This window comes from Limnohabitans sp. Hippo3, assembly GCF_003063665.1.
GTDB lineage: Bacteria > Pseudomonadota > Gammaproteobacteria > Burkholderiales > Burkholderiaceae_C > Limnohabitans_A.
This window is the reverse complement of sequence record NZ_NESF01000008.1, coordinates 54,606-136,635: the sequence shown is the minus strand read 5'-3', so window position 1 is coordinate 136,635 and position 82,030 is coordinate 54,606. Positions and strand designations below refer to the sequence as shown.

Genomic DNA, 82,030 nt, shown 5'->3' with positions numbered 1-82,030 from the left:
AATCTTCGGGTGACCGATGCGATCAGGCGATGGCAGGACCTACGCTACCGTTTGGCTGAACCGAGCCGAAAACGCCGCTCACAGAGGGCAACGTTGCGTAAGATATTAAGTTAGCGCATATGCGCATGCGCGGGTATGACATCCAGGGGTGGAGTCTGACATTCAATGCTGCGTGCCCGACAACCAAGGCTGCGGTCCCAACAACCAAGGGTACGGGCCCGACATTCAAGGGTACGGGCCCGACATTCAAGCATTCGGACCCGGCATTCATGAGAAGTCATGCCCGACTCGATCGGGCATCCATGAATTCATGGCGAGCCCCCCGCCTGCGCGGGGATACCGAACTTAAGCCGCCAGGCGCTTTTCCAGATCGGCCTTGGTGTCCAGCAGTGCCTTGGGCAGGCGCTGAGCCAGCTTGGCGAAGTGCTCGTCGTGCAGCTTGAATTCCTCGGTCCACGCGGCCTTGTCGATGCTGGTGACCTTGGCGAACTGCTCGGCGCTGAACTCGATGCCGGTCCAGTTGATTTCAGCGTACTGCGGAGCCACGCCGAACATGGTCTGCTGACCCTGAGCCTTGCCTTCGAGGCGGTCGATGATCCACTTGAGCACGCGCATGTTGTCGCCGTAACCTGGCCACACGAAGGAACCGGACTCGTCCTTGCGGAACCAGTTGACGCAGTACATGGCGGGCAGCTTGAAGCCGGCGGCCTGTTGCTTGGCGCCGATGTCCAGCCAGTGCTGGAAGTAGTCGCTCATGTTGTAGCCGCAAAACGGCAGCATGGCGAAGGGGTCGCGGCGCACCACGCCTTGTGCGCCAAAGGCCGCGGCGGTGGTCTCTGACCCCATGGTCGCGGCCATGTACACGCCTTCGGTCCAGCTGCGGGCTTCAGTCACCAGCGGCACGGTGGTGGAGCGGCGGCCGCCGAACATCATGGCGTCGATGGCCACGCCGTTGGCGTCGTCCCACTGCGGGTCCAGGGCCGGGTTGTTGGTGGCGGCAATGGTGAAACGGGCGTTGGGGTGCGCGGCCTTGGCGCCGGTCTCCTTGGCGATCTGGGGTGTCCAGTCCTTGCCTTGCCAGTCGATCAGGTGATCGGGCAGTTTGTCGGTGTCTTTCTCCATGCCTTCCCACCACACGTCGCCGTCGTCGGTCAGGGCCACGTTGGTGAAGATCACGTCCTTGTGCAGGCTCAGCATGCAGTTCGGGTTGGTCTTCATGTTGGTGCCGGGGGCCACGCCAAAGTACCCGGCTTCGGGGTTGATGGCGTACATCTTGCCGTCGGCGTGCGGCTTGATCCAGGCGATGTCGTCACCGATGGTGGTGACTTTCCAGCCGTCAAAGGCCTTGGGCGGCACCAGCATCGAGAAGTTGGTCTTACCGCAGGCGCTGGGGAAGGCAGCGGCGACGTGGTACTTCTTGCCTTCGGGCGAGGTCACGCCCAGGATCAGCATGTGCTCGGCCAGCCAGCCGCCGTCCTTGCCCATGGTCGAGGCAATGCGCAGCGCAAAGCACTTCTTGCCAAGCAGCGCGTTGCCGCCGTAGCCCGAACCATAAGACCAGATTTCGCGCGTCTCGGGGTAGTGCACGATGTACTTGGTGGTCGGGTTGCAGGGCCAGGTGGTCTTGTCCTTCTCACCAGCGGCCAGCGGGGCGCCCACGGTGTGCACGCAGGGCACGAACTCGCCATTGCTGCCCAGCACGTCGTACACGGCCTTGCCCATGCGGGTCATCAGCTTCTGGTTGACGACCACGTAAGCGCTGTCGGTCAGCTCGATCCCGATGTGGGCGATGTGCGAACCCAGCGGACCCATGGAGAAGGGCACCACGTACATGGTGCGGCCCTTCATGCAACCGTCAAACAGGGGGTTGAGCGTGGCGCGCATCTCGGCCGGGGCCATCCAGTTGTTGGTCGGGCCGGCGTCTTCTTTCTTGGCCGAGCAGATGTAGGTGCGGTCTTCCACGCGGGCCACGTCCGAGGGGTCGGTGCAGGCCAGGAAAGAGTTGGCGCGTTTGGCGGGGTTGAGCTTCTTGAAGGTGCCAGCGGCCACCAGTTCAGCGCACAGGCGGTCGTATTCTTCCTGCGAGCCGTCGGCCCAATAGATGCTGTCGGGCTTGCACAGGGCGGCCATTTCGGCGACCCAGGCGATCAGCCGTGCGTTTTTGACGTACGCGGGTGTGTTCAGGTTCAGGCCCTGCATTGCGGGTGAGTTCATGACTGGCTCCAAGTTTAAAAATCGTTTTTTCAAAACCTCTGCGCAGGGGCTTTGAAAAAACGGCTGAGGGGCTGAGATACTGAGGGGGCTGTGACAGGTTGAGAAAAGGGCGGCGGTAACCGCTTCGTAACCAGCGGGCCTCGATTTTAGGGAGACTGCCTGTTTCGTGCCTGTCAGATCGGTTCTAAACCCCTTTAAATCTATGCAAAAGATGCATGACGTTATGCAAGTCCTCGTGGCGTCTGGGGCCCAAGCAGGGCGCCGCGCTTGCTTGATGGCTGCACTGGGCTGGCCATTGAGCACGTCATGGGGGGCACAGACGCGCAGCTCGGGACCCGTCAAAATCGCCGCAGCCAGCAATCTGAAGTTTGTGCTGGCTGATCTGACGGCCCTTTACCAGCAACAAACCGGGATTCGGCTCGATGTGAATCTGGGCGCATCAGGCAACCTGGCGCGGCAGATTCTGCAGGGCTTGCCGGTGGAGCAGTTCATTTCAGCCGACGAAGACCGGGTGGTCGAACTGGTCAAGGCGGGCCGCACGGTGGACGCCGGACACCGCTACGCCACCGGTCGGTTGGCGCTGATCGTGCCTAAAAATTCGCCACTGCCCTTGAACCAGGGGCTGGCTGCGGTCGTGCGTGCTTTGAAGCCGGGGGACAAGTTCGCCATCGCCAACCCGGCGCTGGCCCCCTATGGCGTGGCGGCCGAGGAGGCTTTGCTCCGCTCGGGTGTCGGGCCGTTGCCGACAGTGCAGAAAGTGCTGGGCGACCACATCGGCCAAGCCACCCAGTTTGTGGCCACGGGCGCGGCGCAGGCGGGCATCACCGCGCTGGCGCTGGCGCTGGCTCCCGAAATTGCCCGCAGTTTGCAGGTCTTGCCCTTGCCCGCCGATTTGCACGCGCCGTTGCATCAGCGCATGGTTTTGCTCAAGGGCGCCAGCGAGGCGGCCGTGGCCTGGCAGCGTTTTTTGCTCAGTGCGCAGGCACAGGTGGTGTGGGTGCGCCATGGTTACGCCTTGCCGCAATAATTAGGCTGTGCGCTGTGGCCTTTGAGTTGGCGCGGCGCTTCAAAACCAGACAGCTCCTTCAATTCAATCCTCACACATTCCACGCATGGACTGGTCCGCCCTTCACGTATCGCTGACCTTGGCGGTTTTGACCACTTTGGCGCTGCTGCCAGTCGGCTTGGCGCTGGCCCGTTGGTTGGCTGTCACGGCCTGGGTCGGGCGGCCGGTGGTCGAGGCTTTGCTGTTGCTGCCCCTGCTGTTGCCACCCACGGTGATTGGCTTTTATTTTTTGATGGCTTTTGGCCAAGGCAGCGCCTTCGGCGCGTGGTTGGCGGCTTCGGGCATACGGCTGGTGTTCACGCTCGAAGGCCTGCTGCTGGTCAGTGTGCTGGTCAACCTGCCTTTCATGGTGCAACCGATTCAACGCGCCTTTGCCGCGGTGCCGCACAGCCTGCGCGAGGCGGCCTGGGTCTCGGGCCTGTCGACATGGCAGACGTTTTGGCGCATCGAATTGCCGCTGGCCTGGCCCGGTTTGCTGGCCGGCATGGCGCTCACGGTGGCGCACACGCTGGGCGAGTTTGGCGTGGTGCTCATGGTGGGCGGCAACATCGAGGGCGAAACCCGTACCCTGTCGGTGTCGCTCTACGACAAGGTGCAGGGCATGGACCTGCAGTCGGCCCATGTGATGGCGTTGGCCCTGGTGGGCGTGTCGCTGTTGGCGCTGAGCCTGGTGCTGGCGTTTGATCGGGTGGGCCCACTGGGCCGAGCCATGCAGGAGCGCTGATGTCCGGCTTGCAAGTGCAACTGCGCTCGGCCAGCCCGATCCGGCTGGAGGCCGAGTTTGACTGCGGTGCGGGCGAATTGATGGCCTTGGTTGGGCCTTCGGGCAGCGGCAAAACCAGCATGCTGCGCGCCATCGCGGGCTTGTGGACGCCCGCCGATGTGCAGGGCCACATTCGGGTGGCGGACCAGCCCTGGCTGGACACAGCGGCGGGCGTGCAGCTGAGCCCGCAAGCGCGCCGAGCAGGTCTGGTGTTCCAGCATTACGCCCTCTTCCCGCACATGACGGCACACGCCAATGTGGCGCTGGCGGCTGGGCCGGGCTGGACGCCAGACGACGTGCAAGGTTTGCTCGCACGCCTGGGGCTGGGTGCTTTGAGTGGTCGCAGGCCGTCTCAATTGTCAGGTGGCCAGCAGCAGCGTGTGGCGCTGGCGCGGGCATTGGTGCGCGTCATGGCTAAGCCCACGGCGGCCCATGCTGTGGTGCCTGAAGCCTTGCCTGGCGTTTTGTTGCTGGACGAGCCTTTTTCTGCGGTGGACGCGCCCACCCGCCAGACGCTCTACCGCGAGCTGGCCGCCTTGCGCCAAAAGGTGTTGGTGCCCATGGTGCTGGTGACGCACGATTTGGCTGAAGCCCGTCGCTTGGCCGACCGGGTGGTGATCGTCGACGCGGGCCAGACCCTGCAAACCGGCGAGCCTGCCCGCGTGTTCGCCAGCCCGCGCAACGCCCGGGTGGCCGAACTGGTGGGCATTCAAAACCATTTTGCAGGGCGTTTTTTCAAGGACCGGCCCGGCTGGGGCCGCCTGCGCTGGACCGATGCGGCCCGGCCTGAACAAAGCATCGATCTGGCCGTGATCGACAAAAACAAGATCGGGGACGACACACCCGTGACCTGGGTGCTGAACGGGGAGCAGGTCGATGTGCTGCGCGATGGCGAAGCTTTGGAAACCGTCGCTGGCCAGACCCGCTTGCGTTGCCAGTTGCTGGAGGTCTTGTCGCTGGGCGAAATCAGCCTGTGCACTGTGTCGCCGCAAGACCTGCCCGGTCAGACCCTCACCTTGAACCTGACCACGCGTTTGTTGCGGCGCCTGCAAGTGGAGACCGGTGGTTGGGTTCAGTTGCTGATCGCGCCGCAGGCTTTGCACATCATGCCCGTGCGGGATGCAGCCAATTGACACGCAGGCACGATCTTCGGCCCAAAACAAAACCCGCCAAGCCGAAGCTGTAGCGGGTTTTGGGCTGAACGGTGCGGCCCAAAGACCAGCACCGCAGACGGTCAAAGCCTCAGGCCATGAACACGGCGATGAAGGCCAACAAGAAAATCAACACCGCACCAGCGGCCGGAATGACCACGGGAATGTGCTTGACCACGTTTTCCACGGGATCGTCAGATGTGTGTGTGTCGTTGTGAGCAGACATGGTGAACCTCAAACTCTGTAATGCCCGCTATTGTAGCCAATCGGGTGTTTCGCCAGACTGACAGGGGGCAAGCGCTGACTTTTGCAGCTCAATCCCCCACGATCTTGCGCTCACGGATCACCCGACCCCACATCGCGCTTTCGCTGGCCATGTAGCGTCCCAGCTCGTCCCGGGTGCCTGGCATGGGAGTGAGGCCGTGCTTGTTGAGTTGCTCGACCACGTCGGGGGTGGTCAGCACCTTGACCAGTTCGGTGTTCCAGCGGTCCAGCACGGGTTTGGGCACTTTGGACGAGGCCACAAAAGCGTACCAGTTGGTGGCATTGAAACCTGGAAAGCCCGATTCGGCCACGGTCGGCACTTTGGGCAGCGCCGCCAGCCGTTGCGTACCTGTGCTGGCCAAGGCGATCAGTTTGCCCGCTTCGATGTGCGGCGCGGCCGTGGCCATCGTGGCAAACCAGCCAGTGACGCGGCCGCCCAGCACGTCTTGCAGCGCCGCTGCACCCCCTTTGTAGGGTACGTGCACTGTGTCCAGCTTGGCCATGTCGTTGAGCAGTTCGCCCGACAGGTGTGAGGCTGAGCCCGGCCCGGTCGAGGCAAAAGTCAGCTTGCCGGGGTTCTTGCGGGCGGTGGCGATGAAGTCGGCAAAGGTCTTGATGCCCGCGCCAGGGTCGACCACCAACACGTTCGGAAAATTCATGGCCATCGTCAAGGGCGCCAGATCCTTGACCGGGTCATAGGGCAGTTTCATCATGTGCGGCGCAATCGCCAGCGGTCCGACCGAGCCGAGCAGCAGCACACTGCCGTCGGCAGGGCCGGTGGCGGTGAACTGGTGCGCAATGTTGCCACCGGCCCCTGCCTTGTTTTCGACCGTGACCGACACGCCCAGGTTCTCGCCCAGCCGTTTGGCGATGATGCGCGCACCCGTATCGGCCGCACCCCCCGCCACAAAGCCCACCACCATGGTGATGTTTTTCTTGGGCGGGAACTCCTGCGCCAAAGCCTTGGTAGCTTGCAGGCCCAGGGCCCCCACCAGCATGCCGGAGCAGGCCAGCAAAAGCGCGCGCCGTGCAGTTTGTGGTTTTGCAAAAGAGAGACAACCCATGTGTTTCATGCCGGACCTCCAATCAACAGATGTAACACATTAACAGCGAAGACCCGATCAAGCAGTCGCGTGGGTTGCCGATTGCAAAACGCACCATTCACATCAAGGCGTAAGTCGTGCAGGCCCTGAAAACACTTTTGCCGTCATCGGCCCCGGTCAGATCGATTTCGCCAAACGCCATGGCTTTGCCCGCTCGCAAGACGCGTGCTGTGACGAGGGCGTCCTGCCCCGACAACGGTTTCATGAAGGTGCTGGACAGCTGCACCGTACTGCAGGGCCTGAATTGGCCGAAGTGCTGGATCAGCGCAAGCACCATGGCCGTGTCCGCCGCGGCCATCATGGCCTGTCCGCACAGCATGCCGCCCACGCGCGAAAGCTGATCGCTTTGCGGCAGGCGCAGGGTCACGCTGTCCGCTTGCGTGCTTTCGACGGTCAGGTTCAGGGCCTGTACCCAGGGGGCAAACAGCTCGGACAAGGCTTGTTGCAGGTTTTCAGTGGAGGTGCTCATGCGAACAGTTTAAACAGAGCAAAAGGTCTCAGTGCCATCTTCTGCAAACGGGGGCCGGCGAACGCTTGACCGTCTCTATACTGGACACACCCAAGGTTTGTATTTTGACAGCAGGCCTTGATCCATGGACACCCGCAACACCGTTTGAAACGTCATGACTTCTTCCATCCTTGTTCTGGGCGCTGGCATGGTCGGCACCTGCACCGCCTTGCATCTGCAGCAGCGTGGCTTTGACGTGGTGCTGGTGGACCGCCGTGCACCGGGGCGGGAAACGTCTTTTGGCAATGCCGGCCTGATTCAGCGCGAAGCGGTCGAACCTTATGCTTTTCCGCGTGAGCCAGGTTTCTTGTTGAATGTGGCCATGGGCCGGGGGGCCGAGGTCCATTGGCATGCGCGGGGTTTGTGGCAAATGGCCGGGTCGTTGCTGCGCTACTTGCGCCACTCACACCCCAAGCGCCATGCGCAAGCCACCCACGCGTACAGCCGCCTGATCGCCCATGCCACCGACGAACACCGTTTGCTCATGACCGCAGCCGGTGCACAGGATCTGGCGCGCCATGAAGGATTCCGTTTTGTGTTCCGCACCTCCAAGGCGTTGGACGAGGCGGTTGAACGGGCTGCGAACTTGCATGACCGTTTTGGTGTGCGTTATCAGGCCGAAAACACCACCCAGCTGGCGCAGGCCGAACCTGCTTTGCGCTTGCCACTGGCGGGCGCCGTGCATTGGCTGGACCCGTGGGCGGTCAACGACCCCGGCGCCTTGGTGCAACGTTATGCGGATCTGTTTGTGGCGCGGGGTGGGCGCTTGTTGACGGGAGACGCGACCAGCTTGCAGTCGCAAGGCGTGGGCTGGTCGGTGCAAACCACCGAAGGCCGTGTGGATGCCGAGCAAGCCGTGCTGGCGCTGGGCCCCTGGGCCGACGGTTTGATTCGCACGCTGGGTTACCGTTTTCCGCTGTTCATCAAACGCGGTTACCACCAGCATTACACCTCGCCTGCCCAGCTGCTTCAACCGGTGCTCGATGCCGAGCGCGGCTATGTGCTGGCGCCCATGCAGCGCGGCCTGCGTTTGACCACCGGGGCTGAGTTCGCCCCCATCGATGCCCCACCCACGCCCGTGCAACTGGCCAAGGCCGAAGCCTTGGCGCGTGAACTGGTGGACTTGGGTGAGCCTTTGCCCGATGCCCCTTGGCTGGGCGCACGCCCCTGCACCGCCGACATGTTGCCTGTGACGGGACCTGCGCCGCGCCACAAGGGTTTGTGGTTCAACTTCGGCCATGCCCATCAGGGCTTCACCTTGGGGCCTGTGGCCGGACGCTTGCTTGCCGAGATGGTCGAGGGCCGACACACCTGGATTGACCCAGCCCCTTACGCGCCCGCGCGATTCATGTGAGTGCGCCTCCAGCTCAATGTCGCAGGCCTTTCAGGCCCGTTCACAGCACCCGGTAAAAACTCAGAAACACGCCGTCGGGTGCCCGTCGCCCGGTACCGATGAACTGGCTCTCGCTCAGCCAGGCCCATTGGGGCGTTGTGGCCTCCAGTTTGGGCTGACAGCGGAAATAGATCTCGTCGGGGTTGACCGGCTGGCCGTTCATGATGCGCTGTGAATTGTCCAGAGAAGCCACGCGCAGGGCGGTGTTTTGCACGAAGACGCGTGTGCCATCCTGGAGTTCGATCACATAGCGCGCATCCAGGTGCGCTTGTGTGCCGCCGCCCAAAATCAATTGAAAGTCGGCACCACCTGCCAGCACTTTGCCATTCAGTCGGGGGCCGTTCACGGTGCCACCGGTGATCGGGATCATGCGGCGCAGGCCTGCGGGCGTGTGGCCGACTTCAACGGGTGGGGCGATGGTCACGGCCAAATCGCAAACATGTTCCAACTGGGGGGCGGGCAGCGTCATCGTGGTTCCCTTTAAACTGGGTCTGAATTATCAGGTGACTTCACACATGCTTTCCACCCAAGACAAAACCCGCATCGACGACACCCGCATTGCCTCGGTGCGCCCCCTCATGACGCCCGCGCTGCTCGAAGAGCGGCTGCCCGCATCGCCCGCGCACCTGGCGCTGGTGGAGCGTTCACGGCAAGACATCTCGAACGTGCTGCAAGGCCAGGACGACCGTTTGGTCGTGGTGGTCGGGCCGTGCTCGATCCACGACCATGACCAGGCCATCGCCTATGCCCGGCTGCTCAAGGCCGAGGCTGACAAGCACGCCAAAGACCTGCAGATCGTGATGCGCGTGTATTTTGAAAAGCCCCGGACCACCGTGGGCTGGAAGGGCTACATCAACGACCCGCACCTGGACGGCAGCTTTGCCATGAACGAAGGCCTGGAGATGGCCCGCAAACTGTTGCTCGACATCATCGACCTGGGCCTGCCCGTGGCCACGGAATTCCTGGACTTGCTCAGCCCGCAATTCATCAGCGATCTGGTCACCTGGGGTGCCATCGGTGCGCGCACCACCGAGAGCCAAAGCCACCGCCAGCTGGCCAGCGGCCTGTCGTGCCCGGTGGGCTTCAAGAACGGGACGGATGGCGGCGTCAAGGTCGCGGCCGATGCGGTGGTGGCGTCCAAAGCGCCGCACGCCTTCATGGGCATGACCAAGATGGGCCAGGCCGCGATCTTCGAGACGCGTGGCAACCAGGACGTGCACATCATCTTGCGCGGTGGCAAGACCCCCAACTATTCGGCAGCCGATGTGGATGCCGCTTGCAAAGCGCTGGAGGCTTCAGGCATCGCCCCGCAGGTGATGGTGGACGTGTCGCACGCCAACAGCAGCAAGCAGCACGCCAAGCAAATCGAGGTGGCGCACGACGTGGCCGCGCAGGTGGCAGCGGGTGACCGCCGCATCATGGGCCTGATGATCGAAAGCCATTTGCAAGAGGGTCGGCAAGACCAAAAGCCCGGCCAGCCCTTGCAGTACGGCGTGTCGATCACCGACGCCTGCATCAGCTTTGCGCAGACGGTGCCGGTGTTCGAAGCGCTGGCGCAAGCGGTGCAAAAGCGGCGCAGTCGCGTTGGTGCCCTGTAAAACTTGTAACAGGGCCTTGACCGCCATCGTTCGGCGGGATTACAGTGAAATCGCTGACATCGGGAGACCGATCGAAGCATCCTCTGGGGCACATGCTTGTGCCCCGCCCATCAGAACGACAACTCTTCTTTTGGGCAATCCTTGGGACGATCCTCTCGTGACGACCCATCAACCCGACCGGTTCGCCGGTCGGGTTTGTCATTTGGGGGTCTGGCTTTTTCCATGTGGCCTTTGTCACACAGCAGGCCCACCCTGTGCCCACATCAAGGCTCGTGTTGTGCCAGGTACATGCCCCCGGGCAGTTCTGCTGGGTTGAACATGGGCGTTGTGCGGCTGCTTTCCAGATCGATGCCGATTCGCAAGGCCTGCGCCAGCCCACCGAGTTCATCGGCCAGATGGACCAGCAGGTTGTCCAATGAAACCAGACCCATCAGCCGTCCATCGGCTTCGGTGATGAACAGCCGCCGTACCCCATGTTGGGTCATGGCCTGCACGGCTTCGTGCACGCCGGCTGTGCCGGGCACGCGAATCAAGTGGGGTGTGCTGAAAGCGCCCACATTCTGCTCTTGTGGCAAGCGGTCCTGGGCCAGCAGGTTGATGACCAGATCGCGGTCGGTCACCACACCCACCACGCGTGTGGCGTCCTCGGGGTCGGTCAGGGCCAAGGCACCGACATGGTGGACGCGCATCATTTCCGCGGCTTTGCGCACCGGGGCTTCGGCGCTCACGGTGAGAATGTCGCGTTGGCAAAGTTGGGACAGGTTCATGGCAAAACGCTCCTGAAAATGACAACAGCCCACCTTAGTGGGGTGGGCTGATGATTTCAGTGAGCCGATGCACGCAAGCAGTGTTGCGCGGTACGCGCCTTTAGTGCAAAGACGACAGAAACTGCTGCAATTCGGGCGTCTTGGGGTTGGCAAACAGTTCAGCTGGTGCGCCCTGCTCATGCACCAAGCCCTGGTGCATGAAGATCACGCGGTCACTGACCTTGCGGGCAAAGTTCATCTCGTGCGTGACCATCAAGAGCGTCATGCCTTCTTGCGCGAGCGACTCCACCACGGCCAGCACTTCGCCCACCAGCTCGGGGTCGAGCGCCGAGGTGATTTCGTCGCACAGCAAGATGCCGGGCGACATGGCCAGCGCCCGGGCAATTGCCACGCGCTGTTGCTGCCCGCCCGAGAGCTGATCGGGAAACGCGTCGAACTTTTCGGCCAGGCCTACACGGGCCAGCAAGCGGCGCGCTGTGGCTTCGGTCTCGGCGGCGGACAGCTGCTTGACCAGACCCGGTGCGAGCTGGATGTTCTTGCCCACCGTGAGGTGTGGGAACAGGTTGAAGGACTGGAAGATCATGCCGACCTGCTGACGCAGCTTGCGCATCGCCGAGGGGTCTGAATAGACCAAGGGCTGGCCTTGGACGGTCAAAGTGCCATGTTGAAAAGTCTCCAACCCGTTGATGCAACGCAGCAGCGTGCTTTTGCCCGAGCCGCTTTTGCCGATGATGGCAATCACCTCGCCCGCTTGCACCTGCAAGTCGATGCCTTTGAGGACTTCATTGTTGCCGTAGGACTTGCGCAGCCCCGTGATCGCGACAGCGGCAGTAGAAGAGTTAGCGTTGGACATGGAGGCGACCTTCGAGAGAGCGTGCATACAGGCTGATGGGGTAGCAGATCAGGAAATACAGGAGTGCCACACAGCTGTAGACCACAAAGGGTTTGAAGGTGGCGTTGGTGATCATGGTGCCGGCCTTGGTCAGCTCGACAAAGCCGATGACCGAGGCCAGTGCCGTGCCCTTGACCACCTGGACCAGAAAGCCCACGGTGGGCGCGACCGCAATGCGTGCCGCCTGCGGCAAGATGACGTAACGCAGTTGCTCGCCAAAGTTCAGTGCCAGGCTTTGGGCAGCTTCCCACTGGCCTTTGCCAATGGATTTGACGCAGCCATGCCAGATCTCGGTCAGGAAGGCGCTGCTGTACAGCGTCAAAGCCACAGTGGCCGCTGTCCACGCCGAGGTCTCGACGCCCAGCATGGCCATGCCGAAATAAGCCAGGAACAGCTGCATCAGCAAAGGCGTTCCTTGAAAGAGCTGTACATACAGCGCGACGGCTTGTTGCAGGCTGCGGTTGGGCGTGGTGCGGACCACCAGCAGGGCCAGGCCCACCAGCCCGCCGCCGACAAAAGCGATCAGCGACAGCACCAGCGTCCAGCGCGCGGCCAGCAACAAGTTGCTGACGATGTCCCAAAGTGAAAACTCAACCACGGCGGCCTCCGAACAAGAAGCGTTGGCCGAGCCAGTTCAGCGTGGCACGGGTGGCGATCGACAGCAGCAGGTAAATGGCTGTGGCGACGATGAAGGCCTCAAAGGCGCGGAAGTTGCGGCTCTGGATCAGGTTGGCGGCAAAGCTCAGCTCTTCGGTCGAGATCTGTCCGCACACCGCCGAGCCCAGCATCACGATGATGATCTGGCTGACCAAGGCGGGCCATACGCGTTGCAGTGCGGGCGGCAGCACCACCCAGATGAAGGTCTGCATGCGCGAGAGCGCCAGGCTCATGGCCGCTTCGATCTGCCCGGCGGGGGTGGTCTGGATGCCGGCCCGCACGATCTCGGCCGAATAGGCCCCCAGGTTGATCACCATGGCGATCACCGACGACCATTCGGGGCTCAGGCGCACACCCATTGCAGGCAGGCCAAAGAAAATGAAAAAGAGCTGGACGATGAAAGGCGTGTTGCGGATCAGCTCCACATAAGCGGCCACGCCGGGGCGGCTCCAGCCGGGCCCTTGGGTGCGGACCCAGGCACAGCCAATGCCCAGCAACACGCCCAGCACTGCAGACACGGCTGTGAGGCCGAGCGTCCACCCCACGCCCTTGACCAACAAGGGCCACTCGGTCAATACCGCTGCAAAGTCCAGCTCAATCGCCATGGTGTCAGGCCTTGTCGGGCTTATTCAGGCAACTGGCCAGCAGGACGGCCCAGCCACTTTTGCGCCATCTTGTCGATGTCGCCGGACTTCTTGGCTTCGGCAATGATGGCGTTGACCTTGGTGCGCAGCGCGTCCTCGCCTTTGCCCACACCGATGAAGTTGGGGCTGTCCTTGAGCAACAGCTTGTATTCGGCGTTGAGCTGGGGGTTCTTCTGCATCATCACGCCCGCGACCGATGCACCTGTGGCCAGCAGCTGGGTTTGGCCCGAGACATAGGCCGACACGGTAGCGTTGTTGTCTTCAAAGCGCTTGAGCTCGGCGCCTGCCGGGGCCACCTTGGTCAACTCCTGGTCCTCGATGGCACCCCGCGTCACGGCCACGGTTTTGCCCGTCAGGTCGTTCATCGACTTGATGTTCAGGGTTTTCGCCCCGTAAATGGCCTGGAAGAACGGTGAATAAGCCGAGGTGAAATCGATGACTTTTTCGCGCTCGGGGTTCTTGCCCAGCGTGGAGATGACCAGATCGGCCTTCTTGGTTTGCAGGTAGGCGATGCGGTTGGCGCTGGTCACGGGCATCAGCTCGATCTTCACGCCCATTTTGGTGGCGATGTAGTTGGCCATGTCGATGTCCAGGCCTTGGGGCTTGAGGTCGATGCCCACAAAGCCGTAGGGCGGAAAGTCGGTCGGGATGGCGATCTTGATCAATTTGGCTTTCTGGATGTTGTCCAGTGCACTCTGTGCGTGGCTGGCGCCTGCCAGTGTCAACAGGCTGGCGGCCACGGCGGTGGACAACACAAGGCGTTTCGAGAGTTTCATAACAAGGCTCCTAAGTAAGTGGAAGGTGAGGTGGATGAAGAGGTGTTGCCGGCTGCGCTTTTGCCCGGTTTGGGGCTTGCCGCTTTGGCAGGGGTCAGGGGTGCGAGCGCAAGGCGCAACTCGGCCAGCGGGTCTGCGGGCGCGGCGTTGATCTGCAAGGCCGATTGCACCTGGCCGATGTGCTCGGCCATGAGCCGCTCGGCCGTTTCCTTGTCGCCACGCTCCAGCGCCTGCACGATGTCGATGTGTTCCTGACAGGACTTCACCGCATCGTGGCTCGATTGGTAGAGCATGGCGATCAGCGTGGTCCGTGCCGTGAAGTCGCGCAGCGTATCGGCCAGCAACTGGTTGCCCAGGCATTCGGCCAGGCACACATGGAAGTCGCCCAGCAAAAAGCTGCGTCGCCCCACGTCGTCTTGTTTGAGCGCAGTCTTTTCCTGCTGGATGTGCTGCTTCAGGCGCTTGAGTGTGGTTTTGTCCATGACCCCAGCGCTGCGGATCAGACCGGTTTCGATCACCCTGCGGGCTTCAAAGGCCTCGCGGGCTTCGGTCTTGGACGGCTGCACCACAAACCAGCCCCGGCGCGAGCTGACTTGCACGATGCCGCGTGCGGCCAGTTGCATCAGTGCTTCGCGCACCAGGGTGCGGCTGCAGTCAAACAACATCGACAAAGCCTGCTCGCCCAGGCGTGCACCGGGCATCAGCTTTTGAGCCAGGATCGCTTCCACGATCCGGTCGGCAATGTCTTTGGAGTTCACAACCAAGGCTTCCTTTGCTTGAACCTCTAGCGAATACCGTGCCACTTGTTTTGACATCTTGTATGCAAGATTTGTGCATCATAGGTGTGCGCAAATCACTTGTGACTCATGGATTTCCCTTGTCTGGTGCGCGGTTGTGCACCAATTTGCGTTGTGTTGTGTCTCAGTCCCCAAGCAAAAGGGCCTGACGGAAATTTCCCGTCAGGCCCATGGCCGGAATAGGCGGGGCTTAGCCTGCTAAGCCCACAAACACGTTTTGAACGTCGTCGTTGTTGTCGATCGCGCCCAGGAAGGTTTCAACTTCTTCGAGTTGCTCTGCGCTCAAGTTGGCCGGGTCGACCGGGTTTTTGGGTTTGTAGCCCAGTTTGGCCGACACCACGGTGAAGCCGAAATTGGGCAGGGCGCGGCTGACCAGATCCAGGTCGGTCGCTTCGGTGATGAACACCGTCACGCCGTCTTCGTCGGCGGGTTCAAAATCCTGCGCACCGGCTTCGATGGCGGCCAGCTCGGCGTCGGCCCCGGGCTGGGCAGGCTCGGCCTCGATGAAGCCCACATGGTCAAAATCCCAGGACACCGAACCCGACGTGCCCTGCTGGCCCTTGCGGAACAACACGCGCATTTCTGACGCGGTGCGGTTCACGTTGTCGGTCAGCACTTCGATCATCACCGGCACCTGGTGGGGCGCGAAACCTTCATAAATGACGCGGTCAAAGCTGACGGCATCGCCCAAGAGGCCCGCGCCTTTTTTGATGGCGCGCTCCAGGGTGTCTTTGGGCATGGACACCTTGCGGGCTTGTTCGACCACCAGGCGCAAACGGGCATTGGCAGCGGGGTCCGCGCCGTTGCGGGCGGCGATCATGATGTCCTTGGCCAGGCGGCCAAACAGTTTGCCCCGGGCGTCTGCTGCCTGTGCCTTGCCTTTTGCTTTCCATTGCGCGCCCATGGCGGTTTTCCTTGGTGGTGGTCTGCCCCCAAAGGCGCAGATGCTGTGAAAAAAGCGCCCACCCGTGGGGCTGACGCATGTTTGAAGGGGTGTCAGTTTAATCGCCCGGCCAGTCGGAGGGCCCCCACCAGGAGACGGCGGCGGGTCCCCAGTAAGCAAAACGGGGGGGTATTTGAGATAAAGTCACGGGCTAAACCGCCTTAAAAGGGCGATTTTTGAATCGGCTCGACATACCGCCGAGCGCCGGATTCTTTTTTCATATCCCTGACAACGAGAGTACCCATGGCTGCAGACAAATCCCGGATCATTTACACCCTGACAGACGAAGCGCCTTTGTTGGCCACGGCATCGTTCCTGCCCATCATCCGCACTTTTGCAGCGCCTGCCGGCATCGACGTGGCCGAAAGCGACATTTCGGTGGCCGCCCGCATTCTGGGTGAATTTTCGGATCTGCTGCCTCCTGAGCAGCGCGTCACCAACAACCTGGCCGAGTTGGGCAAGTTGACCCTCAAGCCCGAAGCCAACATCATCAAGCTGCCCAACATCAGCGCTTCTGTCGGTCAGCTGACGGCTGCCATCAAGGAGCTGCAGGCCAAAGGCTACGCCCTGCCCGACTACCCCGAGAACCCCAAAAACGACGAAGAAAAAGCCATCAAGGCCCGCTATGCCAAGTGCACAGGCTCTGCCGTGAACCCGGTGCTGCGTGAAGGCAACTCGGACCGCCGCGCTCCTCGTGCGGTCAAGGAATTCGCCCGCAAGAACCCTCACAGCATGGCCGAGTGGAGCCAGGCTTCGCGCTCGCACGTCTCGCACATGCACGCGGGCGACTTCTACCATGGCGAAAAGTCCATGACGCTGGACCGCGCACGTGACGTGAAGATGGAGCTGATCACCAAGAGCGGCAAGACCATCATCCTCAAACCCAAAGTTTCCTTGCTTGACCGCGAAGTCATCGACAGCATGTTCATGAGCAAGAAAGCCTTGCTCGAGTTCTATGAAAAAGAAATCGAAGACGCGCACAAAACCGGTGTGATGTTCTCCTTGCACGTCAAGGCCACCATGATGAAGGTGTCCCACCCCATCGTGTTCGGTCATTGCGTCAAGATTTTCTACAAGGACGCGTTTGCCAAGCACGGTGCCCTGTTCAAAGAGCTGGGTGTGAACGTCAACAACGGCATGGCCGATCTGTACAACAAGATCACCAGCTTGCCCCAGTCCAAGCAAGACGAGATCAAGCGTGACCTGCACGCTTGCCACGAAGGTCGTCCCGAGCTGGCCATGGTGGACTCGGCCAAGGGCATCACCAACTTCCATTCGCCCAACGACGTGATCGTGGACGCCTCCATGCCCGCCATGATCCGCAACGGCGGCAAGATGTGGGACGCCAACGGCCGCTTGAAAGACGTCAAGGCCGTCATGCCCGAGTCGACCTTTGCCCGCATCTACCAGGAGATGATCAACTTCTGCAAATGGCACGGCGCGTTCGATCCCAAGACCATGGGCACGGTGCCCAACGTGGGCCTGATGGCCCAGCAAGCCGAAGAATATGGCTCACACGACAAGACGTTCGAGATTCCTGAAGACGGCGTGGCCAACATCACCGACCTCAACACCGGCGAAGTGCTGCTGAGCCAAAACGTGGAAGAGGGCGACATCTGGCGCATGTGCCAGGTCAAGGACGCGGCGATCCGCGACTGGGTCAAGCTGGCCGTGACCCGTGCCCGCAACTCCGGCATGCCCGTGGTGTTCTGGCTCGACCAGTACCGCCCCCACGAAGCCCAGCTCATCACCAAGGTCAAGATGTACCTGCACGAGCACAACACGGCCGGTCTGGACATCCAGATCATGAGCCAGGTGCGTGCCATGCGTTACACCCTGGAGCGCGTGATCCGTGGTCTGGACACCATCAGCGCCACCGGCAACATCCTGCGCGACTACCTGACCGACCTGTTCCCCATCATGGAGCTGGGCACCTCGGCCAAGATGCTGTCCATCGTGCCTTTGATGGCCGGTGGCGGCATGTACGAAACCGGTGCGGGCGGCTCGGCCCCCAAGCACGTGCAGCAGCTGGTGGAAGAAAACCACCTGCGCTGGGACTCCTTGGGTGAATTCCTTGCGCTCGCCGTGTCGTTGGAAGATCTGGGCTTGAAGACGGGCAACAAAAAGGCCGTCGTGTTGTCCAAAATGCTGGATGCCGCAACCGGCAAGCTGCTCGACAACAACAAGAACCCTTCGCCCAAAACGGGTCAGCTGGACAACCGTGGCAGCCAGTTCTATCTGGCCATGTACTGGGCGCAGGAGCTGGCAGCGCAAACCGAAGACGCCGAGCTGGCTGCCCAGTTCGCACCTTTGGCCAAAGTCTTGACCGACAGCGAAAAGAAGATCGTGGAAGAGCTCAATGCCGTGCAGGGCAAGCCCGTGGACATTGGCGGCTACTACATGCCTGACCAAGCCAAGCTGGCCGCCATCATGCGCCCCAGTGCCACGTTCAATGCCGCTCTGGCTGCCGTGAAGAGCTGATCGGCTCCTTTCGCATCCAAGCCACTCAGGTCATGCCTGAGTGGCTTTTTTTCGGCTCAGCGGCTGTAGGCCAAACCGAGCGCCACACCACCAAACAAATCCCCTTCGAGGAGCGGTACGCCCGCGAATTCGGCCGGCAAGGCTTGTTGGAAACTGCTCAAGGCCGATGAACCGCCGGTGAGGTAAATCGCATTGAGCGAAGCGTGACTCAGCCCTGCGCTTTGTACACATTCGCGGGCGCAGGCCAGGGTGCGCGCCAGCAAGTCGTGCAAATGCGCCTGCATGTCGGCCACGCCCAGATGGGCTTGCAAGTCGCGCGCGATGACCGACAGGTCAATGGCCGTGTTGGCGCGGCTCATTGAGCAGCGGATCTTGGCCTGCTCCACCTCGTGTGCGATGTGGTGGCCGTGGCGCTCGGTCAGCACCTGCATCAGGCGCTCGTGCAGGCGGGCATCGCTGTAGTTGCTGCGCAGGGTTTGGGCATGTGCGATGGCCTTGGGCTGGTATTGCCAGTGAATCAGGTGCCAAGTGGCGAGGTCAAAAAACACGCGGCTGGGCACCTCGCGCTGTTCAGGGCCGAGGTGTTTGTAACCCAGCAACGGCATGACCTGTGCCAGATTCAATTGCCGGTCGTAGTCGGTGCCGCCGATGTGCACGCCGGTGGTGGCGAAAATATCCGCGTTGCGGTCGAGGCTCTGAATGCGCCCAGGCCCCAGCCGCACCACGGTGAAGTCCGAGGTGCCGCCGCCCAGGTCGACCACCAGCACAGTGCTTTCTTTCGTCAGGCGCCGTTCGTAGTCCAGCGCGGCGGCAATGGGTTCGAGTTGAAACGACACCTCTTCAAAGCCCACTGACAACACCGCCTGGCGCAGCGAGGCTTCGGCCTGCGCATCGCGCTCGGGGTCATCGTCGACAAAGTGCACCGGGCGGCCCATCACCACGCGGCGTGGGGCACTGCCCAAGCTTTGCGTGGCGCGTTCGCGCAGGGTGGCCAAAAAGGTGGCGATGATGTCCTGAAAGCTGATCTGCTGATGGCCAATCTGTGTGGTCTCCAGCAAAAGCGGGCTGCCCAGCAGACTTTTGAGCGAACGTATCAAGCGGCCTTCGGTGCCTTCCAGGTAATGTTTGATGGCATCGCGCCTGAAGTGCGTGCTGTGGTCTTCGGCGTTGTAGAACACGGCCGTGGGCATGGCCAGCGCCTCGCCCTCCAGCGGAATCAGGCGGGCACTGCCCTCTGGGCCGAGCCAGGCCATGGCCGAGTTGGAGGTGCCGAAATCGATGCCGAGCGTGCCGACGGGGGAAGATGTCATGAGGACGGGGGGAAGCTGAAGCGGACGGGACAGACCAAAGCGCTGGCCGTCGAAGGACCCGGGATTCTGCCACCGACGGCCCCCGCAAATCAGGGAGAATCGCCGCTGTTCCTTATTTTTTGTGCACTCGCCATCCCATGACCGAATCCTCTATCCCCGAAACGTCTGCCACAAAGCGCCCCCCATTGCCTGACCGTCTGTCCATCGACGCCCGCAGCCCACACCATGTGCGTGCCGTGTTCGAGCACGACATTGGCATCCGCTTCAATGGCAAGGACCGCAACGACGTCGAGGAATACTGCATCAGCGAAGGCTGGGTGCGTGTGCCTGCAGGCAAAACGCTAGACCGCAAAGGCCAGCCGCTGCTCATCAAGCTCAAAGGCAAAGTGGAAGCGTTTTACCGCTGAGCCTGTCAGCGGTGTTCACCGGCCAGGGTGCGTCGCTGCAAATCCTCAAACGACAGCAACTCCCCCGCTAGCGCACTCGCCATCACCGTGGGTGGGCTGGCCAGCCAGACCTGGCCCGGGCCTGAGCGGCCCGGAAAATTGCGGTTGATGGCGCTCACTGTCACCTGCGCGGCGTCGGTCGATGAACCCGGCCCGCAATTGGCGCAGGCCCCGCACGAGGGCTGCAAGATCCGCACGCCCATGGCCGCAAACGTTTGGTCATAGCCCTGCGCCCTGCAGTAATCGCGCACGGCGGTGGTGCCATACTGCAAGAACACCTGCACGCCTTCGGGCACTTTCAGGCCCTGCTTCAGGCCCCAGGCCAGCACCGCGTGGTAGTGGTCGAAGTCTTCGCGTTTGCCTGCGGTGCACGAGCCGCCGTAGGCGATGTCGATTTTCATGCGCTCTTTCAGCGCCGACAGCGCCAGGCCCAGGCCCGGATCGCCCGGGCGGGCCACCATGGGCTGCAGACTGGGCAGGTCCACCGCGATGTGGTGCGCATAGCGGGCCTTGGCGTCGCTGTGCATCCAGTCCTCGATCAGGAAGTCCACGCCCCGGCGTTCTTTCAAGAAGCGCACGGTCTCTGCGTCCGGTGCCACGATGCCCGTGAGGCCCCCCAGCTCGGCGCACATGTTGGTGAGCGTGGCGCGCTCGTCGGTGCTCAGTTGGGCGATGCCCTCGCCTGCAAATTCAAACACCTTGCCCACGCCGTGCCCTTCGCGGATCCAGGGGGTGGCCAGCAGGTGCAGCATCAGGTCTTTGGCGGTCACGCCCGCGTGCAAGCGGCCTTGCAGTTCGACCCGCACGCATTCGGGCCAGCGCACACGCACCGCGCCGGTGACAAAGGCGTTGGCCATGTCGGTGGTGCCCACGCCAAAGGCCACACAACCCAGGGCGCCGCTGTGCGGGGTGTGCGAATCGGTGCCCACCACCACCTGGCCGGGCAAGGCGTAGTGCTCGGCCACCATGGCGTGCGAGATGCCGGCCACGTTGCTGCCGTCGTCTTGCAGCACCTCGGCATCGGTCAGGGTGCGGTGCATGCGCAGACCGTGGCGTGCCGCAAAGTCGCGCTGCGCCTGGCTCATGGCGTGCATGTTGGCGATCAGGCCGCCGCGCACATGCGCCGGGCTTTCTTCGACATACGAGGTGTGGTCTTCAAACACCACGATCTGCTCGGGGCGCTGCAGCGTGAAATCTTCGCCCAAAGCGCCCCGCAGCAAGGTGTCGGCCATGCCGGTGTAGTACTCGTGAATGAAGCGCCAGTCGGCCTGCACGAACAGGCCGTCACCCGCTTGCGGTTGCTCGGGTGTGTGGGGCGCAGCCAGGCGGTGGCGATTCAGAATTTTGTCGAACAGGGTTTGAGGGGCCGCATTCGCGAGTATGGGCTCGCTCCCACAAAGAGCGGCGTCTTCGGCATACCCAGTGTGTGTGGCGGTTTCTGTGTGGGTGGTCGCCTCTGCGGCCGAATGGGTGTTGTGGCCCAGGCGGGCATTCGCGAGCAGAGGCTCGCTCCCACTCAAAAAGCGTTGCCCCCATAGCAGCAGACCACCGGCCGACAAGATGGATGCCGCCAGCGGCTCGCGGCCTTGCAGCAGATCGGCCAGGGTGATGGCTTCGCCACGTTCGATGCGGTCCAGCAAACCGAAGTCGGTTGAGGTGAACAGGCCGATGTTGTCGGCGTTCTGGCGGTAGATGCGCTCAAAACTTTCGGCGATCACCAGCCACACACCCGCCAGTTTTTCGGCGGTGGGGCTGTGTTCGCGCGAGGAGCCCTTGCCGTAGCGCCGCCCGGCTACCAATACCTGGAACCCGGCTTGCCGCAGCGCCCGCCGCGCGATGGGGTTTTCGCCTTCGCAGCGCAGCCCGGTGTGGGCAAAGTCGCCCAAGGTGTCGTCGTAATGGCTCAGGATGTGCACGGGCGTGATCTCGTCGGTCGAGACATCGTCGCGCAGGGCCCCAGCCTGCTCGCGGCTCAGCGCTTCGCCATCCAGCTGGCGTCCGATCAGCGCCGGGCTCTGGCTCAGGTACAGCACGCGCAGCGGTGCCTTCAGTGCAAAGTTGTTCATGGTCATGTCTCAAGCGTCCGGATGTTCGGATGACAAATAGTTCAGCAGCAGCTGCGCGGCCGGGCTCAGTTGGTCTTCGCCCCGGTGGCACAAAATGAAGCGCCTGCGTGACCAGTTTTCCTGCAGCGGCAAAATGGCCAGCCCATAGGCCTCGGCATACAGCGTGGTCACCTCGCGGGGCACCAGCGCAATCGCCAAGCCCGCCCGCACCACGCGCAGCGCGGCTTCGAAGTTGGTCACGATCACGCGGTGCTGCAGCCGCTGGCCCAACAAGCTGGCTTCGCGTTGCAGCATCACTTCGACCGCCGAGTTGACCGGCATGATCACGTGCTCGAACTGCAGCGTGTCGGCATAACGCACCGTTTTCAGGGCGCATAGCGGGTGGCCCCGGGGCACGGCCACGCTCAGGTGGTCGTGCCGGTAGGTGCGGGTGTGCAGCAGGCCGGTTTCGGCCGCGTCCCAGCAAATGCCAATCGACGCCACACCTTCGCGGATGCCGCGCACCACGTCCGGGCTGATGCGTTCTTCCAGGTCAATCTGGATGTTTTGGTGTTCGGGTTTTTTCAGGAACTCGGCGATCTCGTCGGCCAGCGACTCGGCCATGACCGAGGCCGTGGCCAGCACGTTCACCCGGCCCTGGATGCCTGCTGCGTGGCTGGCCATGTCGCGCTCGATGCGGCTGGCGCTCAGCAGCATGCTGCGGGCATGTTCCAGCAAGGTCTCGCCCGCCGGGGTGGGCACCACACCGTGCTTGCGCCGGATCAGCAGGCTCGCGCCCACCGTGGCTTCGAGCTGGGCCAGCCGTTTGCTCACGGCCGAGGCGACCATGTTGGCCTTTTCGGCGGCGCGGCTCATGTTGCCCGTGTCGCAGACGGTCACAAACAGGCGCAGCGAGGTCAAGTCGAGGTCACGCATCAAGTTATTCCAGATGGGAACAAATAAGCTTCCAAAATTGAATTGTATGATCGATTGGAAACATTAAACTCGTAGCTTCACAAGACAAGGACACCCGGCATGAACGCATTTCAATGGCCCGAGCGCGTGACGATCCGCGAAGTCGGTTTGCGCGACGGTTTGCAAAGTATCGCCCGCACCTTGCCCACCGCGCAAAAACTGCAATGGATTCAAGACGCTTACGAGGCGGGCATCCGCGAGATTGAGGTCGGCTCTTTCGTGCCACCCAAACTGCTGCCGCAGCTGGCCGACACGGCCGAGCTGGTGGCCTTTGCCAAAACCCTGCCCGGGCTGGTGGTGTCGGTGCTGGTGCCCAACCTGAAAGGCGCTGAGCGCGCCATGGACAGCGGGGCCGACTGGATGCTGCTGCCGCTGTCGGCCAGCCATGCGCACAGCCTGGCCAATTTGCGCCGGGCGCCCGACGAGGTGCTGGCCGAGATCGTCGCGATGGTCGAAGCGCGCCGCGCACGCGGATCGAACATCCGCATCGAAGTGGGCATGAGCACCGCGCTGGGCTGCACGATCCAGGGCCGGGTGGAGGTCGATGAAGTGCTGCGCCTGCTCCAAGCGGTTGTGGCGCTGGGCGTGGACCGCGTGGGCATTGCCGACACCGTGGGCTATGCCGACCCGCGCCAGGTGGGCGAGTTGTTTGCCAAGGCCCGCGAGGTGGCGGGTGACAAACTCGCTTGCGGGCATTTCCACGACACACGCGGTCTGGGCATGGCCAATGTGATGGCCGCGCTGCAAGCGGGCGAGACCCGTTTTGACGCGTGCCTGGCCGGCATCGGCGGCTGCCCGCATGCCCCGGGGGCCAGCGGCAACGTGGCCACCGAAGACCTGGCGTATCTGTTTGCCAGCATGGGCATCGACACCGGCATCGATTTCGGTAAGCTCATGGCTTTGCGCGCCCAGGTGGCGCAATGGCTCGCAGGCGAATGTCTGCACGGTTCGATCGCGCAGGCGGGTTTGCCCAAGACCCTGCGCACCCCAGAAGTGATGGCATGAACAATTCCGACAAGAAACTCCCGCTCGAAGGCCTGCGCGTCGTCGAGTTCACCCACATGGTCATGGGCCCGACCTGCGGCATGGTGCTGGCCGACATGGGGGCCGAGGTCATCAAGGTCGAACCCATCGAGGGCGACCGCACACGGCACTTGCTGGGCTCGGGCGCGGGCTTTTTCCCGATGTTCAACCGCAACAAGAAGAGCATCCAGATCAACCTGCAAAGCCCCGAAGGGGCCGAGATGGCGCGCCGCCTGTGCGCCACGGCCGATGTGGTGGCCGAGAACTTCAAGCCCGGCTCCATGGCCAAGTACGGCCTGGACTACGCCAGCCTGTCGGCCAGCAACCCCAGGCTGATTTACGCGAGCCTCAAGGGCTTTTTGCCCGGGCCCTACGACCACCGCACGGCGCTCGACGAGGTGGTGCAGATGATGGGTGGCCTGGCCTACATGACGGGCCGCCCGGGTGACCCGCTGCGCGCAGGCACCAGCGTGAACGACATCATGGGCGGCATGTTTGGCGCCATCGGTATTCTGGGCGCGCTCATTCAGCGCGGCATCACCGGCCGTGGGCAGGAGATCCAGTCGGCTCTGTTTGAAAACAATGTGTTTCTGGTGGGCCAGCACATGCTGCAGTACGCCATCACCGGCCAGGCGGCCGAGCCCATGCCCAACCGCATTTCGGCCTGGGCGGTGTACGACGTGTTCACCGTGAAAAACGGCGAACAAATCTTTTTGGCCGCCGTGAGCGATCCGCAATGGGCCACCTTTTGCGACGTGCTCGGTTTTGCCGACTTGAAGGCCGACCCGCGCTATGTGGACAACAACGCCCGCGTGTCCTTGCGCGCCAAGTTGCTGCCCGAACTGCGCCGCCGTCTGGAGGCTTTCACAGCCGCCGAGTTGACCGTGATTTTTGAAAAAGCCGGTTTGCCCTTTGCGCCCATCGTCAAGCCCGAAGAGCTGTTTGATGATCCGCACCTGAATGCCACCGGGGGCCTGGCCGATGTGCGCCTGACCGATGGCCCCAAGGCCGGTCAGACGGCCCGCGCCGCGCTGTTCCCGTTCACCATGAACGGGCAACGCCTGGGTGTGCGGCGTCAGCCACCCCAACAAGGTGAAAACACCGATGAACTGTTGCAAGGCCTGGGCTTGGGCGCTTCAGACATTGAGCGTTTGCGTGCACTCAAGGCCGTCGCCTGAGGGCGTGTGGGTCCAACTTTTGAACATGCTGTAAATTCCTTTCCATCCAACAACACAGAGAGAGACAAACCATGAAAAACACCATCTCACGCCGCACCACTTTGGCTGCATTGGCTGCTTCCGCCGTGGCTTTGCCCGGCCTGTCCTTGGCGCAAGCTGACCGTCCCGTCAAGTTCATCCTGCCCAACGCCACTGGCTCAGGCGTGGACGCGATCACGCGTGCCGCAGCACCCGCCTTGGGCAAGGCACTCGGTACCAACGTGGTGGTTGAAAACCAGGCAGGTGCCAGCGGCGTGATCGGTTTGCAGGCCCTGGCCAAGAACCCGCCCGACGGCTACACCTTGTCGGTGGTGTCCAACAACGTGGTGATCTTCCCCAGCGTCATCAAGAACCTGCCCTTTGAGATGCCCGGTGACTTCACGCCGATTGCAGTCGTCGGTGCCACACCGTTGGTGTTGGTGGCCAACCCACAGCGAGTGCCTGCCAACAACGGGCGTGAGTTCATTGCCGCCCTGAAGGCCAAGCCTGATGGTTTCAATTTCGGGTCTGGCGGCACGGGCACGATCTTGCATTTGGCCGCAGAGATGTTTGTGGATGAGGCCGGCATCAAAGCGCGTCACATCCCTTACAAAGGCGTTGGCCCTATGGTCACCGACTTGCTGGGTGGTCAGATTGACTTTGCCGTTGTGGCCTTGCCCAGCGTGCAGCAGCACATCAAGAGTGGTGCACTCAAGGCGGTAGGCATGTGCGGCGAAAAGCGCAATGCCGCAGCGCCCGACATCCCGACTTTCGTGGAGCAAGGTTTGCCACGTTACGTGATCGATGCATGGTTTGGTGTTCTGGGACCCAAGGGCATGAGTGCTGCGGCCGTCAAGAAAGTCCATGACGCACTGGTCGCGGCCTTCAACGACCCGGCCGTGAAGGACACCATGACCAAACAGGGCAACACCATTGCGATCAGCTCTGTGGAGCAAGCGCAAAAAGCCTTCCGCAGTGAAATGGAGCGCTTTGCTGCGCTGGTCAAGAAAGTCGGCATCGAGCCGCAATAAGGCCGGTGGGTTCGTCGCTTGACATTTGACGGTCAGGCGACGACCATCACCCTCATGTCCATCCAGGTTTTGATTTTCGGCATTCACCTCGCGCGCAGCACGCGGGGCAAGCCTTGCGCGCCGCCGCAGGATTTGTGAACGTTCTTTGTAGGGCGGCGGCTTCAGCCCCGACATGTTGGCGCATGCCCATGCCATGTCGGACCTGAAGGTCCGACCTACAGACCCCCTTTTTCGTTTGACCGATTTCAATTCGGGCCGTGCTCTTTCAGCAGCGCGGCCCGGTTCATTGCTGGAGATTTTCATGACCGATTTGTTTGACAACCCTATGGGCCTGTGTGGCTTTGAGTTCGTCGAGTTCGCATCCCCTGTGCCCAACACCCTGGAGCCCCTGTTTGAAAAAATGGGCTTCACGTTGGTGGCGAAGCACCGTTCCAAAGACGTGGTGCTCTACCGCCAGGGCGACATCAATTTCATCGTCAACCGCGAACCCAAAAGCCTGGCCGGTTACTTTGCCGCCGAGCACGGCCCGTGCGCCTGTGCGCTGGCTTTTCGGGTGAAGGATTCGCACAAGGCCTACGAGCGTGCATTGGAGATGGGCGCGCAACCGGTCGAGATTCCCACTGGTCCGATGGAACTGCGACTGCCCGCCATCAAGGGCATTGGCGGTGCGCCTTTGTATTTGATCGACCGCTTCGAAGACGGCAAGAGCATCTACGACATCGACTTTGAATTCATCGAGGGGGTGGACCGCCACCCACCCGGCCATGGCTTCAAAATCATCGACCACCTGACGCACAACGTCTACAAGGGCCGCATGGCTTTTTGGGGCAACTTCTACGAAAAGATTTTCAACTTCCGCGAGATCCGTTACTTCGACATCAAAGGCGAATACACGGGCCTGACCAGCCGCGCCATGACCGCGCCCGATGGCATGATTCGCATCCCGCTCAACGAAGAGTCGGGCAAAACGGGCGGTCAGATCGAAGAGTTCCTGATGCAGTTCAACGGTGAAGGCATCCAGCACATCGCGCTGCTGACCGACGACATTTTGAAGAGCGTGGACGCCTTGCAGATGGCGGGTATTCCACTCATGACCGCGCCCAACGACATCTATTACGAGATGCTACAAGAACGCCTGCCGGGCCACGGCGAACCCGTGCCCGAGTTGCAGGCACGCGGCATTTTGATGGACGGCTCCACCGCCAATGGCGAGAAGCGGTTGCTGTTGCAGATCTTCAGCCAGACGCTGCTGGGCCCCGTGTTCTTCGAGTTCATCCAGCGCAAGGCCGACGAGGGCTTTGGCGAGGGCAACTTCAAGGCTTTGTTCGAGTCACTGGAGCGTGATCAGATCCGGCGTGGTGCGATTGCGGTGGACGCGGCTTGACTCAAGACCCCTGCAGTACTGCTGCCCAGTGGTCCACGCAAGCTCGAATTTTGGGCAGGCGGTGCCGCTCAGGCAGCATCACAGCGTAAATGGCAATAGCGTCTTGCTCGAAGCATCCTTGCAACACTGGCGCCAGCTGACCACTGGCGACTAAAGGACGAGCGGCTACATCCAATAAACGTGAAATGCCCACACCGTGTTGCACCATACTCAGCAACAAACCAGTGTGGTCCACGCGACTGTCACCTTGGACATGCAAGGATTGGGGGGTGTCCAGTCGCTGCCAGCGGTTCATGGCGGGCACATGGCTGAGACCAATCAGGTGGTGGTTGACCAAATCATCGGGCTGCTGTGGCGAGCCATGCTGAGCCAAGTAGCTGGGCGCGGCATACAGCGAGCGACTGGCCAACCCGATCTTTCGGGCCACCAAGCCATCGTTGCCGACCTGTCCTGAGCGAATGGCGATGTCAATGCCGTCGCGCGCCATGTCCACCATACGGTCATCGGCCCGAATGTCGAGGTGCAGGCCTGGATGTTGTGCATAGAGCGCGGGCAAATGGGGGATGACCACACACTGCGCCATCAAAGCGCTGACGCCCACACGCACCCAACCGTGAACCCCTTGGCGGTGGCGGCCCAGTTCACTGTCCAGCGTATCGGCACTGTCGAGCATGCCGCGTGCTTGCGCTAGGCAAATATCACCTTCGTCGGTCAGACTCAAGCCGTGTGTGCTGCGGTGCAAAAGTCGCACTTGCAAGGCCGACTCCAGGCGTGCCATGGCGCGGGTGATCTGGCTGACGGGTGCATGGCGTTCGCGTGCTACGGCTGACAAGGTGCCCAACTCGGTCACCCGCACAAAAATCCGTAAATCGTCCAATTCCATGAGGTTGTTTTGCAAAAAGTGAAATACGAATTTGCAATTTAGCCTGTTTTCAATAGGCTTGTAAACCAATAAAGTGCAAAGCATCGTCATTTCACACAGGGGCTGGCATGAACACTTCTCTTACCCATGCAGAAAGGGCAAGGCTTCATGGCCTGGCGCGCGCACAAGCCCGTCGCTTGCATCGCCAAGCCATGGATGCCTGGCTGGAGGCCTTGTGGTCGCGCATGCTGTTTTTCTTCTCACTTTTCCAAAGGAAATCCTATGCCCATCATCCAGATTCAGATCAGCGCGCAGCGATCAGCAACACTGACACAAAGCATCGCCAGGGGCGTGTCTGATTTGACCGTCAGCTTGTTGCATAAAAAAGCCGAGCTGATTTCAACAGTGCTCACCTGTGTGGACCCGCAAGACTGGGTTGTTGGCGGTCAAACACTGGCTGCGCAAGGCCTGCACAGCTTTTACCTGGGCATCAAGATCACCGACGAGACGAACACCAAAGCAGAAAAGGCGCAGTACATTGCAGCGGTTTTTGATTTATTCAAATCGCTGCTGGGACCATTGCATTCAGAAAGTTATGTGCATGTGGAGGATGTCCGTGCCACGGCGTATGGCTACGGTGGGCGCACGCAGGAGTGGCGCTACCACGCGGCAGCGTGACAGCATCAGCATCGCCGCGAGGGCGCGGCTCCTACGGGGCGTCAGGTGCCGTTGCACACCTTGAGCACCTGCTCGCCATAGGCTTCGAGCTTTTTGACGCCCAGGCCACTGATGCCCTGCAGGTCGGCCAGGCTGTGCGGGGCTGCTTCGGCAATCGCGGCCAGCGTGGCGTCATGAAAGATGACGTAGGCGGGCAGGTTGTGCTCCTTGGCCACCTCGGCCCGCCAGGCCTTGAGGTTGATGTAGCGCACCATCGCGTCTTGCCCCAGGTTGGCGGCTGCGGGTGCCGGGCCGCTGCGGGTGCGGCTTTTTTTGTCGCTGCGCTGGCTGGTGCTCTCGCGCAGCTGCACGGGCACCTCGCCTTTGAGCACGGCGCGTGACGCTTCGGTCAGGTGCAGGGTGCTGAAACCGTCTTCGGTGTGCACATGCAAAGCGCCTATCGCGATCAGCTGGCGCATCACGGCGCGCAACTGCTGCTCGCTGTATTCAGCGCCCAGGCCAAAGGTGCTGATGCCTTCGTGGCCACGCTGCACCACCTTCTCGGTTTTTTTGCCCCGCACGATGTCCATGGTGTGGCTGGCCCCAAAGCTGTGGCCACTGCTTTGCTGCGTGCGGTACACGGTGGACAGCAGCTTGCGTGCGGCATCGGTGCCGTCCCAGACTTCAGGTGGGTTCAGGCAGTTGTCGCAGTTACCACAAAAGGGCATGTAAACGCCTTGCGCGCTGTCCTTCTGGCTGGCGTAGCTCTCGCCAAAGTAGCTCAAAAGCCGCACGCGGCGGCAATCGGTCGCTTCGGCCAAGGCCAGCAGCGCGTCGAGCTTGCCGCGCATGACCTGCTTGAACTCTTCGCCCGCCGGGCTTTCGTCGATCATGCGGCGCTGGTTGACCACGTCCTGAAGACCGTAGGCCATCCACGCGTCAGACGCCAGGCCGTCGCGTCCGGCGCGGCCTGTCTCCTGGTAGTAGCCTTCGATGTTCTTGGGCATGTCCAGGTGCGCCACAAAGCGCACATCGGGCTTGTCGATGCCCATGCCAAACGCCACGGTGGCGACCATCACCACGCCCTCTTCGCGCAGAAATTCGTTCTGGTGGCGCTGGCGCACGGCCGCGTCCAGCCCCGCGTGGTAGGGCAGGGCACGGATGCCCGCTTCGCACAGCATGGCCGCGACCTCTTCGACCCGCTTGCGCGACTGGCAATAGACCACGCCCGCTTCTTCAGGGTGCTCGCGCTCGATGAAGCGCAGCAGCTGGGTGCTGGCGTCTTTTTTCTCGACGATGGTGTAGCGGATGTTGGGCCGGTCAAAGCTGCTGATGAACAACTTGGCGCTTTCCAGCTGCAGCCGCTCGACGATGTCGGCACGGGTGAGCGCATCGGCCGTGGCGGTGAGCGCTACACGCGGCACACTGGGGTAGCGCTCGTGCAAGACTGTGAGGCCCCGGTATTCAGGCCGGAAGTCATGGCCCCACTGGCTCACGCAATGTGCTTCGTCAATGGCGAATAGGCTCAGCAGTCCACGTTCGAGTAGTGAATCCATCTGCGCCAGAAAGCGGCCATTGGTCACGCGCTCGGGCGCGGCATACAGCAGCGTGATTTCGCCACGCAGCAAGCGCCGCTCGATGTCGCTGGCCTCTTCGCTCGTCAGGGTGGAGTTGAGGAAGGCGGCATTCACCCCCGCTTCGTGCAGGGCACCCACCTGGTCGTGCATCAGTGCAATCAGCGGCGACACCACCACCGTGATGCCGTGGCCCGCACGCTGGCGCGCAATGGCCGGAATTTGGTAACACAGCGATTTGCCCCCGCCCGTGGGCATGAGCACCAGCGCATCACCCCCGGCGGCCACATGGTCGATGATGGCTTGCTGCGGGCCGCGAAAGGCGTCGTAGCCAAATACTTCGCGCAGGATGGGGAGGTGGGGGGACACGTGGGATTGGACAGCTTTTTGAAGGCTTGATTGTCCCCTATCGTGAAGCGGTATTTTCGGGGATGAGCGGAGACCCTGTCATGCCCGCGAACGCGGGTATCCATGGCCAACGAAGCCCTGGACCCCCGATCAAGTCGGGGGTGACAAATTCAAATCTTTCCGGGGTGATACTTAATTCGTCACACCGTGCTCGCCCCCTCCCACCCACACAAGACCATGGGCTGCGCGTTCTTTTCATCTCGCTAACGTCATCCATCCCATGCTGTCAGAGTCTGGGCGCGGCGGGCGACGATTTTGGCGTACCCCCGCCTCATGAGGAGTCCGCTGCGCCCAGACTTTGACAGCTCCCTCCTAGTACATAGCGTTACCATCCCAGCCCATGCACACCTCCGCCCTCGTCCTGTTTTCTGGTGGTCAGGACTCCACCACCTGCCTGGTCCATGCGCTGTCCAAATACGAACGCGTTGAAACCCTCGCCTTTGACTACGGCCAGCGCCACAAAGTCGAGCTGGAAGCCCGCCTGAACGTGCTGGCCGCCATCAAGGCGAAATTTCCGCAATGGGCCCCCAAGATGGGCGAAGACCACTTGCTGGACGCAGGCATCCTGGGCCAGATCAGCGAAACATCGCTGACCCGCGACACCGCCATCGAGATGGAAAGCTCGGGCCTGCCCAACACCTTTGTGCCCGGGCGCAACCTGCTGTTCCTCACGCTCGCCGCCGCCTTAGCCTACCGCCGGGGCTTGCAGGTCATCGTCACGGGCGTGTGCGAGACCGATTTCTCGGGCTACCCCGACTGCCGCGACGACACCATGAAGGCCATGCAGGTGGCCCTGTCGTTGGGCATGGACCGCAAGCTGCTGATCGAAACCCCGCTCATGTGGATCGACAAGGCCCAGACCTGGCAGCTGGCGCACGAGCTGGGCCAAAAAGCTGTGCCCCAAGGCGGCGGTCAGGCCTTGGTGGACTTGATCGTGGAGCACAGCCACACCTGCTACCTGGGCGAGCGCACGCAGCGCCACGACTGGGGCTATGGCTGTGGGCAGTGCCCTGCGTGTCAGCTCAGGGCTTCGGGTTTTGCGCGTTACCAAAAAGCTTGACCATCGCTTGAAGCTTCCGACCTACAAAAATACGTGTGTGCGTTCTTTTTACAATACACCACATGAAACCCCTCACCTACACCCGCGCCCAGGCGCTGCCCGAGATCCTGAAAACCCGCATCGCCATCCTGGATGGCGCCATGGGCACCATGATCCAGCGCTTCAAGCTGACCGAGGCCGATTACCGGGGTGAGCGTTTCAAGGACTTCCCCAAAGACGTCAAGGGCAACAACGAGCTGCTGAGTCTGACCCGTCCCGACGTGATCCGCGACATTCACGAAGGGTATCTGGCTGCGGGCGCTGACCTGATCGAGACCAATACATTTGGCGCGACAACAATAGCCCAGGCCGACTACGACATGCAGCACCTGGCCCGCGAGATGAACCTGCAATCGGCCAAACTGGCCCGCGCCGCCTGCGACAAGTTTTCCACGCCCGATAAGCCGCGTTTTGTGGTTGGTGCCTTGGGCCCCACGCCCAAGACCGCCAGCATCAGCCCCGACGTGAACGACGCGGGTGCCCGTAACGTGACCTTTGAAGAGCTGCGTGCGGCGTATTACGAGCAGGTCGAGGCCTTGGTCGAAGGCGGCTCCGATGTGCTCTTGGTCGAGACGATTTTTGACACCCTCAATGCCAAGGCGGCGCTGTTTGCGATTGAAGAGTTTTTTGAAGCCAGTGGCGAACGCCTGCCCCTCATCATCAGCGGCACCGTGACCGACGCGTCGGGCCGCATTTTGAGTGGCCAGACCGTGACCGCGTTCTGGCATAGCGTGCGCCACGCGCACCCGTTGGCCATTGGCCTCAACTGCGCGCTGGGGGCCACGCTGATGCGCCCCTACATCCAAGAACTCAACAAGGTCGCGGGTGACACCTTCATCAGCTGCTACCCCAACGCTGGCCTGCCCAACCCCATGAGCGACACCGGCTTTGACGAAACGCCTGAAGTGACGAGCCGCCTGCTGCACGAGTTTGCCGCCGAAGGCCTGGTCAACATCGTGGGCGGCTGCTGCGGCACCACGCCCGACCACATCGGCGCGATCGGCAAGGCCGTGGCACCTCTGGCTCCGCGCAATGTGCATGGCGGGTTCTTTTATAAAGAGGCGGCTTAAGTTCACCGCGCCCGGCGGTCAGTTTTTCCCTGTGGGAGGCCGCCCTTGCGGCCGAATGATTTCAGTGGCTTTGCGGCCATTCGCGAGCGGGGGCTCGCTCCCACAAAAATCCGCCCCCAAAAGCAGCTTAATCTTCCAGCAGCATGCGCTGCAACTCGGCCAGCTCTTGCGGGGTCAGGCCAATGGCGCCATGTAAATAGTCGGTCATGCCGCCGTGCTGCGCATCCACCGCCTCAAACGCCGCATGCAAAAACTCAGGCTGCACTTGCCACAGCACCTTCATCACATGCGGGTGGCCTTGGCCTTCCAGGCGGGCATCGCGTTTGTAGAGCTGGTTGGTCAGCAAATAATCATGTTCGATGGTCGCCCTGTCCACCCCCAGCGCTGACAAAACCAGCGCCGCCGCAAAACCCGTGCGGTCTTTGCCCGCTGTGCAGTGAAACACCTGCGGTGTGGGCTGTTCCAGCAAATGTTTCATGAAGCGTCCATACGTGTCCGCGTTGCGGTTCACGAAATCGCGGTAGGTCTCGCGCATCAATTCCACCGTTTCTTCGGCCGTGGGCACCACGCCCTGCGCTACCAAAGCCTGCATGCGGGCGATCACGGTGGGCTCGATGGTGAGCGCCACACGCTGCACGCCGGGAATGTCGTAGGGCGTGGCAGCGCATTCGGCCGCTCCGCGAAAGTCGAGGCTGTGTCCAATGCCCAGCGAAGCCAGACGCGCCAGGTCTTCGGATGTCAATCCCGCCAGATGGTCGGATCGAAAAATCTGGCCGCGCCGCACGCGGCGGCCGTCGGCGCTGCGGTAGCCACCAATATCGCGAAAGTTCGAAGCGCCTTGCAGCAGCGCAGTGGGTACCGGGGTCATGGCCATCCAATCAGCAGTCAAAACATGGTTCTAAAAAAACGTCATTGTCGCGTGCAGCGCCGTTTAGGGCAGTTGCCTCAGGCGACAAAGCTCATGGCGCATAAGGTGAAGCATCCGTACGCATGGCACAAGGCTTGCATAGCAAGGTCATGAACCTGGCACGTCATCCTTTACAACCAACGATCAACGGCGTTTTGGGCGTCACCGAAGCCTGGCGCGACCCCTTGGGCCTGATGCTGGCTTCTACGGGCGAAGGGGTTTTTGGTGTGGACCTGGACGGCCTGTGCGTCTTCATCAACCCGGCCGGGGCTCGCATGATCGGCCTGGAGCCCGAGCAGGTGCTGGGCCAGAACATGCATGTGCTCACCCACCATTCACATGGCGATGGGGCCCATTACCCGATGGATGACTGCCCGATCTACAACGCGTTTCGTCAGGGCCAGCCCTGTCGCATTGACAGCGAGGTGTTCTGGCGTGCGGACGGCAGAAGCTTCCCGGTGGAGTACTCGAGCTATCCGGTGTTTGACCAAGGCCAGGTGCGTGGCGCGGTGGTGACTTTTGTGGACATCACCGAACGCAAGCAGGCCGAGCACGCCTTGCACCAGGCCAAGAACCAGCTGGAGCAACGTGTGGCTGAGCGCACCCAGGCGCTGGAAACCGCCCTGCAGCAACTGCGCGAGCTCGCCGCCTGGTCCGAGGCGGTGCGCGAAGAAGAGCGCACCCGCATCGCCCGCGAGGTACACGATGAGCTGGGCAGCTTGCTGGTGGCGCTCAAGATGGATGTGGGTTGGCTGGACAAGCGCTTGTCCGAGCAGGCGCAACGAGCGGCCGAAGAGGCGCAAAGCATGCGCGAAAAGATGCGTGGCAAGTGTCAGAACATGAGCCGTTTGATCGAGAACGCGGTGGTCAATGTGGGCCGCATCATCACCGACCTGCGTCCCAGCATCCTGGACCACCAGGGCTTGTGGGACGCTCTGGCGTGGCAGGCGCAGGAGTTTGTGCAGTCGGCCGAGCAAGAACTCAAATGGTGCATGGACGTGAACGTGCAACGCGTTTTGCCCGAACCCCTGGCCATGGCGGTGTTCCGAATTTTTCAGGAGATGCTCAGCAACGTGGGGCGTCACGCCCGCGCCCGCACGCTGGATGTGGACATTGTGGAGCGCGAGGGCTGGTTGCACCTGTCGGTGGAAGACGACGGTTGCGGGGCCGAGGCGCGGGTCTTCGAGTCGGCGCAGGCCTACGGCATCATGGGCATGCGTGAGCGGGCACGGCATTTTGGGGGCGTGATCGACATCGACAGCCAACCCCGCCGGGGCACCCGCATGCGCCTGTCCTTGCCCATGCCCCACCACCCGGAGACACCATGAAAAACCCCGTGCGCGTGCTGCTGGGCGACGACCACAAGATCGTGCGCGAAGGCTTGAAGATGGTGTTGGCCGACGACCCGGGCCTGCAGGTGGTGGCCGAGGCCGACACCGGACCTGGGGTGCTGGACGCAGTACAGGCTCTGCAAGGTCCGCAAGGGCTGGACGTGATCCTGCTCGACATCGCCATGCCCGGCATGGATGGACTGGATGTACTGCAAATCTTGCGGCGCGACTGGCCGGGGTTGCCCGTGCTCATGCTCAGCACCTACCCGGAAAAACAATACGCGGTGCGCTGCATCCAACTGGGGGCATCGGGTTATCTGAACAAAAGCACCGACACCGACGCCTTGATGGCCGCACTGCGCCGCGTGGCCGCAGGCGGCATGCATGTCTCGCCCACCACAGCTGAGGCGCTGGCCAGCCTGGTGAGCCAGGGTCGCACCAAAAGCGGGATCGAACAGCTCTCGCACCGCGAGCACCAGGTCTATCTTTTGTTGACGCAAGGTCACAGCGTGAGCGAAATTGGTGCGCAGTTGAGCCTCGCACCCAACACGGTGAGCACTTACCGTGCACGCATCCTGGAAAAGACCGGCACCAAGAACGATGTGGAGCTGGCTTTGTACGCGAAAAGCCTCGGAGCAGCGTATTGAGCGGGCCTGTCGGTGCCAGAGCTGTTGTCAGCGTCTTTCTGTAAGTCGGAGCTTCAGCTCCGACGTGGTTGAGGTGCCACATGGTTCATGTCGGGGCTGAAGCCGCCGACCTACCGGTCAACAGTTGCACCGAAACTTTTGTAGGGCCAGCCCTACAGTACGTCGACAAGCCCCTCACGAAATTAAGCCATGCCCCACCGATGGCACGCATTCAACGAATTCTGGCCCACTGCTTGCATGGACCTGTGCATCTTCACAAGCGAGGTTGCCATGTCTGAATTTTTCGATCCGTACAACGCCGACCGTCCCCTGATGCTCAAGTGCAGCTGTGGCCGTGACCATTCGTCTGCCGACCACCACGCCGAAGTGGCCGCCGATGCCGCAGCCGTCCAACTGCGCGCCCGCTCCGAGACGGCCGAGTTTGAGGCTTACAGCCAGGCATTCATTGAGGCCACGCTGGTCAAGTCGCTGTTCCCACACGATGAAGAGCGCCGCATGTTCCTGCGCGCCGTGGGTAAAAAGACCGCCATGGCGGCCATTGCCAGCGTGTTGCCCATGGCCAGTCTGCAAGCAATGGCGCAAGAAAAAGGGCCACTGGAAAAAACCAACCTCAAGATCGGTTTCATCCCGATCACCTGCGCCACGCCACTCATCATGGCGCAGCCGTTGGGCTTCTACCAAAAGCAAGGCCTCAACGTGGAAGTGACCAAGACCGCAGGCTGGGCCTTGATCCGCGACAAGATGATCAACAAGGAATACGACGCCACACATTTCCTGTCGCCCATGCCGCTGGCCATCAGCATGGGGCTGGGTGCCAACGCCACGCCCATGAACGTGGCCACCATCCAGAACATCAATGGCCAGGCCATTACCCTGGCCATGAAGCACAAAAACAACCGTGACCCGAAGAACTGGAAGGGTTTCAAGTTCGCCGTGCCTTTTGATTACTCGATGCACAACTTCTTGTTGCGGTACTACCTGGCCGAAAACGGTCTCAATCCTGACACCGATGTCCAGATCCGCGTGGTGCCTCCGCCAGAGATGGTGGCTAACCTGCGCTCGGGCAATATTGACGGCTTTCTCGGACCCGATCCGTTCAACCAGCGCGCGGTGTTCGACGAAGTGGGTTTCATCCACATCCTGACCAAGGACTTGTGGAATGGTCATCCTTGCTGCGCCTTCGGCACCAGCACCGAGTTCATCCAGAAGAATCCCAACACCTTCGCTGCCTTGTACCGCGCTGTCCTCACGGCCGCTGCCATGGCGCGCCAGCCGGGCAACCGCGAGCTGATTGCCAAGGTCATTTCGCCTGCGCAATACCTGAACCAGCCCGAGGCGGTGATCAGCCAAGTGCTCACGGGCAAGTTTGCCGATGGTCTGGGCAAGGTGCAAAACGTGCCCGACCGCGCCGACTTTGACCCCATGCCCTGGCAGAGCATGGCGGTGTGGATGCTGACGCAGATGAAGCGTTGGGGCTACATCAAAGGCAACGTGGACTACAAACAGATCGCTGAAAAAGTCTTCCTGATCACCGATGCGCGCAAGCACATGAAGGCGTTGGGTCATGAATTTGCGGCGACCACGCCTTACCCTAAACACAAGATCATGGGCAAAGAGTTTGACCCTGCCAAGCCAGAGGACTACCTCAAGAGCTTTGCGATCAACAAGATGGGTTGAGCGTCATGAAAACCACGCACCTCAATTTGCGCGCGGCCATGGTCTCGTTGCTCATGTTCCTGGTCTTTCTGGGGGCGTGGCAGCTGTCTGCCACGGCGCCTTCGGTGGCGGGTGCCGTCAAGGCGGGCATGACGGCCGAAGAAATCGAGTACCAGAAGATGATGGGCAAGGACCCTGGTGCCGTCAAAACCACAGGCTTTCCACCGCCTTTAGAAGTGGGCAAGGCCATGTTGGGCCATTTGGCCGACCCGTTCTATGACAAAGGCCCCAATGACAAAGGCATCGGCATCCAGCTGGCGCATTCTCTGGGGCGCGTAGCGCTGGGGTTCTTCCTGGCTGTGCTGGTGGCTTTGCCTGTGGGTTTCATGATCGGCATGTCGCCTCTCATGCGCAAGGCGTTTGACCCCTTCATTCAGGTGCTCAAGCCCATCAGCCCGCTGGCCTGGATGCCTCTGGCGCTGTACACGCTGAAAGACTCGGATGTGAGTGGCATCTTCGTCATCTTCATCTGTTCGGTTTGGCCCATGCTGATCAACACCGCCTTTGGTGTGGCTGCGGTCAAACGTGACTGGCTCAACGTGGCCAGCACGCTGGAAGTGCAGCCGCTGCGCAAAGCCTTCTTGGTGATCTTGCCCGCTGCGGCACCCACCATCGTCACTGGCATGCGCATCAGCATGGGCATTGCCTGGCTGGTGATCGTGGCCGCCGAGATGCTGGTGGGCGGCACGGGCGTGGGCTACTTCGTGTGGAACGAGTGGAACAACCTGTCGCTGGTCAATGTGATCTTTGCGGTGCTGGTTATCGGTGTGGTCGGCATGTTGCTGGACCTGGCGTTTGCCCAGGTGCAAAAGGCGGTGACCTATGTGGAGTGATACCCGTGACCGCGAGCTGATCGCACCCTTGCCCACCAACATGTTTGCACCCCAACCCAAGGCCAAAGCCATGAACGCTTTCCTCAAAATTGAAAAACTGGGCAAGGCCTACCAAAGCGACAAGCCTGTGTTTTCGGACGTGTCCTTTACCATCGACAAGGGCGAGTTCGTCTGCATCATCGGCCACTCGGGCTGCGGCAAAACCACCATTCTCAACGTGTTGGCGGGTCTGGACACGGCCACTGAAGGCCATGCCTTCATGGACGGCCGCGAGATCGCAGGCCCCAGCCTGGAGCGTGGCGTGGTGTTCCAAAGCCACGCCCTCATGCCCTGGCTCACGGTGCGGCAAAACATTGCCTTCGCCGTTAAGTCCAAGTGGCCCGAATGGAAAACCCCACAGGTCAATCTGCATGTGGAAAAGCACGTCGGCATGGTCGGCTTGTTGCACGCCATCGACAAAAACCCCAGCCAGCTCTCGGGCGGCATGAAGCAGCGTGTGGGCATTGCACGGGCCTTTGCCATCCAGCCCAAGATGCTGCTGCTCGACGAGCCCTTTGGCGCCTTGGATGCGCTCACACGCGGCACGATTCAAGACGAGCTGATGACCATCGTGCGCCAGACGCAGCAGACGGTGTTCATGATCACGCACGACGTGGACGAAGCCATTTTGCTGTCCGACCGCATCTTGCTCATGAGCAACGGCAACGAGTCGGGTGGCAGCTATGTGCCCGGTGGCTTGGCCGAAGTGGTGGTCAACCCGCTGCCGCGCGAACGTACCCGTGCTCAGCTGCACCACCTGCCGGGCTACTACGACATGCGCAACCACATCGTCGACTTTTTGGTGTCTCGCGCCAAAGCCCATTGAATTGTTTCATCCCAAATTTTCATCAACCCCCCTCAAGAGGTCTTTCATGAACCGTTTAGAAGTCACCGAAAAAATCATCGCCACCAAAGTGGCCAAAGGCATCAAGTGGAGCGACGTCGCAGAGAAAGTCGGCTTGTCCAAAGAATGGGTCACCGCCGGGTGCCTCGGCCAAATGACCTTTGACGCCAAGCAAGCCAAGGTCATTGGCAAGATCTTTGGCCTGAGCGCCGACGAGATCAAATGGCTGCAAGTGGTGCCCTACAAAGGTTCACTGCCCAGCCAGGTGCCCACCGACCCGCTGATTTACCGCTGGTACGAAATCGTGAGCGTGTATGGCACAACCATCAAGGAGCTGATCCACGAAGAGTTTGGGGACGGCATCATGAGTGCCATCGACTTCAGCATGGACATCGTGCGCCAGCCCGACCCTAAGGGTGACCGTGTGAACGTGGTGCTGTCGGGCAAATTTTTGCCTTACAAGCAGTACTGATCTGAGCCTTCGCATGGCCAACTTGGACTTGGGCGGTCCGAGTTGGCCATTCAGCCCGGCATGGGGATGGTCGTCACTAGGCTGTGGAGGCGGTTAAAATCACGCATTTCCCAAGGAGCGTTGCAGCCCGCCGCCTTTCAGGCGCAGCAGGTCAGGCTTGGGGCCGTTCAATGTCTGAATGATCTTGCACAACGACGCTCACCTGTTATCCCAAGGTGAGCCTGTGTCTGTTGTCGCGTCTGAAATCGTGTCTGTTCCCCCCATGAAGTTGTCCGGTCTGGAGCCTGTCTCCATCGGCACCGGTTCGCTGTTTGTCAACGTGGGTGAGCGCACCAACGTGACCGGTTCCAAGGCCTTTGCCCGCATGATCCTGAACGGCCAGTACGAAGAGGCGCTGGCCGTGGCGCGCCAGCAGGTTGAAAACGGCGCGCAGGTGATCGACGTGAACATGGACGAAGCCATGCTCGACAGCCAGGCGGCCATGGTGCGGTTTTTGAACCTGATGGCGGGGGAGCCCGACATCGCCCGCGTGCCGGTGATGGTGGATTCGAGCAAATGGACCGTGATCGAAGCGGGTCTGCGTTGCATCCAGGGCAAGGGCATCGTCAACTCGATCAGCATGAAAGAAGGCTTGGACGAATTCAAGCGTCAGGCCAAGCTGGTCAAGCGCTACGGCGCTGCGGCCGTGGTGATGGCTTTCGACGAAAAGGGCCAGGCCGACACCTACGAGCGCAAGATCGAGATTTGCGAACGCGCTTACCGCGTGCTGGTCGATGAGGTGGACTTCCCGCCCGAAGACATCATCTTCGACCCCAACATTTTTGCGATCGCCACCGGCATCGAAGAGCACAACAACTACGCGGTGGACTTCATCGAAGCCACGCGCTGGATCAAGCAGAACTTGCCGGGCGCCAAGGTGTCGGGCGGTGTGTCCAACGTGTCCTTCAGCTTCCGGGGCAACGACCCGGTGCGCGAAGCGATCCACACCGTGTTCCTGTACCACGCGATCAAAGCCGGCATGGACATGGGCATCGTGAACGCAGGCATGGTCGGCGTGTACGACGACCTGGAGCCTACGCTGCGCGAGCGGGTGGAAGACGTGGTGCTGAACCGCCGCCCTGACGCGGGCGAACGCCTGGTGGAGATTGCCGACAGCGCCAAGGGCGCCGCCAAAGACGAGAGCACCAAGCTGGCTTGGCGCGGCACGGCCGATGCGCCTGTGAGCGTGGCGCAGCGCCTCTCGCACGCGCTGGTGCATGGCATCACCGATTTCATCAACGAAGACACCGAAGCGGCTTATCAAGAGGTCTTGGCGCAGGGCGGACGGCCCTTGCATGTGATCGAAGGCCCGCTGATGGACGGCATGAACGTGGTTGGTGACCTGTTCGGCCAAGGCAAGATGTTCTTGCCGCAAGTGGTCAAGAGCGCCCGCGTGATGAAGCAAGCCGTGGCGCATTTGCTGCCCTACATCGAGGCTGAAAAGCTGGCCCAAGAAGCCGCAGGCCAGGACGTCAAAGCCAAGGGCAAGATCGTGATCGCCACCGTCAAGGGCGATGTGCACGACATCGGCAAGAACATCGTCACCGTGGTCTTGCAGTGCAACAACTTCGAAGTGGTCAACATGGGCGTGATGGTGCCCTGCCACGAAATTTTGGCCAAGGCCAAGGAAGAAAACGCCGACATCATCGGTCTGTCGGGCCTCATCACGCCCAGCCTCGAAGAGATGCAGTACGTGGCGGACGAGATGGAAAAAGACCCGTACTTCCGCGAACGACAGATGCCGCTCTTGATTGGTGGCGCCACTTGCAGCCGCGTGCACACCGCCGTCAAAATCGCACCCAATTACAGCGGCCCCGTAGTCTATGTGCCTGATGCCTCGCGCAGCGTGGGTGTGGCGCAGGGTTTGCTGTCCGAGCAAGCGGCCAAGTTCATCGCCGACTTGAACACCGATTACGCCAAGGTGCGCGAGCAGCACGCCAACAAAAAACAAACCCCGATGTGGACTCTGGCGCAGGCCCGCGCCAACAAGACGCCGATCGATTGGGCCCAGGGCGTGCCCGCTGCGCCCAAGTTCGTTGGCCGCCGTGTGTTCAAGAACTACGACCTGGCCGAGATCGCGCAGTACATCGATTGGGGTCCGTTTTTCCAGACCTGGGACTTGGCCGGGCCTTTCCCGGCGATCCTCGACGACGAGGTGGTAGGCGAGCAGGCCCGCAAGGTCTATGCCGATGGCCAGGCCATGCTGCAAAAAATCATCGATGGCCGCTGGGTCACGGCCAACGCGGTGCTGGGCCTGTACCCCGCCAACAGCGTGAACGACGACGACATCGCGCTCTACACCGACGCCTCGCGCAGCCAAGTCGCCATGACTTGGCGCGGCCTGCGTCAGCAGACCGAGAAACACATGATCGACGGTGTCATGCGCCCCAGCCGTTGCCTGGCCGACTTCGTCGCACCGCAAGGCACAGCCCCAGACCATGTGGGCGTCTTCGCTGTCACCGCAGGCATTGGCGCCGACAAACGCGCCGCCGCTTTTGAAGCCGCACACGACGACTACAGCGCCATCATGCTCAAGTCCCTGGCCGACCGTTTGGCCGAAGCATTGGCCGAATGCCTGCACAAAAAAGTGCGCACCGACCTGTGGGGTTACGCAGCTGGCGAGACACTGAGCAACGAAGACTTGATCGCCGAAAAATACCAAGGCATCCGCCCCGCACCGGGCTACCCCGCCTGCCCCGACCACAGTGCCAAAAAGGCGATGTTCGAGCTGCTGCAATGCGAAGACATCGGCATGGGCCTGACCGAGAGCCTGGCCATGACGCCTGCGGCCAGCGTGAGTGGTTTCTACATCGCGCACCCCGAGGCGCAGTACTTCAACGTGGGCAAAGTGGGTGAGGACCAGGTGCAAGACCTGGCTCAGCGCAGCGGTGTGGAAGTCAAAGACCTGCAGCGTTTGTTGGCCCCCAACCTGTGACCGCCATGCTCAACTTCTGGACGGCCTGCGGCCACCAACACCTGACGCGCAACGCGCGTGGCTGGATGGCCCCCACGCCGGACTACTGGCGGCTTTGGCTGCAGCGCCCCGAACTGGCCTTGGTGCCTGAATCGTGCAAAGCCGAAAAGCGTTTGCACCAGGCCCTGTTGGATGATCCTTTGATGCCCGTGTTGCCTGCGCAACTTCAGGCCTTCAAGGACGACGATGCGCGGGAGAACTACCAACTGTTCTTGCGCTTTCGCGATGAGGTGCAAGCCGCTGGCTCGCTGGAGTCGGCCTACATGGCTTGGCAGCAAAGCGGCAACATTCAGCTGCCTCTGCTGTTCATTGACCTCGTGGTGCAGGCCATCGTGTGCAATGTGCTGGCCGATGTGCAGGACGCCTGGGTCTGGCGTGCGGCCGAGCTGCTGTTTCGGCGTCAGCGCATCACCATCGAAGGCGGTCGCGTGCTGTCGGGCGACAGCGACACACTCGATAGCCTCAAATCCACAGCTGGCTTTGGCGAGATGGGCCGCCTCTTGATGGAGGGCGGCGCCACGCTCAAGGCGGTCGATGTGAAAGTGCTGCACCCGGACAACGCCGAGCGCTATTTTGCGCAGCGCGAAGGCCTGGGCCGCTATGCGTTCTTGCTCGACATGACGCACGAACTGCAAAACGAATTGCCGCACGGTTTGATTTTGAGCATGGTCAACGCCCGCTCTGGGCTCAAGGCCTTGTCGGTGGTGCTGGCTCGTTGGGTGCAGCACTTTTTGGGCGTGGCCGTCAGCATCGAGCCGGTGCAAAAAGTCGATGACCCAGCCTGGCGCTGGCATGTGGGTCTGGACGTGACGGCCACCGCTTTGCTCAACGACCTGTACCAGGGCATCGAGCTGGACGCCAAGCGCCAGCAGCAACTCATCAGCCTGTTCAAATTGCGTTTTGACAACCCGCAGGATATGCGTGCCGATGTGCAAGGCAAGCCGGTTTATTTGGGCTTGGCCATGAACGAGCAAGGCTTGCTCAAGCTCAAGCCGCAAAACCTGTTGCTCAATTTGCCCTTGGCTGCCGAGTTTTGAATCATGACCATGAAACCATTTGTTCCGACACGTCTGGCGTCCAATCGCCGTCAAGTGCTCGCTTTGTTGGCCCTCACAACGGCCCCCTGGTCTTTACAAGCCCAAAACGCAACATGGGCCGACACCTTGCGTGCGGCCCGTGGCCAGACGGTGTACTTCAACGCCTGGGCGGGTAGCGAGCGCATCAATGCCTACTTGCAATGGGCCGCGTCCGAATTGCAGCGCGACTTTGGCGTCAAGCTGCAGCACGTCAAGATCAGCGATGCGGCCGATGTCGTCAAGCGGGTGCGTGCCGAAAAGCAGGCGGGCCGCAAAGACACCGAGGGCACGGTGGACCTGGTCTGGATCAACGGCGAAAACTTCGCGGCCATGAAGCAGGGCGGCTTGCTGTCAGCGCCTTTTGCCCCAACCTTGCCCAATTTTCAGTGGGTCGACACGGTGGGCAAGCCCACCACGCTGGTGGATTTTTCGGTGCCTACAGAGGGCTTGGAAGCCCCTTGGGGCATGGCCCAGCTCACGTTTTTTGCTGACGCCAAGCGCCTGCCTAAACCACCGCAAAACATGGCCGAGTTGCTGGCCCTGGCCCGCCAGCAGTCTGGGCGCATCACCTACCCGAGCCCCCCTGAGTTCCACGGCACCACCTTCATCAAGCAGGCCTTGATCGAGCACGCGCCGGATGTGAAAGCGCTGGCCCAGCCCGTGACCCCCGCCACATTGGAGGCACAGGCCGCGCCCTTGTGGCGTTTTCTGGATTCGCTGCACCCGCTCTTGTGGCGCGGTGGCAAACAGTTTCCGCAAAACTCGGCGGCCGTGCGCCAGATGATGGCCGATGGCGAGCTCGTGATGGCGCTGACCTTCAACCCGAACGAGGCGGCCAATGAGATCGCCGCCAAGCGCCTGCCCGCCTCGGTGCAGAGCTGGCAGTTCGCCAAGGGCACGATTGGCAACACGCACTTTGTGGCCATCCCGTACAACGCGCCCAGCAAAGCGGGTGCGCAGGTGGTGGCCAACTTTTTGCTGTCACCCGCCGCGCAAGCGCGCAAGGCCGACATCGACGTGTGGGGCGACCCGACGGTGCTGGATGTGGCCCGCTTGCCTGTGGCAGAGCGTGCACGTTTTCAATCGGCCTCGCGTCCCGGGCAAGTGGCCGTGACGGCACCTGTGTTGTCCGAGCCCCATGCCTCGTGGGTGGACGCGCTCGAAAAAGAGTGGGTGCGCCGCTATGGCGTGTGAGATGGCCGCTGCTTGTTTTTTTAGGTCGGCGGCTTCAGCCCCGACATGGGGTCCGATCACCGCCAATGTCGGAGCTAAAGCTCCGACCTGCAGGACTTGAGGTTCATGGGGGCCGTGTTGCTGGCCCTGATTGCTGGCCTGCCCATGGGTTGGGCGTTGTGGGCTGCGGCATCACAAGTGTTCGATGCACCATCCTGGCAAGCTCTGTGGACTGATCCGCAAACGCTGCGTGCTTGGTGCATGACCCTGTGGACCGGTCTGGCCTCGACGGTGCTGGTGTGGTGGACAGTGGCGCGCTCATTGGCGAGCGGCTTCATCCGCCAGCAATTGACCCGGTGGCTCACCCATCTGCCCGCATGGCTTGCCACGCCGCACGCGGCCTTGGCCATTGGCCTGGTGTTGTGGCTCTCGCCCAGCGGCTGGGCTTTGCGCCTGGCGTCGCCCGGCCTCACGGGCTTTGAAGCGCCGCCACCTTGGCCCACCACGCAAGACCCCTGGGGCTTGGGTCTGATTTTGGCGCTGTGGCTCAAGGAGGTACCGTTTTTGCTGTGGGTGGCCGCCACGCAACTTCAACGTGAAGACTTGCGCCGCCGCTGGCAAGCCGAATTCGCACTCGCTCAGACCTTGGGCCGCACGCCCGGTCAAGCCTTTGCCCAAGTGGTTTGGCCGCAGCTGGCCCCACGTTTGCATTGGCCGTTGTTGGCGGTGCTGGCCTATGGCCTCACGGTGGTGGACATGGCGCTCATCATCGGCCCCGCGTCGCCGCCCACTTTGGCGGTGCTCGCCTGGCAATGGCTGGGCGATGCCGATGTGGCCATGCAGGCGCAAGGCGCAGCGGCGGCGGGTGCGCTCACCTTGAGCGTGGCGATTTTGGCAGGGGTGACTGTGGTGGTGGTGCACGCAGCGGCGCTTGTGCGCAGATTTGCGAGCAGGGGCTCGCTTTTGCAGCAAACGCCAAACAGGGTATTGCATTTCCCCGGTGGCCAACTTCGCGGCCGAATGTCCGGGCTGGCGCTTGCCATCGGTGCCGCCTACCTCGCCGTGTGGTGGGTCTTGGCTGTGGGCAGTGTTTCGGGCGTCTGGCCCTTTCCGCAGGTCTGGCCATCGTTGTGGACCACGCACGCCTGGTCGCAAGTGCTGGGCAGTGTCAGCACGGTCGGCACCACCTTGGGTTTGGCGGTGGCCTCGGCCAGTGTGTGCCTGGTCTGGTCGGTAGCCTGGCTGGAACTGACACCGCGCCGCTGGCAACAGGCTTGGCGACCTTGGTGGTTGCTGCCGCTGGTGTTGCCCTCGGTGCTGTGGGTGGTTGGCCTCTATAGCGTGGCGCTGCAGTGGCGGCTGGAGGGGCAGTGGCTCGGCTTGTTGATGGCGCATGCGGTCATGGTGCTGCCCTATGTGTTGCTGGCGCTGGAGCCTGCCTATTTGGCGGTCGATCCGCGCCAATCGGCTGTGGTGGCCAGCTTGGGCCATTGCCGTTGGATCGAGTTGCTTCGCATCAAATGGCCGCTGCTCCAACGCGCCATCGCCTCGGCCTGGGCGGTGGGTTTTGCGGTCAGTGTGGCGCAGTATTTGCCCACCTTGTATGTGGGGGCGGGGCGCTTTGCCACGGTGACCACCGAGGCCGTGACGCTGGCATCTGGCGCGCAGCGCTCGCTCATGAGCGCTTATGCCGCTTTGCAAATGCTCTTGCCCGTCTTGGCCTTTGCTTTGGCCGCTTACTTGGGCAGGCCGCGCCAATTTGAGAAGATCGGGTCGATGAAAGACAACACATGAACGCGGGACTCCAGATCGACATCGAACGCTTGGGCACGGCGGCGCAGACCTTGGTGCAAGACCTGTACCTGCATGTGCCCGCAGGCGAGATCCTCACGCTGATGGGGCCGAGCGGTTGCGGCAAAAGCTCGGTGCTGGCGGCCATCGCAGGCACGCTGGCCAGCGTGTCCGAAGGTTTGCAGCCTTTGCAGTTTGCGGGCCGCGTGCAGCTGAACGGCCGTGACCTCACCACTTTACCCACGCACCTGCGCGGTGTCGGCTTGGTGTTTCAGGATGCTTTGCTGTTCCCGCACATGACGGTGGCTGAGAACCTGCTGTTTGCCGTTTCCCGCGCTTTGCCGCTTGCACAGCGCCAAGCGCGTGTGCAGCAAGCGCTGCAAGAAGCTGAGCTGAGCGGCATGTGCAATCGCGACCCGTCCACGCTTTCGGGCGGGCAACGCGCCCGCGTCGCGCTCATGCGGGCGCTGCTGGCCGAGCCGCAAGCGCTGTTGCTCGATGAACCGTTTTCAAAACTCGACGCCGCCTTGCGCGCCCAACTGCGCCCGTGGGTGTTTGCGCATGTGCGCGAGCGGCGCATCCCCGTGGTGCTGGTCACGCACGACGAACAAGACGTGGCCGACCCGCAGCGCGTGGTGCACTTGCGCGCCACCGAAGAAAGCCCAACGCATGTTTGACCGCCACGCCCAAACCCTCTTGCGCCCCGCGCTGAACGCCGCCGCACGCGGCTTGGTGCGCGCAGGCGTCAGCGCCGATGCGCTGACCTGGCTGGGCTTTGCCATCGGCATGGCCGCCGCCGTGGCCATTGCAGTGCAAGGGTGGTGGTGGGGCTTGGCGCTGCTACTCGCCTCGCGCTTGCTTGACGGCTTGGACGGCAGCGTGGCCCGCCTGACCCAACCCACCGACGCGGGTGGCTTCTTGGACATCGCACTCGACTTCGTGTTTTACGCTGCCATCCCCCTGGCCTTTGCGGTGGCCAACCCCAGCGCCAACGCACTGCCCGCCGCAGCCTTGCTGGCCAGCTTCATTGGCACCGGCAGCAGCTTTTTGGCGTTTGCTGCACTGGCAGAAAAACGTGGCCTGACGGACACCGCGTTGCCAGGCAAAAGCTTTTACTTCTTGGGCGGCCTGACTGAAGCCACCGAGACCATCACCGTCTTCGCCGCCATGTGCATCTGGCCTGAACACTTTGCGGTGTTGGCTTATGGGTTTGCGGGGTTGTGTGCAGTGACGACGGGGATGCGGGTTGGGTGGGGGTATCGGCGGTTGGGGTGAATGTATTGGAGTACACCCGCAGAGTTTGTTTGTTTACTTGATAAACACTTTATTATGCAAAATCAGCGGTTTACTGGCTGATTGCTCCGAGTAGCAGAACTGACACTCTGTTAGACTGATGACGACTTTAAACGACTTAGAGGCCGTAAGCTGAACGCCAATGCCATGAACGCTGAACCGTGGGTCACCGCCATTGATGTTGCGCGTCATTTGGGCGTTGTGAAAGACACCGTGTATCGCTGGCGCGAGCGCAAAGGGTTGCCAGCGCACAAAATCGGTAGATTGTGGAAATTTCAGCTGTCTGAGGTGGATGAATGGGTGCGTGCCGGTGGTGCGGATGAATCCTCCGACAGAGGCGGTGCTGCATGACACCCAATCGTAATGAAGCGAAAACACGAACAGAAATCATTGACTCTCAGCTTGCTCATGCTGGCTGGTCGCGAAATCGACGAACCCTTGTCGAAGAGTTCTTGCTAAAGGGTTCTGAGCCAGATAGCGCCTATGGCAACGAACAGTTTGCCGACTACGTGTTACTTGGTTCAGACGGTAAGCCAATTGCGGTAGTAGAAGCCAAGCGTACTTCCCGCGATGAATTAGCGGGCAAGCGCCAAGCAGCCGATTACGCAGAAGCAATCAAAACGAAATTCGACAGTGATCCGTTCATCTTCCTCACCAACGGCAAAGAAATTCAATTCTGGGATCGTGAACGCTATGCGCCTCGAAAGGTCTCTGGCTTTTACACCCGGGATGATCTTGAGCGCCTACATCACCAGCGACAGTTCGCCCAGCCACTGAACGGCGTCACGATCAACGCGGACATAGCTGGCCGCGACTATCAAAATGAAGCCATTCGCCGCGTCACAGAAGGCGTGGATGCTGCCAAGCGCAAGTTCTTGCTTGTCATGGCCACTGGCACGGGCAAGACTCGAACAACCATCGCCCTGGTCGATACATTACTGCGCTCCAAGCGCGTGCAGCGTGTGCTGTTCTTGGCAGACCGACGGGAATTGGTGCGCCAGGCCATGTCGGAGTTCAAGAGCCATCTGCCGAACGAAAGCCTGGCACGTATTGAGTCCGGCGAAACTTCTGGAGCACGTATCCAGTTTTCCACCTACCCGAGCATGATGCAGGTGTATTCGCGCCTTTCGGTGGGTTATTACGATCTGATCGTCGCCGACGAAAGCCACCGCTCCATCTACCAGCGTTACAAGGCCATCTTCGATCATTTCGACGCCATTCAGCTCGGGCTGACCGCCACCCCGACCGACTACATCGACCACAACACATTTGAGCTATTTGATTGCGGCGACGGTGCGCCCAGCTATTACTACAGTTACGAGCAGGCCATTGCCGATCAGAACTTGGTGAACTACCGGGTGCTCGACGCGCAAACCAACTTCCAGCTTCAAGGTATTCAAGGTGATGCATTGCCCGAGCCGCTGAAGCAGATGGCCCGTGATCAAGGCGTAGATCTGGAAGAGCTCAACTTCGATGGCAGTGATATCGAAAAAGGCATCATCAACCAGGGCACCAACGATGCCATGGTGAAAGAGTTCATGGACAAAAGCCGCAAAGATGTGCGCGGCCTGCCGCACAAGTCCATTATCTTCGCCGTCAGCCATGCCCACGCCAAGCGACTCTACGAAGCTTTCAATCGCCTGTATCCGGAACTGCAGCGCCAAGGCATGGCCGAAATCATCGACAGTCATATGGAGCGCGCTGATGCCACGCTGGACGACTTCAAGTACCGCACCATGCCGCGTGTGGCCATCTCTGTGGACATGCTCGACACCGGCGTAGACGTTCCTGCCATCCAGAACTTGGTCTTTGCCAAGCCCGTATTCAGTAAGGTCAAATTCTGGCAAATGATCGGGCGCGGCACACGGCTAAATACCGACAAGACCACAGGCGAGATCAAGAAAGACTTTTTGATCATCGATCACTGGAAAAACTTCGCCTATTTCAAGCTTAAACCCGAAGGCGAAGTTGACCACCCTAGCGAACCACTACCGGTACGCCTGTTCCGCCTGCGGTTAGAAAAGTGGCAACTGCTGCACGCCCAACAGCAAGACGCCGAGACGGCTGTCGCCGATCTTCTGGCCATGTTGCACGCCTTGCCTCGCCACAGCATCAACGTGCGACCGCACTGGGATGAGCTCGATGCGCTGGTACAGCAATGGCCTCAGCCCAGCCAAAGCGCCCTTGAGCATCTATCGCAAACCATCGCCCCTTTGATACGCTTGGCCCCGTTGGCTGGCCTGGATGAGTTGCAGTTTCGCATCTGGTGCGAGCGGCTCACCGTGGCCTGGCTCAAGGGTGATGCCACCGAACAAATCAAGGTGCGCGAGCATATCCAAGAGGCTGTGAATAGCCTAGCCGACAACATCCCCGAAGTGCAGCGGGTGGCTGAGCAACGCGCCTGGGTGCAGTCCACCGGTTTCTGGCAACACTTGGATACGGCCCGGCTGATCACATTGCAGTCCGTGTTCGCGCCCTTGATGCGCTATCGCACCACCACACCCAGCCGCACGGTTGAAATCAACCTGCCGGACAGCATTACCCAGCGGAGCTGGATCATCTACGGACCCACGGGCGAAGGTGCCTTTGCCGAAAGCTATCGCGAGCAGGTAGAGGCACTGGTGCGTCGACTGGCCGACCAGCTGCCCGAATTGGCCAAACTCAAGCAAGGCGAGCATCTGGATGACGGCGAACTGGAGCGGATCAGCGACTCACTCAACCAGGCCGATTTGTTCGTCACTGAAGACACCTTGCGCAAAGCCTTTGAAGCTCCCACCGCATCGCTGGCCGATTTCCTGCGTCACATACTTTGCGAGGGTGCGCACCTGCCTAACCGTGAGCAGCGCATCAATGCCGTGTTCGACGCTTTCGTTGCCGCACACGGCTATTTGCGTGCCAACCAACTCAACTTCCTGCGGGCCGTAAAAGCGGCAGTGCTGCGCCACGGGCGCATCACCCGTGCGGCCCTCGCCGAACCACCGCTTTCGCGCGTAGGGCGAGTAGAAACGCTATTCCCGTCGCAAGACATCGACGAACTCATCAACCTCGCCAACCAATTGTTGGATGAGGCAGCTTGACCCCTCAAGGACACCACTGAATGCTAGCCCCTCATATCAAGAAAAAAGTCGACGAACTCTGGAGCCGCTTCTGGGCGGCAGGCCTCACCAACCCCTTGGTTGCAGTCGAACAAATCACCTATTTGCTTTTTCTCAAGCGCTTGGAAGACATCGACCTGAAGCGTCAGCAACGCGGCTTTCCCTCGATCTACTTTGGATACGAGTCCTGCAAGTGGAGCTACATCCGGCAGGACAAAACCAACCCCACGCACCTGATCGATGTGGTTTTTCCATGGCTGCGCGAGCTCGACAAGCATTTCACTGCTACCAGCGCTGATGGCACGGAATTGGCCAGCCTCAATAACCGCATGGCCGATGCCTACTTTCAGCTTGATCCGAATAAGGGCAAGGTGCTGAGCGACGCTATCGACAAAATTGATGAGCTTTTTGCACGTGCCGGTGAAGGCTCTGCTGCTCAAGACATCATGGGCGACACCTTCGAGTACCTGCTCAGCGAAGTCGCCACCGCAGGCAAGAACGGTCAGTTCCGTACGCCGCGCCATCTGATCCGCTTCATGGTTGAGTTGCTCGACCCCGAGCCCGGTCAGCGCATCATCGACCCGGCTGCCGGCACGGGTGGCTTTTTGTTCAGTACCCAGCAGCACCTGATGCGCAAATATTCAGCGCAAGAAAATCTCGTGCTGGAATGGGACGGTACCCCACACCGCACCGATGGTGCAGCCGCTACACCCGAGCAATACGCGGCCATACATAACGGCGCCAACTTCGTCGGTCTCGATAACGACCGCACCATGGCCCGCATTGGCTGGATGAACTTGGTGCTGCACGATGTTACCGATCCGCATTTGTTGCAGGGCGACTCACTGAGCAAACGCGAAGGCAAGGCCAAGCTTAAAGAACTATTGGAACCGGGCAGCTACCAGTTCGTACTGGCCAACCCACCCTTTACCGGTACGGTCGACAGTGGCGATCTGGAGCCAGATACCGTGCTGTTCCCGCGTGTCGGTGGTGGTGGCAAGAAAAAAGACGAATCCATCACCAACAAGAGCGAACTGCTCTTTCTTTGGCTGATGCTCGATTTGCTCGATATCGGCGGGCGCTGTGCGGTGATCATTCCTGAGGGTGTGCTGTTCGGCAACACCGATGCCCATGTGCGGCTGCGCCGTGAGCTGCTTGTTGAACATGTGGTGGAAGGCATCATCTCCCTTCCGGGTGGCGTGTTTCAGCCCTATACCGGCGTCAAAACCTCCATCGTGATCTTTCGTAAGGTCACGCGCCGCGATAGCAAGCAAACTTTGCCGAGCAACGCGGCACCACTCAGTGAACACGTATGGTTCTACGAGGTGGAGGAAGACGGTTACTCGAAAGACGCCAAACGCAACGCCCGCCCCGGGCAACAGAACGACCTGTGGGATGCGCTCGAAAAGTTCAAGGCCTGGATCACCCACGGGCGATCAGCTGCACAGCGCCACGAAAAAACCCTGCTGCAACCTAGCTTTCACTCTGAGCGCTGGCGTCAGGCCTTGTTGCGTGACACCGCCGACAAACTCACCCCCGCCGGTGAAGCTTTCGCCTCGCTGCCTGATACCAGTATGTGGGATGGTCAGGTGTGGGGTGTACATGAGCTGTTTCCAGAACTCCCCCGCGACCCCAAGGCCGCAGAGATTCAGGTACGCAACGCCGCCAGCAAGATGCTTTACGACCTGGTGATTCAATTCTTTGCACCAGCTACTCTGCCCATTTGGGAACAGTGGCGTGCCGCTGGAACTGCCGATCGACCAATGAATGCAGACCATGCATTGGCCGACTGGCAAAAAGCCATCAAAGTCCCGCAGCAGGAATTCAACCGCGCAGCGCGTGACGTGCAGCGATTTTTTGAATCGGAAGACGGTCCAGCCCTGCCGCTGTGGAAGGACATGGTCAAGGACGCGCTGAACGCAGGGCTGGCTTCCCATAAAAACACCGTTATGCAAGCGTCTACGGTGCAGTTGAGTCACCATGATCAGGTGGCCGATCTGAACGCAGCGCTGGAAGTTATAGCCCGCGAAGTGGCCAAACTCGATGGCTTTGACGTTACCCTGCGCAGCCTGGCGATTGATCAAGCCACCGAACTCAAAGCCGCCAAACATTGGGTGGTGCCCGTGCGCGACTGGGCGCGCAACGATGAATGGCAAAGCGAAGATGGCCAGCTCATTGGTTCACACGATGTCGATGGCTTGGTGCGCCCGGCTTATGTGCAAGCCATGCTGGTCGAGGGTCTTTATGACGACAAGGGCACACTCAAGGACGGCCTGCTTGACCCCGATTGCATCGAAGCCCGCGACTGGAACTTGTCCGCTGGGCAGTACAAGCCTTTTGACTTCACCCAACTCAAGAGCGATAAGAGCGTAGCCGAGCTGATCGACGCGCTCAAAACCACCGAGAAGGACATCATCAAGGGGTTGGACAAGTTGCTGGCGATGATGGAGGGAAGAGAATGAGTTTGCCTACACACTGGGCCACACTGCGACTGGCAGACGTTTGTTTAATTGGATCTGGCGATGGTGCTCCTCAAGAGGAACATTGGTTTCAAGAGAGTGGCGAACCATTCATTCGCGTCAGCGACCTTTCTACCCCAAGAGAAGATATTCGCATTAAGAGCAGTCGTGACCAGCTAACTTCAGAAGCTGTGGAGAAGTTGCGCCTTCGAAAATGGCGAAAAGATTCTTTGCTGTTGCCTAAAAGTGGGGCATCTGCACTCTTGAACCAGCGTGCCCTGCTAGGGGTGGATGCCTGTGTTGTATCTCACCTAGCGATTCTTGAACCAACTGAATTAATTGAAGCGGATTTCCTCTATTGGTGGTCTACGAAATTTGATGCTGCAAGGGTCATTCCAGACCCCAGCTATCCGTCAATTAGATTGCAAGATTTGGGGAGGGTAAAAATTGCTCTCCCAACACGCCCCGAACAACAGCGCATTGTCGATGTGCTGCGGCAAGCAGATGTGGTGGCAAAGGCCAAGAAATCTATTTGCGATCAAGTTGATCATCTAATTCGGACGGCTTACTGGGAGTACTTTGGCGCATGGTTCACAGCTGATGGCTTGATTGATCCGGTTCGGATTAGCGACTATGTAGCTGACTCTCAGTATGGAGTATCCGAAGCCATGGGCGAGAATGGGACGCATGCTGTCTTGCGTATGAACAGCATGACCACTAGCGGCTGGTTGGATTTGACAGATTTGAAGTACGCCAGTCTGTCCAAAAAAGACATCGAATCTACCGAATTGCGAGACGGTGACTTGCTGTTCAATCGGACGAACTCAAAGGAGCTGGTCGGCAAGTGTGCAATCTGGCGCCCAGTTACCGGTGCATACAGTTTTGCGTCTTACCTCGTGCGCTTTCGCTTGAAGCCAGAAATGCTGCCTGAATTCCTTTGGGCTACTTTAAATAGTTCCTACGGAAAATATCGCCTTTTGAATTCGGCCAAGCAGGCCGTCAGCATGGCTAATGTCAGTCCGACAGGATTGGGGCGAATTACGTTGCCGCTTCCACCGCTACCTCTGCAAGAGAAGTTCGCCAAATTTGTACGTGCTGTTGAAGAACTCCGCAGCCAGATGATTGGCAAATTAGACGTGTTTGCCGATTTACAGTCCAACGTTGGCCAACAGGCTTTGATCGGTGATCTGACCATTCAATGGCGAAAAGATCACGCTTCTGAAATCGTAGAAGCATCGCGCACCCGTGATGCCCTGCTGCGCGAACGTGGCACCAAAATCACTCTTAGTGCTAACGTCGTGGTCACCGCTACGAAACAAGCCGACCTCACCACACGCTCGACACGCTCCGCCCGCCACTGGCTACTGAGCGAGCTGAGTGAGTTTCAGCGCCAAGTGTTAGCGGCCTTCACCGAGTATTGCCAGCAAAGCGGCCAGCCCTTGCTCGTGGAAGATCCAGACGTATTCGCTCGCTTCTGTGACGACGAGGCCGTAAACGTGCGTTTGCAAGCATTCGGCCAGTCTCACGGCAATCGCATCCGCCGTTCTCTCAGCCAATTAGCGGCGCTGGGCCTGATCGCCAAAATCACCCTGCCCAAGCAAGACTTGGAAAGCGGCGAGCGCGATTATCTGAAGGCTTTTCGCCCTCTACGACCAGAAGAATTCACGCGCATGGCCGATGTGGAGACATTGCGAAAGGCTTTAGCACTCAGTACAGATGAGGAGCTCAAGTAATGCGCCTGCGCTACCTGCACCTGCAAAACTACCCACCCATCTCAGACATCCAGGTGTGTTTTGCCAGCGGCTCGCCCTTGGCACGTGAATGTGCCATCCGCTTTGTGGTCGGGGTCAATGGCAGTGGCAAATCCAACCTGCTGCGCGCAGTGGCCGAGGTGTTCCTGGCGCTGGCTGACTTGCGAGTCTCTGCGTTCCCAGTGAGCTTGGTGTACGAATTGGGGGTGCGCGGATCGCCCAACCACCGCACCTTGCTGCTGCACTGTCCGGGCAACAGGCAACAAGCGAGCTTATGGCTGCACGAGCGCTTTGCGTTTGACGACCAAAACGACAAGGAGGTGTTTGATACCTGCATCGAACATCTGAACAGCCATGGTGTGCCGATGACGCCGGGTTTCTCGGCGCTGATTGCCCCCGGCAATTGGCCGCTGCGCGACAGCTCGCCACCACAGATTGCATTGCCTTCTGCTGTATTGGCTTACACCACAGGCGACCTACGTCCTTGGCGCTCGGTGTGGGGCCGTAATCAGCGTGCTGACGGCGTGCTAGAAAGTAGTGATGACACCCAAAACGACGAACGCCCCGCAGGTTGGACCACGGCTCATGAAGACGCCTTGCAAGCGGCACGACAAGGCGACGAAGATATGCCCCGGCGTTCCTTGAACACGGGCAGTTCGGGGGCTGATCTTTTCCGCCGTCCCGTGCTGCTGGATGCCACGTTGTTGAAGTGCGCGCTGCTGTCGGTGACTCTGCCGCAAGCATTTGTTGAGGCGACAGACTATTCGCAGCGCGCCGAGCTTGATGCGGCGGTGGCCAAACTGCGCCGATCCGACAACAACAAGAACCCGCTGCAAGAACTGCTGGAGCGCGGCGGTTGGCACCATTTGGTTTCGATCGCCTTTCGCTCACGTATCCAAACGGATCAATGGGATCAAAAACTGCGCGAAACCGCTCACGATTGGTGGCTGTGTGCCAGCGAGGTGACCACAGAGCCTCACCCGGTGGAGCAGCAGCGCACTTTATGGTTCGACCTTCAAGGGCCATTCGATGGTCAAGGGCAGTCGTTCATGTCACCCGCCCGTGCGGAACTGAAAAATTGCCGCAGCCAAGGCGAAGCCTTGTGGGCCTTGCTGGGTGGGGCTAAGGACGTCAGCAGCTTTGAGCTCTTTACCCGCTTGCTGGAGTTGAACCAGGCAGGCCTGTTCGACGATGTGCTGCTGCGCTTGCGCCGCGCGCCCGTGCCCGTGCCCGCCGATTCCGATTTGACCGACATCGGCGTATTGCGCTACGAGGAACTTTCGGACGGCGAGCAGATGGTGCTGGGCCGCATGGCGCTATTCCACTTACTGCAAGGCCAGCAGGACGCCTTGCTGCTACTCGATGAGCCCGAGACGCATTTCAACGACAAATGGAAGCGAGAGATTGTCGACATCATCGACGATGCCATTGGTCATACATTCAATGACGTGTTGATCTCCACCCATTCGGCCATTGTGCTCTCGGATGTGTTTAACAACGAGATTGTGATGGTACAGAAAACGCAGAATGGCTCGACCGTCCGCAGCGTGGACGAACCGACGTTCGCCACCGACCCCAGCGCACTGATGATGACGGTGTTCGGGGCCGATGACAGCATTGGCAAACGTGCCCAAGAATTCATTGAAGACAAGTTGCAGCAAGCCACCGGAACACCTGACGAAGTAGCCGACCTAGAGCGCCTAATTGCCCGGATGGGATCGGGTTTCTATCGCAGCGAGCTGCGCACCTTGCTGAACACTTGGCGGGGTGGCAATGCTTAAGCCTATCTCGCAACCATTTTGCTGTGGTGCGCTTAACGCTTGTTTCGAATTGCAAATGCATCTACTGAAATGGCTGTGCGATCCTACGACAGCCGCCGCCGATGTAACCCAAATCAACCTTGTGCCACCCCGTGTGCCAACGCAGATTGAAGCAGATTGGCTATGGAATTTTTTGTATGGCCGTAAGCCGACTCGCCTCGAACAAGCAAAGATCATTGCGGGTATGTCAGCACCAGAAAAGACTGCGCTGCTCGGCTGGAGCAATTCTGTTGCTGCGGTTTTTGCCCAATTTCTTCCTACCCCACCGGCTTGGCCAACCGCGCCGCTGGTCATTGCCGCTCCAGCGTGGGCTGCTTTCAAAGGTTTAATGGAGGCTTTTTACGAGCGTGGTCTAAAAAGAGGGTTGCCTTATCTCGCAAACGGAACGCCTGCCGCTGTGAATGGCGTGAGCTACAAGAGCTTTGTTCAGGCGTTCTGCGACGCGCATCGTTCGCATCCTGATGCGCTTGACCTCTGCGTGCTTTGCGGCGGTGAACTGGGAGATACTCCTGAAGTGGACCACTGGATCAGCAAAGGCCAGTACCCACTGCTCAGCGTTTGCCAAAATAATCTTTTGCCCATTTGCCACGACTGCAATTCGTCAGCGAACAAGGGAGAGAAACCCGTTCACGTTTCTGGCTGTTTTGACGACTGGTTTCATCCCTATCTACGCTCAGGGAATGGAAAGGTGACCGTAAATTACCAATTGATTACACGAAGTGTGACCTGCGCAGCCGTCAATCCGACCGATGAGGCGAGAGTACGTAATCTGGATGAGTTGCTCAATCTATCTACGCGCTGGACAAAGCGCTTCAAAGCCGAATATCGAATTCAGCAGGATGACTTAAGGCGGATTGCGAAAAAGAAAATTGAGTCGCAGCAAGGCGCAGTGAGCCAAGTTGAAATTCAAAATCACCTGCAAGGTGAGCAGTCAAAACTATCGCCTGCGCGCCCATGGTTCGAAGTGCATTACGCACTTTTTACCGCTCTGCTTCAGCAAGCTCGGCTAGATGCTTGGCAAACCGAGTTAGGGGTGGCGATATGACCATCACTCACCAAACAAACTTCAGGGGGAGTGCCAAATGACAGAGAAACAGACTCCGATGGAGAAGCAGTCCATCACGGTTACTGAAGGCACGGAAACACCATTCCTGCTCTACGCTGGCGACGATGAAAAAGTGCATGTCCGCGTTCTCATCCACGCCGAGACGCTTTGGCTGCCGCAACGCCTGATGGCCGAACTGTTCCAGACCACCCCCGATAACGTCGGGTTGCACCTCAAGAACATCTATGCCGAAGGCGAACTGGTGGAATCGGCAACTGCCGAGGATTTCTCGGTAGTTCAAAACGAAGGTGGCCGGGCCGTCCGGCGCACGCTCAAGCACTACAGCCTGGACGCCATCATTGCCGTTGGCTACCGGGTCAGCTCCAAGCGTGCCACCCAGTTCCGCATCTGGGCCACCCAGATTCTCAATGAGTACATCCGTAAGGGTTTTGTCCTGGACGACGAGCGCTTGAAGCAGGGCAAACAAGTCTTCGGCGAAGACTACTTTTTGGAGTTGCTGGAGCGGGTCCGCTCCATCCGTGCCAGCGAGCGTCGCATCTACCAGCAAATCACCGACATCTTCGCTGAGTGCAGCGTGGACTACGATCCCAAGTCGGACATCACGCAGAACTTTTATGCCATGGTGCAGAACAAGTTCCATTTCGCCATTACCGGCCAGACGGCCGCCGAGATCATTCACAGCAAGGCCGACCACAATGCCCCGCACGCAGGCTTGCTGACTTGGAAAAACGCACCACATGGGCGAGTCCTCGCCTCGGATGTGACCATCGCCAAAAACTACCTGACTGAACCCGAGATCAAGCGCCTGGAGCGCACCATCTCCAGCTTCTTCGACTACATCGAAAACATCATCGAAAACCGTGTGCAAATGGGCATGGCCGATATGGCCACCAGCGTGGATAAGTTCCTGAGTTTCAACGAGTACGAGGTGCTGACGCATAAAGGCCGGATCACTAAGACGCAGGCGGACCAGAAAGCTTTGGCCGAATACGCGGAATTCAATCGAACGCAAAAAATTGAATCGGACTTTGACCGGGTCTTGAAGGTCACAAAAGCACTTGGAGTTGACGTTTCTCAGGTCAAACGCAAGGGCGATAAGAGTAAAAAATAGGATCGAGATACCGAGGCACTGCACCAGTTGCACGAGGGCAGTGTGGCCCGTTACCGGCTGCGTCGCTCTGAATACCTGGCCTGGCAGTTGGTTTGCTCGGGTGGTGACGATCACTTGTAACTTTTTGACCAGCCGCACCGAACTGTTAGTTCATCAGCGTTATCGTTCACGGTCTTGGGCAGCGCACATCTCGCACCATCCGCCAATTCATCGCCCCATCAGGAGTTCCCCCTTTATGCGTCTTCGTCAAATTGTTTTGTTGCTCTTGCTGGCGCTGGCCATCGGTGCTTTTGTCGCGCTGGACCTGGGGCGTTATCTGAGCTTTGAACAGCTCAAGGCCAGCCAAGCGAGTTTTGACCAGCTCTATGCACAGCAGCCTGTGATGGTGGCCGCCGTTTACTTTGGGGTGTACGTCTTGGCCACGGCGCTGTCGATTCCGGGCGCGGTCATCATCACCTTGGGCGGTGGGGCTGTGTTTGGCCTGTGGCAGGGTTTGCTGCTGGTGTCGTTTGCTTCCACCCTCGGTGCCACTTTGGCTTTTCTGGCTTCGCGCTTTGTGCTGCGCGAGTGGGTCGAAGCGCGTTTTGGTCAGCGCTTGGCCGACATCAACGCGGGCGTGGACAAAGAGGGCGCGTTCTACCTGTTCACCTTGCGTTTGATTCCGGTGGTGCCGTTTTTCCTGATCAACCTGCTCATGGGCCTGACGCGCATGAAGACCTGGACGTATTACTGGGTGAGCCAGTTGGGCATGCTGGCGGGCACGGCGGTGTATGTGAATGCGGGCACGCAACTGGCGCAGTTGGGCTCGGTGCGGGGCATTCTGAGCCCGGCGCTGTTGGGCAGCTTTGTGTTGCTGGGCATCTTCCCTTTGTTGGCGCGGCGTGTGGTGGCGGCCGTTCAAAAGCGCAAGGTCTATGCCCGCTGGGCCAGCGTTCGCCCCAAGACTTTTGACCGCAACCTGATCGTGATCGGCGGTGGTGCGGCAGGCTTGGTGTCAGCCTACATTGCCGCTGCCGTCAAAGCCAAAGTCACTTTGATCGAGGCGCACAAGATGGGCGGCGACTGCCTGAACTACGGCTGCGTGCCGAGCAAGGCCTTGATCAAGAGCGCCAAGCTGGCGCACCAGATGCGCCACGGTGCGAAATACGGCCTGAGCGACACCGCGCCCAGTTTCAGCTTCAAGGCGGTGATGCAGCGTGTGCACGATGTGATCAAAGCCATCGAGCCGCACGACAGTGTGGAGCGCTACACCGGCTTGGGCGTGGAGGTGCTGCAGGGTTACGGCAAGTTGGTGAACCCCTGGACAGTGGAAGTGACTTTGAACGACGGCCAGGTGCAGCGCCTGACAGCGCGGAGCATTGTGATTGCGGCGGGCGCACGCCCCATGGTGCCGCCTTTGCCGGGCCTCGATGACGTGGGCTATGTCACCAGCGACACGCTGTGGGACGAGTTTGCCAAGCTCGATGACATTCCGAAGCGCATCGTGGTGCTGGGCGGCGGGCCGATTGGCTGCGAGCTGTCACAAAGTTTTGCCCGCCTGGGTGCACAGGTCACGCAGGTCGAGATGGGCGATCGCATCATGGTGCGCGAGGACGAAGAGGTCTCTGCGCTGGCACGCGACGCGCTGCAGGCCGACGGCGTGCGGGTGCTCACCGGGCACAAGGCGCTGCGCTGCGAGCGCCGGGGTGAGGACAAAATTTTGGTGGCCTCCACACAGGGGCAAGAAGTGGAGATTGTTTTTGACGCTTTGGTCTGCGCCGTTGGGCGTGTGGCCCGTCTGCAAGGCTACGGCTTAGAAGACATTGGCGTGCCCACGCACCGCACGGTGGACACCAACGAGTATCTGCAAACGCTCTACCCCAACATCTATGCCGCAGGTGATGTGGCCGGGCCTTACCAGTTCACTCACACGGCCGCGCACCAAGCTTGGTACGCGGCAGTCAACGCCCTGTTTGGCGACTTCAAATCTTTCAAGGTCGACTACCGCGTGATCCCCTGGGCCACCTTCATCGACCCCGAGGTGGCGCGTGTGGGCCTGAACGAACAAGAGGCAAAAGCCCAAGGCATCGCGTACGAGGTGACGAAGTACGGCATCGACGACCTGGACCGGGCGATTGCCGACAGCGAAGCCCACGGCTTTGTGAAGGTGCTCACCGTGCCCGGCAAAGACCGCATTTTGGGCGTGACCATCGTGGGCTCACACGCGGGCGACTTGCTGGCCGAATACGTGCTGGCTATGAAGCATGGCTTGGGCCTCAACAAAATCCTGGGCACCATCCACACCTACCCCACGATGGCCGAAGCCAACAAGTACGCGGCAGGCGAATGGAAGCGGGCCCACGCGCCGCAACAGCTGCTGGCCTGGGTGAAGAAGTTCCACGATTGGCGGCGTGGATGAACCACTTGTTGAAACTCCGCCCTGCGCTGCTGGCGCTGAGCATGGCCTGCGCATCACCTTGCTCCAGTGCGCAAAGCCTTTCGCCTCTGGTGCCGCCCGATAGCGCTGCGCCCAGTACTTGGCGCTTTGTGGGCTTTCCCAAATCCAAGGCCGACATCCCGCACACGCGCTTTGAACTGGCCGATGTGCAAGGTGAGCGTGCATTCAAGGTCAGCACCCGTGCGTCGTATGGCACCTGGGTCCACGATGTGCCCCAAGTTGCTGCAGGTCGCCTGCAATGGCGCTGGCGGCTGGACCAGCCGCTCACCGGTGGCAAAGCGGCGCCCGACATCTTGACCAAAGCGGGTGACGATGCGGCACTCAAGGTGTGCGTGATGTTCGACCACCCGCTGGAGCGCGTGCCTTTTGTGGAGCGCACCTTGTTGCGTATCGCCCGCACCGTCAGTGGCGAAGACCTGCCGGCCGCTACCCTTTGCTATGTGTGGGACAGCACCTACCCAGCAGGCTTGCAAGGTGCAAACCCCTACACCCAGCGTGTGCGCTTCATCACCCTGCAAGGCAAGGACGCGCCCTTGTCTCAGTGGCAAACCGAAACGCGCGACGTGGCCGCTGACTTTGCCAAGCTGTTTGCCGATGAACTGCCCACAGGCGCTACGGCACCTTCAGTGCGTGCGGTGTTGATCGGTGCCGACAGCGACAACACAGGTCGTCAAAGTGTGGGCTGGGTCAAGGGTCTGGACTGGACCCGTTGAACTACGGGCGCAAGCGATCAGCTTTTTGGCGGCTCTTCTTTTTTGTCTGCTTTGACTTGGATACCGCCGAGGTCGAGTACGGCATCTGTCACGATGTTTTGGGGACCCTTCAACATCAGGATGTCGAAGCCGATCCGTTTGAACTGGTGATCAGGTGCGGGTGGGCCGAGCTTGAGCAACAGTGGGGTAGGCAAGTCCTCGGGTTTTTCAGAAGATGCCAGCGGTTGGCGAAGCTTCCAATCCCGTTCTTTGATTCTGGATTCACACTTGTCGCCACGCTTCACCATGCCTCTTGGGCATTCGCCAGGACCTCTGTTTTCTTCGTAGTACTCCAGAATCTGGGCTTTTTGCCGACGACCAAAAAATGCGTCAGGCGGTTCGTGTTTGTCTGCCAAAGCCGCCATGGGCGCTTGCACGATGACGGGCTGTACCGTGTTCCCTGCGGCGGCAGGGGCTGGCAGGCCGGCCGCTGCCGGCACCACAGGCGCAGGCGCAGGCGGAGGTTGTGTGACCTCGACAGAGGCGCGGGCTTCTTTGCCTTTGGAGGTGTACATGGCCGCCATCATGTCGGGATCGTTGGCAATTTTGGCTTCGATCAAGCCGTCTACCTGGCCCGCCACTTCAATCGTGTCGGCCGTGCCCAGCCATGTGGCGCGGTTGGAGGCAATGGCGGCCAGCTGCGCTTGCGTGCAGCGCGGGCCTTTTTGTTTCAGCCAGGCGTTCACTTTGGCAATGCGCTCGCCCACATCGTGGGTCAGCAAAGCCAGCGATCTGAATTCGGCGACCAGGCATCCGCCTGCCCGGGACTGAGCCTGCGCAGGGCAATGAAGGGCCAGCATCGTTATGACAAGGCCGAGCAGGGAAAGACGCCAGTTTTTCATCAACAGTCCAAGGCCAGTGCATCCAAAACAATCAACCACATCCTGATATCGGCAGCAGGTCAGGAATCTTGAGTTTTCAGACTTTGAGGACAGGCCTCTCGCATGCTGGTCATGGTCAGGTGTGCATGGCGTGGGGTGTTGAGCCAAACAGCGGCAGTCGGGGCAAAGTTGCTGTCAGTGGAACTGCAAGACCTGCAGCACCTCGGTCAGGTCGCGCCCTGTGTGGTGCGGTGATGGGCCAATGGCCTCGGGGGGCAGGCCCTGGCGGTTGACCCACAGCGTGGTGAAGCCAAACCAGGTGGCGCCCAGCGCATCCCAGGCGTTGCTGGACACGAACAACACATCAGCGGGTGCAAAGCCCAAGTGGTCCTGCACCAGCTGGTAGCTCGTGGGGGTGGTCTTGAACTGGCGCACGCTGTCCACCGACAACACGGCGTCGAGCAGGTCGGCCATGCTCGCACTGCGCACAGCCGATTGCAGCATCTCGGGGCTACCGTTCGACAAAATCGCCGTGGCCACGCCGCGCTGGCGCAGGGCCTGCAGCACACCCAGGTTTTCCGGGAAGGCCGTGAGTTCGGCGTATTGCGCCATCAGCGCGTCTTCGTTCGCCGCTGTGTGCGCCAAGCTCAAACGGGCCAGCGCATAGCGCAACGATGCGCGTGTGATGTCCCAAAACGATTGGTAATGCCGACTGCCCTCTGAATTGGGGTCGCTCAGCGAAATCAGGCGCGTGTACTCGATTTGCTTGTCACGCCAGATCACTGACAGGGCCGAGCCTTGGCCGGGGTACAGCTTTTCAGCTAAAGCGCTAATCGAATACACATCGAACAGTGTGCCGTAGGCATCGAACACCACCCCTTGAATGGCCATGGCTTAACCGCCTCCTCGGTGGGTGTGCAGGTCAAAGAATTTTTGCCGCGCGTAACGCGCCGCATCGTCCAAGCCCTGAAACGCAAAGTGCACCTGTAACTGCGGAATGCGCAGCAGCGCGATGCAGCGATCAGGCAAGGGCGACCACCGCAAACTCAGCGTGCCCTCGGACCAACTGGCCACACAGCGCCCGAGCGTGGCGTCCACTGCCAACTGGGCATCCGGCAAGGAGCGTGGCAACCAACTCATCAGCTCGGCTGCGGTGCAGCCCATGGTGCGGTCAAATTGTTCGGGAACGTGCGTGGGCGTCATGCAGCAAAAACTCGGTGATGAACCCCAATTGTCGTGGATGTCGAGGCCATAGTCTGCGTTGGATGTGACAGTTCTTAGGCTACTTTGTAGGCCGCAAAGCGCTCGTCCACCACGGTGCCAAAGGCGTGGTTAGAGAAGTTGCTGAGCACCTTGACCGAGATCGCCAACACGATGTAGAGCAGGTCGCTTTCTTTGTAGCCGGCTGCCAAAAAGGCCTGCACAGCGGCGGCATCGGGCTGGCCATTGTTTTTGACCATGGTGGTGGTCATGGCGTAGAGCGCGGCAAGTTTGGCCTCGGCCATCGGCTGGCCTGCGCGGATAGCTTGCAGCGCGTCGGGGGCGAGTTTAGAGACTTTGTCAGCAATCATGCTGTGCGCGGCAGTGCAATAGGTGCAACCGTTGGCCTGGCTCACGGCCAGAAACACCACCTCTTGCTCGGGTGCGCTCAGGCCGGATTCTTTGCGAAACAAAGCATAGCCATGCAGGTAGGTGCTCAGCACAGCAGGCGCATTGGCCATGTTGGCGTACATATTGGGGATGAAGCCGACTTGCGCCAGAGCGGTATCGAGGATGGCTTTTTGCGCGCCCTGTGCGCTGGCGTGGTCAATGGGCTTGAGGTTCTGAATGAAGGGATTGGACATGGATGGCTCCTGTTGGTGAATGGAGAAAGAGACATCGTATAAGCCCCATGTCTGCAGAAATTGACCATTCGTCTCAGGGTCTTGACCGTGTGTGGGTGCATACGCGTGATGCATGGCGTGCCCTGTCAGAATCAGACGAACTCTTGGACGAAAGCACCTCATGCAGCAATACGACTTTGATTTCTTTGTGATTGGCGGCGGCTCAGGCGGCGTGCGCGCCTCGCGCGTGGCGGCCAGCCTAGGGGCCAAGGTGGGCATTGCCGAGGGCTTTCGCTACGGCGGCACGTGCGTGATCCGGGGCTGCGTGCCCAAGAAGCTGTTGGTGCAGGCTTCGCATTACGCCGAAGATCTGGAAGACGCGGCCGGTTTTGGCTGGACCGTGCCTCCGGCCTCCTTCGATTGGCCTCGCCTGGTCGCAGCCAAGGAGCAAGAGATCACGCGCTTGAGCGGCATCTACCAAAACTTGTTGAAGAACTCGGGTGTGCAAATTTTTCAGGGCCATGCCCGTTTTGAAGACCCGCACACCCTCAGCGTGAACGGTCAGAGCATCACGGCGCGCTACATTTTGATCGCCACGGGCGGCACCCCCGCCTTGCCCGACATTCCTGGCATCGAGCACGCCATCACTTCCAACGAGGCCTTTGATTTGCCCACCTTGCCACAGCGTGTGCTGGTGGTGGGGGGCGGTTACATCGCGGTGGAGTTTGCGGGTATTTTCAACGGCATGGGCTCCGAAGTGACTCTGATCCACCGGGGCGTGCAGCTGCTGCGCGGCTTCGATGGCGCGGTGGCGCAGCACCTGCATGAAGAGATCGCGCGCAAGGGCATCCGCGTCCTGACCGAAACCCAAGCCGCTTCACTTGAGCGTATGGCCGGCGGCCAGATCGCGGTGCAGCTGCATGGCGCTGTGACGGGCGCAGAGCATTTCGATGCCGTGATGTATGCGACCGGCCGCACACCGCAAACCGAAGGCCTGAACCTGGCCGCAGTGGGCTTGAGCGCAGCCCCGGGCCGAGGTGTCAAGGTGGACGCTTTTGGCCAAACCGCGGTGTCGCACATCTACGCCGTGGGTGATGTGACCGAGGGCATCGCCTTGACCCCGGTGGCGCTGGCGCAAGGCGGTGCAGTGGCCCGCAGCCTGTTTGGGCCGGAGCGCCAAGCGGCGCAGCTGGGCCATGTGGCCTCGGCCGTGTTCAGCCAGCCGCCGATTGGCACGGTGGGTTTGGGCGAAGAGTTGGCGCTGGCCCAGTACGGCGAGATCGACGTGTACGAATCGCGCTTCAAGCCCATGCGCCACACGCTTTCGGGCCGCCTTGAAAAAACCTTGATGAAGCTGGTGGTCGACACCGCCAACCAGCGCGTGCTAGGTGTGCACATGGTAGGGCCAGATGCGCCCGAGATCGTTCAGGGCCTGGCGCTGGCCCTGAACCTGGGGGCGACCAAGGCCGACTTTGACGCCACCATTGGCATCCACCCGACATCGGCCGAAGAGTTCATGACGATGCGCGACAAACGCACGGTGCGCCGAGGCGGGTGATTGCCAGCAGGCCACTACCGCATTTTCATGACCTGACGGGCATTGGCCATGTCTTCCAGACAAAGTCTCTCTTGTGCGTTTTGCAAAAGTTGAACTGCGTTTCGGCGAATGCTGCGAGCTACGTTGATTTCGGCTTCTGTGACCTTGGCATCATCACGCAGATTCAGTACGCGAAGCGCACCGGTTCCATATTGGTTCTTGATGGTCTGATCCAGTTCGGCAATTTCTTTTTCGCATTGGCTTTTGTATTGCGGCACGGGTGGCTTGAGATGCCAGCGGTAGTAGTAATTTCCAAATGCCAACAACAGCACAAAAGTACCGATGAAAATTTTTCCGGAGTGGTTGGAAATGACTTCTCTCATGGTGCATTCACTCGCCAATCATCGAATTTGTTGCAAAGCTTGCCAGTGGTGTGCTTCTGATCCGGTCAACCGCAGTTCATCCGCCAGAGAAGACCTGATGAGGCGCAGCAATGTGTCTGTCCGCGGCTCGATGGTGCCCGCAAAGCACCACTGACCCGTGCTGCTCCAAATGACGATGCTTGGGAAACCCTGCACATCGATCTCAGACAGCGCCTCATCGTGATCCTCAACGTCTGTCCAGTGCCATTTGTGTTCGTGCTGTTCGGACTGCATGCTCAAAAACGCGGTTTTGAATTCACGACAAATCACACACCACCCAGCGCAAAGGCACCAAATGGTCAAGTTGTGTGGATGATCGGATGTGCGCATGACAAAGATGGATTTTGAACAATCCATCGTAGGCGTGAATTTTGCAAAATCTGTACCTCAGACGCTCAAGCAGTTGACCGAAAGTCTCAGTGCTGAGTTTGAGGTCCGCCTTTTGAGGTCGCCATCAACCAAGCGCCTGGTGAAATGCCCAATTCACGGACAAAGGCGCGGGTGAATGCGCTTGCGCTGCCATAGCCTACGGCGTGCGCTGCTTGCTGAATGCTCTGGCCCTGCTGCATCAACTGCTGGGCGGTCTGGATGCGCCACTGGCTCAAGTAGTGTGCTGGGGTGTGGCCCAGGACGGCCTTGAAGTGGTGGGCAAAACGCGCACGCGACATGCTTGCGGCAGCGGCCATGTTGGGCAAATCCCAGTCTTGTGCCGGATCGTCGTGCACGGCGCGCAAAGCCTTGCCCAGCTTCGGATCGGCCAAGCCCGCCAGCAAGCCTCCCGAGGTGATGCCCTGTGCCATGCAGTGGCGCAGCAGCTGCAGGATCAGCACTTCGCACAAACGGTCGAGCACCGCCTGGCGGCCTGGCTGCTCCTGAAAAGCCTCTTGTCGCATCAGGGCCAGCAAGGCCCTCACGCCCGGGAGAGCCGACAGAGGCACCTGCACCACATCGGGCAGCGAGGCGCTGACCGGGTTGTGCACGCCGCCGCCCAAGGCGATGGTGCCGCACACCACGTCAGCCCCCGCACCATCATCGGCCGACAACCTGTGCCATTGAGGGCGTGGCAAGAACAGCACGGTGGGTTCGGTCAGGTGCACATCGGCTTGCCCCAGCATGTGCAGCGTGATGGGCCCGCGCTCGATCAGGTGCAGATGCCCCTTGAACACATCGTGCTCGAAATCGTGCAGGCCGCAAAGGTTGCCGCTGTAGAAAACACCCGCCCGCAGGGCAATGCGTGACAAGACTGAACTCAGGGCGTCCATGTGTGGGGCTGTTCGCGGGTACTCATACCAAGTGTCCGGTTTTCACAAGGATCAGACAGCCTTCGCGGCTGAAGGGTTGGTGCTGGCTCATGTGTGGGCTGCGCAGCCAGCTGCCTGCCGGGTAGTCGCCGTGCTCGTCAGAAAACACGCCTTCGAGCACCAGAATCTCTTCGCCGCCCCAATGCCGGTGCGGGTTGAAAAACGTCTACGGTGCCCAGCGCACCAGGGCGGTGTTTTGGGTCTCGAAGGTGTTCAGGGGCAAGACCTTGAGGCCCTCTACCAGGCCTTGTCGCCATTGGCTGCGCCGTGTGTCGATGACCACGCGCTCGTCGTCGCGTGGGTCCAGGTGGCGCAGCTTCACAAACAAGATGCAGCCCTCGGGCGATGACGGCGCGTGCGAACTGCCCACCGGATTCTTGATGTAGGTGCCGGGGCCGTAGACCCCGTGCTCGTCGTGCAGCGTGCCGTCGAGCACCCAAATTTCCTCACCCCCGCCATGCGTGTGGCTGGCAAAGGCCGAGCCCGGCGCATAACGTACGATGGACGTGACGCGCGCCACTTCGCCGCCGTCGCGCTCGAGCATGCGGCGCGACACGCCTGAAGCGGGCGATGCCACCCAATCGAGCGAGGGGCTGTGCACGACGCAGCGCTGGGCCAGGTCGGCGTTCAGTGTGATGGGGTGGGTGAAGTGTTCTGTGGTCATGTCGTTGGAGCCGCTCAGGTTTTCAGCAGCACCGGCTCAATGGCTTCGCCTTGCGCGGTGATGCGGCCGATGATGGCGGTGTGCGCGTAGCCTGCCGCTTTGAGCGCCTGCACACAGGCAGCGGCTTGGGCTGCGGGCACGCTGGCCAGCAAGCCGCCCGCGGTTTGCGGGTCAAACAGCAGCGGGTAGCGCGGGTCGCCCACAAACTCGTCCGCGTTGCGCAGGGCACGGCGCAGCCGCACATTGGCCGGTTGCAAGGAGCTGACGATGCCCGCCTTGACGCAGTCCACCGCACCGTCCAGCAGGGGCAGCGTGCTCATGTTCAACTCGGCGTCCACGCCGGATGGCCGCGTCATCTCCACCAAGTGGCCGAGCAGACCAAAGCCGGTCAGGTCGGTGCAGGCGGTGGCGCCATGCGTGCGCAAAATGGCAGCGCCCTGCTGATTGGATTGCACCATCGATTGCAAGGCGGCGGCGATCCATCGACCCTTGGCCGCATGGCGTGCGTGTGCGGCAAACAAGGTGCCGATGCCCATGGGTTTGGTCAACAGCAGCACATCGCCGGGCTGCATGCCGCCCTTGCGCATCACGCTGTCCATCTTCTCGTCGATCAGCCCGTTGATGGCAAAGCCCAGGGCCAGCTCCGCGCCTTCGCCTGTGTGTCCGCCCACCAGGGCGCAGCCTGCGGCGTTCAGCACCTCGATCGCGCCGCCCATCATTTGCGTCAGCAGGTCTTCGACCTTGCTTTCCAGGCCCGGCGGCACGGTGACCACGGCGGTGGCCGTTTGCGGCTCGCCGCCCATGGCAAAAATATCGCCCAGTGCGTGGTTGGCCGCCACTTTGCCAAACAGATAGGGGTCGTCGATGAAAGCCCGGAAAAAGTCCACCGTCTGCACCACGGCCATGCCGGGCGGCACGCGCACCACGGCTGCGTCGTCGGGCGAGTGCAGGCCGATCAGCACATCCGGTCGTTCCACCGGTTGCAAACTGCCCAGTGCGCGGGACAGGATGTTGGCACCGACCTTGGCGCCGCAGCCGCCGCAGCGCATGGCGATGGCCGAGATGGCCTGCAAGGACTCCTCGGATGTCAGGCTCAGGCGCGTGGTGGGGGCTTTGCCTTGCGCCTGGATGTCCTTGAGGAGTTGGCCCATCGACCGCATGGCAGTCTGCAAATTGGTGCCAGGCGCTTGGGTTGCCATGTCGGGCAATTCGGTGAAGCGGCGCATGAACTGCCGATCGATCCGGTCCTTCCAGCGCCACACCCAGTCACCGCCAAAGCCCCAAGGCCCACGCGAACCCACGGCATAACGGTTGCCGGTCGAGATCAGGGCCAGCCAGTGGCGTTGTGGGTGGTAAGCCAATAGTTTTTGGCCGCGCAAACTGCGGCGCAAATTCTCGGCCAAAGGCTTGGCCATGCGCACGGCAAACACACCTGCTTTTTCCAGCGGGCGTTCCACCAACGAGGCAATATCGCCCGCTGCGAACACCAGCGGGTCATTCAGGCATTGCAACTGGGGGTGAACGAGGATGAAGCCTTTGTCATCGAGCGCCAGACCCGTGCTTTGCAGCCAGGCCGGGCCACCGGCCTGTGTGACCCACATGGTTTCGTCGGCATCGAAGGTGCGGCCATCGCGCGTGTGCAGGCAGCCGGGCGAGACCTGCACCACCTCGGCATGCGTGTGCACCTCGACATTGCGCTCTTGCAGCACTTTGACAAAGCGTGCGCGAACGCCTGGGTTGTGTGTGGGCAAGATCGTGTCGCCTGAAGTCAGCAGCACAAATTTCAAATCTTCGGGGCTGCGCCCCAGGGCCTTGAGCTCGTGGCGCAAACGGTACTGCATGGACAGCAGAAGCTCCACGCCCCCCGCACCACCGCCCACCACCGCGATCGTCATGCGACCCCTGTGCGATGGCCACTGCCGCGCCTTTTCCAGCAGGGCCAGCCAGCGCTGGTTGAACTGCGCAATCGGTTTGACGGGCACCGCCAGCGTGGGTGCGCCTTCGATGTGTTGCACCTGCGGCGTGGAGCCGATGTTGATGGACAGCAGGTCATAGGCCACGGGTGGGCGGTTTTGGCAAATGACTTTCTGGTTTTTGCGGTCGATGCCGACCACGGCGTCGTGGTACAGGCGTGCACCGGCAAAGGCGCACAGGCGGCCTAGGTCGATGTGCACCTCGTCAAAACTGTAATGGCCTGAGATGTAGCCGGGCAGCATGCCCGAGTAGGGCGTGTCGATGTCGGTGCAGATCACGGTGATGCGCACACCGGGCTCGGGCTTCATGGCGAACATGCGCAGCACGCCCACATGGCTGTGGCCGCCGCCGACCAGCACCAGGTCGCGCAAAACAGGTTGATGGGATGATTGCATTTAATGGGTCCAGAGGTCTTGCACCCAGCGGTGCAAGGCGGCGCGTTCGGCCTGAGGTTCAAACAAGGGTGCGCGCAAGGCGCACTGATCCCCCAAGTGTGCCACCAGGCTGTGACCGGTCTGCGGCGCTCGGCAAGCCAGCAAAAAATCGGCGAGTGCCTGTGCATCACCGGGCTCGAAGTAGCCCGCGTAATCTTCGCCCAACAGGCCCACGTTGCCGTCGATGCGCGAGGCCAGCACGGGCGTGCCGCTGCACATCGCCTCCATCAGCACATGCGCCCCGCCTTCCATGCGGCTGCAGTGCACCAGCAGGTGGGCGCGCTGGATGCGTCGCAGCGTTTGCGCGTGAGGCACAGCCCCCAGCCAGCGGTAATGGGGGCATTGCGCCTGCGTGGCCTCTGCGGCCTGGCCCAGCACGAGGTCAAGCGCTGCGCCAATGTGGTCGATGAACACGCCAGCGTCGGGTGGCAACAGTCGGGCTGCTGCCATGAGGGTGAGCGGGTCTTTTTCTTCGCGCAGATGGCCCACCATCACCACGCGCAGGTGGCGCTTGGTTTTGGGCAAGGTCTGGCGCGTGCCGGTGGACTGAAAAATCACGCGGGCCTTGGCCTGGTGCTCGGGCGGCAGGCTTTGCACCCCCAGCCCCTGCAGCACCACCAAGGAATGCGCCAGTGCCAAAGACTTTTGCGCTTGCGGGTCATGGGCAATGTCGCGGTACAGGTCGGTGCCCGTCAGCACCACGCCCAGGCCCCGCTGGCCGTGCCTGTCGTGCCAGGCCTGCACCGCCTCGGCCGAGCGGCGGGCGTGCAGTGCCAGCATCACATCGTCCGTGTCAGCCTGGGCATCGGGCCACTGCCGCACGATGCGGGCAGAATGCGCAGACAGCAGTTGTTGCCAGCGGCGCGCCGTTTGCCAATTGCCATTGTTGGCGTCGGCCAAGGCCGGGCTGACAATGACCACACGAAGTTTTTGCATGGGCGGTTTATACATGAATGGCAGTACCACGGCAGGGGCAGGGCAGACAGGGCCAGGCGCATCGTTGGCCGGGTCTTTTTCAGCTTCCCTGGGGCCCGTGCACAGCGCTGTGCGCACCGCCGGGCCTGCGGCGTTGGCCCGCGCCCTGCAAGCCACCCGCACCCGCACGCTGGGGCTGATGCAGGCTTGGCAAAGCGCCCTGCCCGATTTGTCGGTGCCGCCCCTGCCCGGCATGAACCCACCTTTGTGGGAGTGGGGTCACATCGCCTGGTTTCAGGAATGGTGGACAGTGCGCAACCGCCAGCACCATCTGGGCACGCGCAGTGCCAGCAGCGGCGCGGACTTTGACGCCTCGCTGCTGTCCCATGCCGATGCGCTCTACAACTCCAGCGAGGTGGCGCACGACAGCCGCTGGGCTTTGTCTTTGCCCGATCTGGCCGGGACGCAGACCTATTTGGCGCAGGTGCTGCAGCGCAGCCTGGGCCACTTGCAAGCGGTGCAGGTGCAGCACGACGCAGGTCATGTAGCCAGCGACGATGACCTGTATTTCTGGCGGCTGGCCCTGCAACACGAGGACATGCACAACGAAGCCTCGGTCTACATGGCGCAGGCTTTGGGACTGACCTTGCCCGAGGCCCTGTGCTGGCGTACGGGTGCCCCCTGGTTGCAGACTGAGTCCCCAGCACAGATCCATGTGGCGGCGCAGGTCTACACACTCGGCCATGCGGGGCCAGGTTTCGCTTTCGACAACGAGCGCCAGGCCCACCCGGTGGCGCTGGCGGCTTTCAGCATCGACGCAGAGGCTGTCAGCTGGGCGCGTTACCTGCCGTTTGTGCAGGCCACAGGTCACCCCATGCCGCCGCACGTGCGCTGGGAGCATGGGGCTTGGCAAGCGCAGCGCTTTGGCCGGTGGCAAGCGCTGGACTTGCAAGCCCCGGCGGTGCACCTGAGCGCGCAGGATGCTGAGGCTTGGTGCCAATGGGCGGGCAGGCGCTTGCCCACCGAGGCCGAGTGGGATTGCGCTGCGCAGCAGTCCGGTTTTGCGTGGGGACAGGTGTGGGAATGGACGGCCAGCGACTTCGCGCCCTATCCGAGTTTTGAGGTGCATCCCTACCGCGACTATTCAGCGCCTTGGTGGCACACGCACCGCGTGCTGCGTGGGGCATGCGCGGCCACCTCAGCGCATGTGGTGGATGTGCGTTACCGTAACTTCTTTGTGCCCGAGCGTCAGGACATCTTTGCAGGCTTCCGGTCCGTGGCCTTGTGAGCAATCAGCTCACAGCGGCGATGAACCCATGCGCAGCAATTCATCGATCAGGGCGTGGGTGCTCAGCGCATCGGCACCGGTGACCCGGGGTGGGCGGTTTGAAGCAATTGCGTCGATGAAATCGGTCAACAGGTCTTTGTGGGGCTGGTGTGAAAAATCCATCATGTTGGCACCGCTGCCGGTGCCGCCTTCGCTGGTCACCGTCAGGGTCTCTTGCGTCAGAAAGTTCACTTCCAGACTGGCACCACTCAGGCGTGCACTGCCCAGCGTGCCGATGACCTCGATCGTTTCCGGATAACCGGGGTACATCGCCGTGGTGGCCATCAAGTCGCCGGGGGCGCCGTTGCCCAGGACCAGCAGGGCGCTCACATGGTCTTCGGTTTCCATCTGGTGCAGGCGGGTTTGTCGCACTGTGGCGGCTTTGACCGATTGCACCCCGACCAAAGCCTGAAACAGGTTCAGGGTGTGGATGGCCTGGGTGAGCAAAACGCCACCTCCGTCACGCGCCAAAGTGCCGCGCCCGAGTTCGTTGTAATACGCTTGCGAGCGCCACCAGGGCACCCGCACCGAAGCGGCCTGCACTTCGCCCAAGCGCCCTTGCGTGAGCAATTGCTGCAACACGACCGAGGCTTCGCGAAAGCGGTGCTGCAGCACCACTCCCAGGTGCAGCCCCGATTGTTGGGCCGCCTCGACCAGTTGGGCAGAGCGCTGCAGGTCGAGCTCCAGGGGTTTTTCGAGCAGCACATGTTTGCCCGCAGCAAAGCATTGCTGGCAAATGGCCAGGTGCGTGGCCGGGGGTGTGGCCACGATGACGGCCTGGACCTGCGGATCTTGCAGGGCTTCGTCCAGTGCAGAGATCACGCGCACTGGACCGGCGTAGGGTCGAATGCGGTCTTGATGCGGGTGACGCGTTACCGCGTAACGCAGGTCGATCCGCTCCGCCAGGTCTTGCAAACTGCGCAGGTGCGGCTGCGAGGCCGCACCCAAACCCACCAGGGCCATGCCCATGCGTTGACCCATGGGTCAGCTGCCTTTGGCGATGGTGACCTGGTTGATTTGTGCTTGCGCCTTGACCAGCGACGGCACCAGCTCCGCCCCGTAGCCCAGGGCGCAGGCGGTCACCAGGCTTTGGTGCACGCTGGTGCCCACCAATGAGGGGGCTTTCACACTCTCGGTCAGGTGCACGTAGTAGCGCAAGTCTTTCGAGGCGTTGTTCAGCTCGAATTTCAGGCCGGTGTAGTCGCCATCCAGTGTTTTGGCCATGGCCTGGAACAGGCCCGAATTGACCGCGCCAGCCGACACCACCCGCACCAGTTGGGCCACATCAATTCCCGCCTTGGCACCCACGGCAAAAGCCTCTGCGGCAGCGGTGGTGATGGCTTGACCCAGAAAGTTGTTCAGCAATTTGATGACGTGTGCAGCGCCCATTTCGCCGACATGGAAGATGTTTTCGCAATAGGCCTTGAACACCGGCTCCAGACGCGCAAAGACCTCAGGGGATGCGCCCACCATGGTGTTGAGCTTGCCAGCTTCGGCTTCGACCGGTGTGCGGGCCAGGGGCGCATCGACCAGGGTCATGCCCAGGGCTTGACAGCGCGCGGCCAGGCGACGGGTGGAGTCGGGCTCGCTGGTGGACGCATCCACCACCACCAACCCCGGGCGGGCCTGACTGAACAAGCCGCTGGGGCCTTCGAGCGCGGCTTCGACCTGAGGGGAGCCGGTCACACAAATGATGACCGCATCACAGGCCGTCAGATCGGCGTGGCGCTCCACCAGTTTGGCACCTTGCGCCAGCAGGTCCTGCAGGGGTTCGCGCCGTGAATGGGCGGTCAGGGACACCTGAAAACCTTTGGCCAACAAATTCCTCGCAATGCCGTGGCCCATCAAGCCTGAAGCGCCGATAAAACCGATGTGTTTCATTTGTGTCTCTTTCATATGATGAATTAAAACCCCGAATGTCCTGATGTGACAACAGGCGTGCGCTGACCATGTGAGCAAGTGTGGTTCAAGGTATCACTTTCTTCGACAAGGGTGCCAGAGTCTGTGGACGCCTACGTGACAGCTGCACGGTGGATACATGGTTTACCCCAAGACATTTCGAGTTGGTTTGTCCTACAGTGAAAAAACAACAGCGCAGCCAGCTTGTTGTCGATATCACTACAGGAGACATACACATGAAAGTTTTGAAGCCTTTGCTTGGCGTGGTTCTTTCTTCGGTCATGGCCTTGGGCGTGCATGCGCAACAAGCGGCCATTACCTTGCACGGTGCGTCCCAGTTTGGTGACGACCATGCCTTCACCAAGTCGATGGTGCGGTTTGAAGAGCTGGTCAAAAAATACTATGGCAAGCCCATCAATTTCGTGCTGCACAAAAACAGCGAACTGGGTCTTGAGAAAGATTATTTTGCGTACATGAACCAGGGCAAAGCGGTGGACTATGCGATCGTCTCGCCAGCTCACATGTCCACTTTTTCCAAAGCGGCTCCCTTCATCGATGCGCCGTTCTTGTTCAGTGATCTGAACCACTGGAACAAGGTGCTGGATCAGGACGTGCTCAAGCCCATCGCCGATGAAGTGGAACAAAAAGCCGAAGTCAAACTCATCGGTTATGCAGGCGGCGGCGTGCGCAACATTTTTGCCAACAAGTCCGCAGGCAATCTGGCTGACCTGAAGAACCTCAAGGTGCGTGTGCAGGGGGCGCCCATCTGGAGCCGGACTTTTGGCGCAGTGGGCATGACCCCCACGGTGATCGCTTATAACGAGGTCTACAACGCCATTCAGAACGGCGTGATCCAGGCCGGTGAAAACGAAGCAGCTGGCGTGGAGGCCATGAAGTTCTACGAAGTGGCCCCCAACATCCTGATGACGCGCCACGCCATTACCATCCGCCCTCTGTGCTTCTCGGTCAAGACCTTGAAGAAACTGCCTGCAGATTTGCAGGAGGCCATCATCAAGGCTGGCAAGGAAGCCGGCGCCTATGGCCGCCAGGTTGAGTCATCTGAAGACCAGGCCAAGCTCGACAAATACGCCAAGGAAGGCAAGCTTAAGCAGGTGCCGTTTACTCAGCGCGCCGAGATGCAAAAGCTGGTGGATCCTGTCATGGCCGCTTATGCCAAAGAGGTTGGTGCGGATGCGATTTACGCCAAGATCAATGCTTTGAAGTGATCTGCCGATCGGGCGGTGACCGAAAGGTCGCCGCCTTGCTTGTTGACCTCAGAAGTTGATCATGAAAAAGCTGTTGTTCCTCATTGATGCGTTGTTGTCTTTTTTTCTGATCTTCACGGTGCTGCTGTTGCTGGTGCCTGTGAGTTTGCAGATTTTCTCCAGGTACACCGACTTCATTCCCCGTTACATGTGGACGGAAGAAATGAGTCGTTTCTTTTTTGTCTGGCTGATCATGCTGGGTGCCACACTGGGGGTACTCGAAAAAATGCACTTTGACGTGGACTTCTTGCCGCAACTGTCTGCCAAGGCCAATCGGCGCCTGTTGTTCGCTTGCCAGTTTTTCATGTTGATCTTCTCAGGGGTGATCTTTTACTGGGGCATTGAATTCACCCAGTTTGGTTGGAATCAGACCTCGGAGTTGGCCGATATGCCCATGTGGTGGATTTTTATCGCCTGGCCTATTTCCGGTTTTCTGTGGATGGTTTTTTTGTTGCACCACATGTTCAGCCCCTCTGTAGGCGATGAAAGTGTGAACCAGGAGTCAGTGGTTTGAGCTCAGTCATGTTTTCGCCAGGAATGGCCGCCCTGATCCTTTTCGGGGGTTTTTTCCTTCTTCTGGCCATCCGGGTTCCGGTGGCCTTTGCCTTGGGTCTGGCGTCGTTGCCGGTTTTGTTGCTGGAGCCCAGACTTTCGCCGATGGTGCTGTTCAACGAAACCTTCAAGACTTACAACTCCTTCATTTTGTTGGCAGTGCCGTTTTTCCTGTTGACGGCCAATTTGATGAATGGCGGCGGCATCACCGATCGCATGATGCGGCTGTCCAGAGCCTTGGTGGGGCATTTCCCGGGAGGATTGGCCCAGATCAACGTGCTGTTGTCGGTGTTTTTCGCCGGTATTTCCGGTTCGGCGAGTGCGGATGCAGCAGGGCAAGGCAAATTGTTCATTGAGGCACAGGTCAAAGAAGGCTACGACCTGTCCTTTTCGATCGCAGTGACGGCAGTTTCATCGGTTCTTGCGGTGATCATTCCACCTTCCATCTTGATGGTGGTTTGGGGTGGCGTGATCTCCACGTCCATCGGGGCGATGTACCTGGCTGGCATCGTGCCCGGGGTGTTGTTGTGTCTGGCCCAAATGGCCACCGTTCATGCGTATGCGATCAAGCGGAACTACCCCGTCTATCCGCGTGCCAATTGGATGGAGTTGGTCAAATCGGCGGCAGCGTCCATTCCCGCCATGTTGACCCCCGTGATCATCGTGGGGGGTATTTTGTTGGGATGGTTCACGGCCACAGAATCGGCTGCCGCAGCTGTTTTGTACGCAACGGCTTTGTCCTTGCTCTTTTACCGTGAGATGGGTTTCAAACAATTCATCGCGGCAGTCCTGGATACAGGCAAGTTGTCTGCTGTGGCTTTGTTTTGTGTCGGAACCGCTTCGGTCTTTGGCTGGTTGCTGGCTTATTACCAAATTCCCAAGGCCTTGCTCTCCAACGTACAGACTTGGGGCATGGGCGTGATGGGTGTGGGCATCTTCATTGCGGTGGCCTTCCTGATCGTGGGCTGTTTCCTGGATGCGATCCCTGCGATCATCATCGTGGGAACCACTTTGCAGCCCTTGGCCCAGTCGGTGGGCATGCACCCAGTGCACTTTGCCATCATCGGTATTTTGGCCTTGGCTTTTGGTTTGGTCACGCCACCATATGGAATGTGTCTGATGATTTCCTGTGCTGTGGCCAAGGTGCCGTTGAGGTTCGCACTCAAGGACACCATGATCATGGTGGTGCCCATGCTGCTGGTGCTTTTCGCGGTCATCGTTTTCCCTGAGATTGCCTTGTTTTTGCCGCGTATTTTTTCACCCGAAATGATCAACTGAGGAAGGTGAAGCCCCATGCTTGTGTCCACGCCTTTGAGTGATGTTCTGGGTGCCCGCATCGAGGGCCTGGACCTTTCGCAGCCACTCGATGCAGGCCAAAGCCAGTGGCTGGCAGACGCCTTGCACCGGCATGGTTTTGTCGTGCTGAAAAACCAGTCGCTCACAGCCGCGCAAATGGTGGACTTTGCGCGGCAATGGGGGCGGCCTTCGCCGCACGTCATCGACACGTTCCATCACCCGGAAGATGCCAACATCCTGATGCTTTCGAATGTGTTCAAGGATGGCCAACCCACCGGGCTGGTGGATGCCGGCACGTACTTCCACACCGACTATTCCTATCTGGACGATGTGGCGCGTTGCACCATCCTGCATGCCCAGGACGTTCCGCCCGCGCCCAACGGCACCACCTTTGCCAACCAGGCCAAGGCGTATGCCGACTTGCCGACTGGCATGAAAGCCAAAATCAAGGATCTCGTGGTCAAGCACCACTATGGTAACCGCGACGATCTGGACCAACAATCGAGGACGGTGGCCTCTGTGCTCAATGCCGAGCAAGCCAAGCGGGTCAACTGGGTGCGTCATCCACTGGTCAAGTCGCATCCCTTCACGGCCCAACCTGCGCTCTATGCGGTCAGCGGCAGCTCATTTGGCATCGAGGGCATGCCCGATGACGAGGCACTGGACCTGTTGCGCGAATTGGCGGCGCACGCCACGCAAGAAAAATACTGTTACACCAACAACTACGAAAACGGTGACGTGATCGTCTGGGACAACGCTTTGCTGCTGCATAGCGCACCCCTGATCGATTTGACCCGGCCACGCACCCTGTGGCGCGTGACCGTGCTTTACCCCTCAGTGCATTGACACTCAGGGCATGTACTGCCCACCGTTGATGTCGATGATCTGTCCCGTCACATAACCCGACATCTGCTCGGAAGCCAGGTACAGGAATGCGCCTGCACATTCGTCCGCGGTGCCCAAACGGTTCATCGGGATCGTGGCCTTGAAGCCTTCCAGCATTTGAGGCGTCGAGAAGCGCTCATGGAAGGGCGTGGTGATCACACCGGGGGCGATCGCATTGACACGGATCTTGTCTTTGACCAGTTCCTTGGCCAGACCTTTGGTCATGGTGGACACAAAGCCTTTGGAGCCCGCATAAAGCGACGCACCCGCTGCACCGCCGTGTCTGGCCGCGACCGATGTGACGTTGATGATGGCGCCGCCCTGGCCTTGCCGGCGCATGGCGGTGACTGCCGCGGCACTGCACATCATGGCCGAGCGCACGTTCAGGTGCACCACGTTGTCAAACAGCTCGTCGGTGATTTCTTCAATCGGCACACGCTGGACCAGGGCCCCGGCGTTGTTGATCAGGATGTCGATGCGGCCAAATGCCTTGACGGTTTCTTCGACCAGGCGATGGCATTGGGCGGTTTCGAGCACGTTGCCTTGCAGCAAGATGGCCTGTGCGCCCGTGGCCTGGACGGCTTTGAGCACCTCTTCACCCGGACCTTTGCTGCTGTTGTAATGCACGGCCACCCGTGCCCCCTGTTTGCCAAAGGCCACCGCCGCTGCGGCCCCGATGCCGGTGCTGGAGCCGGTGATCAACACCACTTTGTCTTTCAGATCGTTCAACATGCAAGTCTCCTGGTCATTGAATGGGTACACAGCAAGAGTGCTGGGTCGAATTCATTATGGGCAGGTGGGTCCTGTCGACCAATCAAATGCGCGACAAGCTCAGACCGTTGCCCAAAACACCGCAAAGCGCTGGGCCGGATCGGTCCAGACACGGGTCTGGGCAAAACCTGCCGAGCGCAGCAAGGCCTCGAAGTTCGGCACCGTCCATTTGCAGGCGTTTTCGGTGTGGATGGTCTCGCCTGCGGCAAACAGGCGCTCGCCGCCCGGCCACTGCACCCGCACCGCGTGGCGGGCCTGCAGGTGCATTTCCACGCGTGACTGCTCGGCGTTGAAGCGTGACAGGTGCCGCCAGTCGCGCACCGCAAAGTTGCTGCCCACCAGGCGGTTGATGTGCAGCAGCAGGTTCAGGTCAAACGCAGCAGTTACGCCCAAGGCGTCGTCATAGGCCGCTTCCAGCTCGGCCGCGTCCTTGAGCAAATCCACCCCGATCAGCAAGCCGCTGCCCGTGGCTGTGCCGCAAGCGCGGTGCAGGCTTTGCAAAAAGCCCAGGGCCTGATCGGGTGTGAAGTTGCCGATGCTCGAGCCCGGGTAAAACAAGACGCGTGGCTGCGCTGCGTTCAGGGCCAGCGCGTCTGGCAAATCCAAACCACCCGAAAAGTCGGTGCCCAGACCGGTCATGGGCAGGTCCGGGCGCTGGCGCTGCAGGCTGTCCAGGGCCTGGCGCACAAAGTTCACCGAAATGTCCACCGCCACATAACGCCCGGCCCGCAAGGGGCCCAGCAGTCGCCCGGCTTTTTCGCAGTTGCCCGCGCCCAGGTCGATCCAGCAGGCGCCTGTGGGCAGGTGCCGGGCCATGTCGGCGCTGTGCAGGCGCATGAGTTGCGCTTCGGTGCGCGTCAGGTCGTATTCGGGCAGCTCGGTGATGGCTTCGAACAGGCGCGAGCCCAACGCGTCGTACAGGTATTTGGGCGAGGTGAAGGCCTGCGGGGCGCTCAGGCCCTGCAGGAGTTCCTGGGCCACGGCGGCGGCATTGTGCTGGTAGAGCTGGATGAATTGGGGGGTGGTCATGCGGCATATTAAGTCACCGCAGCGGCTACTGGCCTGTCCAGGTTTGGCCCCTTTCCGGTCGGGTGCAAGGATTTCAGGGTGTAATCTCCCCTGTTTGTTTCTTTTACAAAGCCACCATGACCTACACCTTCTTTTCCAAATTCCTGACTTCGGCCTGCGCCGGCTTGTTGGCTTTGTCGGCCTTCAGCGCTGCCCAGGCCCAGACCACGCTGCGCGTGACCACCATCCCCGAGGAAGCCGCCACCGAGCAGGTGCGCAAGTTCACCCCCTTGGCCAACTACCTGGAAAAGCAGCTGGGCATGAAGGTGCAATTCACCCCCGTGACCGATTACCCTGCGGCGGTGGAATCGCTGGTGAACAAGAAGGTCGATGTGGTCTGGTTTGGCGGCTTC

The 82,030-nt window shown here is 60.7% G+C and carries 73 protein-coding genes, 1 pseudogene and 1 riboswitch (1 of these 75 running past the window's edge); of the genes and pseudogenes, 42 read left to right on the top strand and 32 right to left on the bottom strand.

Going from position 1 to position 82,030, the window contains the following annotated elements; genetic code table 11:
• Window positions 1-345: 345 nt before the first annotated feature.
• A complete protein-coding gene (locus tag B9Z34_RS10310) occupies window positions 346-2,214 on the bottom strand; it encodes a phosphoenolpyruvate carboxykinase (GTP) (protein ID WP_108428026.1) in 1,869 nt (622 codons plus the stop codon).
• Window positions 2,215-2,437: 223 nt separating this feature from the next.
• Between B9Z34_RS10310 and modA the strand changes: the two genes are divergently transcribed.
• The 3 genes from modA to B9Z34_RS10295 all read left to right on the top strand — a co-directional run bounded on the left by modA (window position 2,438) and on the right by B9Z34_RS10295 (window position 5,176).
• Entirely contained in the window at window positions 2,438-3,241 is an 804-nt protein-coding gene (gene modA / locus B9Z34_RS10305) for a molybdate ABC transporter substrate-binding protein (RefSeq protein ID WP_233249537.1), read from the top strand.
• Between the two features lie 85 nt (window positions 3,242-3,326).
• Entirely contained in the window at window positions 3,327-4,004 is a 678-nt protein-coding gene (gene modB, locus B9Z34_RS10300) for a molybdate ABC transporter permease subunit (RefSeq protein WP_108428024.1), read from the top strand.
• Window positions 4,004-5,176, top strand: a complete 1,173-nt coding sequence (locus B9Z34_RS10295) for an ABC transporter ATP-binding protein (RefSeq protein ID WP_108428023.1) — start codon at window positions 4,004-4,006, stop codon at window positions 5,174-5,176. The genes modB and B9Z34_RS10295 overlap by 1 nt, the downstream gene beginning before the upstream one ends.
• Window positions 5,177-5,285: 109 nt before the next feature.
• On the opposite strand, the gene B9Z34_RS14775 is transcribed toward B9Z34_RS10295, so the two are convergent.
• The 3 genes from B9Z34_RS14775 to B9Z34_RS10285 all read right to left on the bottom strand — a co-directional run bounded on the left by B9Z34_RS14775 (window position 5,286) and on the right by B9Z34_RS10285 (window position 7,030).
• Complete coding sequence (locus B9Z34_RS14775; RefSeq protein ID WP_255417455.1) at window positions 5,286-5,420, bottom strand: hypothetical protein; 135 nt, start codon at window positions 5,418-5,420, stop codon at window positions 5,286-5,288.
• Window positions 5,421-5,508: 88 nt separating this feature from the next.
• Entirely contained in the window at window positions 5,509-6,456 is a 948-nt protein-coding gene (locus tag B9Z34_RS10290; protein WP_108428022.1) for a tripartite tricarboxylate transporter substrate binding protein, read from the bottom strand.
• Window positions 6,457-6,619: 163 nt separating this feature from the next.
• On the bottom strand, window positions 6,620-7,030 hold the full coding sequence (locus tag B9Z34_RS10285) for a PaaI family thioesterase (RefSeq protein ID WP_108428021.1): 411 nt from the start codon (window positions 7,028-7,030) through the stop codon (window positions 6,620-6,622).
• Window positions 7,031-7,184: 154 nt separating this feature from the next.
• On the opposite strand from B9Z34_RS10285, the gene B9Z34_RS10280 reads away from it, so the two are divergent.
• Complete coding sequence (locus tag B9Z34_RS10280) at window positions 7,185-8,423, top strand: FAD-binding oxidoreductase (protein ID WP_108428020.1); 1,239 nt, start codon at window positions 7,185-7,187, stop codon at window positions 8,421-8,423.
• Window positions 8,424-8,463: 40 nt separating this feature from the next.
• Here B9Z34_RS10280 and B9Z34_RS10275 read toward each other — a convergent pair whose 3' ends face one another.
• The gene (locus B9Z34_RS10275; RefSeq protein ID WP_108428019.1) at window positions 8,464-8,931 is read right to left on the bottom strand and encodes a DUF3237 domain-containing protein; all 468 of its coding nucleotides are present in this window, start codon (window positions 8,929-8,931) and stop codon (window positions 8,464-8,466) included.
• Between the two features lie 46 nt (window positions 8,932-8,977).
• Between B9Z34_RS10275 and B9Z34_RS10270 the strand changes: the two genes are divergently transcribed.
• On the top strand, window positions 8,978-10,060 hold the full coding sequence (locus tag B9Z34_RS10270; RefSeq protein ID WP_199220106.1) for a 3-deoxy-7-phosphoheptulonate synthase: 1,083 nt from the start codon (window positions 8,978-8,980) through the stop codon (window positions 10,058-10,060).
• Window positions 10,061-10,323: 263 nt separating this feature from the next.
• Here B9Z34_RS10270 and B9Z34_RS10265 read toward each other — a convergent pair whose 3' ends face one another.
• The 7 genes from B9Z34_RS10265 to B9Z34_RS10235 all read right to left on the bottom strand — a co-directional run bounded on the left by B9Z34_RS10265 (window position 10,324) and on the right by B9Z34_RS10235 (window position 15,497).
• A complete protein-coding gene (locus B9Z34_RS10265) occupies window positions 10,324-10,827 on the bottom strand; it encodes a CBS domain-containing protein (protein WP_158268716.1) in 504 nt (167 codons plus the stop codon).
• Between the two features lie 100 nt (window positions 10,828-10,927).
• A complete protein-coding gene (locus B9Z34_RS10260; RefSeq protein ID WP_108428017.1) occupies window positions 10,928-11,680 on the bottom strand; it encodes an amino acid ABC transporter ATP-binding protein in 753 nt (250 codons plus the stop codon).
• On the bottom strand, window positions 11,667-12,317 hold the full coding sequence (locus tag B9Z34_RS10255) for an amino acid ABC transporter permease (RefSeq protein WP_108428016.1): 651 nt from the start codon (window positions 12,315-12,317) through the stop codon (window positions 11,667-11,669). The genes B9Z34_RS10260 and B9Z34_RS10255 overlap by 14 nt, the downstream gene beginning before the upstream one ends.
• Window positions 12,310-12,981, bottom strand: a complete 672-nt coding sequence (locus tag B9Z34_RS10250; protein WP_108428015.1) for an amino acid ABC transporter permease — start codon at window positions 12,979-12,981, stop codon at window positions 12,310-12,312. The genes B9Z34_RS10255 and B9Z34_RS10250 overlap by 8 nt, the downstream gene beginning before the upstream one ends.
• A 20-nt stretch (window positions 12,982-13,001) precedes the next feature.
• A complete protein-coding gene (locus tag B9Z34_RS10245; RefSeq protein ID WP_108428014.1) occupies window positions 13,002-13,796 on the bottom strand; it encodes a transporter substrate-binding domain-containing protein in 795 nt (264 codons plus the stop codon).
• On the bottom strand, window positions 13,793-14,554 hold the full coding sequence (locus tag B9Z34_RS10240; RefSeq protein ID WP_369907634.1) for a GntR family transcriptional regulator: 762 nt from the start codon (window positions 14,552-14,554) through the stop codon (window positions 13,793-13,795). The genes B9Z34_RS10245 and B9Z34_RS10240 overlap by 4 nt, the downstream gene beginning before the upstream one ends.
• Before the next feature lie 229 nt (window positions 14,555-14,783).
• Window positions 14,784-15,497: a YebC/PmpR family DNA-binding transcriptional regulator gene (locus B9Z34_RS10235; protein WP_108428012.1), complete on the bottom strand. Its 714-nt coding sequence runs from the start codon at window positions 15,495-15,497 to the stop codon at window positions 14,784-14,786.
• Between the two features lie 282 nt (window positions 15,498-15,779).
• On the opposite strand from B9Z34_RS10235, the gene B9Z34_RS10230 reads away from it, so the two are divergent.
• Entirely contained in the window at window positions 15,780-18,017 is a 2,238-nt protein-coding gene (locus tag B9Z34_RS10230) for an NADP-dependent isocitrate dehydrogenase (protein ID WP_108428011.1), read from the top strand.
• Window positions 18,018-18,073: 56 nt separating this feature from the next.
• Here the strand turns inward: B9Z34_RS10230 and B9Z34_RS10225 are convergent, their stop codons facing one another.
• Window positions 18,074-19,327, bottom strand: coding sequence for an Hsp70 family protein (locus B9Z34_RS10225; RefSeq protein WP_108428010.1), 1,254 nt, complete (start codon window positions 19,325-19,327; stop codon window positions 18,074-18,076).
• A gap of 137 nt (window positions 19,328-19,464) precedes the next feature.
• On the opposite strand from B9Z34_RS10225, the gene B9Z34_RS10220 reads away from it, so the two are divergent.
• Window positions 19,465-19,734 carry a DUF3297 family protein gene (locus B9Z34_RS10220; RefSeq protein WP_108428009.1) on the top strand — a complete coding sequence of 90 codons (270 nt, stop codon included), beginning with the start codon at window positions 19,465-19,467 and terminating at the stop codon, window positions 19,732-19,734.
• Between the two features lie 5 nt (window positions 19,735-19,739).
• Here the strand turns inward: B9Z34_RS10220 and B9Z34_RS10215 are convergent, their stop codons facing one another.
• Together B9Z34_RS10215 and B9Z34_RS10210 are read right to left on the bottom strand one after the other, a co-directional pair.
• On the bottom strand, window positions 19,740-21,839 hold the full coding sequence (locus B9Z34_RS10215) for an aconitase family protein (RefSeq protein ID WP_108428039.1): 2,100 nt from the start codon (window positions 21,837-21,839) through the stop codon (window positions 19,740-19,742).
• 9 nt (window positions 21,840-21,848) lie between these two features.
• Complete coding sequence (locus tag B9Z34_RS10210) at window positions 21,849-22,754, bottom strand: LysR family transcriptional regulator (RefSeq protein ID WP_108428008.1); 906 nt, start codon at window positions 22,752-22,754, stop codon at window positions 21,849-21,851.
• 99 nt (window positions 22,755-22,853) lie between these two features.
• Here B9Z34_RS10210 and B9Z34_RS10205 point away from each other — a divergent pair, with 99 nt between their 5' ends.
• From B9Z34_RS10205 to hppD, 4 genes are all read left to right on the top strand, one after another.
• Window positions 22,854-23,798 carry a hydroxymethylglutaryl-CoA lyase gene (locus tag B9Z34_RS10205; RefSeq protein WP_108428007.1) on the top strand — a complete coding sequence of 315 codons (945 nt, stop codon included), beginning with the start codon at window positions 22,854-22,856 and terminating at the stop codon, window positions 23,796-23,798.
• A complete protein-coding gene (locus B9Z34_RS10200) occupies window positions 23,795-24,994 on the top strand; it encodes a CaiB/BaiF CoA-transferase family protein (protein ID WP_108428006.1) in 1,200 nt (399 codons plus the stop codon). The genes B9Z34_RS10205 and B9Z34_RS10200 overlap by 4 nt, the downstream gene beginning before the upstream one ends.
• A gap of 71 nt (window positions 24,995-25,065) precedes the next feature.
• On the top strand, window positions 25,066-26,043 hold the full coding sequence (locus B9Z34_RS10195; RefSeq protein ID WP_108428005.1) for a tripartite tricarboxylate transporter substrate binding protein: 978 nt from the start codon (window positions 25,066-25,068) through the stop codon (window positions 26,041-26,043).
• 301 nt (window positions 26,044-26,344) lie between these two features.
• Window positions 26,345-27,427, top strand: coding sequence for a 4-hydroxyphenylpyruvate dioxygenase (gene hppD / locus B9Z34_RS10190; RefSeq protein ID WP_108428038.1), 1,083 nt, complete (start codon window positions 26,345-26,347; stop codon window positions 27,425-27,427).
• A gap of 1 nt (window position 27,428) precedes the next feature.
• Here the strand turns inward: hppD and B9Z34_RS10185 are convergent, their stop codons facing one another.
• The gene (locus tag B9Z34_RS10185; protein WP_158268715.1) at window positions 27,429-28,310 is read right to left on the bottom strand and encodes a LysR family transcriptional regulator; all 882 of its coding nucleotides are present in this window, start codon (window positions 28,308-28,310) and stop codon (window positions 27,429-27,431) included.
• A 261-nt stretch (window positions 28,311-28,571) separates the two neighbouring features.
• On the opposite strand from B9Z34_RS10185, the gene B9Z34_RS10180 reads away from it, so the two are divergent.
• The gene (locus B9Z34_RS10180; RefSeq protein ID WP_108428003.1) at window positions 28,572-28,967 is read left to right on the top strand and encodes a 4-oxalocrotonate tautomerase family protein; all 396 of its coding nucleotides are present in this window, start codon (window positions 28,572-28,574) and stop codon (window positions 28,965-28,967) included.
• Between the two features lie 41 nt (window positions 28,968-29,008).
• On the opposite strand, the gene recQ is transcribed toward B9Z34_RS10180, so the two are convergent.
• Complete coding sequence (gene recQ, locus B9Z34_RS10175) at window positions 29,009-30,889, bottom strand: DNA helicase RecQ (RefSeq protein ID WP_108428002.1); 1,881 nt, start codon at window positions 30,887-30,889, stop codon at window positions 29,009-29,011.
• A gap of 379 nt (window positions 30,890-31,268) precedes the next feature.
• Here recQ and queC point away from each other — a divergent pair, with 379 nt between their 5' ends.
• Complete coding sequence (gene queC / locus B9Z34_RS10170) at window positions 31,269-31,988, top strand: 7-cyano-7-deazaguanine synthase QueC (RefSeq protein WP_108428001.1); 720 nt, start codon at window positions 31,269-31,271, stop codon at window positions 31,986-31,988.
• A 62-nt stretch (window positions 31,989-32,050) separates the two neighbouring features.
• Window positions 32,051-33,097: a homocysteine S-methyltransferase family protein gene (locus tag B9Z34_RS10165; protein ID WP_108428000.1), complete on the top strand. Its 1,047-nt coding sequence runs from the start codon at window positions 32,051-32,053 to the stop codon at window positions 33,095-33,097.
• Window positions 33,098-33,224: 127 nt separating this feature from the next.
• Here B9Z34_RS10165 and B9Z34_RS10160 read toward each other — a convergent pair whose 3' ends face one another.
• Window positions 33,225-33,971 carry a tyrosine-protein phosphatase gene (locus B9Z34_RS10160; protein ID WP_108427999.1) on the bottom strand — a complete coding sequence of 249 codons (747 nt, stop codon included), beginning with the start codon at window positions 33,969-33,971 and terminating at the stop codon, window positions 33,225-33,227.
• A gap of 116 nt (window positions 33,972-34,087) precedes the next feature.
• Here B9Z34_RS10160 and B9Z34_RS10155 point away from each other — a divergent pair, with 116 nt between their 5' ends.
• The 21 genes from B9Z34_RS10155 (at window position 34,088) to B9Z34_RS10050 (ending at window position 62,684) form a co-directional block, all read left to right on the top strand.
• Complete coding sequence (locus tag B9Z34_RS10155; protein WP_108427998.1) at window positions 34,088-35,332, top strand: PAS domain-containing sensor histidine kinase; 1,245 nt, start codon at window positions 34,088-34,090, stop codon at window positions 35,330-35,332.
• Window positions 35,329-35,982, top strand: coding sequence for a response regulator transcription factor (locus B9Z34_RS10150; RefSeq protein ID WP_108427997.1), 654 nt, complete (start codon window positions 35,329-35,331; stop codon window positions 35,980-35,982). Before B9Z34_RS10155 ends, B9Z34_RS10150 begins: the two co-directional genes overlap by 4 nt.
• A 270-nt stretch (window positions 35,983-36,252) precedes the next feature.
• Window positions 36,253-37,659: a CmpA/NrtA family ABC transporter substrate-binding protein gene (locus B9Z34_RS10145; RefSeq protein WP_108428037.1), complete on the top strand. Its 1,407-nt coding sequence runs from the start codon at window positions 36,253-36,255 to the stop codon at window positions 37,657-37,659.
• A gap of 5 nt (window positions 37,660-37,664) precedes the next feature.
• Complete coding sequence (ntrB, locus tag B9Z34_RS10140) at window positions 37,665-38,531, top strand: nitrate ABC transporter permease (protein ID WP_108427996.1); 867 nt, start codon at window positions 37,665-37,667, stop codon at window positions 38,529-38,531.
• The gene (locus B9Z34_RS10135) at window positions 38,521-39,396 is read left to right on the top strand and encodes an ABC transporter ATP-binding protein (protein WP_108427995.1); all 876 of its coding nucleotides are present in this window, start codon (window positions 38,521-38,523) and stop codon (window positions 39,394-39,396) included. Before ntrB ends, B9Z34_RS10135 begins: the two co-directional genes overlap by 11 nt.
• Window positions 39,397-39,442: 46 nt before the next feature.
• The gene (cynS, locus tag B9Z34_RS10130; RefSeq protein ID WP_108427994.1) at window positions 39,443-39,886 is read left to right on the top strand and encodes a cyanase; all 444 of its coding nucleotides are present in this window, start codon (window positions 39,443-39,445) and stop codon (window positions 39,884-39,886) included.
• A 106-nt stretch (window positions 39,887-39,992) separates the two neighbouring features.
• Window positions 39,993-40,093: riboswitch (S-adenosyl-L-homocysteine riboswitch) on the top strand.
• Window positions 40,094-40,148: 55 nt separating this feature from the next.
• Entirely contained in the window at window positions 40,149-42,860 is a 2,712-nt protein-coding gene (metH, locus tag B9Z34_RS10125; RefSeq protein WP_108427993.1) for a methionine synthase, read from the top strand.
• Between the two features lie 5 nt (window positions 42,861-42,865).
• Window positions 42,866-43,936: a DUF6352 family protein gene (locus tag B9Z34_RS10120; RefSeq protein WP_108428036.1), complete on the top strand. Its 1,071-nt coding sequence runs from the start codon at window positions 42,866-42,868 to the stop codon at window positions 43,934-43,936.
• A 9-nt stretch (window positions 43,937-43,945) separates the two neighbouring features.
• The gene (locus B9Z34_RS10115) at window positions 43,946-45,169 is read left to right on the top strand and encodes an ABC transporter substrate-binding protein (RefSeq protein ID WP_199220105.1); all 1,224 of its coding nucleotides are present in this window, start codon (window positions 43,946-43,948) and stop codon (window positions 45,167-45,169) included.
• A gap of 105 nt (window positions 45,170-45,274) precedes the next feature.
• The gene (locus tag B9Z34_RS10110) at window positions 45,275-46,942 is read left to right on the top strand and encodes an ABC transporter permease (protein ID WP_108427991.1); all 1,668 of its coding nucleotides are present in this window, start codon (window positions 45,275-45,277) and stop codon (window positions 46,940-46,942) included.
• Window positions 46,939-47,616, top strand: a complete 678-nt coding sequence (locus B9Z34_RS10105) for an ATP-binding cassette domain-containing protein (protein WP_108427990.1) — start codon at window positions 46,939-46,941, stop codon at window positions 47,614-47,616. The genes B9Z34_RS10110 and B9Z34_RS10105 overlap by 4 nt, the downstream gene beginning before the upstream one ends.
• Window positions 47,609-48,214 (top strand): CDP-alcohol phosphatidyltransferase family protein, encoded by a 606-nt coding sequence (locus B9Z34_RS10100; RefSeq protein WP_108427989.1) that lies wholly within the window; start codon window positions 47,609-47,611, stop codon window positions 48,212-48,214. The genes B9Z34_RS10105 and B9Z34_RS10100 overlap by 8 nt, the downstream gene beginning before the upstream one ends.
• 165 nt (window positions 48,215-48,379) lie before the next feature.
• Window positions 48,380-48,583: a helix-turn-helix domain-containing protein gene (locus B9Z34_RS10095; RefSeq protein ID WP_108427988.1), complete on the top strand. Its 204-nt coding sequence runs from the start codon at window positions 48,380-48,382 to the stop codon at window positions 48,581-48,583.
• Window positions 48,580-51,309 (top strand): DEAD/DEAH box helicase family protein, encoded by a 2,730-nt coding sequence (locus B9Z34_RS10090; protein WP_108427987.1) that lies wholly within the window; start codon window positions 48,580-48,582, stop codon window positions 51,307-51,309. Before B9Z34_RS10095 ends, B9Z34_RS10090 begins: the two co-directional genes overlap by 4 nt.
• Before the next feature lie 20 nt (window positions 51,310-51,329).
• Window positions 51,330-53,789, top strand: a complete 2,460-nt coding sequence (locus B9Z34_RS10085; protein ID WP_108427986.1) for a class I SAM-dependent DNA methyltransferase — start codon at window positions 51,330-51,332, stop codon at window positions 53,787-53,789.
• Window positions 53,786-55,519 carry a restriction endonuclease subunit S gene (locus B9Z34_RS10080; protein WP_108427985.1) on the top strand — a complete coding sequence of 578 codons (1,734 nt, stop codon included), beginning with the start codon at window positions 53,786-53,788 and terminating at the stop codon, window positions 55,517-55,519. The genes B9Z34_RS10085 and B9Z34_RS10080 overlap by 4 nt, the downstream gene beginning before the upstream one ends.
• Entirely contained in the window at window positions 55,519-57,318 is a 1,800-nt protein-coding gene (locus tag B9Z34_RS10075) for an AAA family ATPase (protein WP_108427984.1), read from the top strand. The genes B9Z34_RS10080 and B9Z34_RS10075 overlap by 1 nt, the downstream gene beginning before the upstream one ends.
• A 55-nt stretch (window positions 57,319-57,373) precedes the next feature.
• Window positions 57,374-58,402: a hypothetical protein gene (locus tag B9Z34_RS14475; RefSeq protein WP_146179637.1), complete on the top strand. Its 1,029-nt coding sequence runs from the start codon at window positions 57,374-57,376 to the stop codon at window positions 58,400-58,402.
• 37 nt (window positions 58,403-58,439) lie between these two features.
• Window positions 58,440-59,534, top strand: coding sequence for a virulence RhuM family protein (locus B9Z34_RS10060; protein ID WP_108427981.1), 1,095 nt, complete (start codon window positions 58,440-58,442; stop codon window positions 59,532-59,534).
• A 235-nt stretch (window positions 59,535-59,769) separates the two neighbouring features.
• The gene (locus B9Z34_RS10055; protein ID WP_108427980.1) at window positions 59,770-61,932 is read left to right on the top strand and encodes an FAD-dependent oxidoreductase; all 2,163 of its coding nucleotides are present in this window, start codon (window positions 59,770-59,772) and stop codon (window positions 61,930-61,932) included.
• Complete coding sequence (locus B9Z34_RS10050; RefSeq protein ID WP_108427979.1) at window positions 61,929-62,684, top strand: DUF3047 domain-containing protein; 756 nt, start codon at window positions 61,929-61,931, stop codon at window positions 62,682-62,684. Before B9Z34_RS10055 ends, B9Z34_RS10050 begins: the two co-directional genes overlap by 4 nt.
• Window positions 62,685-62,701: 17 nt before the next feature.
• Here the strand turns inward: B9Z34_RS10050 and B9Z34_RS10045 are convergent, their stop codons facing one another.
• The 4 genes from B9Z34_RS10045 to B9Z34_RS10030 all read right to left on the bottom strand — a co-directional run bounded on the left by B9Z34_RS10045 (window position 62,702) and on the right by B9Z34_RS10030 (window position 65,388).
• On the bottom strand, window positions 62,702-63,565 hold the full coding sequence (locus B9Z34_RS10045) for a hypothetical protein (protein WP_233249535.1): 864 nt from the start codon (window positions 63,563-63,565) through the stop codon (window positions 62,702-62,704).
• 174 nt (window positions 63,566-63,739) lie between these two features.
• Window positions 63,740-64,435, bottom strand: coding sequence for a haloacid dehalogenase type II (locus B9Z34_RS10040; protein ID WP_108427977.1), 696 nt, complete (start codon window positions 64,433-64,435; stop codon window positions 63,740-63,742).
• Window positions 64,436-64,438: 3 nt separating this feature from the next.
• Window positions 64,439-64,747 (bottom strand): hypothetical protein, encoded by a 309-nt coding sequence (locus tag B9Z34_RS10035; protein ID WP_108427976.1) that lies wholly within the window; start codon window positions 64,745-64,747, stop codon window positions 64,439-64,441.
• A gap of 74 nt (window positions 64,748-64,821) precedes the next feature.
• Entirely contained in the window at window positions 64,822-65,388 is a 567-nt protein-coding gene (locus B9Z34_RS10030) for a carboxymuconolactone decarboxylase family protein (protein WP_108427975.1), read from the bottom strand.
• A 160-nt stretch (window positions 65,389-65,548) separates the two neighbouring features.
• Here B9Z34_RS10030 and gorA point away from each other — a divergent pair, with 160 nt between their 5' ends.
• Entirely contained in the window at window positions 65,549-66,925 is a 1,377-nt protein-coding gene (gene gorA / locus B9Z34_RS10025; RefSeq protein ID WP_108427974.1) for a glutathione-disulfide reductase, read from the top strand.
• Between the two features lie 14 nt (window positions 66,926-66,939).
• Here gorA and B9Z34_RS10020 read toward each other — a convergent pair whose 3' ends face one another.
• The 6 genes and pseudogenes from B9Z34_RS10020 to senB all read right to left on the bottom strand — a co-directional run bounded on the left by B9Z34_RS10020 (window position 66,940) and on the right by senB (window position 72,635).
• Window positions 66,940-67,287 carry a hypothetical protein gene (locus B9Z34_RS10020; protein WP_108427973.1) on the bottom strand — a complete coding sequence of 116 codons (348 nt, stop codon included), beginning with the start codon at window positions 67,285-67,287 and terminating at the stop codon, window positions 66,940-66,942.
• A gap of 18 nt (window positions 67,288-67,305) precedes the next feature.
• Complete coding sequence (locus B9Z34_RS10015; protein WP_158268713.1) at window positions 67,306-67,560, bottom strand: hypothetical protein; 255 nt, start codon at window positions 67,558-67,560, stop codon at window positions 67,306-67,308.
• Window positions 67,561-67,742: 182 nt separating this feature from the next.
• Window positions 67,743-68,588, bottom strand: a complete 846-nt coding sequence (locus B9Z34_RS10010; protein WP_108427971.1) for an AraC family transcriptional regulator — start codon at window positions 68,586-68,588, stop codon at window positions 67,743-67,745.
• Between the two features lie 22 nt (window positions 68,589-68,610).
• Window positions 68,611-69,291, bottom strand: a pseudogene (locus B9Z34_RS10005) (cupin domain-containing protein).
• 14 nt (window positions 69,292-69,305) lie between these two features.
• Entirely contained in the window at window positions 69,306-71,660 is a 2,355-nt protein-coding gene (gene selD / locus B9Z34_RS10000; RefSeq protein WP_108427970.1) for a selenide, water dikinase SelD, read from the bottom strand.
• Entirely contained in the window at window positions 71,661-72,635 is a 975-nt protein-coding gene (gene senB, locus B9Z34_RS09995) for a selenoneine biosynthesis selenosugar synthase SenB (RefSeq protein ID WP_108427969.1), read from the bottom strand.
• 97 nt (window positions 72,636-72,732) lie between these two features.
• Between senB and senA the strand changes: the two genes are divergently transcribed.
• The gene (gene senA, locus B9Z34_RS09990) at window positions 72,733-73,902 is read left to right on the top strand and encodes a selenoneine synthase SenA (protein ID WP_233249531.1); all 1,170 of its coding nucleotides are present in this window, start codon (window positions 72,733-72,735) and stop codon (window positions 73,900-73,902) included.
• Window positions 73,903-73,911: 9 nt separating this feature from the next.
• On the opposite strand, the gene B9Z34_RS09985 is transcribed toward senA, so the two are convergent.
• Together B9Z34_RS09985 and B9Z34_RS09980 are read right to left on the bottom strand one after the other, a co-directional pair.
• A complete protein-coding gene (locus B9Z34_RS09985) occupies window positions 73,912-74,922 on the bottom strand; it encodes a Gfo/Idh/MocA family protein (protein ID WP_108427968.1) in 1,011 nt (336 codons plus the stop codon).
• Window positions 74,923-74,925: 3 nt separating this feature from the next.
• The gene (locus B9Z34_RS09980; RefSeq protein ID WP_108428034.1) at window positions 74,926-75,822 is read right to left on the bottom strand and encodes an NAD(P)-dependent oxidoreductase; all 897 of its coding nucleotides are present in this window, start codon (window positions 75,820-75,822) and stop codon (window positions 74,926-74,928) included.
• Between the two features lie 254 nt (window positions 75,823-76,076).
• Here B9Z34_RS09980 and B9Z34_RS09975 point away from each other — a divergent pair, with 254 nt between their 5' ends.
• The 4 genes from B9Z34_RS09975 to B9Z34_RS09960 all read left to right on the top strand — a co-directional run bounded on the left by B9Z34_RS09975 (window position 76,077) and on the right by B9Z34_RS09960 (window position 79,799).
• Window positions 76,077-77,066, top strand: coding sequence for a TRAP transporter substrate-binding protein (locus B9Z34_RS09975; RefSeq protein WP_108427967.1), 990 nt, complete (start codon window positions 76,077-76,079; stop codon window positions 77,064-77,066).
• Window positions 77,067-77,127: 61 nt separating this feature from the next.
• A complete protein-coding gene (locus B9Z34_RS09970; RefSeq protein ID WP_108427966.1) occupies window positions 77,128-77,619 on the top strand; it encodes a TRAP transporter small permease in 492 nt (163 codons plus the stop codon).
• Window positions 77,620-77,627: 8 nt separating this feature from the next.
• A complete protein-coding gene (locus B9Z34_RS09965; protein ID WP_199220104.1) occupies window positions 77,628-78,935 on the top strand; it encodes a TRAP transporter large permease in 1,308 nt (435 codons plus the stop codon).
• Between the two features lie 15 nt (window positions 78,936-78,950).
• Window positions 78,951-79,799, top strand: a complete 849-nt coding sequence (locus B9Z34_RS09960) for a TauD/TfdA family dioxygenase (protein WP_108427964.1) — start codon at window positions 78,951-78,953, stop codon at window positions 79,797-79,799.
• Window positions 79,800-79,802: 3 nt separating this feature from the next.
• Here B9Z34_RS09960 and B9Z34_RS09955 read toward each other — a convergent pair whose 3' ends face one another.
• Window positions 79,803-80,567 (bottom strand): SDR family NAD(P)-dependent oxidoreductase, encoded by a 765-nt coding sequence (locus tag B9Z34_RS09955; protein WP_108428033.1) that lies wholly within the window; start codon window positions 80,565-80,567, stop codon window positions 79,803-79,805.
• 102 nt (window positions 80,568-80,669) lie between these two features.
• Window positions 80,670-81,638, bottom strand: a complete 969-nt coding sequence (egtD, locus tag B9Z34_RS09950; RefSeq protein ID WP_108427963.1) for an L-histidine N(alpha)-methyltransferase — start codon at window positions 81,636-81,638, stop codon at window positions 80,670-80,672.
• Window positions 81,639-81,754: 116 nt separating this feature from the next.
• Between egtD and B9Z34_RS09945 the strand changes: the two genes are divergently transcribed.
• A protein-coding gene (locus B9Z34_RS09945; RefSeq protein WP_199220103.1) for a putative selenate ABC transporter substrate-binding protein crosses the window boundary here: on the top strand, window positions 81,755-82,030 show its 5' portion. Its footprint extends 594 nt past the window's final position; the window shows 276 of its 870 coding nt (coding positions 1-276); it begins with the start codon at window positions 81,755-81,757; the stop codon falls past the right edge of the window.

Coding starts and splice junctions, on each gene's coding strand:
- B9Z34_RS10210 (WP_108428008.1), bottom strand. CDS start 22,754: ATGCGTGACCTCGACTTGACCTCGCTGCGCCTGTTTGTGACCGTCTGC.
- modB (WP_108428024.1), top strand. CDS start 3,327: ATGGACTGGTCCGCCCTTCACGTATCGCTGACCTTGGCGGTTTTGACC.
- B9Z34_RS10310 (WP_108428026.1), bottom strand. CDS start 2,214: ATGAACTCACCCGCAATGCAGGGCCTGAACCTGAACACACCCGCGTAC.
- B9Z34_RS10120 (WP_108428036.1), top strand. CDS start 42,866: ATGCTCAACTTCTGGACGGCCTGCGGCCACCAACACCTGACGCGCAAC.
- ntrB (WP_108427996.1), top strand. CDS start 37,665: ATGAAAACCACGCACCTCAATTTGCGCGCGGCCATGGTCTCGTTGCTC.
- B9Z34_RS10055 (WP_108427980.1), top strand. CDS start 59,770: ATGCGTCTTCGTCAAATTGTTTTGTTGCTCTTGCTGGCGCTGGCCATC.
- B9Z34_RS10075 (WP_108427984.1), top strand. CDS start 55,519: ATGCGCCTGCGCTACCTGCACCTGCAAAACTACCCACCCATCTCAGAC.
- B9Z34_RS10135 (WP_108427995.1), top strand. CDS start 38,521: ATGTGGAGTGATACCCGTGACCGCGAGCTGATCGCACCCTTGCCCACC.
- B9Z34_RS10235 (WP_108428012.1), bottom strand. CDS start 15,497: ATGGGCGCGCAATGGAAAGCAAAAGGCAAGGCACAGGCAGCAGACGCC.
- B9Z34_RS10040 (WP_108427977.1), bottom strand. CDS start 64,435: ATGGCCATTCAAGGGGTGGTGTTCGATGCCTACGGCACACTGTTCGAT.
- B9Z34_RS14775 (WP_255417455.1), bottom strand. CDS start 5,420: ATGTCTGCTCACAACGACACACACACATCTGACGATCCCGTGGAAAAC.
- B9Z34_RS10085 (WP_108427986.1), top strand. CDS start 51,330: ATGCTAGCCCCTCATATCAAGAAAAAAGTCGACGAACTCTGGAGCCGC.
- B9Z34_RS10230 (WP_108428011.1), top strand. CDS start 15,780: ATGGCTGCAGACAAATCCCGGATCATTTACACCCTGACAGACGAAGCG.
- B9Z34_RS10035 (WP_108427976.1), bottom strand. CDS start 64,747: ATGACGCCCACGCACGTTCCCGAACAATTTGACCGCACCATGGGCTGC.
- B9Z34_RS10080 (WP_108427985.1), top strand. CDS start 53,786: ATGAGTTTGCCTACACACTGGGCCACACTGCGACTGGCAGACGTTTGT.
- B9Z34_RS10155 (WP_108427998.1), top strand. CDS start 34,088: ATGGCACAAGGCTTGCATAGCAAGGTCATGAACCTGGCACGTCATCCT.
- B9Z34_RS10110 (WP_108427991.1), top strand. CDS start 45,275: ATGGGGGCCGTGTTGCTGGCCCTGATTGCTGGCCTGCCCATGGGTTGG.
- B9Z34_RS10205 (WP_108428007.1), top strand. CDS start 22,854: ATGAACGCATTTCAATGGCCCGAGCGCGTGACGATCCGCGAAGTCGGT.
- B9Z34_RS09980 (WP_108428034.1), bottom strand. CDS start 75,822: ATGAAACACATCGGTTTTATCGGCGCTTCAGGCTTGATGGGCCACGGC.
- B9Z34_RS10250 (WP_108428015.1), bottom strand. CDS start 12,981: ATGGCGATTGAGCTGGACTTTGCAGCGGTATTGACCGAGTGGCCCTTG.
- B9Z34_RS10225 (WP_108428010.1), bottom strand. CDS start 19,327: ATGACATCTTCCCCCGTCGGCACGCTCGGCATCGATTTCGGCACCTCC.
- B9Z34_RS10185 (WP_158268715.1), bottom strand. CDS start 28,310: ATGGAATTGGACGATTTACGGATTTTTGTGCGGGTGACCGAGTTGGGC.
- B9Z34_RS10220 (WP_108428009.1), top strand. CDS start 19,465: ATGACCGAATCCTCTATCCCCGAAACGTCTGCCACAAAGCGCCCCCCA.
- B9Z34_RS09960 (WP_108427964.1), top strand. CDS start 78,951: ATGCTTGTGTCCACGCCTTTGAGTGATGTTCTGGGTGCCCGCATCGAG.
- gorA (WP_108427974.1), top strand. CDS start 65,549: ATGCAGCAATACGACTTTGATTTCTTTGTGATTGGCGGCGGCTCAGGC.
- B9Z34_RS10265 (WP_158268716.1), bottom strand. CDS start 10,827: ATGAACCTGTCCCAACTTTGCCAACGCGACATTCTCACCGTGAGCGCC.
- egtD (WP_108427963.1), bottom strand. CDS start 81,638: ATGACCACCCCCCAATTCATCCAGCTCTACCAGCACAATGCCGCCGCC.
- B9Z34_RS09970 (WP_108427966.1), top strand. CDS start 77,128: ATGAAAAAGCTGTTGTTCCTCATTGATGCGTTGTTGTCTTTTTTTCTG.
- queC (WP_108428001.1), top strand. CDS start 31,269: ATGCACACCTCCGCCCTCGTCCTGTTTTCTGGTGGTCAGGACTCCACC.
- B9Z34_RS10165 (WP_108428000.1), top strand. CDS start 32,051: ATGAAACCCCTCACCTACACCCGCGCCCAGGCGCTGCCCGAGATCCTG.
- B9Z34_RS10100 (WP_108427989.1), top strand. CDS start 47,609: ATGTTTGACCGCCACGCCCAAACCCTCTTGCGCCCCGCGCTGAACGCC.
- B9Z34_RS10010 (WP_108427971.1), bottom strand. CDS start 68,588: ATGGACGCCCTGAGTTCAGTCTTGTCACGCATTGCCCTGCGGGCGGGT.
- modA (WP_233249537.1), top strand. CDS start 2,438: ATGCAAGTCCTCGTGGCGTCTGGGGCCCAAGCAGGGCGCCGCGCTTGC.
- B9Z34_RS09965 (WP_199220104.1), top strand. CDS start 77,628: ATGTTTTCGCCAGGAATGGCCGCCCTGATCCTTTTCGGGGGTTTTTTC.
- B9Z34_RS10060 (WP_108427981.1), top strand. CDS start 58,440: ATGACAGAGAAACAGACTCCGATGGAGAAGCAGTCCATCACGGTTACT.
- cynS (WP_108427994.1), top strand. CDS start 39,443: ATGAACCGTTTAGAAGTCACCGAAAAAATCATCGCCACCAAAGTGGCC.
- hppD (WP_108428038.1), top strand. CDS start 26,345: ATGACCGATTTGTTTGACAACCCTATGGGCCTGTGTGGCTTTGAGTTC.
- senB (WP_108427969.1), bottom strand. CDS start 72,635: ATGCAAAAACTTCGTGTGGTCATTGTCAGCCCGGCCTTGGCCGACGCC.
- B9Z34_RS10200 (WP_108428006.1), top strand. CDS start 23,795: ATGAACAATTCCGACAAGAAACTCCCGCTCGAAGGCCTGCGCGTCGTC.
- B9Z34_RS10090 (WP_108427987.1), top strand. CDS start 48,580: ATGACACCCAATCGTAATGAAGCGAAAACACGAACAGAAATCATTGAC.
- B9Z34_RS10020 (WP_108427973.1), bottom strand. CDS start 67,287: ATGAGAGAAGTCATTTCCAACCACTCCGGAAAAATTTTCATCGGTACT.
- B9Z34_RS10280 (WP_108428020.1), top strand. CDS start 7,185: ATGACTTCTTCCATCCTTGTTCTGGGCGCTGGCATGGTCGGCACCTGC.
- B9Z34_RS10015 (WP_158268713.1), bottom strand. CDS start 67,560: ATGCAGTCCGAACAGCACGAACACAAATGGCACTGGACAGACGTTGAG.
- metH (WP_108427993.1), top strand. CDS start 40,149: ATGAAGTTGTCCGGTCTGGAGCCTGTCTCCATCGGCACCGGTTCGCTG.
- B9Z34_RS09985 (WP_108427968.1), bottom strand. CDS start 74,922: ATGGGTCAACGCATGGGCATGGCCCTGGTGGGTTTGGGTGCGGCCTCG.
- B9Z34_RS10105 (WP_108427990.1), top strand. CDS start 46,939: ATGAACGCGGGACTCCAGATCGACATCGAACGCTTGGGCACGGCGGCG.
- B9Z34_RS10295 (WP_108428023.1), top strand. CDS start 4,004: ATGTCCGGCTTGCAAGTGCAACTGCGCTCGGCCAGCCCGATCCGGCTG.
- selD (WP_108427970.1), bottom strand. CDS start 71,660: ATGCAATCATCCCATCAACCTGTTTTGCGCGACCTGGTGCTGGTCGGC.
- B9Z34_RS10275 (WP_108428019.1), bottom strand. CDS start 8,931: ATGACGCTGCCCGCCCCCCAGTTGGAACATGTTTGCGATTTGGCCGTG.
- B9Z34_RS10150 (WP_108427997.1), top strand. CDS start 35,329: ATGAAAAACCCCGTGCGCGTGCTGCTGGGCGACGACCACAAGATCGTG.
- B9Z34_RS10030 (WP_108427975.1), bottom strand. CDS start 65,388: ATGTCCAATCCCTTCATTCAGAACCTCAAGCCCATTGACCACGCCAGC.
- B9Z34_RS10180 (WP_108428003.1), top strand. CDS start 28,572: ATGCCCATCATCCAGATTCAGATCAGCGCGCAGCGATCAGCAACACTG.
- B9Z34_RS10045 (WP_233249535.1), bottom strand. CDS start 63,565: ATGAAAAACTGGCGTCTTTCCCTGCTCGGCCTTGTCATAACGATGCTG.
- B9Z34_RS10115 (WP_199220105.1), top strand. CDS start 43,946: ATGAAACCATTTGTTCCGACACGTCTGGCGTCCAATCGCCGTCAAGTG.
- B9Z34_RS10050 (WP_108427979.1), top strand. CDS start 61,929: ATGAACCACTTGTTGAAACTCCGCCCTGCGCTGCTGGCGCTGAGCATG.
- B9Z34_RS09975 (WP_108427967.1), top strand. CDS start 76,077: ATGAAAGTTTTGAAGCCTTTGCTTGGCGTGGTTCTTTCTTCGGTCATG.
- B9Z34_RS10160 (WP_108427999.1), bottom strand. CDS start 33,971: ATGGCCATGACCCCGGTACCCACTGCGCTGCTGCAAGGCGCTTCGAAC.
- B9Z34_RS10095 (WP_108427988.1), top strand. CDS start 48,380: ATGAACGCTGAACCGTGGGTCACCGCCATTGATGTTGCGCGTCATTTG.
- B9Z34_RS10145 (WP_108428037.1), top strand. CDS start 36,253: ATGTCTGAATTTTTCGATCCGTACAACGCCGACCGTCCCCTGATGCTC.
- B9Z34_RS10245 (WP_108428014.1), bottom strand. CDS start 13,796: ATGAAACTCTCGAAACGCCTTGTGTTGTCCACCGCCGTGGCCGCCAGC.
- B9Z34_RS10290 (WP_108428022.1), bottom strand. CDS start 6,456: ATGCTGGTGGGGGCCCTGGGCCTGCAAGCTACCAAGGCTTTGGCGCAG.
- B9Z34_RS10260 (WP_108428017.1), bottom strand. CDS start 11,680: ATGTCCAACGCTAACTCTTCTACTGCCGCTGTCGCGATCACGGGGCTG.
- B9Z34_RS10215 (WP_108428039.1), bottom strand. CDS start 21,839: ATGAACAACTTTGCACTGAAGGCACCGCTGCGCGTGCTGTACCTGAGC.
- B9Z34_RS10285 (WP_108428021.1), bottom strand. CDS start 7,030: ATGAGCACCTCCACTGAAAACCTGCAACAAGCCTTGTCCGAGCTGTTT.
- B9Z34_RS10195 (WP_108428005.1), top strand. CDS start 25,066: ATGAAAAACACCATCTCACGCCGCACCACTTTGGCTGCATTGGCTGCT.
- B9Z34_RS10270 (WP_199220106.1), top strand. CDS start 8,978: ATGCTTTCCACCCAAGACAAAACCCGCATCGACGACACCCGCATTGCC.
- B9Z34_RS14475 (WP_146179637.1), top strand. CDS start 57,374: ATGCATCTACTGAAATGGCTGTGCGATCCTACGACAGCCGCCGCCGAT.